Annotated in this window: 110 protein-coding genes, 4 pseudogenes and 1 CRISPR repeat array (2 of these 115 running past the window's edge); of the genes and pseudogenes, 59 read left to right on the top strand and 55 right to left on the bottom strand. The window is 70.5% G+C overall.

The window, feature by feature from the left end; translation table 11 throughout:
- The 21 genes from ureA to CP970_RS06275 all read left to right on the top strand — a co-directional run.
- On the top strand, positions 1–224 hold the end of the coding sequence (gene ureA, locus CP970_RS06370) for an urease subunit gamma (RefSeq protein ID WP_055552950.1). It extends 487 nt beyond the left edge of the window; 224 of the gene's 711 nt are visible here — the last part of the coding sequence; its start codon lies beyond the left edge, outside the window; the stop codon is at positions 222–224.
- On the top strand, positions 221–1969 hold the full coding sequence (locus tag CP970_RS06365) for an urease subunit alpha (RefSeq protein WP_150493055.1): 1749 nt from the start codon (positions 221–223) through the stop codon (positions 1967–1969). Before ureA ends, CP970_RS06365 begins: the two co-directional genes overlap by 4 nt.
- A gap of 52 nt (positions 1970–2021) precedes the next feature.
- The gene (locus CP970_RS06360) at positions 2022–3035 is read left to right on the top strand and encodes an agmatine deiminase family protein (RefSeq protein ID WP_055548464.1); all 1014 of its coding nucleotides are present in this window, start codon (positions 2022–2024) and stop codon (positions 3033–3035) included.
- A gap of 19 nt (positions 3036–3054) precedes the next feature.
- Positions 3055–4728: an ABC transporter substrate-binding protein gene (locus CP970_RS06355; protein ID WP_055548466.1), complete on the top strand. Its 1674-nt coding sequence runs from the start codon at positions 3055–3057 to the stop codon at positions 4726–4728.
- On the top strand, positions 4725–5684 hold the full coding sequence (locus tag CP970_RS06350) for an ABC transporter permease (RefSeq protein WP_055548469.1): 960 nt from the start codon (positions 4725–4727) through the stop codon (positions 5682–5684). The genes CP970_RS06355 and CP970_RS06350 overlap by 4 nt, the downstream gene beginning before the upstream one ends.
- Positions 5681–6535 carry an ABC transporter permease gene (locus tag CP970_RS06345; RefSeq protein WP_055548470.1) on the top strand — a complete coding sequence of 285 codons (855 nt, stop codon included), beginning with the start codon at positions 5681–5683 and terminating at the stop codon, positions 6533–6535. Before CP970_RS06350 ends, CP970_RS06345 begins: the two co-directional genes overlap by 4 nt.
- On the top strand, positions 6532–7536 hold the full coding sequence (locus CP970_RS06340; protein WP_055548473.1) for an ABC transporter ATP-binding protein: 1005 nt from the start codon (positions 6532–6534) through the stop codon (positions 7534–7536). Before CP970_RS06345 ends, CP970_RS06340 begins: the two co-directional genes overlap by 4 nt.
- Complete coding sequence (locus CP970_RS06335) at positions 7529–8362, top strand: ABC transporter ATP-binding protein (RefSeq protein WP_055548475.1); 834 nt, start codon at positions 7529–7531, stop codon at positions 8360–8362. The genes CP970_RS06340 and CP970_RS06335 overlap by 8 nt, the downstream gene beginning before the upstream one ends.
- A 72-nt stretch (positions 8363–8434) precedes the next feature.
- The gene (locus CP970_RS06330) at positions 8435–9598 is read left to right on the top strand and encodes an agmatine deiminase family protein (RefSeq protein ID WP_055548477.1); all 1164 of its coding nucleotides are present in this window, start codon (positions 8435–8437) and stop codon (positions 9596–9598) included.
- A 175-nt stretch (positions 9599–9773) separates the two neighbouring features.
- A complete protein-coding gene (locus CP970_RS44050) occupies positions 9774–10043 on the top strand; it encodes a hypothetical protein (RefSeq protein WP_063806105.1) in 270 nt (89 codons plus the stop codon).
- Positions 10044–10144: 101 nt separating this feature from the next.
- A complete protein-coding gene (locus tag CP970_RS06320) occupies positions 10145–10978 on the top strand; it encodes a M55 family metallopeptidase (RefSeq protein WP_055548479.1) in 834 nt (277 codons plus the stop codon).
- A complete protein-coding gene (locus CP970_RS06315) occupies positions 10971–12341 on the top strand; it encodes a M20/M25/M40 family metallo-hydrolase (protein ID WP_055548481.1) in 1371 nt (456 codons plus the stop codon). The genes CP970_RS06320 and CP970_RS06315 overlap by 8 nt, the downstream gene beginning before the upstream one ends.
- Positions 12342–12367: 26 nt before the next feature.
- Positions 12368–14365 carry a S9 family peptidase gene (locus CP970_RS06310; RefSeq protein ID WP_055548495.1) on the top strand — a complete coding sequence of 666 codons (1998 nt, stop codon included), beginning with the start codon at positions 12368–12370 and terminating at the stop codon, positions 14363–14365.
- The gene (locus tag CP970_RS44765) at positions 14362–15306 is read left to right on the top strand and encodes a S66 peptidase family protein (RefSeq protein WP_055548482.1); all 945 of its coding nucleotides are present in this window, start codon (positions 14362–14364) and stop codon (positions 15304–15306) included. Before CP970_RS06310 ends, CP970_RS44765 begins: the two co-directional genes overlap by 4 nt.
- Before the next feature lie 81 nt (positions 15307–15387).
- Positions 15388–15519, top strand: a complete 132-nt coding sequence (locus CP970_RS45490; protein WP_263406823.1) for a hypothetical protein — start codon at positions 15388–15390, stop codon at positions 15517–15519.
- 121 nt (positions 15520–15640) lie between these two features.
- On the top strand, positions 15641–15886 hold the full coding sequence (locus CP970_RS06300) for a LapA family protein (protein ID WP_055548497.1): 246 nt from the start codon (positions 15641–15643) through the stop codon (positions 15884–15886).
- A complete protein-coding gene (locus tag CP970_RS06295; protein WP_224058288.1) occupies positions 15883–16209 on the top strand; it encodes a hypothetical protein in 327 nt (108 codons plus the stop codon). The genes CP970_RS06300 and CP970_RS06295 overlap by 4 nt, the downstream gene beginning before the upstream one ends.
- Before the next feature lie 138 nt (positions 16210–16347).
- Complete coding sequence (locus CP970_RS06290) at positions 16348–16845, top strand: RICIN domain-containing protein (protein ID WP_150493053.1); 498 nt, start codon at positions 16348–16350, stop codon at positions 16843–16845.
- A gap of 43 nt (positions 16846–16888) precedes the next feature.
- A complete protein-coding gene (locus tag CP970_RS06285; RefSeq protein WP_055548487.1) occupies positions 16889–17434 on the top strand; it encodes a GNAT family N-acetyltransferase in 546 nt (181 codons plus the stop codon).
- A gap of 33 nt (positions 17435–17467) precedes the next feature.
- Entirely contained in the window at positions 17468–18364 is an 897-nt protein-coding gene (locus CP970_RS06280) for an arginase family protein (protein WP_055548489.1), read from the top strand.
- A 40-nt stretch (positions 18365–18404) separates the two neighbouring features.
- Positions 18405–20381 (top strand): DUF5107 domain-containing protein, encoded by a 1977-nt coding sequence (locus CP970_RS06275; protein WP_191094877.1) that lies wholly within the window; start codon positions 18405–18407, stop codon positions 20379–20381.
- A 58-nt stretch (positions 20382–20439) separates the two neighbouring features.
- Here CP970_RS06275 and CP970_RS06270 read toward each other — a convergent pair whose 3' ends face one another.
- From CP970_RS06270 to CP970_RS06245, 7 genes are all read right to left on the bottom strand, one after another.
- Positions 20440–21738, bottom strand: coding sequence for an amidohydrolase family protein (locus tag CP970_RS06270; RefSeq protein ID WP_055548490.1), 1299 nt, complete (start codon positions 21736–21738; stop codon positions 20440–20442).
- 29 nt (positions 21739–21767) lie between these two features.
- On the bottom strand, positions 21768–23048 hold the full coding sequence (locus CP970_RS06265; RefSeq protein WP_150493051.1) for an amidohydrolase family protein: 1281 nt from the start codon (positions 23046–23048) through the stop codon (positions 21768–21770).
- Positions 23049–23746: 698 nt separating this feature from the next.
- Positions 23747–24481, bottom strand: a complete 735-nt coding sequence (locus CP970_RS06260) for a GntR family transcriptional regulator (RefSeq protein ID WP_224058286.1) — start codon at positions 24479–24481, stop codon at positions 23747–23749.
- 55 nt (positions 24482–24536) lie between these two features.
- On the bottom strand, positions 24537–24893 hold the full coding sequence (locus CP970_RS06255; protein WP_055551378.1) for a VOC family protein: 357 nt from the start codon (positions 24891–24893) through the stop codon (positions 24537–24539).
- 182 nt (positions 24894–25075) lie between these two features.
- Positions 25076–25153: a 50S ribosomal protein bL37 gene (locus CP970_RS45935; protein ID WP_370443954.1), complete on the bottom strand. Its 78-nt coding sequence runs from the start codon at positions 25151–25153 to the stop codon at positions 25076–25078.
- 60 nt (positions 25154–25213) lie between these two features.
- Positions 25214–25834 (bottom strand): hypothetical protein, encoded by a 621-nt coding sequence (locus tag CP970_RS06250; RefSeq protein ID WP_398654674.1) that lies wholly within the window; start codon positions 25832–25834, stop codon positions 25214–25216.
- Positions 25835–25862: 28 nt separating this feature from the next.
- Complete coding sequence (locus CP970_RS06245; RefSeq protein ID WP_055551376.1) at positions 25863–26957, bottom strand: enolase C-terminal domain-like protein; 1095 nt, start codon at positions 26955–26957, stop codon at positions 25863–25865.
- Between the two features lie 389 nt (positions 26958–27346).
- Between CP970_RS06245 and CP970_RS06240 the strand changes: the two genes are divergently transcribed.
- Entirely contained in the window at positions 27347–29197 is a 1851-nt protein-coding gene (locus CP970_RS06240; protein WP_055551374.1) for a transketolase, read from the top strand.
- 6 nt (positions 29198–29203) lie between these two features.
- On the opposite strand, the gene CP970_RS06235 is transcribed toward CP970_RS06240, so the two are convergent.
- The gene (locus CP970_RS06235; protein ID WP_055551369.1) at positions 29204–29752 is read right to left on the bottom strand and encodes a hypothetical protein; all 549 of its coding nucleotides are present in this window, start codon (positions 29750–29752) and stop codon (positions 29204–29206) included.
- A gap of 183 nt (positions 29753–29935) precedes the next feature.
- Here CP970_RS06235 and gvpK point away from each other — a divergent pair.
- Positions 29936–30034: pseudogene (gvpK, locus tag CP970_RS06230) on the top strand (gas vesicle protein GvpK); the annotation flags it as partial.
- Positions 30035–30047: 13 nt separating this feature from the next.
- Here the strand turns inward: gvpK and CP970_RS06225 are convergent.
- From CP970_RS06225 to CP970_RS06215, 3 genes are all read right to left on the bottom strand, one after another.
- Positions 30048–30218, bottom strand: a complete 171-nt coding sequence (locus CP970_RS06225) for a hypothetical protein (RefSeq protein WP_055551366.1) — start codon at positions 30216–30218, stop codon at positions 30048–30050.
- Positions 30219–30314: 96 nt separating this feature from the next.
- On the bottom strand, positions 30315–31124 hold the full coding sequence (locus tag CP970_RS06220; protein WP_055551364.1) for a class I SAM-dependent methyltransferase: 810 nt from the start codon (positions 31122–31124) through the stop codon (positions 30315–30317).
- A gap of 81 nt (positions 31125–31205) precedes the next feature.
- The gene (locus tag CP970_RS06215) at positions 31206–32762 is read right to left on the bottom strand and encodes a bifunctional phosphatase PAP2/diacylglycerol kinase family protein (RefSeq protein WP_055551362.1); all 1557 of its coding nucleotides are present in this window, start codon (positions 32760–32762) and stop codon (positions 31206–31208) included.
- 159 nt (positions 32763–32921) lie between these two features.
- On the opposite strand from CP970_RS06215, the gene CP970_RS06210 reads away from it, so the two are divergent.
- The 3 genes from CP970_RS06210 to CP970_RS06200 all read left to right on the top strand — a co-directional run bounded on the left by CP970_RS06210 (position 32922) and on the right by CP970_RS06200 (position 35538).
- Complete coding sequence (locus tag CP970_RS06210; RefSeq protein ID WP_055551360.1) at positions 32922–34541, top strand: ABC-F family ATP-binding cassette domain-containing protein; 1620 nt, start codon at positions 32922–32924, stop codon at positions 34539–34541.
- A 119-nt stretch (positions 34542–34660) separates the two neighbouring features.
- Positions 34661–34900, top strand: a complete 240-nt coding sequence (locus tag CP970_RS06205) for a DUF6158 family protein (RefSeq protein WP_055551359.1) — start codon at positions 34661–34663, stop codon at positions 34898–34900.
- Complete coding sequence (locus CP970_RS06200; RefSeq protein ID WP_079043763.1) at positions 34897–35538, top strand: TIGR03086 family metal-binding protein; 642 nt, start codon at positions 34897–34899, stop codon at positions 35536–35538. Before CP970_RS06205 ends, CP970_RS06200 begins: the two co-directional genes overlap by 4 nt.
- A 58-nt stretch (positions 35539–35596) precedes the next feature.
- Here the strand turns inward: CP970_RS06200 and CP970_RS06195 are convergent, their stop codons facing one another.
- Positions 35597–36037, bottom strand: a complete 441-nt coding sequence (locus CP970_RS06195; protein WP_055551357.1) for a CBS domain-containing protein — start codon at positions 36035–36037, stop codon at positions 35597–35599.
- A 263-nt stretch (positions 36038–36300) separates the two neighbouring features.
- Between CP970_RS06195 and CP970_RS06190 the strand changes: the two genes are divergently transcribed.
- Entirely contained in the window at positions 36301–37137 is an 837-nt protein-coding gene (locus tag CP970_RS06190) for a SigB/SigF/SigG family RNA polymerase sigma factor (protein ID WP_055551355.1), read from the top strand.
- Between the two features lie 74 nt (positions 37138–37211).
- Here the strand turns inward: CP970_RS06190 and CP970_RS06185 are convergent, their stop codons facing one another.
- Positions 37212–37868: a DedA family protein gene (locus CP970_RS06185; protein ID WP_055551383.1), complete on the bottom strand. Its 657-nt coding sequence runs from the start codon at positions 37866–37868 to the stop codon at positions 37212–37214.
- A 244-nt stretch (positions 37869–38112) separates the two neighbouring features.
- Here CP970_RS06185 and CP970_RS06180 point away from each other — a divergent pair, with 244 nt between their 5' ends.
- Together CP970_RS06180 and CP970_RS06175 are read left to right on the top strand one after the other, a co-directional pair.
- On the top strand, positions 38113–39360 hold the full coding sequence (locus CP970_RS06180; RefSeq protein WP_055551353.1) for an aminotransferase class I/II-fold pyridoxal phosphate-dependent enzyme: 1248 nt from the start codon (positions 38113–38115) through the stop codon (positions 39358–39360).
- Entirely contained in the window at positions 39357–40529 is a 1173-nt protein-coding gene (locus CP970_RS06175; RefSeq protein ID WP_224058283.1) for an MBL fold metallo-hydrolase, read from the top strand. The genes CP970_RS06180 and CP970_RS06175 overlap by 4 nt, the downstream gene beginning before the upstream one ends.
- Positions 40530–40570: 41 nt before the next feature.
- Here the strand turns inward: CP970_RS06175 and CP970_RS06170 are convergent, their stop codons facing one another.
- From CP970_RS06170 to CP970_RS06150, 6 genes are all read right to left on the bottom strand, one after another.
- Positions 40571–41185, bottom strand: coding sequence for a DedA family protein (locus CP970_RS06170; RefSeq protein ID WP_055551351.1), 615 nt, complete (start codon positions 41183–41185; stop codon positions 40571–40573).
- The gene (locus CP970_RS06165; protein ID WP_055551349.1) at positions 41185–41961 is read right to left on the bottom strand and encodes an MBL fold metallo-hydrolase; all 777 of its coding nucleotides are present in this window, start codon (positions 41959–41961) and stop codon (positions 41185–41187) included. The genes CP970_RS06170 and CP970_RS06165 overlap by 1 nt, the downstream gene beginning before the upstream one ends.
- A gap of 377 nt (positions 41962–42338) precedes the next feature.
- On the bottom strand, positions 42339–43382 hold the full coding sequence (locus tag CP970_RS06160; protein WP_169801256.1) for a tyrosine-type recombinase/integrase: 1044 nt from the start codon (positions 43380–43382) through the stop codon (positions 42339–42341).
- 360 nt (positions 43383–43742) lie between these two features.
- On the bottom strand, positions 43743–43901 hold the full coding sequence (locus CP970_RS44045; protein WP_157877763.1) for a hypothetical protein: 159 nt from the start codon (positions 43899–43901) through the stop codon (positions 43743–43745).
- A gap of 694 nt (positions 43902–44595) precedes the next feature.
- A complete protein-coding gene (locus tag CP970_RS06155; RefSeq protein WP_150493045.1) occupies positions 44596–45042 on the bottom strand; it encodes a hypothetical protein in 447 nt (148 codons plus the stop codon).
- Positions 45039–45293, bottom strand: coding sequence for a hypothetical protein (locus tag CP970_RS06150; protein ID WP_150493043.1), 255 nt, complete (start codon positions 45291–45293; stop codon positions 45039–45041). The genes CP970_RS06155 and CP970_RS06150 overlap by 4 nt, the downstream gene beginning before the upstream one ends.
- Positions 45294–46113: 820 nt before the next feature.
- On the opposite strand from CP970_RS06150, the pseudogene CP970_RS06145 reads away from it, so the two are divergent.
- Positions 46114–46353 (top strand): annotated as a pseudogene (locus tag CP970_RS06145) (ATP-binding protein); the annotation flags it as partial.
- On the opposite strand, the gene CP970_RS06140 reads toward CP970_RS06145, so the two are convergent.
- The 10 genes and pseudogenes from CP970_RS06140 to CP970_RS06095 all read right to left on the bottom strand — a co-directional run bounded on the left by CP970_RS06140 (position 46350) and on the right by CP970_RS06095 (position 60128).
- A complete protein-coding gene (locus CP970_RS06140) occupies positions 46350–46790 on the bottom strand; it encodes a DUF6188 family protein (RefSeq protein ID WP_169801297.1) in 441 nt (146 codons plus the stop codon). The pseudogene CP970_RS06145 and the gene CP970_RS06140 overlap by 4 nt on opposite strands.
- A gap of 3156 nt (positions 46791–49946) precedes the next feature.
- A pseudogene (locus CP970_RS06135) lies at positions 49947–50345 on the bottom strand (CRISPR-associated endonuclease Cas1); the annotation flags it as partial.
- 4 nt (positions 50346–50349) lie between these two features.
- Positions 50350–51069 carry a type I-E CRISPR-associated protein Cas6/Cse3/CasE gene (cas6e, locus tag CP970_RS06130; protein WP_055555325.1) on the bottom strand — a complete coding sequence of 240 codons (720 nt, stop codon included), beginning with the start codon at positions 51067–51069 and terminating at the stop codon, positions 50350–50352.
- Positions 51069–51806 (bottom strand): type I-E CRISPR-associated protein Cas5/CasD, encoded by a 738-nt coding sequence (gene cas5e, locus CP970_RS06125; protein ID WP_150493041.1) that lies wholly within the window; start codon positions 51804–51806, stop codon positions 51069–51071. Before cas5e ends, cas6e begins: the two co-directional genes overlap by 1 nt.
- Positions 51803–52999, bottom strand: coding sequence for a type I-E CRISPR-associated protein Cas7/Cse4/CasC (gene cas7e, locus CP970_RS06120; RefSeq protein ID WP_150493039.1), 1197 nt, complete (start codon positions 52997–52999; stop codon positions 51803–51805). Before cas7e ends, cas5e begins: the two co-directional genes overlap by 4 nt.
- Entirely contained in the window at positions 52996–53655 is a 660-nt protein-coding gene (gene casB / locus CP970_RS06115; protein WP_055550874.1) for a type I-E CRISPR-associated protein Cse2/CasB, read from the bottom strand. Before casB ends, cas7e begins: the two co-directional genes overlap by 4 nt.
- Positions 53652–55355: a type I-E CRISPR-associated protein Cse1/CasA gene (gene casA, locus CP970_RS06110; protein ID WP_055550872.1), complete on the bottom strand. Its 1704-nt coding sequence runs from the start codon at positions 55353–55355 to the stop codon at positions 53652–53654. Before casA ends, casB begins: the two co-directional genes overlap by 4 nt.
- Complete coding sequence (gene cas3, locus CP970_RS06105; RefSeq protein ID WP_191094876.1) at positions 55345–58206, bottom strand: CRISPR-associated helicase Cas3'; 2862 nt, start codon at positions 58204–58206, stop codon at positions 55345–55347. Before cas3 ends, casA begins: the two co-directional genes overlap by 11 nt.
- A 232-nt stretch (positions 58207–58438) precedes the next feature.
- Positions 58439–58955: a CRISPR direct-repeat array (repeat unit 29 nt; unit sequence CTGCTCCCCGCGCCCGCGGGGATGGACCC).
- Positions 58956–59134: 179 nt separating this feature from the next.
- A complete protein-coding gene (locus tag CP970_RS06100) occupies positions 59135–59353 on the bottom strand; it encodes a hypothetical protein (RefSeq protein ID WP_150493037.1) in 219 nt (72 codons plus the stop codon).
- Between the two features lie 16 nt (positions 59354–59369).
- Positions 59370–60128: an IS5/IS1182 family transposase gene (locus CP970_RS06095; RefSeq protein ID WP_055555419.1), complete on the bottom strand. Its 759-nt coding sequence runs from the start codon at positions 60126–60128 to the stop codon at positions 59370–59372.
- 483 nt (positions 60129–60611) lie between these two features.
- On the opposite strand from CP970_RS06095, the gene CP970_RS06090 reads away from it, so the two are divergent.
- On the top strand, positions 60612–61958 hold the full coding sequence (locus CP970_RS06090; protein WP_224058281.1) for a serine/threonine-protein kinase: 1347 nt from the start codon (positions 60612–60614) through the stop codon (positions 61956–61958).
- 255 nt (positions 61959–62213) lie between these two features.
- Here the strand turns inward: CP970_RS06090 and CP970_RS44760 are convergent, their stop codons facing one another.
- Positions 62214–62711: a DUF6281 family protein gene (locus CP970_RS44760; RefSeq protein WP_224058279.1), complete on the bottom strand. Its 498-nt coding sequence runs from the start codon at positions 62709–62711 to the stop codon at positions 62214–62216.
- 365 nt (positions 62712–63076) lie between these two features.
- The gene (locus CP970_RS44755; RefSeq protein WP_224058277.1) at positions 63077–63874 is read right to left on the bottom strand and encodes a zinc metalloprotease; all 798 of its coding nucleotides are present in this window, start codon (positions 63872–63874) and stop codon (positions 63077–63079) included.
- 1162 nt (positions 63875–65036) lie between these two features.
- Between CP970_RS44755 and CP970_RS06070 the strand changes: the two genes are divergently transcribed.
- Positions 65037–65420 carry an ANTAR domain-containing protein gene (locus CP970_RS06070; RefSeq protein WP_055555413.1) on the top strand — a complete coding sequence of 128 codons (384 nt, stop codon included), beginning with the start codon at positions 65037–65039 and terminating at the stop codon, positions 65418–65420.
- Between the two features lie 131 nt (positions 65421–65551).
- Here CP970_RS06070 and CP970_RS06065 read toward each other — a convergent pair whose 3' ends face one another.
- Genes CP970_RS06065 through CP970_RS06055 form a run of 3 tightly spaced genes read right to left on the bottom strand, consistent with a single transcriptional unit; the run spans position 65552 to position 66883 of the window.
- Positions 65552–66193 carry an HNH endonuclease gene (locus CP970_RS06065; protein ID WP_055555415.1) on the bottom strand — a complete coding sequence of 214 codons (642 nt, stop codon included), beginning with the start codon at positions 66191–66193 and terminating at the stop codon, positions 65552–65554.
- Positions 66183–66632 (bottom strand): hypothetical protein, encoded by a 450-nt coding sequence (locus CP970_RS06060; RefSeq protein WP_150493033.1) that lies wholly within the window; start codon positions 66630–66632, stop codon positions 66183–66185. The genes CP970_RS06065 and CP970_RS06060 overlap by 11 nt, the downstream gene beginning before the upstream one ends.
- Positions 66629–66883, bottom strand: coding sequence for a hypothetical protein (locus tag CP970_RS06055; protein WP_150493031.1), 255 nt, complete (start codon positions 66881–66883; stop codon positions 66629–66631). Before CP970_RS06055 ends, CP970_RS06060 begins: the two co-directional genes overlap by 4 nt.
- Before the next feature lie 532 nt (positions 66884–67415).
- Here CP970_RS06055 and CP970_RS06050 point away from each other — a divergent pair.
- The 19 genes and pseudogenes from CP970_RS06050 to mobF all read left to right on the top strand — a co-directional run bounded on the left by CP970_RS06050 (position 67416) and on the right by mobF (position 87398).
- Positions 67416–68156, top strand: coding sequence for a DUF2786 domain-containing protein (locus CP970_RS06050; RefSeq protein ID WP_055545617.1), 741 nt, complete (start codon positions 67416–67418; stop codon positions 68154–68156).
- Between the two features lie 71 nt (positions 68157–68227).
- Positions 68228–68691: pseudogene (locus CP970_RS44750) on the top strand (DUF6197 family protein).
- A 93-nt stretch (positions 68692–68784) separates the two neighbouring features.
- Entirely contained in the window at positions 68785–70533 is a 1749-nt protein-coding gene (locus CP970_RS06040) for a ParB/Srx family N-terminal domain-containing protein (protein ID WP_055545621.1), read from the top strand.
- 65 nt (positions 70534–70598) lie between these two features.
- The gene (locus CP970_RS06035) at positions 70599–71021 is read left to right on the top strand and encodes a hypothetical protein (RefSeq protein ID WP_055545623.1); all 423 of its coding nucleotides are present in this window, start codon (positions 70599–70601) and stop codon (positions 71019–71021) included.
- 135 nt (positions 71022–71156) lie between these two features.
- On the top strand, positions 71157–72374 hold the full coding sequence (locus tag CP970_RS06030) for a hypothetical protein (RefSeq protein WP_055545625.1): 1218 nt from the start codon (positions 71157–71159) through the stop codon (positions 72372–72374).
- Between the two features lie 368 nt (positions 72375–72742).
- On the top strand, positions 72743–73852 hold the full coding sequence (locus tag CP970_RS06025) for a hypothetical protein (RefSeq protein ID WP_055545627.1): 1110 nt from the start codon (positions 72743–72745) through the stop codon (positions 73850–73852).
- A 509-nt stretch (positions 73853–74361) separates the two neighbouring features.
- Positions 74362–74994, top strand: coding sequence for a hypothetical protein (locus CP970_RS06020; protein ID WP_055545629.1), 633 nt, complete (start codon positions 74362–74364; stop codon positions 74992–74994).
- A 60-nt stretch (positions 74995–75054) separates the two neighbouring features.
- Positions 75055–75414 (top strand): hypothetical protein, encoded by a 360-nt coding sequence (locus tag CP970_RS06015; protein ID WP_055545631.1) that lies wholly within the window; start codon positions 75055–75057, stop codon positions 75412–75414.
- Between the two features lie 126 nt (positions 75415–75540).
- Complete coding sequence (locus CP970_RS06010) at positions 75541–76395, top strand: hypothetical protein (protein ID WP_150493027.1); 855 nt, start codon at positions 75541–75543, stop codon at positions 76393–76395.
- Between the two features lie 120 nt (positions 76396–76515).
- Positions 76516–76935, top strand: coding sequence for a DUF6409 family protein (locus CP970_RS06005; protein ID WP_055545635.1), 420 nt, complete (start codon positions 76516–76518; stop codon positions 76933–76935).
- A gap of 330 nt (positions 76936–77265) precedes the next feature.
- On the top strand, positions 77266–78660 hold the full coding sequence (locus CP970_RS06000; protein ID WP_055545637.1) for a DUF3560 domain-containing protein: 1395 nt from the start codon (positions 77266–77268) through the stop codon (positions 78658–78660).
- Between the two features lie 71 nt (positions 78661–78731).
- Entirely contained in the window at positions 78732–79382 is a 651-nt protein-coding gene (locus CP970_RS05995) for a hypothetical protein (RefSeq protein ID WP_055545639.1), read from the top strand.
- 63 nt (positions 79383–79445) lie between these two features.
- Positions 79446–79874, top strand: a complete 429-nt coding sequence (locus CP970_RS05990; protein WP_055545641.1) for a DUF6197 family protein — start codon at positions 79446–79448, stop codon at positions 79872–79874.
- An 85-nt stretch (positions 79875–79959) separates the two neighbouring features.
- Entirely contained in the window at positions 79960–80358 is a 399-nt protein-coding gene (locus tag CP970_RS05985; protein WP_055545643.1) for a DUF6181 family protein, read from the top strand.
- Positions 80355–80963: a DUF6349 family protein gene (locus CP970_RS05980; protein ID WP_055545646.1), complete on the top strand. Its 609-nt coding sequence runs from the start codon at positions 80355–80357 to the stop codon at positions 80961–80963. The genes CP970_RS05985 and CP970_RS05980 overlap by 4 nt, the downstream gene beginning before the upstream one ends.
- A gap of 201 nt (positions 80964–81164) precedes the next feature.
- The gene (locus tag CP970_RS05975; protein ID WP_055545648.1) at positions 81165–81443 is read left to right on the top strand and encodes a DUF6211 family protein; all 279 of its coding nucleotides are present in this window, start codon (positions 81165–81167) and stop codon (positions 81441–81443) included.
- Between the two features lie 44 nt (positions 81444–81487).
- The gene (locus tag CP970_RS05970) at positions 81488–82141 is read left to right on the top strand and encodes a hypothetical protein (protein WP_224058275.1); all 654 of its coding nucleotides are present in this window, start codon (positions 81488–81490) and stop codon (positions 82139–82141) included.
- A 3-nt stretch (positions 82142–82144) separates the two neighbouring features.
- Entirely contained in the window at positions 82145–82321 is a 177-nt protein-coding gene (locus CP970_RS44040) for a hypothetical protein (RefSeq protein WP_169801214.1), read from the top strand.
- 631 nt (positions 82322–82952) lie between these two features.
- Positions 82953–87398 carry a MobF family relaxase gene (gene mobF, locus CP970_RS05965; RefSeq protein WP_224058273.1) on the top strand — a complete coding sequence of 1482 codons (4446 nt, stop codon included), beginning with the start codon at positions 82953–82955 and terminating at the stop codon, positions 87396–87398.
- Between the two features lie 68 nt (positions 87399–87466).
- Here mobF and CP970_RS05960 read toward each other — a convergent pair whose 3' ends face one another.
- A complete protein-coding gene (locus CP970_RS05960; protein WP_055545650.1) occupies positions 87467–88048 on the bottom strand; it encodes an HD domain-containing protein in 582 nt (193 codons plus the stop codon).
- A gap of 20 nt (positions 88049–88068) precedes the next feature.
- Positions 88069–89067, bottom strand: coding sequence for an XRE family transcriptional regulator (locus tag CP970_RS05955; RefSeq protein ID WP_224058271.1), 999 nt, complete (start codon positions 89065–89067; stop codon positions 88069–88071).
- Between the two features lie 218 nt (positions 89068–89285).
- Here CP970_RS05955 and tgmA point away from each other — a divergent pair, with 218 nt between their 5' ends.
- The 4 genes from tgmA to CP970_RS05935 all read left to right on the top strand — a co-directional run bounded on the left by tgmA (position 89286) and on the right by CP970_RS05935 (position 92045).
- Positions 89286–89540, top strand: coding sequence for a putative ATP-grasp-modified RiPP (gene tgmA, locus CP970_RS05950; RefSeq protein WP_055545654.1), 255 nt, complete (start codon positions 89286–89288; stop codon positions 89538–89540).
- A 3-nt stretch (positions 89541–89543) separates the two neighbouring features.
- Positions 89544–90503, top strand: coding sequence for an ATP-grasp ribosomal peptide maturase (tgmB, locus tag CP970_RS05945; RefSeq protein WP_055545657.1), 960 nt, complete (start codon positions 89544–89546; stop codon positions 90501–90503).
- Complete coding sequence (gene tgmC / locus CP970_RS05940; RefSeq protein ID WP_055545660.1) at positions 90500–91669, top strand: ATP-grasp peptide maturase system methyltransferase; 1170 nt, start codon at positions 90500–90502, stop codon at positions 91667–91669. Before tgmB ends, tgmC begins: the two co-directional genes overlap by 4 nt.
- Before the next feature lie 73 nt (positions 91670–91742).
- Positions 91743–92045 (top strand): DUF6087 family protein, encoded by a 303-nt coding sequence (locus CP970_RS05935; protein WP_055545662.1) that lies wholly within the window; start codon positions 91743–91745, stop codon positions 92043–92045.
- A 306-nt stretch (positions 92046–92351) separates the two neighbouring features.
- On the opposite strand, the gene CP970_RS05930 is transcribed toward CP970_RS05935, so the two are convergent.
- The 7 genes from CP970_RS05930 to CP970_RS05900 form a co-directional block, all read right to left on the bottom strand.
- Entirely contained in the window at positions 92352–93449 is a 1098-nt protein-coding gene (locus tag CP970_RS05930) for a hypothetical protein (protein WP_055545664.1), read from the bottom strand.
- Complete coding sequence (locus CP970_RS05925) at positions 93446–93646, bottom strand: DUF5999 family protein (protein ID WP_055545666.1); 201 nt, start codon at positions 93644–93646, stop codon at positions 93446–93448. The genes CP970_RS05930 and CP970_RS05925 overlap by 4 nt, the downstream gene beginning before the upstream one ends.
- Before the next feature lie 278 nt (positions 93647–93924).
- A complete protein-coding gene (locus CP970_RS44035) occupies positions 93925–94383 on the bottom strand; it encodes a LuxR C-terminal-related transcriptional regulator (protein WP_055545668.1) in 459 nt (152 codons plus the stop codon).
- Positions 94384–94478: 95 nt separating this feature from the next.
- Entirely contained in the window at positions 94479–95072 is a 594-nt protein-coding gene (locus CP970_RS05915; protein ID WP_055545670.1) for a hypothetical protein, read from the bottom strand.
- A 268-nt stretch (positions 95073–95340) separates the two neighbouring features.
- The gene (locus tag CP970_RS05910) at positions 95341–95838 is read right to left on the bottom strand and encodes a DUF6302 family protein (RefSeq protein ID WP_055545672.1); all 498 of its coding nucleotides are present in this window, start codon (positions 95836–95838) and stop codon (positions 95341–95343) included.
- 91 nt (positions 95839–95929) lie between these two features.
- Positions 95930–96328, bottom strand: a complete 399-nt coding sequence (locus CP970_RS05905; RefSeq protein WP_055545674.1) for a hypothetical protein — start codon at positions 96326–96328, stop codon at positions 95930–95932.
- A 199-nt stretch (positions 96329–96527) separates the two neighbouring features.
- Positions 96528–96971: an ATP-binding protein gene (locus tag CP970_RS05900; RefSeq protein ID WP_079043364.1), complete on the bottom strand. Its 444-nt coding sequence runs from the start codon at positions 96969–96971 to the stop codon at positions 96528–96530.
- A 190-nt stretch (positions 96972–97161) separates the two neighbouring features.
- Here CP970_RS05900 and CP970_RS05895 point away from each other — a divergent pair, with 190 nt between their 5' ends.
- From CP970_RS05895 to CP970_RS05880, 4 genes are all read left to right on the top strand, one after another.
- Positions 97162–98328: a helix-turn-helix transcriptional regulator gene (locus CP970_RS05895; protein ID WP_055545678.1), complete on the top strand. Its 1167-nt coding sequence runs from the start codon at positions 97162–97164 to the stop codon at positions 98326–98328.
- Between the two features lie 22 nt (positions 98329–98350).
- Positions 98351–99082 carry a 5-formyltetrahydrofolate cyclo-ligase gene (locus CP970_RS05890; protein WP_224058269.1) on the top strand — a complete coding sequence of 244 codons (732 nt, stop codon included), beginning with the start codon at positions 98351–98353 and terminating at the stop codon, positions 99080–99082.
- Positions 99083–99168: 86 nt separating this feature from the next.
- Complete coding sequence (locus CP970_RS05885; protein WP_150493025.1) at positions 99169–99864, top strand: DUF6313 family protein; 696 nt, start codon at positions 99169–99171, stop codon at positions 99862–99864.
- A 22-nt stretch (positions 99865–99886) separates the two neighbouring features.
- Positions 99887–100636, top strand: coding sequence for a DUF6082 family protein (locus CP970_RS05880; protein WP_055545684.1), 750 nt, complete (start codon positions 99887–99889; stop codon positions 100634–100636).
- A gap of 607 nt (positions 100637–101243) precedes the next feature.
- On the opposite strand, the gene CP970_RS05875 is transcribed toward CP970_RS05880, so the two are convergent.
- From CP970_RS05875 to CP970_RS44740, 12 genes are all read right to left on the bottom strand, one after another.
- Positions 101244–101747 (bottom strand): hypothetical protein, encoded by a 504-nt coding sequence (locus CP970_RS05875; RefSeq protein ID WP_055545686.1) that lies wholly within the window; start codon positions 101745–101747, stop codon positions 101244–101246.
- Entirely contained in the window at positions 101744–103192 is a 1449-nt protein-coding gene (locus CP970_RS05870) for a type IV secretory system conjugative DNA transfer family protein (RefSeq protein WP_055545688.1), read from the bottom strand. The genes CP970_RS05875 and CP970_RS05870 overlap by 4 nt, the downstream gene beginning before the upstream one ends.
- Before the next feature lie 28 nt (positions 103193–103220).
- Positions 103221–103490 carry a hypothetical protein gene (locus CP970_RS05865; protein ID WP_055545690.1) on the bottom strand — a complete coding sequence of 90 codons (270 nt, stop codon included), beginning with the start codon at positions 103488–103490 and terminating at the stop codon, positions 103221–103223.
- Positions 103490–103876 (bottom strand): hypothetical protein, encoded by a 387-nt coding sequence (locus CP970_RS05860; protein ID WP_055545692.1) that lies wholly within the window; start codon positions 103874–103876, stop codon positions 103490–103492. The genes CP970_RS05865 and CP970_RS05860 overlap by 1 nt, the downstream gene beginning before the upstream one ends.
- A complete protein-coding gene (locus CP970_RS05855) occupies positions 103873–105309 on the bottom strand; it encodes an ATP/GTP-binding protein (protein ID WP_055545694.1) in 1437 nt (478 codons plus the stop codon). Before CP970_RS05855 ends, CP970_RS05860 begins: the two co-directional genes overlap by 4 nt.
- A complete protein-coding gene (locus CP970_RS05850) occupies positions 105306–106832 on the bottom strand; it encodes an SCO6880 family protein (protein ID WP_063806041.1) in 1527 nt (508 codons plus the stop codon). Before CP970_RS05850 ends, CP970_RS05855 begins: the two co-directional genes overlap by 4 nt.
- Before the next feature lie 3 nt (positions 106833–106835).
- On the bottom strand, positions 106836–108485 hold the full coding sequence (locus tag CP970_RS05845; RefSeq protein WP_224058268.1) for a hypothetical protein: 1650 nt from the start codon (positions 108483–108485) through the stop codon (positions 106836–106838).
- Entirely contained in the window at positions 108466–109767 is a 1302-nt protein-coding gene (locus tag CP970_RS05840) for a hypothetical protein (RefSeq protein WP_224058263.1), read from the bottom strand. The genes CP970_RS05845 and CP970_RS05840 overlap by 20 nt, the downstream gene beginning before the upstream one ends.
- Before the next feature lie 3 nt (positions 109768–109770).
- Positions 109771–110109, bottom strand: a complete 339-nt coding sequence (locus CP970_RS05835; protein ID WP_055545695.1) for a hypothetical protein — start codon at positions 110107–110109, stop codon at positions 109771–109773.
- 49 nt (positions 110110–110158) lie between these two features.
- Positions 110159–111136 (bottom strand): C40 family peptidase, encoded by a 978-nt coding sequence (locus tag CP970_RS05830; RefSeq protein ID WP_055545697.1) that lies wholly within the window; start codon positions 111134–111136, stop codon positions 110159–110161.
- Between the two features lie 10 nt (positions 111137–111146).
- Positions 111147–111536, bottom strand: a complete 390-nt coding sequence (locus CP970_RS44745; RefSeq protein WP_224058254.1) for a hypothetical protein — start codon at positions 111534–111536, stop codon at positions 111147–111149.
- A gap of 316 nt (positions 111537–111852) precedes the next feature.
- Positions 111853–112611, bottom strand: the 3' portion of a protein-coding gene (locus CP970_RS44740; RefSeq protein ID WP_055545701.1) for a SpaA isopeptide-forming pilin-related protein. The gene runs 669 nt beyond the window's last position; only the last 759 of its 1428 coding nucleotides appear in the window; the start codon falls outside the window, past its right edge; the stop codon is at positions 111853–111855.

The following is a 112611-nucleotide window of genomic DNA, read 5'->3' as shown; positions in this document are numbered from 1 at the left end:
GGCTTGCGGTGCCCGCGGGCTCCTCGGTGCGTTTCGGTCCCGGCGAGAGTGTTGAGGTGGGGCTGTTGCCCATCGGCGGCGAGCGGATCGCGATCGGTTTCGCGGGTCTGGTGGACGGCCCGCTGGATGCGCCGGGCGCGAAGAAAGACGCCCTGCGCAAGGCGGTGGCCTGCGGCTACCTGGGTGCGAGCAGTACCGAAAGCCCGGCAGGAGTACGCGCATGAGCAGGCCCACCAGGCATGCCGATCACTGCGCGCCGGGCAGTCGGCACATCGATCCGTACGAATACGCCACCGTCCACGGCCCGCGCGCGGGCGACCGGGTCCGGCTCGGCGACTCGGGTCTGGTGATCCGGGTCGAGTCCGACGCGCAGAAGCACGGCGACGAATTCCTCGCCGGTTTCGGCAAGACGGCGCGTGACGGGCTGCATCTGAAGGCCGCCGCGGTGCGTGAGACGTGTGACGTCGTGATCAGCAATGTCGTCGTGATCGATGCCGTGCAGGGCATTCGCAAGGTGTCGATCGGGATCCGGGAAGGGCGGATCGCTTCCATCGGGCGGGCGGGGAATCCCGACACCCTCGACGGCGTCGACGTCGTCGTCGGCACCGGGACCACGATCATCTCCGGCGAGGGCCTCATCGCCACCGCGGGTGCGATCGACACCCACGTGCACCTGCTGTCGCCGCGGATCATGGAGGCGTCGCTGGCGTCCGGTGTGACCACGATCATCGGGCAGGAGTTCGGCCCGATGTGGGGCGTGGGTGTCAACTCGCCCTGGGCGCTGCGTCACGCGTTCAACGCCTTCGACGCCTGGCCTGTCAACATCGGCTTCCTGGCGCGAGGTTCGTCCTCGGACGCCGCACCGCTCGTGGAGGCGCTCGCCGAGGGCGGTGCCTGCGGGTTCAAGGTGCACGAGGACCTCGGCGCGCACACCAGGGCGCTCGATACGGCGTTGCGGGTGGCGGAGGAGCATGACGTCCAAGTCGCGCTGCACAGTGACGGGTTGAACGAGTGCCTGTCGGTGGAGGACACGCTCAGCGTGCTCGACGGGCGTACCATCCACGCCTTCCACATCGAGGGCTGCGGCGGCGGGCACGTGCCGAACGTGCTGAAGATGGCGGGTGTGCCGAACGTGATCGGTTCCTCGACCAATCCGACGCTGCCGTTCGGCCGTGACGCGGTCGCCGAGCACTACGGGATGATCGTCTCGGTCCATGACCTGAAGACGGATCTGCCCGGTGACGCGGCGATGGCCCGGGACCGGATCCGGGCCGGGACGATGGGCGCGGAGGACGTGCTGCACGATCTGGGGGCCATCGGGATCACCTCCTCGGACGCGCAGGGCATGGGGCGGGCGGGCGAGACCGTGCGCCGGACCTTCGCGATGGCCGGGAAGATGAAGGCCGAGCTGGGCCCGATGGAGGGCGACGGCGAGCGGGACGACAACGCGCGCGTGCTGCGCTACATCGCCAAGCTGACCATCAACCCCGCCCTGGCCCACGGCCTTGCCCACGAGGTCGGCTCCCTCGAAGTCGGCAAGATGGCCGACGTCGTGCTCTGGCGCCCGCCGTTCTTCGGCGCCAAGCCGCAGATGGTCCTCAAGTCCGGCGTGCCCGCCTATGGCGTGACCGGTGACCCCAACGCCGCCACCGACAGCTGCGAACCGCTCGTACTCGGACCGCTGTTCGGCGCGCACGGCGCCGTGCCCGCCGACATCTCCGTGGCCTTCGTCGCGCGGGCCGCCGCAGAATCGGGCTCCTTCGGGCGGTCGCACGACGCGATGGCCACCCGGCGCCGCCGCGTCGCCGTGCGCGGCACCCGTGGCATCGGGCCCGCGGACATGGTCGGCAACAACCGGATCGGGCAGGTCGACGTCGACGCGCGGACCGGCCTGGTCACCCTCGACGGCGCCCCCGTGCGCTCCGAGCCCGCGCAGGAGGTCTCCCTGAGCCGCCTCTACTTCCTCTGACCTCTCCGTACTTCCCGTCCCGCTGAACCTCTGCGAAGAAAAGAGACACCCGATGACCGCGTACCGCATGCCCGCCGAATGGTCCGAGCACGAGGGCTGTCTGATGGCCTGGCCCACCCGCGTCGACCTGTGGGACGGCGTGCTCGACCAGGTGCAGGGCGAGTACGCCCAAGTCGCCCGCGCCATAGCCGAGTTCGAGCCGGTCACCATGGTCGCCCCGCCGGGGTACGGGGACGCTGCCCGTGCCCGGTGCGGTGACGGTGTCGACGTGCTCGAACTGCCCCTGGACGACTCGTGGTTCCGCGACTCGGCGCCGCTGTTCGTCCTCGACGGGGACGGCCACCGCGCCGGGGTCGACTTCCGCTTCAACGCGTGGGGCCGCAAGCACCACCCGTACGACTCCGACGACCGGATCAGCGCGCTGCTGCTCGACCACCTCGGCGTCGAGCGCCTGCCCTCCGACATGATCCTGGAGGGCGGCGCGATCACCGTCGACGGCGAGGGCACGCTGATCACCACCGAGCAGTGCCTGCTCCACCCCAACCGCAACCCGGACCTGAGCCGCGCGGAGATCGAGGCCGAACTGAAGTCCCTGCTCGGGGTCGAGAAGGTGATCTGGCTTCCGTACGGCGGGCTGCTCGACACCGAGACGGACGGGCACGTCGACGGGGTCTGCGCGTTCGCCGCCCCCGGCAAGGTCGTCGTCTCCCTGCCCGCGGACCCGGCACACGCCGACCACGCCCGGATGCGCGCCAACCGCGCCGTCCTGGCGGCCAGCACCGACGCCAAGGGCCGCCCCCTGGAGATCGTCGACGTGCCGCAGACCGTGTTCACCGAGGTGACCGGTGGCGAGGTCGAGGTGTCGTACCTCAACTACTACGTCGCCAACGGCGGTGTCGTCGTGCCGGTCGCCGGGCTGCCCGCCGACGAGGACGCGCTCGCGGTGATCGCCGCCGCGTACCCCGGCCGCAAGGTCGTCGGCGTGCGGGCGGCCGCCGTCGCCTACGGCGGCGGGGGAGTCCACTGCATCACCCAGCAGATCCCCGCCGCCCGCCCCAGCGCGTGACGACCGGGTGAGCGCCCCCATGACCACTCCACCAAGGGGAAAAACACTCTCCTGCCGCGCCGCGAGACGCGGCAGGATCCGGATCCGGCGGCTGGCCGCCGCGGCCGCTGCCCTGGCCTCGCTCGTCGCGCTCGCGGCGTGCGCTGGCCCGCCGAGGAACGCCTCCGGAATCGACTTCGCCCTGTCGGCTTCGACGCCCCGGGCCAAGGGCGACATCGACTCCTTCACCTGGGCCCTGTACGCCGAACCGCCCACGCTCGACTACACGGTGGCGTTCGACTACCCGCAGAACATGGTGCTCTCCAACGTGTGCGAGAGCCTCCTGCGCTGGACGCCGGAGCTCACCACCGAGCCGGGCCTGGCCCGCCGGGCGTCGCACCCCGACCGCACCACCTGGGTCTACGACCTGCGAAGCGGCGTGCGTTTTCACGACGGCCGGACGATGACCGCCGACGACGTGGTGTTCAGCCTCGACCGGCAGCGGGACCCGGACAACGCGGCCGCGTGGGCGCAGGTCTTCCAGAACGTCTCCTCGGTCAGGAAGACGGGACCGCTCCAGGTCACCGTCAGGCTCAAGAAGCCCGACTCGCAGTTCCCCCAGTACATGGCGAGCGCCGCCGGAGTGGTGGCGTCCAAAGCCGGGGTCGAGGCGGCGGGCAAGGACTACGGCACCTCGGGCGGCCTGGCCTGCACGGGCCCGTTCGCACTCGGCACCTGGAACAAGGGCCAGTCCATCGAACTCGACCGCTTCGACGGCTACTGGGGCAGGCGCGCCAAGGCGGGCAAGGTCGTCTTCAGCTTCCTGCCCGACGCGTCGGCCCGCACCAACGCCCTGCTGAGCGGCGACGCCGACGGCGGCTATCTGATCCCGACCGAGAGCTACGCCAGGCTGCGCGGCAGCGGCGTCGGCAAGCTGTACTTCGGCGAGGGCCTGAGCACGGTCAACGTCGCCATCACCAACATGAAGGGCGCGCTCGGCGACCTCCGCGTACGGCGCGCCCTCTCCCTTGCCCTGGACCGCGCCGGGTTCGTCCAGGTCGGTCTCGGCGGCGCGGGCACCCCCACCGGAGCGCTCACCACCCGCGCGGCCTGGGCGGGTGCGCCCGAGCGGACCAGGAAGCGGGCCTTCGACGGGGCCAGGCCCGGTGCCCCGGACCTCGCCCGGGCCAAGGCGCTGATCAAGAAGGCGGGCGCCACCGGCAAGTCCCTGACGATCGCGACCAGTTCGGTCGGCCAGGACGTCTCGCTCCTCGCCACCGCCGTGCAGGACGCGGGCACCCGCATCGGCCTGGACATCCGGCTCAAGTCCATCGCCCCCAACGCGTTCACCGCGCTGTTCACCGACCCCGGCGCGCGCGAGGGCATCGACATGTTCCCGCTCACGTACTACGACTCGATCACCGATCCGCTCGACTTCCTGACGAACTTCAAGACCGGCGCCTATCTGAACTTCGCGGGCCGCGGCGACAAGGCGTACGACGAACTGGTCGAGCGCGCCACCGCCGTCGACGATCCCGAGCGGCGCCTCGCGATCGAGGCGAGGATCCACCGGCGCGCCAACGGGCAACTGCCCTGGATCCCCGTCGCGGAGTGGCCCACCGCCGTCTTCCTCAACAAGCGGATCACGGGCGCGCCCACCTCCATCGCGTACATGTACTACCCGTGGGCCGCCGATGTGGGGGCCGCGCGATGACCTTCCTCAGATTCGCGGCGCGGCGCGTCGCCGAGATGGCCGCCACCCTGCTCGCCGCGTCGTTCGTGGTCTTCGGCGCGATGTACCTGGCGCCGGGCAGCCCCGCGAGCTTCCTGCTCTCGGGCCGGTCGGCGTCGCCGGAAGCGGTGGCGGCGATCAACTCCCAGTACCACCTGGACGATCCGTTCGCCGTGCGGTACTTCGACTGGCTCGGTGGCGTCCTGCGCGGCGACTTCGGCCGGTCCATCACCTACCGCACCGACGTGTCGCGCCTCCTCGCCGACCGGCTGCCCACCACCCTGCTGCTCATCGCCATGGCGCTCGCCGTGGTCGTGGCGGGCGGGCTGCTGCTCGGCAGGATCGCCGCCGTGCGCGGCGGACGCGTCGACTCCGCGATCCTTCTCGCCACGACGTTCGCCGTCGGCACGCCCTCCTTCGTCGCGGCCGTGCTGCTCCAGGGCCTGTTCGCCGTACGCCTCGGCTGGTTCCCCAGCGGCGGCGCGGGCGACGGCATCGGCGACATGATCTGGCACCTGACGCTGCCCGCGCTCGCCCTCGCCCTCTATCTGATCGGGATGCTGGCCCGGGTCACCCGCTCGGCGATGGTCGAGGCGCTCGCCGGTGAGCACGTCACCGTCGCCCGCAGCAGGGGCGTGCCGGAACGCCAGGTGATCCGCCGCCACGTGTTCCGCAACTCGCTCGGCACCGTCCTGACCACCACAGGGCTCGTCGTCTCCACGCTCCTGGTCTGCACGATCCTCGTCGAGACCGCCTTCAGCGTCGGCGGCATCGGCCAGCTCCTCGAACTCTCCACCACCACCAAGGACTTCCCGACCGTCCAGGCCATCGCACTGATCATCGTCGCCCTGTTCATGGCCGTGAACCTGATCGTCGACCTGCTCCTTCCGCTGGTCGACCCGCGGCTCACACTCGGCACCAGGGGGTCCGCCGCATGACCGCCGTCCTCACCCGCCGCCCCGGCCTGGCCAGGATCCGCGCCGGTGGCTCACCCCTCCACGTACTCTGCCTGGCCCTCGTCGCCCTCATCGTCGCCGCCGCGCTGCTCGCCCCCTGGGTGGTGCCGCACGACCCCAACGCCGTCGACCTCGGCGGAGCACTCGCCGGACCCTCCGCCGAGCATCCGCTCGGCGTGGACGCCGCCGGGCGCGACACCCTCTCGCGGCTGCTCCTCGGCGCCCGCACCTCACTGCTCGGCCCCCTCGGAGTGGTGGCCTTCTCCACCATCGCCGGGGTCGCCATCGGCACGGCCGCCGCCTGGCGGGGCGGCTGGCTCGACTCCGTGCTCTCCCGCAGCACCGAACTGGTCTTCGCCTTCCCCGGACTGCTCCTCGCGATCCTCATCATCTCCGTCTACGGAGAGGGCCTGCTCGCCCCGGTCCTCGCCCTCGCCATCGCCTACCTGCCCTACGTCAGCCGCCTCACCCGCGCCCTGGTGCTCGCCGAACGGGCCCGCCCCTACGTCAGCGCCCACCAGGTCCAGGGCCACTCGGCGCTCCAGATCTGCCTGCGCCACGTCCTGCCCAACATCGCACCCGTCGTCCTCGCCCAGGCCACCATCAACTTCGGCTACGCCCTGATGGACCTCGCGGGCCTGTCCTTCCTCGGACTCGGCGTGCCCCCGCTCACCCCCGACTGGGGCCGCATGGTCTTCGACGGCCAGACCGCGATCCAGCACGGCTACCCGCTCTCCGCCGTGCTGCCCTGCGTGTTCATCGTGCTGACCGTGGTCGCCTTCAACGTCGTCGGCGAACGCTGGGCCGACCAGGTCGCCAGGAGGGACCGATGACCACCGCGCCCATCCCGGAGCACGTGCTCGACATCCAAGGCCTTCGCATCACCCTGCCCGGCACGGCCCGCCCCGTCCTGGACGGCGTCGACCTCACCGTCGCCGCGGGCGAGACCGTCTCCCTCGTGGGCGAGTCGGGCTCGGGAAAGACCCTCACCTCGCGCAGCGCGCTGCGCCTGCTGCCGCCCGGCGCCGTCACCGAGGGCGCCGTCCGCGTCAACGGCGACGACGTCCTCACGATGGACGAAGGACGGCTGCGGGCCCTGCGCACCGGCACCGCCGCCATGGTCTTCCAGGACCCGCGCGCCGCCCTCAACCCGCTGCGCCGCATCGGCGACTTCCTCACCGAGAGCGTCCGGACCGAGAGCGTCCGCACGACGCGCCGCGCCGACGCCACCGCCCGTGCCACCGAACTCCTCCACGCCGTCGGCCTGGACGCGAGTGTCCTGCACAAGTACCCCGGCCAGGTGTCCGGCGGCATGCTGCAGCGCGTCATGATCGCCGCGGCCCTCATGGGCGACCCCGCCCTGCTGCTCGCCGACGAACCCACCACCGCCCTGGACGTCACCACCCAGGCCGAGGTCGTCGCCCTCCTCGCCCGGCTGCGCGAACGGTTCGGCACCGGACTGCTCTTCGTCACCCACGACCTCGACCTGGCCGCGGCCATCAGCGACCGCGTCTACGTCATGTACGCGGGCCGGATCGCCGAACAGGGCCCCGCCGACGAGCTGTTCGCCCACCCCAGGCACCCCTACACCGCGGCCCTGCTGGCCGCCACGCCGCGTCTGGAGACGGCGAAGGGACGGCTCAGCGCCATCGAGGGCCAGCCACCCGATCTGCGCACGGCCCTGACCGGCTGCGCCTTCGCCGCCCGCTGCGCGATCGCCACCGAGGTGTGCGACGAGCGGGCGCCACGGCCCAGGACCGCCCCGGGACGCCCGGAGCACCTCGCCGCCTGCCACCACAGCGACCGGCTCGAAGGGAGCGCCGCCGATGCCTGAGCCCACCGAGACCTCTCGGCCCGCCGACGCGCACGTGCTTGAGGTGCGCGGACTGCGGCGCAGCTTCGGCGAGGTCGCGGCCGTGGACGACGTGTCCTTCGCGGTGCCCGATGGCGGGTCCCTCGGCGTCGTCGGGGAGTCCGGCTCCGGCAAGACCACCACGGCCCGGATCATCGTCGGCCTGGAGCGGGCCGACGCGGGGGAGATCCAGGTGCGCGGCAGGCCCCGCACCGCACGCGTCCGCGGCCGCGCGCAGCGTCTGGCCAGGGCCCGCGAGGTGCAGATGGTCTTCCAGGACCCCTACCTCTCCCTCGACCCGCGCACGAGCGTCGAGTCGGTGCTGCGCGAAACGCTGCGCCTGCACTTCCCCCGCATCGACCACGCCCGGCGGGTGCGCGAACTCCTCGACCAGGTCGGCCTCGGCACCCGCGCCGCCGACGCGCTGCCCCGCCAGCTCTCCGGCGGGCAGCGCCAGCGCGTCGCCATCGCGCGGGCCCTGGCCGTGGAGCCCGCGGTGCTCGTCCTGGACGAGGCGGTCGCCGCGCTCGACGTGTCGGTGCAGGCACAGATCCTCAACCTGCTCGCCGACATCCGCGAACGCACCCCGATCGGCTACCTCTTCATCACCCACGACCTCGGCGTGGTCCGCTGCGTCACGGACGACGTCATCGTGATGCGCCACGGCGCCGTGGTCGAGGCGGGCGCCACCGCCGACGTCCTCGCCGCGCCCGCGCACCCGTACACCCGGCTGCTCCTGGACTCCGTCCCGCACCCGGGCTGGGACCCGGAGCGCATCGCGGCGGCCCGCCGGGCCCTCACCCTCTGACCCGCACACTCCGTCCAACCCCGTCCAACACCGTCCAACCCCGTCCAACCCCGTCCAACCAAGGAGGCACCAGTGAACGACCATCCCACAACACCTCGCCACAAGAGGCCGTCCCCGAGCAGGCGCACGTTCCTGACGGCGGCCGCGGCGGCCACCGCGGGCGCGGCCCTGGTGGGCGCCGAGGCCTGGGCCGGATCCACGCCGGGGCCGCGCGGGGCGGCCCGGGCGGGCTCCTTCGCCGTCCCCGCCGAGGACGTCAGGCACACCAAGACGTGGATGGCCTGGCCGGACAGCAGCGCGATCTGGGGGCGCCAACTCGGCGGGGTCCAGGCCGACATAGCCCTCATCGCGCGGACGGTCGCCAAGCACGAGCCCGTCACCCTGTGCGCCAACCCGGCGAGCGCCGCCAAGGCCCGCTCCCTATGCGGGAGTTCGGTCGAGATCATCACCTCCGTGCCGGTCGACGACTGCTGGATGCGCGACTCGGGACCGGTGTTCCGCACCGACGGCGCGGGCGGCCTCGACGCGGTCGGGCTGCACTTCAACGGCTGGGGCGGCAAGCAGCAGCACGCCAAGGACGCGCGCGTCGCCGAGCGGATCGCCGCCCTGGCCGGGGTGAGGTTCACCGGCGCGGGCCTGGTGGGCGAGGGCGGCGCGATCGAGCAGGACGGCGCGGGCACCCTGATGGCCACGCGCAGCAGCCTCCTCAACGGCAACCGCAACCCCGGGATGTCCGAGGCGCACCTTACCGACGCGATGTGCGAGGCGTACGGCGCCGACCAGGTCATCTGGTTCGACGGCGTGCGCGGCCAGGACATCACCGACGACCACGTCGACGCCACCTCGCGCTTCCTCGCCTCCGGCAGGGCGCTCGTGCAGTGGCCCCTGGACGCGGACGACGACGCGTACGCCAAGGACGCCCGCGCACAGTTCCGGGTCCTGTCCGCCGCCACGAACGCCGAAGGACAGCCGATCGCGGCGACCAAGCTGCAGGGCCCCGACTACGACAAGATCCGTTCCAGGGACCCGAAGTTCCTCGCCTCGTACGCCAACTACTACCTCTGCAACGACGCGGTGATCTGCGCGCACTTCGGCGATTCCACGGCGGACGCGGCGGCGAAGGCGGCGCTCGCCCGGCTGTACCCGGGGCGGACCGTCGAACAGATCGACATCGACAGGCTCGGCGCGGGCGGCGGCGGAATCCACTGCGTCACCCAGCAGCAGCCCGCGCCGTGACCCGGACAGTTGGACGGGCGTACGCCAGGTCAGTCTTTTTGTGCCCGTTCGTTCCCCCAGGGTGCCCCTGAGTCCCTGGAGGGGCGCGAGCCCGATGCGACACGATGGAACGGTCGGTTCGCCCCATTTCTGAGCATGACCAGCTCGGAACGGGCCGATGAGCAAGGAGTCAACCATGAAGTCCTGGCGTACTCGTGTCGGTATCGGTCTCGCTGTCGGAGCAGCGGCGATCGCCATTCCGCTGACCAGCTCCACCGCCTTCGCCGCGGGCCCGCCGCCCGGTGACGGCTGGCAGCCCGTCGGGGGAGAGTCGTTCGACTCCTGGCAGGCCTGCTACGACCAGATGCAGAGCGACCTGGCACAGAACCCCAAGTACCACGAGGCCACCTGCGTCAGCGACCCCCAGCCCGGCCTGCCCAACTTCTATTCGGAGTGGATGCGCTGAGCATGATCCCTCGTCAGCGGATCACGGGGAGGTGAACCGCTGACGGGGGTGTCCACGCCGCCCATGGCCCGGGCATCCGGCGGCGGGTACGGTGGGGCGCCATGAAGATCCTCATCAGCGCCGACATGGAGGGCGCCACGGGAGTGACCTGGCCGGCCGACGTGCTGCCGGGCACCGCTCAATGGGAGCGGTGCAGGGCGATGTTCACCTCGGACGTCAACGCCGCCGTGCTCGGCTTCTTCGACGGCGGCGCCGACGAGGTGCTCATCAACGAGGCGCACTGGACCATGCGCAACCTGCTCCTCGAAGAGCTGGACGAGCGGGCCGAGATGCTCACCGGGCGGCACAAGTCGCTGTCCATGGTGGAGGGCGTGCAGCACGGTGACGTGGACGGCATCGCGTTCATCGGCTACCACGCGGGCGCCGGCATGGAGGGCGTCCTCGCGCACACCTACCTGGCCAACCAGATCACCGGCGTGTGGCTCAACGGCGTGCGCGCCAGCGAGGGGCTCCTGAACGCGCGCGTCGTCGCCGAGTACGGCGTCCCCGTCGTGCTCGTCACCGGCGACGACCTCGCCTGCGAGGACGCGCTCGGCTACGCGCCGGGCGCGCTGAAGGTCGCCGTGAAGGACCACGTCTCGCGGTACGCGGCGGTCTGCCGCACCCCGGCCCGCACCGCCGCCGACATCAGGTCGGCGGCGAAGGAGGCGGCGGGACTCGCGGTACGCGGGGAACCGGCGGCCGACGGGCCGTTCACCGTGGAGGTCGAGTTCGACGCGGAACACCTGTCGATGGCGGCGACCGTGGTGCCCGGTGTGCGCCGTACGGGGGAGCGCAAGGTCGCCTATGTCAGCGAGACGATGTACGAGGGGATCCGTACCTTCAAGGCGGTTACCACGATCGCCTCTGCCGCCGTGGAGGAGCAGTATGGCTGACCAGCAGCAGGATCAGGAGCAGGCTCAGGAGTCGGACCACGACCCCTCGGTGGACGCCCGCGCCCTCGACGAGGTCGTGGCGTTCACCTCCGAGCTCATCCGCATCGACACCACCAACCGCGGCAGCGGCGACTGCCGCGAGCGGCCCGCCGCCGAGTACTGCGCCGAGCGGCTCGCCGACGCGGGCCTGGCCCCCGTCCTCCTGGAGCGCACCCCGGGACGCACCAACGTCGTCGCCCGCATCGAGGGCACCGACCCGTCGGCCGACGCGCTGCTCGTCCACGGCCACCTGGACGTGGTGCCCGCGCAGGCCGCCGACTGGAGCGTGGACCCCTTCTCCGGGGAGATCCGCGACGGCGTCGTCTGGGGCCGCGGCGCGATCGACATGAAGAACATGGACGCGATGATCCTCTCCGTCGTACGGGGCTGGGCACGCGCCGGAGTGCGGCCCAGGCGGGACATCGTGATCGCCTTCACCGCCGACGAGGAGGCCAGCGCCGAGGACGGCTCGGGATTCCTCGCCGACCAGCACGCCTCGCTCTTCGAAGGCTGTACGGAAGGCATCAGCGAGTCGGGGGCCTTCACCTTCCACGACGGGCGTGGCAACCAGATCTACCCCATCGCGGCGGGCGAGCGCGGCACCGGCTGGCTCAAACTCACCGCGCGCGGCACCGCGGGCCACGGCTCGAAGGTCAACCGCGCCAACGCCGTGAGCAGGCTCGCCGCCGCCGTCACCCGCATCGGGGAGTACCGCTGGCCGGTGCGGCTCACCCCGACCGTGCGGGCCTCGCTGGTCGAACTCGCCACGCTCTACGGCCTGGAGACCGACCCGGAGGCGCCCGGATTCGACGTCGACGCGCTGCTCGAGAAGCTCGGAACGACCGCCGACCTCGTCGAGCCGACCGTCCGCAACAGCGCCAACCCGACGATGCTGCAGTCGGGCTACAAGGTCAATGTGGTCCCCGGGGAAGCCGTGGCCTATGTCGACGGCCGCTTTCTGCCCGGCGGCGAGGAAGAGTTCCGCCGCACGCTTGACCGGCTCACGGGCCCTGACGTCGACTGGGAGTTCCACCACCGCGAGGTGGCACTGCAGGCGCCGGTCGACTCGCCGACGTACGCGAAGATGCGTGCGGCCGTCGAGGAGTTCGCGCCAGAGGGGCACGTCGTGCCGTACTGCATGTCGGGCGGCACGGACGCCAAGCAGTTCTCTCGGCTCGGCATCACCGGCTACGGCTTCTCGCCGCTGAGGACACCGGAGGACTTCGACTACCAGGCGCTCTTCCACGGGGTCGACGAATGCGTCCCCGTCGACGCACTGCACTTCGGCGTCCGTGTCCTCGACCGCTATCTGCGTACGGCCTAGGAAAAATGGGGGAAGTAAAGGACATGATGCAGACCCGGGCGTACGGATCATGGCCGTCACCCATCGACGCCGAGCTCGCCGCCGCCCACGACGGCGCGCCGGGGTTCGCGGGATTCGTCGGCGCCGAGGCGTGGTGGACCGAGCCACGGCCCGTCGAGGCCGGACGGCGCGCGCTGGTGCGGCGGCTGCCCGACGGAACGGAGCAGTCCGTGCTGCCGGCCCCGTGGAACGTGCGCAGCAGGGTCATCGAGTACGGCGGCCGCCCCTGGGCGGGCGCCGAGGGGCCCGAAGGCCCGCTCGTGGTCTTCGTGAACTTCGCCGACCAGCGCCTGTACGCGTACGAACCCGATGCCCCAGGTGGCGGCCGCGGTGCGGGACCGCGCCCCCTGACCCCGCTCTCCGCCGTGGGCGGCGGGCTGCGCTGGGCCGATCCGGTGCTGCGCGCGGAGCGTGGCGAAGTGTGGTGCGTCCTGGAGGAGTTCACCGGTCCCGCGCCCACCGACGTGCGCCGCGTCATCGCCGCGGTGCCGCTCGACGGCTCGGCGGCCGACGACCGGGGCGCGGTGCGCGAACTCTCCGACGACCGGCACCGGTTCGTCACCGGACCGCGGATCTCGCCCGACGGCACCCACGCGGCCTGGCTCGCCTGGGACCATCCGCGGATGCCGTGGGACGGCACCGAGCTGATGCTCGCCGAGCTGCGGCCCGACGGCACCTTCGGTGCGGCGCGCGTGTTCGCGGGCGGCCCCGAGGAGTCCGTCGCCCAGGTGGAGTGGGCGCCGGACGGGCGGCTGCTCTTCGCCAGCGACCGCACCGGCTGGTGGAACCTGTACCGCGCGGCACCCGACGACAGCGCCCGCGCCCACGCGCTCTGTCCGCGCCAGGAGGAGTTCGCGGGGCCGCTCTGGATGATCGGCCTGAGCTGGTTCGCGCCGCTGGAGAGCGGTCTGATCGCCGTCGTGCACGGCAAGGGCGCCACCGCGCTCGGCATACTCGACCCCGAGACCGGCGAGGTCGTCGACGCGGCGGGCCCCTGGACGGAGTGGGCGGCCACCGTCGCCGCGCACGGGTCCCGCGTCGTCGGCATCGCGGCGAGCCCGCGCAGCGCGTACGAAGTGGTGGAACTGGACACCGGCACAGGACGCGCCCGCGTGATCGGCGCCGCCCACGACGACCCGGTGGACGCCACGTACTACCCGGAACCGCGGATCCGCACCTTCGCGGGCCCCGCGGGACGCGAGATCCACGCCCACGTCTACCCGCCGCACCACCCGGGCCACGTCGCCCCCGACGACGAACTGCCGCCCTACGTGGTGTGGGCGCACGGCGGGCCCACCAGCCGCTCGCCGCTCGTGCTCGACCTGGCCATCGCCTACTTCACCTCGCGCGGCATCGGCGTCGCCGAGGTCAACTACGGCGGCTCCACCGGGTACGGGCGTGCCTACCGCAACCGGCTGCGCGAGCAGTGGGGCAGCGTCGACGTCGACGACTGCGCGGCCGTCGCCCTCGCCCTCGCCGACGAGGGGACCGCCGACCGCAGCCGCCTCGCGATCCGCGGCGGCAGCGCGGGCGGCTGGACCACGGCGGCCTCGCTGACCAGCACCGACGTCTACGCCTGCGGCACCATCATCTACCCGGTCCTCGACCTCACCGCGTTCGCGTCCGGGGAGACCCACGACTTCGAGTCGCGGTACCTGCACTCCATCGTGGGCCCGCTCGACGAGGTGCCGGGGCGGTACGCGGAGCGCTCGCCGGTGACCAGGGCCGACCGGATCACCACGCCGTTCCTGCTCCTCCAGGGGCTCGACGACGTGATCTGCCCGCCCGCGCAGGCCGAGCGGTTCCTCGCCAGGATCGAGGGGCGCGGCGTCCCGCACGCCTACATCGCCTTCGAGGGGGAGGGGCACGGTTTCCGCCGCGCCGACACCATGATCCGCGCCCTGGAGGCCGAACTGTCCCTGTACGCCCAGGTGTTCAGGATCGACCTCGCCGGACGCGTGCCGACCCTGGAGCTCGCCAAGTGAGACCGCTCGACCGGCCCGCGCGCCTCGTTCCCGGCGCGCGGGTGGCCGTCGTGGCGCCCAGCGGTCCGGTGCCCGAGGACGCGCTCCAGGCGGGCCTGGACATCCTGCGCGGCTGGGACCTCGACCCGCTCGTCATGCCCCATGTCCTGGACCGGCACCCGGAGTTCGACTATCTCGCTGGCGCGGACGCCGCCCGCGCCGAGGACCTGACGCGGGCGTGGTGCGACCCGTCGGTGTCCGCCGTGTTCTGCGCCAAGGGCGGGTACGGATCGCAGCGGATGGTGGACCTCGTCGACTGGTCCGCGATGCGGGAGGCGACGCGGAGCGGCGGGCCGAAGGTGTTCCTCGGCTACAGCGACATCACCCCGCTGCACGAGGCCTTCGCCAACCGGCTCGGTGTCGCCACGCTGCACGGGCCCATGACGGGCGTGCTCGACTTCCTCAAGAACGCGCGGACCCAGGAGCACCTGCGCACCACGCTGTTCGCGCCGCGGGACGCCCAGGTGATCCGCGCCGCGTCCCCGGACGCCCGCGCGCTGGTCGGCGGCCGGGCCAGGGGCGTCACGCTCGGCGGCTGCGTGTCGCTGCTCGCCGCCGAACTCGCCACCCCGCACGCGCGGGCGTCCGCGCGCGGCGGCCTGCTCTGCATCGAGGACATCGGGGAAGAGGCGTACAGCCTGGACCGAATCCTCACCCAACTCCTGCGCGCCCGCTGGCTGGAGGGCGTCGCGGGCATCGTGCTCGGCTCCTGGAAGGAGTGCGAGCCCCACGACGAGGTGCGGGCGCTCCTCGCCGACCGGCTCGGCGGCCTCGGCGTGCCGGTGCTTTCGGAGTTCGGGTTCGGGCACTGCGACGGGGCGCTGACGGTGCCGTTCGGGGTGCCGGGCGAACTGGACGCGGACGCGGGGACGTTGACGCTGGACGTGCCCGCGCTCGTGTGACCCCTACCGAGGTCCGGTCCCTTCACGGAGCATGACTTCGGCCGGTACTGACCGGTCAGTAGCTGCCGCGTGGAGGTCCCCTTGTCCCGTCGCCACGCCCGCACCGGCGGGCGCGACGGGGCGTACGGCGGGAACAAGGGAGTCAAGCCGGTCACGGTGACCGGCGCGCCCGAGGGCACCGGCGTCCTCGACCTGCCCGTCGTCAACCACTGACGTCACCCGCTTGGCCCACCGGCCCACCCCGGAGACACACCCACCGCGCGCGAACCCGGCCCAGCTGCCCATGCTGGTGCCGGGGGAGGCCGGACGTACCTCCGACGGAAGGGTCCACACCATGAGCCCCAACACCTCCACGGGCGGCTCCAAGAGCAGCGGCCAGGGCGGCGGGCTGATGACACCCGGCAGGGTGGCCGTCGCCGCGATCGCCGTCCTCACCCTGGTCTTCATCTTCGAGAACACCCGCAGCACCAAGATCCGACTGCTGATCCCCGAAGTGACTCTGCCGCTGTGGATGGCGCTGCTCGGCACGGCCCTGATCGGTGCTCTGTGCGGGGCCTACTTCGTCAGGAGGCGCAAGTGAGGGTGTCAGTGAAGCCGCGGCTGCGGCGCGCGGGCGTGGTGGTGGGCGGCGCGGCCGCGGCGACCCTGCTGGCGGTGACCACGGCGGCCGCGGCGGGGCCGCCGATGCCGGAGCTCCGGGGGCGGGGCCTGATGCACGTCTTCTCGACCCTCGACTACCGCACGCGCGTCGACGTGCGGGACGTCAGCGGCGCCCACCGGCACGTCCTGTGGCCGCTGAGCTGGAAGGTGTGCACGCAGTCCCCGGCCGCCGGTCAGCAGTTCGACCGAGGTCCCGTCGCCATCGGCGTCGTGAAGAACGGCGAGAGGTGCCCGAAGAAGTAGCTGGTCGGAGCGGTCGTGCAGGGTCGTTTCGGCGGCTGTGCGCAGGGTCGTTTCGGCGGTGAAATCCTTCACTCGGACGGGTGGGTTCCGGTTCCTGGGCATTCCAGAACCCGCCCTTTGCCCGATACACCCTGCTCCGTGACAAAGAACCTGATGCGCGGCACCGCCGCGCTCGCCTTCGCCGCCCTGCCCCTCCTCGCCACCTCACAGTCCGGCTACGCGGCCGATCACGCGCCGGAACACGCGTCCGCGGCCGGGCCACGGGCCGACTTCGACATCCGCAGCGCCCTGCACGACAAGTGCCTGGCCACCAACGGCGACAACGTAGAAGTGCAGACCTGCCGGGGCACCGGCAATCAGCTCTGGTTCTGGGAGGGCGGAAAGCTGCGCAATCGCGCGGAGCTGCACTGCCTGGACGTACGCAACGGAGAGATCGACGCCCCGGCCCAGGCGGTCGGCGACTGCCACGGCCTGGCCAACCAGCAGTGGAAGCTGGAGGGTTCGTGGCTGCGCTCCGGAGTGAACCGCCAGTGTCTGAGCATCCAGGAGAACGGCGACCCGAGCGAGCACGCGGGAATCAACGTGCGGGACTGCGCGAACGTGGCCTGGCAGTTCTGGAAGATGCCCCCGGAGTGACCGCCGCCGTGTGACCCCGGCGGGCAGTGGATAGCGTGGCCGGATGTCCGACCACGCAAGTTATCTCGCCGAAGGCCCCCGCGTGGGCATACGTCACTTCACCCACGCGGACTCCGCCGAGTTCACCGCCCGTACGCGAGAGAGCCAGGACCTGCACAGGCCCTGGCTCTTTCCGCCGTCGGGCGACGACGCCTACCGCGCGTACGCCCGGGTGCTCATCGAGGACCCGACGAAGGCCGGGTTCCTGGTCTGCGAGCGCGACAGCGGCGCCATCGGCGGCTTCATCAACATCAACAACATCGTCCGGAGCGCGTTCCGCTGCGGCGCCCTGGGATACGGCGCGTTCGCGCACGCCGCGGGGCGCGGTCTGATGTCCGAGGGGCTCGACCTCGTCACGGCGTACGCCTTCGGAGCCCTCGACCTGCACCGCCTGGAGGCCAACATCCAGCCGGGGAACGCCGCCTCCATCGCGCTCGTCCGACGCGGCGGCTTCCGGCTCGAGGGCTTCTCGCCGGACTTCCTCTTCATCGACGGGGCCTGGCGCGACCACGAACGCTGGGCCGTCACCGCCGGTCCCGAAAGGTCTTGAAGACAGCGGCCCGCGTCGCCGAGGATGAGCCGCATGCGAAACATCGTGGTCGTCGACGCCCCCTCGAACCTGGGCCTGCGCCCGCCCGCCCCCGGCACCGTGCCCGGCTGCTACAAGCTGGCGGGGGCCATGCGCGAGCGGGGGATCCTGCGCAGGCTCGGCGCCTTCGAGGGCGGGGTCGTGGTGCCGCCGCGCTACGACCGCGGGGACTGGCAAGAGGGCGACGGCGTCTTCAACGCGGCCGCCATCGCCTCCTACACGGTGCGGCTCGCCGACCGCGTCGAACACCACGTGCGCGCGGGGGACTTCCTCGTCGTGCTCGGCGGTGACTGTTCCATCCAGCTCGGCGCGGCACTCGCGCTGCGCCGCGTCGGGCGGTACGGCATCGCGGCTGTCGACGGCTCCGCGGACTTCCGGCACACCGGGAACTCCGGCGGGGTCGGCGCCGCGGGCGGTGAGGAGCTGGCCATCGCCACCGGGCGCGGCCAGGACGACCTCACCGACATCGAGGGGCTGCGGCCCTACCTGCGCGACGAGGACGTACGCCTCTTCGGGATGCGGGACGACGACGAGGACCGCGCCGAGTTCAGGGACCTGAAGATCTCCAACGCCACCGTCGGCGAGATCAGGCAGTGGGGCCCCGAGGTCATCGCCCGCGCCGTCGTGGAGACCCTCGAAGTGGACGTCCTGGACGGCTTCTGGGTGCACCTGGACGCCGACGTACTCGACCCGACCGTGATGCCCGCCGTCGACAGCCCCGACGCGGGCGGCCTCCTGCCCGACGAACTCCTCGCGCTGCTGCGGCCGTTGGTGAACTCGCCGCGCTGCGTCGGCCTCAACCTCACCATCTACGACCCCGACCTCGACCCGCAGGGCACGGCCGGTGACCTCCTCGCGGATCTGCTCGTGGCGGCCTTTGCGGAATCCTGACCGGGAGAACCCCTGGTCGCCGCCCGGTCGAACGTGTTCCATGGTGATCGTGAAGACCACCGTGCGCCGTGACGTACTGACCCTGCCCGCCGCCCCGTTGGGTCCGGAGAACCCCCTGCCCGCGCTGCGGCCGCTCGACGAAGTGCACACACTGGACGAGCGTGCCAAGGAAGGGCTGCCGCGCGACATGGCGCGCCAGCTCGGCTACGAGCCGCTGCGCGGCATCCTGCCCGTGCGGCTCGTCGACGGGTACGGCCGGGACCGCACCGAGACGCCGATCGACACGATCGTCATCGAGAACGACCGGCTGCGCGCCACCGTCCTGCCCGGCTACGGCGGCCGCGTCCACTCCCTCTTCCACAAACCCACAGGGCGCGAACTCCTCTACCGCAACCCGGTGTTGCAGCCCGCCGCCTTCGCGCTCAACGGCGCCTGGTTCTCCGGTGGCATCGAGTGGAACATCGGCGCCACGGGGCACACCACGCTGTCCTGCGCGCCGCTGCACGCCGCGCGTGTGACCGCGCCCGACGGCGGCGAGATGCTGCGCCTGTGGGAGTGGGAGCGGCTGCGCGACGTGCCCTTCCAGGTGGACCTGTGGCTGCCGGAAGGCTCCGACTTCCTGCACGTCGGCGTGCGGATCCGCAATCCGCACGAGAGGGCCGTGCCCGTCTACTGGTGGTCGAACATCGCCGTGCCCCAGGAGCGCAGGGTGCTCGCGCCCGCCGACGAGGCGTGGCGGTTCGCGTACGCGGGCGGCCTCGACCGGGTGCCGGTGCCGGAGTGCGACGGGGTCGACCGGACGTACCCGACGCGCAGCGAGTACCCCGCCGACTACTTCTACGACGTGCCGGACGACACCCGGCGCTGGATCGCCGCGCTCGACGCCGAGGGGCACGGGCTCGCGCAGACCTCGACGGACCGGCTGCGCGGCCGCAAGCTCTTCGTCTGGGGCACCGGCACCGGCGGCGGACGCTGGCAGGAGTGGCTCACCGAGCCGGGCACCCCGGGCTACGCCGAGATCCAGGCGGGCCTCGCGCGCACCCAGCTCGAACACGTACGCCTCGACGCCGAGAGCGAGTTCAGCTGGCTGGAGTCGTACGGGCCGCTGTCCGCGCGGCCCGACCTGGTGCACGGCGACGACTGGGACGGCGCGCGGGGCGAAGCCGCGGCGCGGCTCGCCGAAGCGCTGCCCCGCGAGGCCGTCGACGCCGCCTACGAGGCGTGGCTGACCTGCGCCGACACCGAGCCGGGCGAGTCGCTCGCCACCGGCTCGGGCTGGGGCGCCCTCGAAGTGCTGCGCGCCGAGTACAAGCTGTCGGGCACGCCCTTCGCCGAGTCGACGCTGGGCCCCGAGCAGGCGCCGTGGCTCGAACTGCTGCACACCGGGGCCGTGCCCGAGCCGCGCCGTGTCGCCCCGCCGGGACCGACCCTGGTGTCGCCGCACTGGCGCGACATGCTGGAGACCGCGCCCGCGCGTCCGCAGGCCGAGTACCACCTCGGGATCGCGCAGTGGCACGCGGGCGACCGGGCGCAGGCCGTCCGCAGCTGGGAGCGCGGCCTCGAACTGGCCCCGTCCCGCTGGCCGTTGCTGCGCTGTCTCGCCGTCGCCGACCAGACCGAGGGGCACGCGGAACGGGCCGCGGACAGTTACGCGGCCGCCTTCGACGACCTCTGCGAGGAGCGCAGGGACGACGGCGAACTCTGGACGGCGGCCACCGCGGCGCTCGGCAGGGAGGCGATGGCCGCGCTGCTCGCGGTGGGCCGGACCGAGGCGGCCCGCGCGGTGTGGGAGCGGCTCCACGCGCGGACGCGGACCGAAGGAAGGTTCCGCCTCGCCGAGGCCCAACTGCTCTTCGCCGAGGGCGACATGGACGGCGTGCGGGCGGTCTTCGACGAGGGCTTCGAGGCGGCCGACCTGCGGGAGGGCGCGGAGACCGTGGGCGAACTGTGGGCCGCGGCGACCGGCGAGGAGATAGCGGCGCGGTACGACTTCCGGATGCGGCCGCCGGGGGAGTGAGGCGGGCGGGGCCCCACCTGGCGGTGGGGCCCCGGAACCGCTGCCGGAACTCGCGGAGTTACACCAGCTTCCCGTTCCTGGCCACGACGCGGCCGCCGTGCACCACCATGTCCCGCTGCGGCATGTCCACCACGACCTGCGGCAGGCACTCGGCGCGGACCAGGACGAAGTCGGCCGGGGCGCCCGGCTCCAGGTCGGCGCGGTCCAGGCCCATGACGTCCGAGCCGCCGTGCGCGCCCACGCGGTAGCAGTCCGCGAGTTCCTCGTCCAGGCGCACGTCGGTGACCCAGCCGAGGATGTGCGTGCGGTGCAGCATGTCCGCGTTGCCGAACGGGCTCCACGAGTCGCGCACCCCGTCCGAACCGAGCCCGACCCGCACCCCGTGCTCGCGCAGTTTCGCGATGGGCAGGACCAGTGACTCGTTGGGCGCCACGGTGGTCAGGGAGATGTCCAGGTCGCCCAAGTCGGCGGCCATGACGTCCAGTTCGCGGTCGGACAGGTTCGGCAGGCAGAAGACGTGACTGACCGTGACCTTGCCGCGCAGGGACAGCGCGCGGGTGCGGTCGATGATGGCCCGCAGGACCTTCGTGCCCTTCTCGTCCCGGTCGTGCAGGTGGATGTCCACGCCCACGCCGTGCCGGTCCGCGAGGCCGAAGACCAGGTCGAGCTGCTCGTCCATGGCGTGGTCGAAGCTGATCGGGTCGATGCCGCCGACCAGGTCGACCTGCCCCGAGCGGGCCGCCTCCTCTAGGAGCTCGGCCGTGCCCGGGGTCCGTACGACGCCGTGCTGGGGGAACGCCACGATCTGTACGTCGAGCGCGTGCCGCAGGCGTTCACGGGCCGTGTTGACGCCCTCCACACCGGCCAGGTCGTAGGCGGGCGCCACGTCCACGTGGGCGCGCATCGCGCGGGTGCCACGGGTCACGGCGTGCGCCATCAGGCCGTACGCGCGCTCGCCGACCGGACGGGACTGGCTCTTGAACAGCTCCACGTCCTGCGCGCAGTAGTCGGCGATGCCGCTCGCGGGCTTCCGCGTCACCCAGTCCCCGCCCCAGGTGGTCTTGTCCGGGTGGATGTGGGCGTCCACGAGCGAGGGCAGTGCGATGCGTCCGTCGCAGTCGACCACCTCGGCGCCGTGCGGCGCGCGGCCGCCGGTGATCCTGCCGTCGACCACCGTCAGGTCCACGGCCTTCCGCGCGCCGAGGGGGCGTACGTCGCGGAAGACCACGGCCTTGCGGCGCCTGTCGTCGCGCGCGCCGGACGCGGCCGCGGCGGGCGAGGCGGACGAGGCGGCGGCTCCCGTGCCGGCCAGGGCGGCGGCTCCGGCGAGCATGCCGCGGCGGGACAGTGGCGTCATGGGGACTCCTTCGGGGTGTGTGGGTGCGGTCAGACCGGGATGCCCGCGCGGATCACGCGGACGGGCTTCTTGAGGACCGACACGTCTGTCAGGGGGTCGCCGTCGAGGAGGATCGCGTCACCGGCGAAGCCGCGCGCGATGCGGCCCGAGGTGCCCTGCAGACCCAGGAGGCGCGCGGCGCCCGTGGTGGCCGTGCGGATCGCGTCGAGCGCGGGCAGGCCCGCCGCGCGCATCAGTTCCACCTCGCCGCCGATCGGGTCCACGGTGCCGCCGGACGAGTCCGTGCCCGCGGCGAGCGGCACCCCGAGCTCGTGGGCGGCGCGCACCGCGCGCTTGAGCACCGGCAGGTAGGTGCGGCCGCGCTCGGCGAGCACGGGGTCGTCGGAGTCGGCGAGACCGGCGATGGCGGTGAGCGTCGGCGTGAAGTACGTACCCCTGCGCCGCATCTCGCGCAGGGTGCGCTCGCCGACGAACACGCCGTGCTCCAGCGAGCGGATGCCCGCCCTGACCGCGTCGTGACAGCCCTTCTCGCTGTAGCTGTGGCAGAGCACGCCCTTGCCGCCGCGGCGGGCTGCCGCGACGACGGTGGACAGCTGCTCGCGGTCGTACACCTGGGCGAGCGGGTCCTGCTCGGGCAGCCCGGCGCGCTCGTTCACGCGGGTCTTGATGACGTCGGCGCCCCGGGCGAGATTGACCTCGACGACGCGGCGCAGCGCCTCGGGTGAGCGCACGCCGTCCCGGAGCCTGGCGAGCGGGGTCAGGTCCGGGTCGGCGAGGATCGTGTCGCCGAGGTCGGGCGTGACGAAGATGCCCGCGGCGCGCAGCCGGGGCGCGAGCTCGGGCGCCTGGCGGGCCAGTTCCCGTACGGCGATGTCCTGGTAGAAGTTGGTCGAACCGCTGCGGGCGGTGGTCGCGCCCTTGAGCACGGCGTCCCGCGCCTCGGCCGCGGTGTTCAGGTGGATGTGCGCCTCGACGAGCCCCGGCAGGACCCACGTGCCGTGCGCGTCGAGCACGTCGATGCCCTCGGGCACCCGTGCCCTGCCGCGCGCGCCCGCCGAGCGGACCACGCCGCCGACGATGACGACCACCGCGTCCTCGGTGACGTCGCCGGTCGCGGGGTCGAGCAGGGTGCCGCCGTCGATGACGAGATCGCCGCCGACTCCGCGACGCTCGGCCCGCTGCGGACTCGCCGATGCGGCCGGCGCCGCCGCCGAGAGCGCCGCCGTGGTGCCCGCCAGCGCCGCGGCACCCGCGAGGATGCCGCGCCGGGTGAGGCGGGAGGCGGGTGGCGGGGTGTTCTCAACGCACATCTGGTGACTCCTGGGGAGGGCGAGCGGAGTGGACGCGTCCGCCAGTTTGTATACCAATGGTGGGGTGCCTGCAAGGGTGGGGGAGGGGCTTGCGAGGTATTGGGAGGTAATTCCGGGCAGGGGTGAGGTGGGGAAGTTGTCGCTGGTATACCGCAAGAGGTTGCTCCTCCCTTGAGGGGAGAGCTGGGCGGCTGGTGCCGAGGCGTGGAGGCTGGGGCTGGGCTGCGGGGGGGGGATTGCTAGGGCTCGCCCGCTCAGGCCTGCGGGTCCCCTCAAAGAGCGCCCGCTGCGCCCCGCCCGGCTGGGGCCTGCCCGCTGAGGCCGGGCTGCGCGGGTCCGCCTGATGGGGCGTGGCGGCGCGGGTGGGGCTGCTGAGGCTCGCCCGCTGAGGCGTGTCGCTCGGGTGCGGCTGTTCAGGCCTGCCCGCTCGGGCCCCCGCTGTCCTCGAAGGGCGCCCGCAGTGCCGCCGCGCGGCTGGGGCCTGCCCGCTGGGGCCCGGCTGATGGGCTGTGGCTGCGCGGGTGGGGCTGCTGAGGCGTGCTGCTCAGGCTCCCGTTTTCCTAGAAAGGCGCCTGCAGCGCTACCGCCCGGCTGCGGCCTGCTGCTAAGGGCGGGTTGCTGAGGCCCGGCTGCTGGGGCTTGCCCGCTCAAGCCTGCCGCTCAGGCCCCCGCGCCCCCGCGCGGCTGGGACCTCCCGTTCAGGCCCGGCCGCTGGAGCCCGCCCGCTCAGGCCCGCCGCCCAGGCCCCCGCCCAGGCCCAGCGCCCGCAGCGCCACCGCCCTGCTGTCCCGGACGTGTAGCAGCGTGCTCGCCGCCGATGTTTCCTCGTCGCCCGCGGCGATGTGCCGGTAGACGAGGCGGTGCTGGGAGCGCATGTGGTCCGGTTCCGCGTGCATGCCGAAGAGTAGTTGGAGCTGCCAGCTCAGCTGTTCCATGGTGCGCGCGAGCAGGGGGTTGCCGGTGAGTGCCACGATGCCCTCGTGGAACGCCGTGTGCGCGGCGGTCTCGCGCGGGCCGTCGTCGGCCCGCGACGCCGCCTCCGCGTGGTCGAGGGTGGCCCGCAGCGCGGCGAGCCCCGGCGGCTCGGCCGGGGAGCTCTCCGCCACCTGGCGGGCCGCGAGCCGGGACGCCTGGACGGCCAGCGGCTCCCACACCTCGTACAGATGCTGCACGTCGGCGGGTTCGAGGCGCCGCACCCGTACGCCGCTGTGCGGCAGGAGTTCGAGGAGGCCCTCGGCGACCAGCGCCCGCAGCGCCTCCCGGACCGGGACGCGGGACATCCGCAGCTCCTCGGCGACCTCACGCTCGACCAGGCGCGCGCCAAGCGCGTAGCGGCGGTCGACGATGCGCTGCCGGACGGCCTCGCGCGCCTGGGCGCTGAGCGACGTCCGTTCCGCACCGCCTGACGTACCGCCCGCCGTACCGCTCGCCACGCGCACCGTCCTCCGTTCGGTCCGGGGCAGCCTGCCCCGCCGTGGAGGATACGGGTCAGTCCGTGCCGCCGCGGCGGTCCACGTACTCGAAGACGGCGCCGTCCGGGTGCATCGCGATCAGGTTGCGGCCGACCGGGGTCGGGACCGGGCCCGCGATGACGCGCGCGCCGGAGGCGTTCAGGACGGCGTACGCCTCGTCCACGTCCCGCACCGCGATGGTCGCCGAGACCTTGCGGAGCACTTCGAGCTCCGCCTCGGGCCCGCTCATCAGCAGGAAGCAGCCGACCGCGGCCACGGACACGCCGCCGCGTTCGAAGCGCATGGCCTTGCCGCCCGCGAGCCGCTCGTAGAACACGACCGAGGACTCCAGGTCCTCGACGCAGATCCGCAGCGTGGTTCCCAGGATCTCCATGATTGGAACGCCCTCACCTCTTCGACCAGCCCCACCGGCCCCGCAACGATTTCATGATTGCCCGTGCTCCCGCCACCGCCATCGGCGACCGCGTTCCGCCGACTCCTCCGGTCAACTCCCGGGCCCCGCAAGCCCGTCGGGGGCGGCACCGTCCGGTGCCGCCCCCGACGGTCACGCCCGCCCTACGACTGGGGACGGCTGCCGTGGTTCGCGCCGTTCTTGCGGCGGGCCTTCTTCTTGCGGCGTCGCTTCGAGGACATGGATACCTCCGTGTTTCCGATGGTGCTTCCCGGGTGCGAACCCGAGCGATCACGCGCCGCCTACCCCGGAGGAAACCCGCCCATGGTGTGGCCTTCGTCACATGTTCCCCGTGGGGTGCTTCCCGTTGCCCAGCCCGTCGCCGCCACCACCCGCGCCGCGATGTCGCGTACGTCGCGGCCGTCCGTGGCGATGCGGTGGGCGTCCGGTGGAGTGTGCGCGCTCAGGTGGCGGGCCATGAACTCGCTGCGGCGCAGCTGCTGTTCGAGTTCCGAGCCCTGCTCGCGGGCCGTCAGACGCTGTTCCACCGTCGCGTCCGTGGCCGTGAGCAGGACGCGGATGATGCGCGGTCCATCGAGGGCACGTGTGAACAGCCGCTCCTCGCTGCCGAGCACGCTCGCCGTGTTCGTGTACACGAGCCGACGGCAGCCGAGCTCCGTGTAGTTGGCCCAGAGCGCCGCCAGGTTCCGCTCGGTGATCCGCGAGCGGTCCGGATCGTCCCTCGGCGCCGGGTGGACCAGGTCGAGCAGGTCGCCCTCGATCAGCGCGTGGCCGATGTCCGCGGCCCGGAGCCGTGCCGCGACTTCCAGGCCGACGGACGTCTTGCCGACCCCGGACCGGCCCCCGATGAGCAGTACTTCTGCGTTCTCCACGCGCGGGTTCTCCATGTGCGGGTTCTCCATGCGCGGAGCGTGCCAGGCGCGAGGGCGCTCACGCGACCCGGAATTCCTCCACGTCGTCCGTGCGCAGGGCGAGGCCGTGCCCGATGCCGCCGTCCGGACGGACGGAGCCGCCGGTCGGGTCGAGCGCCCCCGCGAAGAACATCGACTCGATCCGCACGTGGTCGTGGAACCACTCGACGTGCCGCAGGTTCGGCACGCACGCGGCCACTGCGGCGTGCGCGTGCGGCGCGCGGTGCGCCGAGACCTCCAGGCCGTGGGCCTGGGCGAGGGCCGCGACGCGCAGCCATTCGGTGAGCCCGCCGCAGCGCGTCGCGTCGGCCTGCAGGCAGTCCACCGAGGGGATCGTGCGCGCGAAGCAGGGCAGGTCGTAGCCGTACCCGCCCGCCGCCACGTCGCACACCAGCGCGTCCCTGATCAGCGCGAGCCCGCGCAGGTCGTCCGACGGCACCGGCTCCTCGAACCAGCCGACACCGTGCTCGGCGAGCACCCTGCCCACCCGTACCGCCTGCTTGCGCGTGTAGCCGCCACCGGCATCGACGTACAACTCGGCCTGCGGGCCGATGACTTCGCGCGCGGTGCGCACCCGGAACACGTCGCGGGCCGCCGCGCGGCCCCGGCTCTCACCGATCCTTATCTTCACGCGCGGGATGTGCTGGCCGTGCACCCAGCCGTTCAGCTGCGCGGCGAGATGGGTGTCGTGGTACGTCGTGAAGCCGCCGCTCCCGTAGACCGGGACCTCGTCGCGGGCCGCGCCGAGCAGGCGTACGAGGGGGAGTTCGAGAAGGCGGGCCTTGAGGTCCCACAGGGCGATGTCCACCGCCGAGATCGCGCAGGCGGCGGCCGGACGGCCGGTGTCGCGGACCGCCTTCGTCATCGCGTCGTGCGCGGCGGGGATGTCGAGGGCGTCGAGTCCCATGACGGCGGGGCCGAGTTGCTCGGCCACGAGCGCGGCCGCGGCGGCGGGCGCGTAGGTCCAGCCCGTGCCCGTCGCGTCGCCCGCGGTGATCTCGGCGACGACGATGGTCGTGGTGTCCCAGGCGAAGGTGCCGTCGGCCTCCGGCGCGTCGGCGGGCACGGTGTAGGCGGAGACGGCGGGCCGTTCGATGGAGACTGCGTCCTTCATCGGATCTTTCCCCGGTCGTGGTGTGCGGTGCGCGGTGCGTACGCGGCGGGCCGGTCGGTCTGCCGCGGGGCGTGGCGTCGGGTCGTGGTCCTGCTCACGGCGTGCCACGAACGCGGCTGCGTGTGCCGATGCGGATACGGCTCCGGGTAACCCCGACGCGCGGGGGCAAACGGCTCCGGTGTCCGCCGCCCCGGAGTTTGGCGGCCGCCGCGCAGGGGCACGCGGGAAGCCCCGACCGCACCGCACCGCCTGCCACCGCACCGCACCCGACCACCGCCGGAGGCGCACCCCCGCCCCCTGCAGCCACCGTGACCTGGGCCTCACCGTCAAGCTGACGCCCCGGTCCGTCGCGAGCCGTCACGAGACCCCGCGCACCAAGGAGGACCCGCATGACCAGCATCAGTGAACTCGCAGACGTCGCGCGTCAGTTGCGCGTCGACTCGATCCGGGCCGCGGCCGCCGCGGGCTCCGGGCACCCCACCTCGTCGATGTCCGCGGCCGATCTGATGGCGGTGCTCATCGGCGGCCACTTCCGCTACGACTTCGAGCGGCCCGCCCACCCCGGCAACGACCGGTTCATCCTCTCCAAGGGGCACGCCTCGCCGCTGCTCTACGCCGCGTACAAGGCGGCGGGCGCCCTCACCGACGAGGAACTCCTCACCTTCCGCAAGGAGGGCAGCAGGCTCGAAGGGCATCCGACGCCGCGGGCCCTGCCCTGGGTCGAGGTCGCCACCGGGTCGCTCGGGCAGGGGCTGCCCGTCGGCGTCGGCATGGCGCTCTCCGGCAAGCGGCTCGACCGGATCCCCTACCGCGTCTGGGTGCTGTGCGGCGACAGCGAACTGGCCGAGGGTTCGGTCTGGGAGGCGGCCGAGCACGCCGGGTACGAACACCTCGACAACCTCACCGCGATCGTCGACGTCAACCGCCTCGGCCAGCGCGGCCCGACCCGCCACGAGTGGCGCCTGGCCGCCTACGCCGACCGCTTCGCCGCCTCCGGCTGGCACGTCGTCGAGATCGACGGGCACGACATCGACGACATCGGCCGCGCCTACGACGAGGCCGCGTCCACCGCGGGCCAGCCCACCGTGATCCTCGCGCGCACCCTCAAGGGCAAGGGTGTCGCCGCCGTCGAGGACCGCGAGGGCCTGCACGGCAAGCCGCTGCGGGACCCCGAAGCGGCGATCCAGGAACTGGGCGGGGTGCGCGACGTCCGCGTCGAGGTGCGCGAACCCGCCGCCGCGCGCGCGATGCACGCCGTGCGCAGCGGACACCTGGAACTGCCGCGCCACGAGGTGGGCGACGCCGTGGCCACCCGCACCGCCTACGGCCAGGCGCTCGCCGCGCTCGGCACCGCGCGCGGCGACGTCGTCGCCCTGGACGGCGAGGTCGGCGACTCGACCCGGGCCGAGTACTTCGCCAAGGAGCACCCCGACCGCTTCTTCGAGTGCTACATCGCCGAGCAGCAACTCGTCGCGGCCGCCGTCGGGTTGGCGGCGCGCGGCTGGGTGCCGTACGCGTCGACGTTCGCCGCGTTCCTCACCCGCGCCCACGATTTCGTCCGCATGGCGGCGATCAGCGGCGCGGGAATCAACCTGGTCGGCTCGCACGCGGGCGTGGCCATCGGCCAGGACGGCCCCTCCCAGATGGGCCTGGAGGACCTGGCGGTCTTCCGCGCCGTGCACGGCTCCACCGTCCTCTACCCGTGCGACGCCCACCAGACGGGGCGCCTGGTGGCGGAGATGGCGGGGCTCGAAGGGGTGCGCTATCTGCGTACGTCGCGCGGCGACACACCCGTCATCTACGGTCCCGGCGAGGAGTTCCCCGTCGGCGGCTCCAAGGTCCTGCGCGCCAGCGACGCGGACCGCCTCACCGTCGTCGCCGCCGGGGTGACCGTCCACGAGGCGCTGGCCGCCGCGGAGACGCTCGACGGCGCGGGCATCCAGGTCCGCGTCATCGACCTGTACTCGGTCAAGCCCGTCGACAGGACGACCCTGCGCGAGGCGGCCGAGCGCACCGGCTGTCTGCTCACCGTCGAGGACCACAGGCCCGAGGGCGGCATCGGTGACGCGGTGCTCGACGCGTTCACCGACGGCAGGCCGGTGCCGCGCCTGGTACGGCTCGCGGTGCGGAGGATGCCGGGCTCGGCCTCGCCCGCCGAACAGTTGCGCGCGGCGGGCATCGACGCCGACTCGATCGCGGCGGCGGCGCGGCTCCTCGTGGAGCAGGGGGTGGTGCGGTGAGCGGGCTCAGGCGTGCCGAGCCGCCCTGAACCAGGCGTTCGCCGCGGGGCGGAACATCAGCGCCACCGCCGTGAGGACCGCCGCCAGATGCAGCACGCGGCTCGCGCCGAACAGCACGTCGAGGACGTTCAGGTCACGGAAGACGTCGCCCGGTGAGTGCCCGTCGGCCAGCCACTCGACGGGGCCGATCACCAGGGACAGCGTGCCGAGTACGCCGAGTCCACCGGCCAGCGTCAGGCGCGCCCAGTTCGCGCCGCGGCGCATCCGCACCGCGACCAGGACGGCCGCCGAGAACACGGCCATGCGCAGCACCAGACCGCCCGCGATGCCGCCGCCGGACGCGTCCCCTTCGGCCACCGCCCCGGCGACGGCGAGCACCGTCTCGAAGACGCCCGCGGCGACCGCCGTGAGCCAGAGCGCGAAGGCCGCCCTGACGGCGGTGGGGGCCGGTGGCTCGTCAGGACCGAGGAGCATGCGGGGCAGTAGCCGCGACTCCTTGGTGTGCGGGAGCGGCCGGGGGCGGGGCGCGTGGTGCAGATCGGCGTTCTGGTTCATGGCGGGCCTCATGGGTGGGTCCGGTCCGCAGGGGCGCCGCCCTGGGCGCCGGTCCTGCGGGTCACTGATGTCGGACGGTTGTCCGACATCGCAGATCCTTCCGGCCGCCGCGCCCCGGCACACGCCCGCCGTCCCCCCACTTCCTGGTGGTGCCAGCCACCCTCCCCACCAGGGTGAATACCGGAGGACCGGATGGCCGAGCTCAGGGACCGGTACGGGCTGCGGCCCGAGGACCTGAATCTGGTCCTCGGGCCGCTGGGCCCCCTGCTTCCCAGGGGCTGACGGGGGGAACTGACTACCACCTGTACCAGCGGGACCTCGACCCCGTGGCGGTCGAACTGCGCATCACGAAGCCGAGCAGCCAGATGACGAGCACGGCGATGGCGATCCACCAGAGAACCTTCACGGCGAATCCCGCTCCGAAGAGGAGCAGCGCCAGCAGAAGGACCAGCAGAATAGGAACCATAGTGTCTACCTCCTGCCGACCGGGTGTCCCCAAACGGCAGTTCTACGCGCCCCGTCGAGCCGAACCGCCTTTCGGTTCGAGGGGCGGTGCCGCCCGCTACTTCCGGCAGAGGATCTCGCCGTGCAGCACCGCGAACCAGGCGTCGTCCTGCTTCCCCCACTCCCGCCAGGCGTCGGAGACGGTCCGCAGGAGTTCCCCGTCCGCGTGGCCGCCCTCGACCGCGCGCTCGGCGTAGGCGGAGGCGAGGGTGCGGTCCGCCCACAGGCCGCTCCACCAGGCGCGCTCCTCCTCCGAGGCATAGCACCAGGTGGCCGCCGTGGCGGTGATGTCCGTGAAACCGGCCTCCAGGGCCCAGGACTTGAGGCGGCGCCCCGCGTCGGGCTCGCCGCCGTTCGCGCGGGCCACGCGCCGGTAGAGGTCCAGCCAGTCGTCCATGGCCGGGGTGTTGGGGTACCAGGTCATCGCCGCGTAGTCCGAGTCGCGCACGGCCACGATGCCGCCCGGCTTGCAGACCCGCCGCATCTCGCGCAGCGCCCGCACCGGATCGCCCACGTGCTGGAGCACCTGGTGCGCGTGGACCACGCAGAAGCTGTCGTCGGGGTAGTCCAGGTCGTGCACGTCGGCGACGGCGAACTCCACGTTGTCCAGGCCGCGTTCGGCGGCGGTCGCGCGCGCCTGGTCCAAAATCCCCGGCGCGTGGTCCACGCCCGTGACGTGCCCCTCCGGGACGAGCGCCGCCAGGTCGGCGGTGATGGTGCCGGGGCCGCAGCCGATGTCGAGGACCCGCATGTGCGGCTTGAGCGAACCGACCAGGTACGCGGCTGAGTTGGCGGCCGTGCGCCAGGTGTGCGAACGCAGCACGGACTCGTGGTGCCCGTGCGTGTAGACGGCGGTCTCCTTCGGCATGGCGGCAGCTCCTTCGGTGTGCGTGTGTCAGGAACCGTACGCCGCCATGCCGAATAATGAGACCCGCGTATCAATATGTGGTCAGCGGGTGGCCGTCAGCGGCCGGTAGACGGTCAGCGCCTCCGGCAGCTTGTCGAGGAGCAGCGAGCCGTGGACGTGCCGCACCTCACCGTCGTACGCGACCGCCGTGCCCGGGCCGAGGCCGTCCACCCGCAGCCGGGGCAGCCGCGAGGCCGCCTGCGCGGGGGAGCGCACCTCGGGTCCCGTCAGGGCGGCGGCGAGGAGCCGCGTGCCGGGCCTGCGCCCGCCGTGCACGATCCGCACGTCGAGCAGCCCGTCCGCCAGGTCGAGCCTGCGGCCCGGGGTGAAGCCGGGCCTGTGATAGGTGCAGTTGCCCGCGAAGAGCAGCCACAACGCCCGGTCCTTGCCCCGGAACTGGGCGACCATCGGCCGTTCGTCGGAGCGCAGCACCTTCAGCGCCGCGAGTACGGACGCGGGCTTGCCGCCGATGCGCGGCGACCAGTGCTCGCGCAGCCGCACCAGCTCCGGGTACACGCCCAGGCTGAACGTGTTGAGGAAGTACCCCTCCACGGCGTCCTCCGTCGCGGTGGCCCCCTCCGGGCCATCGCTCCTGAAGCGGCCCACGTCGACGGCGACCGCCTCCCCGCCCTCCACCGCGCTCGACAGATCGCGGGCGTCCTCGACCCCGAGGTCGTACGCGAAGTGGTTGAGCGTGCCGCCGGGCAGCACCGCGAGCGGTATCCCGTGCTGCAGGGCGACCGTCGCCGCGGCGTTGACCGTGCCGTCGCCGCCGCACACGCCGAGGACCCGCGCGCGGGCCGCCGCCTTGCCCAACTCGGCGACCAGCTCGTCCGGTTCGGCGAGGACGACCTCCGCGTCCGGCAGCGCGGCGTGGAGCGACTTGACGCGGTCCGCGGTGCCCGCCCCGGCATTGGCGACCAGGACGAGGCCCGCGCCGCCCGGCAGGGCGGGAGCCGCGACGCGGGGTCGTCCCGGCGGCGCGAGCTGGGACCGCGTCGGCACCAGACCGCGCACCGCGAACGCCGCGCCCGCGCCGAGCGCCCCGCCCACCAGGACGTCGCTCGGAAAGTGCGCCCCGGTGTAGACGCGGGACGCCGCGACGGCGGCCGCGAGCGGCGCGACGGCCGCGCCCCAGGCCCGCGACTCCAGCGCCACACCGGTCGCGAAGGCGACGGCGGACGCCGAGTGGCCCGAGGGGAAGGACGTGGTGATCGGTTGGCGCTTGAGCTGCCTGATCAGCGGTACCGCGTCGAGCAGCGGCCGGGGGCGGCGCACCGAACGCTTGCCCAGGGTGTTGATGGCAGCGGAGGCGAGGGCCAGCGAGGCCACACCGCGCAGCGCGGCACGCCGGGCCCGCGGGGTGCGGGTCGCGGCGATGCCCGCCGCCGCGGCGAACCACAGCACGCCGTGGTTGGCGCTCCGGCTGAGCCCGGGCAGCACGCGGTCGCCGCCGGGCCAGTGCCGGGCGGCGACCGCTTCGAACAGGCGGCGGTCGAGCCCGACCAGGCGGGACTTGACCGGGCGGTGCCCGGCTGAGGACGGGGGCAGGGACAGGGACAGATCGAGGTCGGAGACGTCCGAGGAGTCAGGGCGCATGGACGCTCGCGTACCCAGGGCGCCGCGATTCAGGCCACGGGACCGCGCAACCGCAGGTGGGAGCGGAGGGAGAGGGAAGGAGGAGCGGAGGGGGACCCCGTGCGTCCCCGCAGGGAAACGGTTTGCCCGAGCGGCGTCCGGACACGGAGAATCACCGCCATGGGACATCTGGAAGCCGCGCACCTCGAGTACTACTTGCCGGACGGGCGGGCGCTGCTCGGTGATGTCTCCTTCCGGGTCGGCGAGGGCGCGGTCGTCGCCCTGGTCGGGGCGAACGGCGCGGGCAAGACCACGCTGCTCCGGCTGATCTCCGGTGAGCTCCAGCCGCACGGCGGCAGCGTCAACGTCAGCGGCGGGCTCGGCGTGATGCCGCAGTTCGTCGGCTCCGTGCGCGACGAGACCACCGTGCGCGACCTGCTCGTCTCCGTCTCCACGCCGCGCATCCGCGAGGCCGCGAAGGCCGTGGACGCCGCCGAGCACAAGATCATGACGGTCGACGACGAGGCCGCCCAGCTCCAGTACGCCCAGGCGCTCTCGGACTGGGCGGAGGTCCAGGGGTACGAGGCCGAGACGCTGTGGGACATCTGCACCACGGCCGCGCTCGGCGTCCCCTACGACAAGGCGCAGTTCCGCGAGGTCCGCACGCTCTCCGGCGGTGAGCAGAAGCGGCTCGTCCTGGAGTCCCTGCTGCGCGGCTCCGACGAGGTCCTGCTCCTGGACGAGCCGGACAACTACCTCGACGTACCCGGCAAGCGCTGGCTGGAGGAGCGGCTCAAGGAGACCCGCAAGACCGTCCTCTTCGTCTCCCACGACCGGGAACTGCTCGCCCGAGCCGCCGAGAAGATCGTCAGCGTCGAGCAGAGCCCCGGCGGCGCCGACGCGTGGGTGCACGGCGGCGGCTTCGCGACGTACCACGAGGCCCGCAAGGAGCGCTTCGCGCGCTTCGAGGAGCTGCGCAGGCGCTGGGACGAGAAGCACGAGCAACTGAAGAAGCTGGTCCGCAACCTGCGCCAGGCCGCCGAGATCAGCCACGAGCTCGCATCGCGGTACCAGGCGGCCCAGACCCGGCTGCGCAAGTTCGAGGAGGCGGGACCGCCGCCCGAGCCGCCGCGCGAGCAGGACATCACCATGCGCCTCCAGGGCGGCCGCACCGGCGTGCGCGCCGTGACCTGCCAGGGCCTGGAGCTCACCGGGCTGATGAAACCCTTCGACCTGGAGGTCTTCTACGGCGAGCGGGTCGCCGTCCTCGGCTCGAACGGCTCGGGCAAGTCGCACTTCCTGCGGCTGCTCGCGGGCGGCGAGGTGGCGCACACCGGCGCCTGGAAGCTCGGCGCGCGCGTCGTGGCGGGCCACTTCGCGCAGACCCACGCCCACCCCGAGCTGCTCGGCCGCCCGCTGCTCGACATCCTGTGGCGCGAGCACGCACAGGACCGCGGGGCCGCCATGTCGCGCCTGCGGAGGTACGAGCTGACGGCCCAGGCCGAGCAGAACTTCGAGCGGCTCTCCGGCGGCCAGCAGGCCCGCTTCCAGATCCTGCTCCTGGAACTGGAGGGCTGTACGGCCCTGCTCCTCGACGAGCCGACCGACAACCTCGACCTGGAGTCGGCCGAGGCGCTGCAGGACGGCCTCGAGGCGTTCCAGGGCACGGTCCTCGCCGTCACCCACGACCGCTGGTTCGCCCGCTCCTTCGACCGGTACCTGGTCTTCGGCAGCGACGGCAAGGTCAGGGAGACCCCCGAGCCGGTGTGGGACGAGCGACGGGTCGAGCGCAAGCGGTAGCCCGGGAGCGCCGGGGCCGTACGCGGTGCATCCTGGGTAGGACGGCCCGATCGGGTACCCGGGGCGCGGGGAGCGACGTGACGCAACGACCGGAACGACCGGAGCGATCGGAGCGATCGATGAACGGAGTCGACCCGGTACGGCTGGACGACAAGGAGCTCATCAAGGAGCTGGAGACGATCCACCGCACCCGCCACACCACGCTGCTGCACGGCTCGAACGACGCCCTGCGGGCGCACAACGAACGCATGGCGGTGCTCGAGGGCGAGTACCTGCGCCGCCACCCGCGCAGGTCGGTCGCGGCGGGGCGGACGCGCGCGGGCGCGCGGGAGCGGGAGAGGGGAAACGGCGACTCATGACGGACGAGCGGCACGACACGAGCAGCGCGAGCGGCACGGGTGAGGCGAGCGACACGGGCGGGGCGGCCGATCCGGCGCTGCTCGACCGGCACGCGGCGGCCCTCGACCTCTTCACCGACCGGGTGCACGCCGTCCGCGCCGACCTGTGGGACGCGCCGACGCCCTGCACGGACTGGACCGTGCGGGACCTCGTCGCCCACCTCACCGGCGAACAGCTGTGGGTGCCCTCGCTCGTCCGCGACGGCGCCACCACCGCCTCGGTCGGGGACGCCTTCGACGGCGATGTGCTCGGCCCCGACCCCGTCGCCTCCTGGGACACCGCGGCCGCCGCGTCCCGCGCGGCGTTCCGCGAACCGGGCGCCCTGGACCGCACCGTGCACCTCTCCTTCGGCGACACCTCCGCCGCGTTCTACTGCGGGCAGATGACGACCGACCTCGTGGTGCACGCCTGGGACCTCTCCCGGGCGATCGGCTCCGACGAGGCGCTGCCCGCCGCGCTCGTCGACTTCTCCGTACGCGAAGTCGAGCCGTACGCGGCCGAGTTGGCGAAGAGCGGCCTCTTCGCCCCCGCGGTCGAACCGCCCCCGGAGGCCGACGCGCAGACGAGGCTGCTGGGACTCCTCGGCCGCCGAGCGTGACGCCTTCGGTCATCGCGTTCGGTCATCGCGTTCGGTCATCGCGCCGACGGACCCGCTCTCAGGGTCGCGCGATGTCCGGCCAGGTGTCCGGATCCGCGCCGCTGATGTCGGCGAGCGCGGAGGACGGATCCCGGGCGAGCGCCAGGTCGCCGAGGCTGACCATGCCCACCGGGCGGCCGTCCTCGACGACGGGCAGCCTGCGGACGGCGTGGTCGCGCATCAGATCGACGGCGGCGGACACCGCGTCGTCGGGCGTCACCACCACCGGATTGGGCGTGCAGATCGCCTGTGCGCTGACCGTCAGCGGGTCGGCGCCGTCGGCCACGGCGCGCAGCGTGATGTCCCGGTCGGTGAGCACACCGAGGATCCGGCCCCCGACGGCGACGAGCACATCGCCGATGTCCTGTGCGCGCATGAGCTGGGCGGCTTCGACGAGTGAGGCATCGGGACGCACCACCACGACGCCGGTCGTCATGACGTCCCTTACGTAATCAGCCATGGCTTCGGCCCTTCCTGCGTACGTTCCTGCATACGTTGAGTCCTGATGTCCGGGTGTCCGGCACGGCCCGGCGGAAACCTCGCGGTGTTTGTCCTCACAAGTGCGGGGCAAGCGAAGAGGAGTGCTTCGGACAGGAGGCACGTCCGTGGGAGTGGCGGTTTCGTCGGCCCCGGGTGTGTCTCGTGGTCTTTCGACACGTGCACGCGCTCCCACGGTGACCGCCCAGTCAAGGCACTCACCTATTGAGGGAGTTGCGACGCACCATGCGATCCCACACGACCACTGTCCAGGCGACCAGGACCGCGGCCGCCGCCCCTGCCAGGACCAAGCGACATCCGCACGACGACGCCCCGGACACGGCGGCCGCCTTCGAGCGGCTCGTCGAGATGGAGGAGGGTCCCGAGCGGGACACCCTGCGTCAGGAAGTCGTCGAGGTCTGGCTGCCCATGTCCGAGCGTCTCGCGGGGCGCTTCCGCAACCGCGGCGAGTCCCTCGACGACCTGCGCCAGGTCGCGGCCCTCGGGCTCGTCAAGGCCGTGGACCGCTACGACCCGCGCCGCGGCACCGCGTTCGAGAGCTACGCCGTACCCACCGTCACCGGTGAGATCAAGCGTCACTTCCGCGACCACATGTGGACCCTGCACGTACCGCGGCGCGTCCAGGACCTGCGCAACCGCGTGCGCTTCGCCCGCCAGGACCTCGCCCAGACGGTGTCGGGGCGCGCCCCGACCACCGCCGAGATCGCCGAACGCGCGCAGATGAGCGAGGAGGACGCGAAGGCGGGCCTGGAGGCGCTCGACAGCTTCACCGCCCTCTCCCTTGACGCGGAACTCCCGGGCAGCGAGGACGGCTACTCACTGAGCGACGCCCTCGGCGGACCCGACCCCGCGCTCGACGTCGTCATCGACCGCGAGTCCGTCAAACCGCGCATCGCGCAGCTGCCAGAGCGCGAACGCACCATCCTCTACATGCGGTTCTTCGGCGACATGACCCAGAGCCGCATCGCCGATGAGATGGGCATCTCGCAGATGCACGTCTCGCGGCTGATCAGCCGCTGCTGCGACCGGCTGCGCGACCAGGTCATGCGGGACGCCGCGTAACGCGCGAGGTCCTGCCGCACGACGCGCGGCGGCCCCCGTTCCCAACGGGGGCCGCCGTCAAGCCGGTTGGCGCGTCAGGCGGCGCTCCGCGTCTCCTGCGCGGCGGGCGTCTCCTGTGCCTCGGGCTGGGGCGCGCGGCGGTGCCGGAGCCAGCGGACGCCCTCGTGCAGCAGCGTGATCGAGAAGGCGATGCCGAGGCCGAGCGCGACACCGAGCAGGGGCGTGTCCTCGAAGGCGGCGCCGCCGACGTAGCCGAGGCAGGCCGAGTAGATCGCCCAGGACGACGCGGCGATCGCGTCGAAGAAGGTGAAGGAACGGCGCGGGAAGCCGGTGGCGCCGGTGGTCAGCGTCGCCGCGGTGCGGCCGCCGGGGATGTAGCGGGCGACGACGAGGACGAGGCCGCCGCGCTCCTCCAGCATCTTGCCCACCCGGTCGTACGCCTTGCGGCTGCGGCTCTCGGGCTTGAGTTTGGCGAAGATCTTCTGTCCGGACTTGCGCCCGATCCAGTAGGAGATGTGGTCACCGGTGAAGGCACCGAGCGCGGCCACGACGATCACGAGCACGAGCTGGGGATCACCGGTCGAGGCGGCGAACACTCCCAGGGTGATCACCAGCGTCTCGCTGGGGACCACCGGGAAGAAGCCGTCCAGTGCGGCGATGCCGAAGAGCACCGCGTACACCCACGGAGAGGTGACGAAGCCTTCGACTGCATGGATGATCGCGTCGTTCATGACCACCAGCGTAGGAATCGGGACCGGCCCCCCGCTGCGCACGATCGGCACGACTTACCCCTGACTTTCGTCGAGTGCCCGGCGGCCCGCCGCAGGCCTTAAGGAGGACCCCGACCCTCACCCGGGCGGGGGGCAAGCGCGCGCGGGAGGGCCCCGGGCGCGCTCTGATGGGCTCATACGGCCAGGTCCTGGGTACGCACAGCGGCGAAGGGGCAGAACGTCACGTGAGCGCACGGAGGTACGCATGCGGCGGACGGACCCCGAAGGGCACGGGCCCGTCCGGTACGGGCCGCCCCCACCGGAGCCGGGCCTTCCGGTCCTGCCCGAGCTGGCGGCGGCCGCCGCCGCGGCCGCGGGCAGGTCCCACGGCGAACCACCGGGCGGGAGCCCCGTACTCCTCGACGCCGCCTGCGGCTACTGGGCCAGGCGCGGCCTGCCCGCCGAGCGCGACCACGTCGTCGCGGCCCCCGGCGCCCCCACCCTGCTGCTCGCCCTGACCGCGGCCATCGGCGGCGACGTCCTGCTGCCCCGCCCCTGCCCGGCCTGGTGGGCGCCCCAGGCACGGCTGCTCGGCCGCGCGGTCTACCACGTGCCGACCCCCGCGGAGTGCGGCGGCGTCCCCGACCCGTACGCACTCCTGGAGACCGTCCGCCGCGTCCGCGCCGAAGGCGGCAGACCCCGGCTCCTCGTGCTCTCCGTCGCCGACGACCCGACCGCCACCGTGCCGCCCCCCGACGTCCTGCACGAGGCCGTCGAAGCGGCCGCCGACGAGGGCCTGCACGTGATCAGCGACGAGACCTGGCGCGACACCCTGCACCGGCCGCGCGACACCGTCCTGATCGGCCCGGCGGAGATGGACCACGCGCGCGTGACCGTCCTCTCCGACCTCTCCGGCGCCTTCCTGCCCCCGGCACTGCCCGCGGCCGTGGCGCGCTTCCCCGACACCGCGGCGGGCAGCGCCCTTCGGGCCCGCACCCTGGACGTCCTCGCCGCGCTCGGCGCCGTGCCCGGGGGCCCGGCCGCCGCGGCCGCGACGTACGCGCTCGGGGAACCGGACGAGATCGGCGAACGCCTCACCTCGGCCGTCCGCCTGCACGCGCGCGTGGCCGCCGCCGCGCAGCGCGCCGTGCTCGCCGCGGGGGGCCTGGCCCGGCCCCCGCAGGCGGGCCGTCACCTCTACGCCGACCTCGGCCCGCTGCGCCCCGCGCTCGCCGCACGCGGCGTCGGCGACGCGCAGGACCTGGAGGACTTCCTCGGCGAACGGCTCGGCATGCCCGCACCGGGCGGCCACCGCTTCGGCGACGAGATCGACGCCCTGCGCGTACGCCTGGTCACGGGGCCGCTGCTCGGCTCGACACCCGACGAACGCATGGCGTCCCTCGCCGCACCCGACCCACTGGAATTGCCGCATGTGGAACGGGCGTTGAGCAGGTTCGGATCGGCCTTCGACGATCTCCGCGCAGAAGCCCAGCGAATGGAGCCTCCTCGGTGACTCAGCAGGCGCAACGGACGCAGCAGATGCAGCAGGCGCAACAAGCGCAGCAGGCGCAAGAGGCACAGCGAGTGCAGGAGACACAGCAGGCGCAGCAGATGCAGCAGATGCAGCAGACGTGGCAGACACAGGGGGCGCAAGAGGCACAGCAGGTGCAAGAGGCGCAGCTGCAGACGGCCGTGCGGCCGGTCTCCCCGCACGCGCCCGCCCCGCCGCACGCCCCCGGCGGGATCCGCCGGTGGCCGAAGTCGTTCGCCGACCGGCTCACCGCCCCCCTGCCCGGCCTTCGCGCCTTCGCGCGCTTCGCCCGTGAGGGCGCCCTGCGGCCCCGCCCCGACGGGCTCGCCGACATCCAGCGACTGCCCTACGACCCCGGCCCGCTGCCGCGCGTCGACGCGGGCACCGTCGCCGTCACCTGGGCGGGCCACGCCAGTTGGGTGCTGCGCGTCGGCGGGCTCACCGTCCTCACCGACCCCGTCTGGTCCCGCAAGATCCTCGGCACCCCGGCCCGGGTCACCCCGGTCGGCGTCGCCTGGAGCGCCCTGCCGCGCGTCGACGCGGTCGTCATCAGCCACAACCACTACGACCACCTGGACGCCCCGACCCTGCGCAGACTCCCCAGGGACACCCCCGTCTTCGTACCCGCGGGACTCGGCCGCTGGTTCACCCGCCGCCGCTTCAGCAGGGTCACCGAACTCGACTGGTGGGAGGGGGCCGAACTGGGCGGAGTGCGCTTCGACTTCGTGCCCGCGCACCACTGGTCCAAGCGGAGCCTCCTGGACACCTGCCGCACGCTGTGGGGCGGCTGGCTGCTCACCGACGCGCGAGGGCAGCGGGTCTACTTCGCGGGCGACACCGGATACGGCCACTGGTTCGAGCGGATCGGCGCCCGCTACCCCGGCATCGACCTCGCGCTCCTTCCGATCGGCGCGTACGACCCGCGGTGGTGGCTCAGCGACGTGCACTGCGACCCGGAGGAGGCGGTCCGCGCCGCCATCGACCTCGGAGCGCGGCGGATGGCGCCCATGCACTGGGGTACGTTCCTGCTCTCCGCCGAGCCGGTGCTCGAACCGCTCACCAGGGTGCGTACGGCATGGGAGAAGGCGGGCCTGGACCGCGAGGACCTGTGGGACCTGCCGGTGGGGGCGTCGCGGGTGCTTGCCGCTTGAGGTCTCCGGGCCCGGGGGCCCGGGGGTCTCCGGGCCCGGCGCTAGGCCGTGTGCCTCCGGAGCCTGCGCCACACCGAGGGCGCCACGCTGATCAGGACCGTCAGGCCGATCGCCACCGCGACGCCCTGCCACGGCTCCTCGAACAGGGAGCCGCCCAGGATGCCGATCAGCTGGTACGTCGCCGCCCAGGCCAGACACGCGGGCGCGTTGCCGCGCGCGAACCTGCGCAGCGGCAGCTTCGCCATCAGGCACGCCAGCATCACCGGGATCCGGCCCGCGGGGACGAGCCGGGACAGCACGAGGACGAGCACGCCGTGGTCGTCGAGCTTCTCCTGCGCCTGCCGCAGACGCTCCTCCGGCGCCCGGTCGCGGATCGCCGCGAGCCAGCGCGAGCCGTTCTTCGAACGCATGCCGCGCTGCCCGAGCCAGTACAGGCCCATGTCGCCGATGAACGCCGCGAGCGCCGCCACACCGAAGACGATCAGCAGCGCGAACGGCGCCGTCTGATGGAAGGCGACCACCGCCGCCGAACTCACCAGCGCGCCCGTCGGCACCACGGGCACCAGCGCGCCGATGACCACCAACAGGAACAGCGAGGGATAGCCCACCGCCTGCTGCGTGCTCTCCGGCGTCACCTGGGACGCCGCCGCCCACATCACTTGGCGACCTCCGGCCGGACCCGCTCGCCGTGCGCCAGCCGGTGCACGCTCACCTCCGGCGCGAGACGCGCCGCCTGGCGCACGAACTCCTGGCCCGGCGCGTGGAACTCATGGGGGCGCACGGCGTCCATCCCGATCGGCCAGTACGTGCCGTAGTGCACCGGGACCGCGCTGCGCGGCGCGATCCGGGCGAGCGCCTCGGCGGCACGGGAGGGGTTCAGATGGCCGTGGCCGAGGTAGGGGCCCCAGCCGCCGACCGGCAGCAGCGCCACGTCCACCTCGCCGACCTCCGCCGCCATCCCGTCGAAGAGCCCGGTGTCGCCCGCGAAGTAGGTGCGGGCCTCACCGCTCACCACGAAACCCAGCGCGGGGGAGTGGTGCGGGCCCACGGGCAGCCGCCGTCCGTCGTGCAGCGCGGAGACCACGCGTACGACGACGTCGGCGATCCGTACCTCGTCGCCCGGCACGACCTCGGTGAAGCGCAGCTGGGGCAGCCTGCGGGCGAGCCCCGGCACCGAGCGCGCGGCCCCGCGCGGGACCAGCGCACGCGTGCCCGGCGTGAGCCGCGCGAGCGACGGTACGTGCAGATGATCGGCGTGCAGATGCGAAAGGAGCACGACGTCGGCGACGGCGGCGCCCGGCGGTGGCGGTGCGCCCCTGCGGCGCCGCAGATGCGCCAGGCGGCGCGCGAACAGGGGGTCGGTCAGTACGCGGACGCCCGAGTCCTCGACCGTGCAGGTGGCGTGGCCCCACCATGTGACCTCGACGGGCACCCGGTTCCTCCTTCGTGCGACTGTCTCCGAGCCTACGGCGGGTCGCGGCCGCCCCTTTCCGCACCGGTACAAACCGGACCGCGCGGCTACGTATGTAGCCATGAGAGTAGCCATGAAAGGTGAGGCCTGAGACGGGGGTCGGCGCGGCTGAGTCGATTGCATGCGGCCTCTGTCAACGGCGTGGCGGCAATCAATGAGATCCGCTGGTGAGAGGTGCGGCCGACGGCTGTGGCGCGTTCTGCGGCGGCAAGGCCAGAGGGCTGCGGAACGCGGCAGCGGGGCTGAGGCTGATGACCAGCCTCAGCCCTGGGGAGATTCTCCCTTTGCCTCTGTGCCTATGAGGGAAGCCGCGGGGGAGTGCGGAGGGGGTGCGGTCGTTACGCCGCGTTGTAGACGAGGGGCGGCTTCGGCCGCGCTGTCAGGCTAGCGGCCACTGCACCATGCGTCTCGGCGTGGTCCTTCAGAAGGTGGCTGTACGTACGCCGTAGCTCCACAACGGAGTCGCCCACCCAAGCGGCCACGGTGTGCTCGGGGATTCCGCCCTGGAGGCATGTGGAGATGAAGGTGTGTCGGAGGTCGTGGAAGGTCGGAAGGTTGCCCTCCTCGTCCTTGATGCCCAGCTTCAGCAGTGTGGGCTTCCATAAGCCGTCATTGAGGGAGGTGCGGCCCAGAAGGTAGTTGCGCGGCGTCCAGAAGAGTGCGCGGGCCGAGCCACGCTTGCAGTCGTCGATCTTCTTCTTGTGTGCCCACAGAACGGTCTCCGTGGCTCGTGGCGGGTAGCGCTCCATGTACTCCTGCAGGGCTTCCAGGAGGTACGGAGGCATCGGTACGTCTTTCGAGCTGAGGCGCGGGCTGGTCTTGAGGCGGTCCACGAGGAGGCGCTTGTGGCTGGTCTCCTTGTTCCTGAGCACCTGTCGACGCAGGGTAAGCAGGCTTCGGCCGGAGTCGATTACGTCGTCACACACACCGAACGCCTCTGCCTGCCGGGTGCCACAGGCGAAGCCGAGCATGGGGATGATGCGGTAGCGCTCGGGAAAGGCGTCGTAGATTGCCCAGCACTCGTCCGGGCTGAAGACGTATGACGTCGATTCGCCTACGTAGGGGCCGTCGATCTCGTAGGTGGGGTTGGTAGTGATCTTCCCGTTCTGCAGGGCATCCTTGATGACCATCTGGAAGACCTTCCAATGCCCCTCCGCAGTGGAGTTGGCGATGCGCTCGTTGGCCTCCATCTCGTGGACCCAGGCTTCGACCTGAGCCCTCTTGATAGCTCGTAGGCGCTGGTTGCCCCAGCGCGGATTGAGATGGAGGCGGATGGCTATTTCGTAGTTCTCACGGGTGGTCCCCTTTGCCCGACGTCTGCTGAGCCAGTCAGCCGCCCACTGTCGGAAGGTGAGGTTTGCTTCGACGGGTTCCAGGGCCACGCCAGGAGCCATTCCGTCCAGGACTGCCTGAGCCTGAGCCTGAGTTAGGCCGACGGACTCGGGAATCGTGGCGCGGGTGCGCTTGCCCTCATCGTTCGTGAGGTTGTAGGACCAGCTGTGACCGCAGCCGCCCCTTTTGGGTCTGTTCTGGTCGGGACAGTCGCACCGTCTATAGGCAGTGGGCTTGCGTGCCACGGGGCGCCTTTCGTGATCTTGATCGATTCTCGGGTGGCTCCCTGGCCAGGGGAGTTGGACTCTACGTAGGTGCAGCCATGGCTGGTCAAGCCCGTCGGGAGGGGGCGGAGGGGTCGATGGTGCTCCTTCCCCTCCGGTTCTAACTCCCTTGTCGGCGTGGTGAATTCACTCCGTGCGCGTGTCGATCCATGCCTCGAAATCTCGCTCCCGCACGCGGAGAATGCGGTCGCTGATGCGCACGACGGGGATGTCCCAATTCCTGTAGTTATCGAGGACGGTGCGCTTTGTTACTTCCATCCGCTCGGCAATCGTTTCGAAGCTCAACAATGAATTTGAACCACCGCGAGGCATAGTCTTCCTTGCATATCCGTAGCTGTCCCCGGCGCGCCGATCCGGCCGGATGGAGCCGGTTGGATTCAGCCCGGCACTGGTAGGTACGTGGGTCAGCGGAATCTGTTAGACGCCCCCAGGGAAGCCCGGCGGGCTTGTCGCCTGGCACTGTCAACCTCGAATTCGCCGAGCGCGAGTCCAGCACATATCGCTGAGCCGAAGGCCCGCGACCGGTCGGCGGGCCCGCGGAGGTCGGCGAGAGGGCTGTCGGGATTGTGCCGCCGCGCCAGCCATCCAGCCCGGTTCTCCGCCAGGGTGCCGAGCTGTGGGTGCTTCGGTTGCTGGCAGGGCCCGGGCGGGGAATCACGCCGTACACGAGCCGGAACCCGTACAGGTGCCCCGGCACCGTGCCCCGTCCGGCAAAGACGCCGCGTGGAATCTCGCGTGCCCCGTGTTGGAGCCCGGCGATCCAGGACCAACAACCCGACACGGACGAGTGCGGTGGACCTTCGCCCAGTACCGGGTTTGCACCGACTCATCAGTGAGCCAAGACTCCCACTCCACAGCAGGGATGAGTAGCGAGGGCGGCTCACCGATCAGCGCGCGCTGCTCCGGCCGCTCCTCCTCTGGCGCGGGCCCGGACTCGTCCACCGCCGACGGCGGGAACAGGCCGGGCCCGACGCCGTCTTCAGGCAGCATCGGTCCGGCGGCCGTCCGAACCCTGGACCTCCCCGGCGGCCGCTGCCGGAGCCGACACCGCTGTCACCGCGGAACGAACAGTGCGTGAGCGGCGGGTCCGCGGGCGTTTTGCGCGAGCGCGCAGTGACTCGATGATCTCCTTGGCCCGGGCCGCGGTAACAGGCTTCGCCTCGCGCTCCAGTTCCTCGGCCGGTACGCCGAGGAGCCCGGAGACAAGCCTGGCGTCGTTGTCGAAGAGCCGTAGAGCCGCCGCTGCCGCTTCGCGGGCCGACACATCAGCCGACTCCTTCGTCGCTGCCGCCTCCGCCGCGGCCTTTCTCGCCGTCAGGACGTTCGCTGCCGCCAGCTCACGAGTCTTTGCCTGGAGCGCCTCAATCGCCCGTACCCGGCGCCGGAGTTCGGCCGCACTCACCCCTGCTGACGATGCGGTGGTCATCGGCCCTCCCCGTTGAAGTCGTGATCGTGCGCAGTCGCGGCGAGCACCTTGAGGCCCGACCTCATCAGCTGCCGTGCCAACTGATCGGCCGCTTCACGCAATTCGTCGTCCGTCAGGTCCTCCACCTCTTTGAAGGCCGGATGCCAGCGGCCGTCGGCGACCTGGTGGTGCACGACGTCCTCCATCTCTCCGATCAGGGCCTGGACGGCTTCCTCGATCTCGACGCGATACTGCTCGGAATGCCTGCTCATGGCGCGCACGGTAAGCACGGGGCCGGGAAGAAGTCCCATGAAAGCGTCATCGGCGCCGACCTCACGACCTCCATGCCTCCGGCGGGTCCTCCCTCGGAGGGGGAGGGGCGAGTCGTTCGGCTGCGGCGCCGTCGTGGTCGAAGTGAAGGGCGGGGTTCCCTCCTCGATCGGCCGTCCCAGCTTCGCGCACCGCGCCGCAGGGACCAGCAGGCCCCGCAAGTTCCCTATAGGTGCCGCTGTCGCCGTCCATCCCGGCGACGGCCACCGGCCCGAAGACCACTGGACCGGCGTCATCGAAGAGCACCTGTTCCGGAACAACGGCAAGCCACGAAGGCTGACCAACGTCCGATGCACCGACCCCCGAGGATTCCTGAACAACCGCGTTGACCACGTGACCACCGTCGAGACACGGAAACCGCGTCCCCTGAATCCCAAGTAGCCCCGGGTGGCCGGTCTGGAGGAGGGCAACACCTCCAGACCGGCGAGGCCCCGAAAGGGAAGCGGACACCCCCTTCGGGGGCGACAGCAACAAGCCCCGGTGCGTTCACCGCCGCTGGCCGACTCCGCCGCAGGCGGCTCCGCCAGCCACCGCCGGGCACCGGGACGGACGCGATCGACGAGGTCGATCCCGACGGAGCACGTTTCCGGCGGACGACCCACGACGATGTGGCCTTCGTCGGCCAGGTCAGCGAATACCTCGCCTGATCCAGCGGATCACGTGGAGAGCTGGATGCTCGGCCAACGGGCACGTCCGGTTCGGCGGGCGGGGATGGGAAAACCGACACCGGAAACGGTGCACGGCGTCTCGTCCCCGACCCAACACATGGAACTCGACCGGCGAGGCGCCGAACTCCTCTTTCAGGTCCTAACCGAACGCGAGGAGAAGAACAGCGTCGCTATCGCCTCCAACGAATCCTTCTCCGGCTGGACCAAGACCTTCACCGACCCACGACTCTGCGGCGCCATCGTCGACCGCCTCACCTTCGGCAGCAACATCATCGAGACCGGAACCGACTCCTACCGCCTCGCCCAGACTCGAGCCCAACAAGCCGACGGCTAACCAGTTTCATTCCCCCTGGCCGCCTCGACGTCGGACCACACTGCAAGCTCCCCACCCGGCAACGACACGAACCGCCAGTCTCCTGGGCCGGTCACCTGCCAAGCTTCAAACGCCGGATCGGCCACGCAGACCAGATGCAGCCCGTTGTCGAAGACCAGCCGCAAGGTTCCTGTCTTGAAAGCCACAGCCGACAAGATCTTGGCTCCGAACAAGGCCAGCGCCGCCGCCGCATCCTGCTGCCCCGGATCCATCATTTGTTGCGGACTGCCCCCGCCAGCAGAGCCCTGAGACAGCTGGCACGGGCCTTCCAGAACAACCCAGGCATCCGACCCCAGCTGAAGCGACAGCTGATAGTCGACGCTGATCTTGGTGACCTCCAGGCCCCGAAGGCCCAAGATCCAACGGTCCTCATGCTCGGCGAAGGCAGATTCATTCACCACCGCACGATGCACTGTCACACTCCCGCCATGCCAGTCAGATCCGCTTCCAGGCACCTCACAGCTACCGCCAGGTGGGGCCAAAACTCACTGGTGATCAACGCCTTTCCGACGCCCAAGTGGGGCCAAAACCCGCTCCTAAACGGGGCCACCGCTGATCCGTCAGGCCAGGTAGACCATCCCCGCGAATACGGAGAGCAGTCAGGCTGGCAACCGCACATCCACGCGATCGTGGGTTCATGCCCGCTGCGCGGGGAGCAGGATGGCCTGTGGCGACGCGTCAAGCTCATCCCGGGGCCATCCCTGCGGGCGCGGGGAGCAGTAAGCCGGTCGTGAGACCGGCTCCCTCAACCGGGGGACCGACCCCGCGGGCGCGGGGAGCAGCCCCGGCCCTGCGGGGTGCACAGTGAAGGGCGGGGACCAACCCCGCGGGCGCGGGGAGCAGGAGGACACCGGCGCGGGCGGCATCGGCCCGCTGGGAACATCCCCGCGGGTGCGGGGAACAGCCGAACCCTCCGGGGCCGGACGCGGAGGTCTTGGGAACATCCCCGCGGGCGCGGGGAACAGACCGCACGCGGCACGGGCACCGTGCTCGGCCGGGGGCCAACCCCACGGGTGCGGGAGCAGTCCTCCTACGAGGATCGCGCAGGCCAGGTCTGGGGACCAGCCCTGCGGGCGCGGAGAGCAGCCCACCCCGTCCGAAGCCAGCGCCGACGGGGACCAACCCTTCGGGCGCAGGGAGCAGGCGCGCCGCAACGCGGCGGTGGGCTGGGACGAGGGACCAACCCCGCGGGCGCGGGGAGCAGCAGATCGAGGCGGGACAGATTCAGATGCCGAAGGGTCCATCCTCGCGGGCGCGGGGGAGCAGAGCGGCCCCAGCAGTACGTCACCGCCGCGTAAGGGTCCATCCCGCGGGCGCGGGGAGCAGGGGCCGTACGCGGAGGACGAGTTGGCGCTCGCGGGACCAACCCTGCGGGCGCGGGGAGCAGGAATCCCTGGAGGAACGCCTCGACTTGGAGGCGGGACCAACCCCGCGGGCGCGGGGAGCAGCAGATCGAGGCGGGACAGATTCAGATGCCGAAGGGTCCATCCTCGCGGGCGCGGGGGAGCAGAGCGGCCCCAGCAGTACGTCACCGCCGCGTAAGGGTCCATCCCCGCGGGCGCGGGGAGCAGGGGCCGTACGCGGAGGACGAGTTGGCGCTCGCGGGACCAACCCTGCGGGCGCGGGGAGCAGGAATCCCTGGAGGAACGCCTCGACTTGGAGGCGGGACCAACCCCGCGGGCGCGGGGAGCAGACCCCGGGCACCACGCGCGTGCGGATCCAGCAGGGTCCATCCCCGCAGGCGCGGGGAGCAGTCGATCTCTGAGAAGGACCGGCGCTCTTCCTCGGGTCCATCCCCGCGGGCGCGGGGAGCAGGGTGGTTCCCCAGCGTCTCACTCGTCACGACAGGGTCCATCCCCGCGGGCGCGGGGAGCAGAGCCGGAATCCGCGGCCGCCCTCGGAGGGCGGGGGACCAACCTCGCGGGCGCGGGGAGCAGGACACCGGGATCGAAGACGAGGACCTGTGGCGGGGACCAACCCCGCGGGCGCGGGGAGCAGCAGATCGAGGCGGGACAGATCCAGATGCCGAAGGGTCCATCCCCGCGGGCGCGGGGAGCAGTCGACGAGGTCTCCGCCGCGCGTGCGCACCGTGGGTCCATCCCTGCGGGCGCGGGGAGCAGTTGCCCGTCAGCAGGCCCTGCGCGAGGGGCTTGGGACCAACCCCGCGGACGCAGGGAGCAGACTCTGAGTGATATCCACGATCCCACCTGCAAGGGACCAACCCCGCAGGCGCGGGGAGCAGTAGCTCGCCGAGTGGCACGCCGCCCTCGATCAGGGACCAACCCTGCGGGCGCGGGGAGCAGCTCCTCCGCCTCGGCTCCGCACCGGCGGCATTCGGGTCCATCCCCGCGGGTGCGGGGAACAGCCGAACCCTCCGGGGCCGGACGCGGAGGTCTTGGGGACACCCCCGCGGGCGCGGGGAGCAGATCTACGAGGACGGCGAGACCGAGCAGTTCTGGGGACCAACCCCGCAGGCGCGGGGAGCAGGGGCTGGTGCCGGAGCAGCGGCGGCCGGTGGTGGGACCAACCCCGCGGGCGCGGGGAGCAGGCAGCGGCCATCGTCGCCGTCATCAGCGCCGTGGGACCAACCCCGCGGGCGCGGGGAGCAGCTCCTCACCCCCGGCACCACCTGGTGGGAATGGGGGCCATCCCCGCGGGCGCGGGGAGCAGCGTACCCACGCGTGGACATACACCACCCCGCCGGGACCAACCCCGCAGGCGCGGGGAGCAGACCCACCAGCGGGTTGCCTGGAGGGTAAGGGCGGGAGCAACCCCGCGGGCGCGGGGAGCAGACATCGAGGTTGAGTTCGGCTCTTCCTCGACCGGGACCAACCCCGCGGACGCGGGGAGCAGCGCATCTGGGACCCGACGGTGCCGCCCGCCGTGGGACCAATCCCGCGGGTGCGGGGAGCAGCGGGCGTTGTCCCGCAGGCCGCGCACGGACTGGGGACCAACCCTGCGGGCGCGGGGAGCAGGCGGGCAGGGCGGCGCTGAGGCTGTCCCCGCTGGGACCAGCCCCGCGCGCGCGGGGAGCAGCTTGTTCGCGGCGGCCTCGTTGAGGGTGATGCGGGACCAACCCCGCGGGCGCGGGGAGCAGCCGCCGGTCTTGTCGTGCCAGACGGAGAGGGCGGGTCCATCCCCGCGGGCGCGGGGAGCAGTTGGCCCGCACGATCTCCGCGTAGTGCGCGCCGGGACCAACCCCGCGGGCGCAGGGAGCAAGGGTCGTGCACACGGAACAGGTGCTGCAGTTGGGGACCAACCCCGCGGGCGCGGGGAGCAGGGAGGCGGCCGCGTTCGCAACGCTCTTGGCGAGGGACCAACCCCGCGGGCGCGGGGAGCAGGCGCGGGTCGGGCATGGTCACACTCCAGTTCGGGGACCAACCCCGCGGGCGCGGGGAGCAGCACGCCACCCTCAACGAGGACACCTGGTGACCGGGACCAACCCCGCGGGTGCGGGGAGCAGGCTCGGTGGCCTGCATGTTTGTCGTAGCGGAGTCTGAAGGCTCAACGCTTTCACCGAAACAGGCGTAGTCACCCAAAATGGGACTCCGTTAGTCGTCGGGGAAGCGCAGTCGGTGCATGGCGCGGGCCACGTCCAGGCGGCTGCGGCGGTTGGCCCAGCGTGCCGCTTGAGCCTCGGTGAGGTGGGAGGAGCTGGTCAGGGCCCGCCCGGAGGCGTAGTAGCGCACGCCCTGTTCACCGACCCACACCACGCCCGCGCCGCTCTCGCCGAGCACGCTCATTGCCTGGTGGGTGATGCGGGTGCCGGGGCCGAGGAGGAGTGTGCCGATGGTCGCGGAGGGGATGTGGGTGGTGCCGTCCGCGTCCTTGGCGGTGATGGCGTTGGCGTCGCGGTGGATGGTGCAGCGTTCCAGGTAGACGAAGGAAGCTCGGTCGGCGATGCGGGTGAGGTCGCGCGGACCGCTGGCCGGGCGCTGGCCGGGGGTGTTCACCGGGCTACTCCGCCGGGGCGAGCGTCATCAGGCCACAGCCATACGCCTTGGCCTTGCCCAGGCCTTGGGTGAGGATGCGGCGCAGCGCAGGGGGGTCGGTGACTTCCAGGCGGCCGTTGTAGGTGACGGTGGTGAGGGTGACCCGGTTGGGGCGCTTTTGGTCGGTGCTGCGTTTGCCGAAGTCGAGGCTGCGCTGGTCGCTGACGGTGATCTGGTGTTCGTCGCCGTGTTCGGTGTGCCGGTGGTCGGCGGGTTTGGTGATCACGCGGAATCCGGAGGCTTCCTGGCGCTGCAGCAGCCAGCCCAGTTGGTGTTTGGGGGTCAGGTGCGCGGTGCGTTTGGTGGGTACGCCGTCGCGGTTGCGGATGCTGTGTACGGGGTTGGCGGTGAGACGGAAGTTCCACACGCTCTTGTTTTCGAGGCGGTCGAGGAAGGGCGCGTAGTGGTAGGTCTGCCAGCCCGGTGTGCCGGCGGCGGCCGCGGCGGGCCAGCCCGCCTGCTCGACGAGGTGGGTGAGGTCGGGGCGCTGGGGGCCTACGACGTAGAGCATGACCTCGGCGGCCGCGTTGCGGTCGATGCGCCACAGGATCCGCGGGGCATCGGGGGCACTGGGCAGGATCTGCGGGAAGGAGCTCATCACGCCCGCGTGCAGGGCCTGCGGTGAGGAGAGCAGTTGCCTGCTGGCCGGGCGCGCGGTGTTGACGCGGAATCGGGTCAGGAACATCAGACGTCTTCCAGGAGGCTGGTCGGATCGTGCGGCGGAACGCCGCGGCGGGCGGTGGCCGGCTGGGCATGGGGATTGGTGACGGTGACGGTGCGGTTCTGCACGGTGCGCAGGGCGTAGCGGCGGTGGCGGGGGTCGAAGCTGAGGGGCTGGTCGCGCAGTGTGTCTGCGGTGAGGGAGTCGGCCGTGTCGCCGCCGCGGGTCTCGGTGAGGACGGGCAGGGCCACCGTGGTCTCCTGCCGGTGCCGCCTTTGGTGCCATTCGGCTGCGTGCCACGGTTCCGCGGCCAAGACGTCCTCCAGGGCGCCGGTGGAGTGGACGCCCAGGTTGAGGGGGCGGGAGGGCGGGCAGGAGCGGCGGCCGAGGAAGGGCAGGTAGTGCGGGCAGCGCAGTGCCGCGTCCAGCTCCGCGATGAGGTCGGCTGTGCCTTCCAGGGCGGCGACGAAGACCGCGTCGGCCAGGTAGTAGCGGTCGGAGATAGGCATCGCCTGGCCGGTGTCGGGGTGGTGGGCGGTCTGGAAGTCCCTTATCCGCGTGCCCGGTTGGTCGATGCGCACCCCGAAGCGTAGGGCGGTGAGCGCGGTGAGGTCGGCGGTGCGCTCCAGGCCCTGGGCGGCGGCGAGCAGGCCGATCACGCCGCTCTTGGTGGGGGCGTTCTCCGTGGTGCGCCGGGCGAAGCGGGCCGAGGCCCCCCACGCCTGCAGGGGACCGGCCAGTTGCAGGGCCAGGACACTCATCCCCGCTGCTCCAGGCGTTCGGCGACGGCCGCACCGACGCTCTCCACGAGCTTGTTCAGGCTGGGGACTTCGGTGCCCAGGCCGGAGATCTTCGCAGTGGCCGAGCCGATGCGCAGCACCCAGGTGGCGGCGCTCTCGTCGCCGTAGGCGCGTTCGAGCTCGGGGATGTAGTCGGCCAGGCGCGTGCAGGCGCCCTCCATGTGGCCGCCCGACTCGTCGGCGGGCACGGGCTTTTCGAAGGCGGAGACGAAGCTGATGGGGCGGGCCGCGCGGAGCTTGATGATGACGGCGTCGGGCAGCGTGTGGTTGCCGAACGTGTTGATCTTCCCGGTGGGCAGGGAAGCGACGAAGCCGTCCACGAACGCCTCAACGGCCCGGCGCACGGGGGTGGCCGGGGACTTGTCGGCGGCCAGGCCCTTGCCGAGATTGCGTTCCAGCAGGTCGACGTCGACGGCGGCGTAGCGGTAGAGGGTGGCGGAGTTGAAGTCGACGGTGCCGATCATTCCGGCGCCCGGCTCGGCGCCCGTGTTGCGGTCATCGACCGCGGTGAAGTAGTCCGATTCCACTTCGGCGCGGTGGACGCTGAGGGCATGGGCGACCTGGGCCGCGGCGTCGACGTTGATGTCGGTGGAGTCGGCGACCATGCGGCCGAACAGGGCGATGTCGACGGAGTGCTGGGTGTCGGCGATCTGCTTTGCGCGGGCCTTGTGCTCCTTGTTCTTGAAGAACTCCTTGATGTCGCCTGCGCCTTCGACGGCCAGCTCGGCCAGCCCGCCGATCTGGCGGGCGCTGAGGAACATCAGGTACGAGGAGGCGGGCGCGGGCTCGGCGGTGCCGTTCTTCTTCGCCGCCTCCGCCTGCCGTTTGGGCGGTTCGATCTTGGAGCCGGTCGCGGTCTGGAGCGTCTCTGCGGCGATCTTCAGGGCCTGGGCGGGGTCGATGGATTCATCCAGGGCGGTGATGTGCTCGGCGAGCAGCTCGGCGACACGCTTGGTGCGCACGCCCAGTTCGGCCGGGTCCAGGAGGGCGGCGAAGTAGCGGCGGGTGGCGCGTTTCCAGGCCTGACTGGAGACCCGGGCGCGGGTGACCCCGCCATAGACGGCGGACTTCGGGGCCCCGGTGTCGTCGCGGTTGAGGTTGCTCGGCGGGACGTTCTGCAGCGCGTGCACGTCGAGGATGATGCGGCTGGTCACGGCGTGTCCTTCGGGTCGGTCTCGTCAACGGCACTGTTGTCGGCACCGTCGGTGGGAGTGCTTGTCTGGGGGCGGTAGGCGTGGAAGGAGCGCCCCCAGGCATCCCGGACGGCCGCGCGGCGGTGGGGGTACTGCCAGGTGTGGAGCTGGTCGGCCAGCAGGGCGTAGTCGAGGCTGATCTCCTCGCGCCGCAGCAGGGTCACCACCTCCCGCAGCCGGACGGCCAGGGCGTCCCAGGTGGGTGCCGCGCCGACCCGTACGAAGCGTTTGCGGACGGGGTCGTCAATCTCGTTGCCGGGCATGAGGCGGCGCACGGCCCCGCCCAGGCCAAGGCCGTCCCGACGGTGCATGGGCCGTTGGCGGGACTGCTGATGCAGGGCCCACAGGGTCAACGCGGCGTACGTGGCGTTCTGGGCACGGGTCTGCGCGGCCTCGCCGCTGAACTGGGGGTCGGCGGACAGCTCCGTCAGGTCGATCAGGGCCCAGAGGTCGGGGACGGCCATCGGAGCCCGGCCCGCACCGCGGCGCAGCCGGGCCAGGGTGGCGACCGCGTCGGAGCGGTCGGCGAGGTGGCCCTGCTGGAGACGGCGGATCTGGCCGTCCACCAGAGTGCCGACGCTGCCGAGCGCGGCGCGGGATGAGGTCTGGGTGGTCATGCGGACACCTTCCGGGGACGGCCGCCCGGCGACTCCTCGGACCCGGGGGCGGGGGGTGAGGCGAGCGGCAGACATGCGTTGAGCCTGGTGCGGAAACGCAGGTCGGCCGAGGCTGAGTTGAGCCACAGCTGGCCGCCCTTAGCCAGCTCGATGACCCGCCCCTGCCGGGCGGCCTCGCCCGCCTGCGCGACGAGTTGGGCGCCAATGCGGGCGAGCGTCCGGCGCGCCGTCTGTTGCCACTGGGCGCGGGCCTGCTGGGGATCATCGCCAGGGTGGAGGGCGGCCAGCCAAGCCCGGTAGGGGCCATCGAGGGCGCCGAACCCCAGGTCGCGGGCGGTGTCCTTGGGAGCCTCCACCTCGCTGCCGGACGCCTGCGCGAGGGCGGCGGCCAGCGCGCCGAGCGCGGTGACGGCCGTCTCCGCATCAGCCACGGCATCCACCGCGCACTGCCCCAGACCGCGGTCGGCCTCGCTGAGCAGGACCACGGACAGCGTGACGGCGTCCTCCGTGATCTCGTCGACAACGGACTGCTGAGTGCCGTACACCACGCCGTAGGTGCGTATCCGGATCAACATCCGGTCAGGCAGCACCCGTTCATTGATCAGACGGGCGATCCAGTCGACCAGGCCGGGCCGCAGCCGGGAGGGCGGCTCACCGCGCGGCGCGGTGTTGTGATCGCGCGGGGCGATGAGCGCGGCCAGGCCCCGCCAGGCAGCGCGGGCCGGGTCGTGCTCCTGCGGCATGTACACCAAAGCCTGCTGGTGCTTCTTCTCCTGGGCCTGGCTGCGCCGCCAGCCGGACATCGGCTCGAGCCCCTGCCGGTTCTGCGGGGGGAGGGGATCACCGTAGGTGAGTACGACGCCGTGCACTCCGTCGGCGTCCGCGTGCAGCAGCAGGCGGCGCGACTGCCAGGTGTACAGGTCGCGCACCCCATACGGCCGTAGCGCGAGGTCGGCTGCGGCTCCCGGCCGGGCGGGCCCGCCGCGCCAGGCGGGTCGGTCCTTGCCGCCCACCGCCGTGATGGGGCCGTCGGCGGCGATGAGGTTCAGCAGCAGCGTCTCGCGGAGGGTGGGCCCTTCGGCCAGCACCCCGCCGATGCTGCCTGCCCAGGCCACACCCTGCGGGTAGGCCTTGCCAGCCTTGGCCCTCTCGTCACCGACCACCCCGGTCTTGATCCCGGAGGTGTCGTACGCCTGCGCGTGCACCACCCAACAGGCCGCCTCCGCAAAGGAGATCCTCTTGGCGCCCTGGGGTCGCATCGTGAAGAACAGCGTGCCGTTGGGCACGTCCGCCACGATCCGGTCGAGCGGGAAGACCTCCCCCTTGGCTGTCCGCAGACCCGGCGTCTGGAAGAACGGGGAGACCGGGTGCAGCAGGTCGAACCGCTGTCGATGGGAGTCCAGATAGCCGGGCACCGGCGCGAACGGCTCGTCCGACTCCCACAACTCCGCCCAATCGTCCAGGTCCTGGGGTCCATCCAGCGCGTCATGGAGGATGGCGACCAGCAGCCGCACCAGAGCGAAGTCCTGGGTGGGAACATCACCGGCCAGCCGCCGGACGCTGCCAGCCCGGGCGAAGATCTCCCGTAACGACAGCACCGTCTGGCTGCCATCGAACAGCTGCACCGGCAGCCACGGCCGGTCGGTCAGGTCGAACGACAGCGGACCCTGCGCCGTCTCGGCCCTCTGGTCATGCGTCACGTCGCACCTCAAGCCCGTCGTTGGGGGAGTAGCTGAGGACGAACCCTGCCAGGCAGGTCTGACAATCGCTGTGAACAGGCAAAATAAGCTCCCCTGCCAGCCACGGACTCTGCTTGGTCTGCCATGCCGGTACGCAGAACTCCTCCAGCTCGGCGATCACTTGATCGACGACCTTGGGATGGGAGAGCTGCAGCGGCAGCCGCAGTCCGCACGCCGCCGCGGCCTTCGCCGCCCGCGCCGACGGCACCGCGTCCAGGGGCAGCGGCAGAGCGCCCCGGCCCTCGCCAATCCACTCCGGCGTCGTCAGCGAGCCGTCCGCATGCTGCTGGACCAGGAGAACCTCCAGGCTCTCCTGACTGTCGCGGACTTGCGCCCGCCCGGCCCGGGTGTCGTCCGCATCCCCGGCCCCGCCCGCGACCCAGCCCGTCAGCGCCCGCCCGGCCTTCGCCTGCGCCCCGAGCCGGAACGCGCCGGCACGCTGTTCCTTCAAGTCCTGCTGCCGCTCGTGCTGCGTCCGCGCCTCCTCCATCACCTCGCCCCAGCCCCGCGGCCCCACCGGCCCGTCGCCGTAGGCGTCCTGCACCAGCGGGCTGATGTCCTGCGGCAGCCGCACCGGGCCCACCTCACCCTCAAGATGCGGCTGAAGAACGGCCAGGGAACGCAGCAGCGCGTGCCGCCCATAGACCAACTGCGAGCCGCGCACCGGATCGGGCGGGCCCGTGCTCCAGTCGACACCGGTCACCAAACAGCGCGGCGTACGCAGCCGCTCGGGCCGTGACCCACGCCGATGCCGGTGCAGGCGCCCCATCCGCTGCAGCACCAGGTCGACCGGCGCCAGATCGGTGACCAGCAGGTCGAAGTCGACATCCAGCGACTGCTCGGCGACCTGACTGGCCACCACAATGTGCCGCCGGGGCCGCAGGGTGGGGTCCGGGCCGAACCGGTCCAACAGATCCTGGTCCTTCGCCGCCCGATCCACATCCACGAACCGGGCGTGCGCCACCGTCACCGCGTCCTCGCCGAACCGCTCCCGCAGCACCCGCGCCGTCTCCAGCACCCGGTTCACCGTGTTCCGCACCACCAACACGCACCCGCCATCGACGAGTTCATCCTCCAACCGGTCCGCAAGCACCTCCAGACGATCCACCAACGGCTCGACGCACACCGTGCTGGTGCGCCCGGAGGCCTCCGGGCGCACCAGCAGCGGCTCCTGGCCGGGAGCGACCGCAGTCACCAGCGGATACTCCTGCGCCTTCTCCACCACCTCATAGGCACCCGCCGCGACACCCGCGTAGGCCTCCGCCAGGGCTCGGCGCCGCCCGGCGGGCAGCGTCGCCGACAGCACCACCACCGGCACCCGATAGGCGCCCAGCCACGACAGCACCCGGTCCAGGTAGGAGTTCATGTACGTGTCGTAGGCGTGCGCCTCATCGATGACGACGACCTTGCCCGCCAGCGCGAGATGACGCAGCGCCAGGTGGCGGCTCTTCAGCCCGGCGAACAGCAGCTGATCCACCGTCCCCACGGTGAACGACGCCAGCATCGCCTTCTTGCGTCCCCGCAGCCACTCGTGCGCCACCAGCTCCGCGGGCGCCAGACGCCGCGATGCACCGGGGCGGGGCAACTCCTGTCCGGCCTCGGCGTCGATCGCGGCTATGTGCTGCCGCGAGGCGCGCATCAGCACCTCGAAGTCCTTGTTCAACGCGGCTTTGGAGTGCACCAGTTGAACCGACAGCCGCTTCCCCTCCAGGGTGGGCAGCTGGTCCAGCCAGTTCAGCAGGCGCGGGAACATCGCATTCCCGGTGGCCATCGTCGGCAGCGCGAAGAACACCCCGCCCGCCCCGGCCCTGGCCGCCAATATCTCGGCCGCCGCCAGCGCCGCCTCGGTCTTGCCCTCCCCCATCGGCGCCTCGATGACCAGCAGACCGGGCGTCGCCATCTCCCGCGCCACCTGAACCGCCGCCTCCTGCACGGGACGGGGCGCGGCCCCATCGGGCAGATCGAAGCGAGCGGCAAACAGCTCGGCGGCCGAGCCGTCCGGCGCCACCGGCCGCCACGGCTCGGGCAGCGCCAGCCCGCGCCAGGCCGCCGCAACACGCTCGTCCTGTCCCTGCCCGGCCGCCTCGGGAAAGTACGGGAAAAGATCTCGGTTACTCGCGATCCAGTCCGCGACGATAACCAGTGCCGACAACAGCACCTGCACGGGCTGGGGCAGTTTGACCGCCCGCCAGTCGGCCAGACGATGCCGTACGCCGAACTCTTGGGCACACATGTCGAGTAATTCGACCTGCACTCGCCGCCACAGGGCCGCACTCCCACCGGGAGTCCGCAGCAGCCCGGGATGACAGGCCAGGTCATAGATTTGAGCATCCTCCGGCGGAGCCCCGTGATGCCCACCCAACACGACGGCGAACTGCGCGGTGGCCCGGCCCGGCCACCCGTGCTCCTGCTCCAGCCACTCCTGTAACAACGCCTGCCCGGCCAGCGCGTGGGGCGCCAGTCTCCGCTCCGGCCTCAACTCCCGCTCTGAGCGCATCGCCAGACCCGCCCGGCGCATCGGCTCCGCCAGACCCTCCACCTGACAGGCGAAGGCCGGCGTTGCCTTCCCGATGTCATGCACCCCTGCCAGCCACACCACCAGTCGACGCGCATCCGCCAGGCCCTCTGGCAGCACCTCGGCAACAAGTCGCCGCACCGCTTCGGGCAACCATCGATCCCACAGCAGACCGGCCACCGCAGCGCTGTCGGCCATGTGTCGCCACAACGGCAGCCAGCCATCCGTCCCTGCGTCGTACTTCGCCCACACCTTGCGGGCAGGATCTGAAAGACCTTCGTTGATGCCGTGCGTCATCCGGCTCCGCCGCTCATCCACAACGACATCCAAGTGCAATCCCCGACGCCGATGGGCGGATTCTTCATCTTCCGCTGTCCCGGTTGCGACGATGCTCTCGAAGGGAGCCTCTAGTGGTGAAGTCTCGTCTGGCCAGACGAATGCCTCTCGTGCCGCTTCGTGTTACATGTCCAAATTGATGAATGTGCCGAAAACGACGAAGGGGACCGGGCATCTCTGCAGGTCAATCAGTCTGCTCCCCGCGCCCGCGGGGATGGACCCGACGTCCTGGGCAGGCGCGCGGCCGCCGAACGCTGCTCCCCGCGCCCGCGGGGATGGACCCTCCTCGGCACCGCGTGTGCCGCACTGCGGGCACTGCTCCCCGCGCCCGCGGGGATGGACCCGACGCGGACGCCCTGTTCATCGACGACCTGCTCTGCTCCCCGCGCCCGCGGGGATGGACCCGCGTACCGCACACGGATCCCGTCGGCCGCAGGCTGCTCCCCGCGCCCGCGGGGATGGACCCAAAGCCCTGGCCGAAGGCAAGACGTCCCCCGACTGCTCCCCGCGCCCGCGGGGATGGACCCAGAAGAGGACGCCGCAATGAGCACCCCCGCCCCTGCTCCCCGCGCCCGCGGGGATGGACCCAACAAGGGCGGGGCGAAGAAGTCCACGCACGCCTGCTCCCCGCGCCCGCGGGGATGGCCCCTCCCGGTAGCCGCCCGCCTCCCACTGCGCCATCTGCTCCCCGCACGCGCGGGGGTGGTCCCGACGGCGTCCGCGTTCTGGGCCAGACCGGCAAGTGCTCCCCGTAGGCGGGGGCCCAGTAGGGCGCTGGCCGCCTCCGTCCAGTTCGTGCTCGCTGTACGCGCGGGGCCCCAACGCTATGCGGCCGACCCATGACAAACCGTTCGCAGCACAGGAAGCGACGACACGGCGCCCTGAGCGGTCACCGATATGTAGGCTCTGCAGCCTGCTCGTCGCGCGCCTCGACCACCAGAACGGTGTCGTTCTCCCACACCTCGGGCACATCGAGAGACAGCAGCATGCGGTAGCCGGCCCGCACCTCCTCCACCCACGCGCTGTCCTGCCCCGAGCCCTTGCTGCGGATGCGCTCCTGGTGTGAGTACAGGCCCGCCCTGTCCTCGCGCACGATCACGGGCGGCACGGAGCTCTTTCCAACCTCACGCTGACGCGTGGTGGTGGAGGGCGAGGATGGCCTTCACGATGTTGGTGATGCGGTTGGTGCTGCAGCGGAGCTCCCGCAGGAGCCGCCAGCCCTTGAGGGCCGCCATGGCCTGCTCGCCGAGACAGCGGATCTTGGCGTGGGTGGTGTTGTGGTGGCGCTTCCACCTCTTCAGGCGGCGGCCTCGGAACGGTACCCGGACGGGTCCGCCGGCTCCTTGATACGCCTTGTCCGCCCAGCATTTGAGGCCCGCATCGGTGAGGTCGTCGATGATCCCGTGCTGTCGCGCGGCGGTCAGGTCGTGAGTCGAGCCGGGCAAAGCTGGCGATGCCCAGAGCAGCCGTCCGAACGGATCGGTGAGGACCTGGACGTTCATGCCGTGGCGTTTGTGTTTCCCGGAGTAGTACGGGGTATCGGCGGCGATGCGATCGATGGGCAGCAGGGTGCCATCGAGGATGACGAACGCCTTCTTCTGGATCGTCTTCATCGCATCGGTCAGGGACGGGGCGAGGGCAGACAGGGATGCGATGGCCTCGCGTATGTAGCGGTAGACAGTCGCAATCCCGATACCGAACGCGGCCGCGAGTTGGGTGTAGGTGTCACCGCACCGCAGGTGGGCCAGGGCGAGCAGGGCCTGTCGTGCTGCGGGAAGCCGCCGCCACCGCGTCCCGATGTCCTGGCGCCTGGCTGTCAGTTGTCCGGTCAGAAACCGCAGGGTGCGGCTGGACAGATCAATCGAGGACGGATAGACAAGCACGCGAAGCTCTTGGCGGACACGGGTGATCTTGGTCGAGAACCCGTCTACCAGGAGCTTCGCCATCGCGTAGGTTTGTTCAACTCTCGGTCAGCGCCGCTAGCTTGGAGAGGCTCAGTGGCACGCTGTAGTCCCACCCCAACTCATCGGCCTCTCCCGATCAGGCTACGGCCCCCGCAAGAGTCACAACGGCAACTTCGTTTTACCCGCCGCGAAGATCGGGCCGTTCCTGCCACGGTAGCCACGGACATTCGCGCAACTGCAAATAGGGAGCAAGGGGGATCGCAGTCCGGCTCCGCCTCGCTGCTCGGAAAGGCATCTTCTGGGCGTCACAAAATGGTCCGGATCCTAGTGGAGATCTTGGCCACGCCCCCTCACGATTGGCACGTTGAACACGCGGGCGTGACATGGTCACACAGCAGACCCGTACCGAGCCTGCCGCTCCATGCCGACAGGCATCACGCTCAAGCCAGTGGAGGCACAACGGTGGCAGACCAACTCCTCGGGGACCGCTACCGGCTCTTGCGGCAGCTCGGCGAGGGCGGCATGGGCCAGGTCTGGGAAGCTCGGGACGAGACGTTGGGGCGCCTGGTCGCAGTCAAGTTGATCGCCATGCTGGCCGGGGGCAACAACAAAGGCGATGAAGCGCGAGCCAGGTTCCTGCGCGAGGCACGAATCACCGCCGCGCTGCATCACCCGAACGTCGTGACCGTCCACGACCTCGGGCAAGCGAACGGTGAGAACGGCACAGCACCTTTTCTGGTGATGGAGCTCCTGCGGGGTGAGGCACTCGACGCGTTGGTACGCCGCGGACCTGTCTCGCTGCCGGACGCGGCCCGGTGGGGCGCGCAGATCTGTGACGCCCTGGCCGACGCCCACGAGGCCGGAGTGCTGCACCGCGACATCAAACCCTCGAACGTACTCATCACGGCGACTGGCCGTGTGAAGGTCCTTGACTTCGGTATCGCGCGAGCCGCCGACCCCTACGCGACGGCGAACCGGCTCACTCAGACCGGCTTCATTGTGGGCACGCCCCCGTATATGGCCCCCGAACAAGCGCGCGGCTTCCCAGAATCACGCAGCGATCTGTATGCGCTCGGCTGCCTCCTCTTCGAGTTGATCACCGGGCGCCTGCCGTTCCAAGCTCCCGACGCCGTGGGGTACCTCACTGCCCATCTCACCCAGCCCCCGCCAGCTCCCAGCTCGGTTGCTGCGCACATCCCGTCCGACTGGGACGAACTCGTGCTGACCCTGCTACGCAAGGAACCCGAACAGCGCTACGCAACCGCCGCCGACGTCTCCGATGCCCTCCGCAGGCTGGAAAGCGGCCGTCGACCGGGGCCGGGTGCTATGGGCGCCCCAACCGCAACGCGCGCCAGTCTCGGCGCTACCGCCAGGCTTGGCGCGGCGGGCTCCGAACCTGAGCAGGGTCGGAAGCCAGCTGCGATTCCCTCAGCACTCCCGAGGGTGGGGTTTGAGCTGGTTCGGCGTGGCTACGACCGGGAAGAGGTTGACGTCTACCTCTCGCTGCCTGCCGACGAACGGGGACCAATCCCGAGCTTCAATCTGGTTCGCCACGGCTATGACTGTGACCAGGTCGACGAGTACCTCGGCCGTGTCCGCGTCACCACGGCCGATCCCGGCACCAAGGAAGAGGGGGACGCCGATTCACGACGCCCGGTGGGGTTTGAGTTGGTTCGGCGTGGCTACGACCGGGAAGAGGTTGACGCTTACCTCTCGCTGCCTGCCGACGAACGGGGACCAATCCCGGCCTTCAACCTGAGGCGTCGCGGCTACCATCGTGGCCAGGTCGACACGTACCTCGGTCGCTGACATCGGGCGACAGGTTGGAAAGAGTTCACGGTACGAGATCGCCGGTATTTGGATGCAGTTCGCATCGCCCATCTAAGGAACTGGTGGGCCTTAGCTCGTCACCACGGCCGCCGCGGACGCCTCGACGAGATCGTTCCGGCTGTCGCCGGACCTGGCCGCTGCCGGAGAGGCCGCCAACTTCCGCCGGGAACTGCAGGATGAACCCCATCGACAAGTGCCACCATCACGCCCCACGGTCGACCATGCACGAGGTCGTCAGGCAGAGTTGACGAGTCGCTGAACCTCCGGCGGCAACCCTTCGTTCTCCTTGTGAACAGAGAAGAGAGTGGATTCCGCCGGTGATTGACCGATCGCGATGGCGATGCTCGTGTCAATCCCTTTGACCCTGTAGACATTGTAGGAAGCTGACTGTGGATCAGCCGATTTATGACGGTCGCGACCGTGGTTCTCTCCTACGTCGACGCCATCCACATCGTCACAGGGAATGGAGCGAGCAGTGCCCAGCTTGTCGCCGACGGTGAACTCCATGCGTCCAAGATCCCAATAGGAGCTCCCTTTGAAGGTCACTCCTTTTGCGCAGGATGCAGCTGCTCCCCCGCCCTGCTTCTGTGCTGGTGCGCCTTCTTCCTGATGTCGACGCGGTGTACTGACGCCCTCATCCGACTGCGGCGCGCACCCAGCAGTGAGAATGGCGCCCACAGTAACAACGCTGGCCCAGGTAGGTATTCTTCGTGACTGCACAGGACTTGCCATGAACTACCTCCGTCCACGTGCATCTCCGGGACCTGTCCGAGACAGGTGACGGGCAGCGGCATGCCGCCCTGAGGGTGTGACGTATGAGGCTCTCAGCAGGTTTCATCAAGCCGCCAGGCTGGTCACGGTGGAGATGTCCCGCGACAGTTTTCTGCAGGCAGCCTGGGGTGCTCCCGCGCGAGCCGGGTGGCGCTGAGCCACAACGGTCTACGTTCCGGAGTGATCCGTTGCAGTATGGACGCCGCCACCCGGCCCGCACGATGATGGCGCGGCGGGATCATCCGGCGGAGGTCGGTCTCAGCAGGCCGACTTGGAGCGCAAGACAGCCGTCGACGGTTGTGGCCGAATGAATGAGCTGGTGTTGGTCAGTAGTGCTTCCGGAGGCCAAGGACATCACCCTTGCCCAGGGTCCTGGCCTTTGTGTTGCAGAGGAAGGAGTTGGTGTACATGGTCAGGTTCGAATGCCCGTTGCCGACGTGGGCCATCCCGTATACATGGCCAGCTTCATGCGTGCCGACGGATCGTATGTCGTACTTGTTGGTGCAGGGTCCGGCGACCGGGTCGTTCGTGAAGTCGTAGTCCTTGGTGTTGTAGCGCACGTCAGCCTCTTCGAGTTGGCCGAACGATCCGCCGCCTGTGAAATACCAGGCACATGTCGCTGCCAGAGTTCCAACCGCGAGATCTCCCGCATCCCAGGTGCCGACTTTGTCGCGCTCGGCGCAGCCGGTAGCGGTCATGTCGCTCTCGTAGGTCGTCGTCCCCGCGTAGTCGTGACCCACTGACACCTCGTCAGAAAGTCCGCAGTCGTTGTAGCTCGCAGTTATGTTATTGATGGCATCTGCGAATGCCTTCTGCGCTGCTGACCGAGAGAGCGCGCCAGGCATTCCGCCATCGCCGATGTACCACTTGTAGGTGGGGTACGCCGACCAGTCCAGCCATGCATTCGCCCCGTCATCGCAAGCGTCGGGATCTGCTGCAGGTGCGGGATTATTGGATTCTACGCCTCCTTCGGGCGCTCTAGGTTCGGGGTACCTGATGACCCCATCGGTCGATACTTCGAGTTGGAAATGCTGCGGGTCCGTACCTAGTGCCGAAACTCCCTCGAACGACACCCCCATTCCCGGCTCCGGAATTGTGAGCTCAACCCCCTCGGAGCGCACCATGCGCCCAACGGCCTGGCACTCAACGACAGATGATCCGGAAGGGAGGTCGCTGGGGGACAGTACACCCTGAGGGAGATTACATCTGGCGTCGGCTAACTTTTCACTTGCGGTGGCTTCCCCCGCGCTGGGGGCGAGTGTGGCGGCTGCTCCGAGCGCAAAGCTAACCAGCAGGCTGGTTAGCGCGAAGCTGCGGTGCGGCCTTCCCTCTACTGGCGTGCGAAGATTTCGGAAGAGTGTGAGCATGGGTGGTCCCTCCAATTGGTTTTGCTCGAACGTGCCGTGGCTTCTTTTGTTATTTCCAGGCGCCTCCAACGGGGTATTCCGGATTTGGGTATTGTGATGGATCTGTTGGGCCTTGGGTGATCTGCGCTCAAGCCGCTCGCAGTGCTGCCTCCTTTACTGGCCGTACGGACGGACAGTCTGTACCCGTCCATACGCCCTTGAGAGCGCTATCGAAGTCAGGCCTTCTTAAATACCGCTCAGTGCAGACTGCTAACACGGGTGCGGTTAAGGGCTGATGGGGTCGATGGGGAAGCGGTACATGTACGTTACTGAGCTTCCGGCATAGTCTCTAGGCAAGTTCAGGCCGTCATTGGGGCGCCTATGGATGGGCGTTTTGCCTCACTTGCGGGCGGTATACCGTGGCCTCGCGAATCGAGAAGGGGCGGCGCGCTAGAGCGTAGTGTGTGCTGACGCATAGTCAGGCAGGCGGAGGTAGTCATGCGCCGAATGGCTGCGCTCGGCACATGCTTGCAAGGGGCTGACTTCTGCGTACTTCCGTCCTATTCGCAGCTCAGAGCCATGGAGGTGAAGGGGGAGGCGGTCAGTTCGCCTGTGCGGACCTAAACGGGGACCTGCTACAAACTCCTTGCGCTGCCCAGGAGCGCGAACAGCGCTGAAAATACCCGGAAGAGAGAAACTCTCTAGCCTTCAGTGGAATTCGAACCAGATCATTCCGCTTGAACATGCCGTAATTTGCGAATCTTCCACGGTGGCGCCATTGGTATGAAAAGCTCGAAGAGTGCCTGCCCAGGCGCGGTGACTGGGGCCAGGCGGCCGTTACTCTCAGTCCTCGGTGGGCCGACTGGCTGGGCCGCAACCATCGTCTCCTGGAGTTCCTACGCGGGCCGGGCTTCCCGACGCGGAAGGGCCCCTCGAGTTGATGGCCTTCTTCGCCGTGCACCCCACCAAGCCGTTGGTGCTGCTCTCCGCCGCTGAACTCGCCGACGAGCACGCTCGCCTGCTTGTACAGGTCGACCAGTTGAAGACCGCCGTGACCTCGCACGCCACCGTCGACCAAGCGATCGGCGTCGTCGTCACCCTGGGCGGCATGCCGCCGGAGGGCGCGTGGCGGGTTCTACGTGACGTGTCCCAGCGCACCAACGTCAAGCTGCGCGACGTTGCCGAGCACATCCTGACGTTCGCCCAGGGCGCCGCTCTGCCCGAGCATGAGCAGGCGGAGCTGCACGCGGGCATCGCCCGCTACGCGGTGCTTCGCTCGGACTCTGCGCCTGGCACCAGGGCCACAGCACCGTCACTTAAGTGAGTGTTACCAGCTACGAGAAGACCGCGACGATCTATCTGGCCGGTCTCCGCATCGTCGGCATCTTCCTCTGGTCTGGCCGAGGCGGCATTAGGGGAAGCAGTCGGAGCGCGAGACCGGCTCCGGCGTCAGGGTCACCACAGGCTCAGGGGTCTGCCAGCCGCTGCCACGGCGCGGACGCGATGAGTGATCTGCGCATCGGATTCGCCGAGAGCCAAGCCGTCCCGTATCGCCGAGCCGATGGCCCGCGATCGGCCAGCGGGCCCGCGGAGGTCAGCGAGAGGACTGCCGGGATTGCGGCGCCGCGCCAGCCACTCGGCCCGGTTCTCCGCCGGGGTGCCGAGCCTCAGGTGCTTCGGCTGCTGGCACGAGTGGTTATCGCAGGTGTGGCAGACGGTGGGGCTGTCGTTGCCCCACCCGAGCCGGGGGATCACGCCGTGCGCGAGCTGGTACCCGTAAAGGTGCCCCGGCACGGTGCCCCGCCGAGTCCGGCCCGGAAGCGACGCCGCACGGAAGCTCGCGTGGCCCGTGCTGGAGATCCCCGCGCACCAGAACCAGCACTCCGCCCCCGCCGTGCGGTGGACCTTCGCCCAGTACCGGGCTAGGACCGACTCGTCGGCGAGCCAGAGGGCCCACTCGGCCGCCGGAATGCGTACCGGTGACGGTTCCCCGATCAGCGCGAGCTGCTCGGGCCGATCCTCTGCCGGACCGAGCCCGGCTCGATCCACCGTGGACAGCGGGAACAGGCCGGACCCGGGACCGTCCTCACGCGGCATCAGCGTCGCCGTCGGCCGAAACCGGGGCCGCCGCCGCAACAGCCGGAGCCGACGTTGAGGACTGCGATGCCGTCGACCGGGAAGAGCGTGAGCGGCGGGTCCGCGGGCGTTCCGCACGAGCGCGCAGTGACTCGATGATCTCCTTGGCCCGGGCCGCGGTAACAGGCTTCGCCTCGCGCTCCAGTTCCTCGGCCGGTACGCCGAGGAGCCCGGAGACAAGCCTGGCGTCGTTGTCGAAGAGCCGTAGAGCCGCCGCTGCCGCTTCGCGGGCCGACACATCAGCCGACTCCTTCGTCGCTGCCGCCTCCGCCGCGGCCTTTCTCGCCGTCAGGACGTTCGCTGCCGCCAGCTCACGAGTCTTTGCCTGGAGCGCCTCAATCGCCCGTACCCGGCGCCGGAGTTCGGCCGCACTCACCCCTGCTGACGATGCGGTGGTCATCGGCCCTCCCCGTTGAAGTCGTGATCGTGCGCAGTCGCGGCGAGCACCTTGAGGCCCGACCTCATCAGCTGCCGTGCCAACTGATCGGCCGCTTCACGCAATTCGTCGTCCGTCAGGTCCTCCACCTCTTTGAAGGCCGGATGCCAGCGGCTGTCGGCGACCTGGTGGTGCACGACGTCCTCCATCTCTCCGATCAGGGTCTGGACGGCTTCCTCGATCTCGACGCGATACTGCTCGGAATGCCTGCTCATGGCGCGCACGGTAAGCACGGGGCCGGGAAGAAGTCCCATGAAAGCGTCATCGGCGCCGACCTCACGACCTCCATGCCTCCGGCGGGTCCTCCCTCGGAGGGGGAGGGGCGAGTCGTTTGGCTGCGGCGCCGTCGTGGTCGAGGTGAAGGGCGGGGTTCCCTCCTCGATCGGCCGTCCCAGCTTCGCGCACCGCGCCGCAGGGCCGCACGGTCGTACGTCCGGATCGCCAACTTCCTCCGTGCCTCCGGAAGTTGGCGCTTCCGGGCGCTCCACCATGCGGCCCTGCACCACGGCGCGCCGGGCAGTGCCGTCCGACCGAGGAGGGAACCCCGCCCAGGTCCGTTGTGGCCGGGTCCGGCCACGTGAGTACGGGGGCGACGGTGTATGAAAAGGGCAGGTCAGAGGCGGTATCCGGGTTGACCCAACCCTTAGAATATGGTTTAATTAATTATGTCGGAAGGGGAGGGCAACCCCCGACCGGCACCGGCGGGCCGACCGGCCGCCGACAACCTCTCTCACCAGGAGAACGCACATGAACGAGACCAAGGTCCCCGCGAAGCTCGAAACCATCCGCGCCCTGCTCGCCAAGGCGGAAGACCCCCGTACGCCGGAGTCGGAAGCGGAGCTGGCCCGGAAGCGGGCGTTCGAGATGATGGCGAAGTACGGCGTCGAGCAGGCAATGCTCAACGACGCCAAGCCTGGCAGCGACGCCCCGACGGACCGTCAGATCGTTCTGGACAACCCGTGGGCGATGGAGCGGGTCCGCCTCGTCAACCGCATCGCGCTCGCTCTCGGCTGCAAGCTCATCCACCTCGGCCGGGACGGCGGCGGCCCGGGTCGCCGGGTCCACATCTTCGGGTACGCGAGCGACCTTGAGCGGGTCGAACTGCTCTACACCTCCCTTCTCCTCCAGATGAACGGCGGTCTGGCCGCGCAGTCGGTCCCGGGCGGGCAGGGTGCGCGCGCATGGCGCCGCTCCTGGCTCCTCGGCTTCATCAACCGCATTGGCGACCGCATCGAGCAGGCCGAGCGCGGAGCGCGCGACGAGGCCAGGGCAGAGACCGCCGCCACCGGCCGCAGTGCGGCCCTGGTGCTCGCCGACCGCAAGACCGTTGTCTCCCGCAACTACCAGCAGGCTTACCCGCGTTCACGCAAGGGCGGCACGACCACCGTGACCGGCAACGGCTACGGAGCCGGTTGGGTCGCGGGAAGCCGCGCAGACATCGGCGGCAAGCGGATCGGCCGATCCACGGCCGGATCCATATCCGCGTAAGCCCCGTCGAGGCCCGGGGGCGGTCGTCCGCCGCCCCCGGTCACCGAACCCGCGACCTACCCCTAGGAGGCATGATCGTGCCGTCTCGAAAGCCACCGGCCACCCCCGCCCGCATCCTCGCTGCCGCAGCCGACCACATCGAACGCGTCGGCCTCTACCAGGGCGACCACCTCTGGCAGCCCGGCCGGATGGCCGACACCGCCCCGTGCTGCACGCATGGGAGCGCGGCGTACGCTCCACCCGGCCCCGGTGGTCCGTGCGCGGTGAACCGTGGGACAACTTCCACCGAGCCCTTGCCGACTCCCTTGTGGTGCTCACCAACCACATCAACGGCCGTCCTGTGTCCGGCGTGCGGTGGCGAAAGCTGAAGCTCAGCGAGGACACCTACCGGCGCACCATGCTGTGGTGCTGGGGTGACGAACCCGAGCGGACCGCCGCCGAGGCGGCCGAGATGATCCGCGCCGCCGCAGCCCTGTCCCTGGGTATCGGCGAACACGGCAGCCGCAGTTGCCCCACCTCCAAGAACATGGTTTAATTAATGACGTCGGAAGGGGGAGGGCAACCCCCCGACCGGCACCTTCACCGGGCCGAATGGCCCGACGAACTCTCACCAGAAAGCGAAAGTCCGATGACCAACGTCAAGACCCAGGCCAGCGTCCAGACTGCCCCTGCCCCGTGGCCGACCCTTGCGGCCGCCGAGCTCGCCGCGCACCCCGGCAACTTCCGCGACATCGAGGCCCCGGCCGATCTGCTCGCCGACGTGAAGGGCAACGGCGTCGTCGAGCCGCTGTACGTCGTGCGGACGCATGGCGACGTGCCGCAGATCATCGACGGTTTCCAGCGTCTCGCCGCCGCACTCGCCGCAGGACTTGAGGCCGTGCCGGTCACGCCTCGCCCGGTCATTCGGATTGACGCGCTCACTCCGCACCCGGAGAACGCCCGCGAAGATCTCGACATCAACGCGCCGTTCGTGGACTCTCTCCGCTGCGAGGGGTGCCGCATTCCCGTCAAGATCCAGCGACTTGACGGCGGAGTCCTCCAGGTCAACGACGGAAACCGTCGCTACTTCGGGGGCCAGGACGCCGGGCTCACCCACCTCCCCTACGAGTGGGAGGATGACGACCGCGACGCCGCCGGGCAGTTCCTCGACATGATCACGACCGCCCAGCACCGCAAGCCCCTGACACAGGGCGAGATGACCGCCGCGATGTTCAGTGCCGCCGAAGCGGGCGCCCAAGTGGGTCGTATCGCCAAGGCCGCAGGGGTGCGGCAGAAGGACGTCAAGACCGTCGTCAAGGTCAAGAACGACAAGGCCCTGAGCGGCGCCGTCGCGAACTCCGCCTACGCATGGACCTTCGACCAATTGGCCGCCCTCAGCGAGTTCGCCGACGACGCCGAGGCGCTCACCGCGATCACCAAGGCCGCAGAAGACGAAGACGCCGCCGACGAGATCGACTGGACCATCCAGATCGAGCGGACCAAGCGCGAGAAGCAGGCGAAGGCCGAGGCTCACCGCGCCGAGCTGGAGAAGGCCGGGCAGAAGGTCCGGGACATGACGGAGCTGTCCGAACGGGCCACCCCGGTATGGAGGCTCAGGACCCCCGACGGGGAGCGCATCACCACCGAGGATCACGCCGAGTGCCAAGGTCAGGTATGGGTGCTGGAGGAGGATGACGACGAGAAGCTGAAGCCGTACTGCACCTCTCCCGTCCTGTACGGCCACGCCGAACCCGGCAGCTCCCTGGGCGGCAACGGGACGAAGAACGCCGCCGAGAAGGAGGCGGAGAAGGCCGCCCGCGCAGCCGTCAAGAAGGGGAACCTGGAATGGGACGCGGCTGAGGGCAGGCGCCGCCAGTGGCTCGCCGACATGGTCAAGCGGCGCAACCTCCCCAAGGACACCACCAACACCTTGACCGCGCACATCAACGCGGCTCTGCTCGCGGGTACTTGGGGCATCTGCGACGACCTGAACAAGGAGCCCACGACCGAGATCCTGGCAACCCTGCTCGGTATCACCGGCGACAAGGCGAAGTACCGCACGAACTTCCCCGACCACGTCGCCAAGGACCCCCGCCGCGCCGTGCAACTCCAGTGGGCCGCCCTCGCGGCAGTGCGGGAAAAGCACGCGACCCGCTCCGCATGGCGGACCGATGCCCAACGGGCCCCGTGGGCACGGAACCCCACCGGAAGGTGGTTCGAGATCCTCGAAGCGCTCGGATACCAGCTCACCCCCATCGAGCAGGCCGTCAAGGACGACGAGCCGTACGACCCGTACAAGAAGAAGCGCGCCGCGATCACGGCCAGCGCTGCACCCGAGCAGGCCGACCAGATGCCCGCCGACGGCGAACAGCCCGCCGCCGATGCGGCCGCCGCCTAAGACCCTCAGCCGTACTACGCCGGGGCGGGAAACGCACCTGCCCCGGCCGCCCCAGGAGCCACGCAGTGACCCGTACAGCTCTGTTCGAGACCCACGCCGACGACCACGGTTGCGGATGTGTCCCCGCCCCCGCCGAGCCCGGCCCCGGCACCACGGCCGACATCATGCAGGCCCGCGCCATCGCGGGCGGACTCGCGGAGTTCGGCATCGGGCCCGCCCGCTGGTCCGCCGCCTACGACCACGAGGCCGCCGCCGTCGTGCTGTGGGTGGACACCCCGCGCGGACTGTACGCACTCGCTATCCCCGCACCCGGTCAGCCGTTCCCCGTTCAGCACCGAGGCGAGCGCATCGGAGCCCTGGAATGTCGGCGCACCTACGGCACTGCCGACAGCTGCACCGCCGCCCTGTTCGCCGCGTTCCTGAGAGACCGCGCTGCACTGGACATCCCCGGTCGCGATGTTTGCCCCACACCTCAAAACATGGGTTAATTAATGATGTTGGAGGGGGAGGGCAACACCCCCTCCGACCACCGGGCCGCATGCGGCCCACCAGGTCCGGCCGAACGCGGAGGGCAACCCGCCCGGCCGGGCGCTCATCACCTCTCACCAGCAGGAGTACCCACGATGAACAGCGCAGCCATGCGTTTCGACGTCCCGGCCACGTCTGCCCGCCGCGTCCGTCAGCTCGTCGAGACCACCAACACCCGCGCCGCCGTCCACGGACTCACCGGCTACCAGCTCGACTTTTCCGCGCCGTTCCTCGCGGACTACAAGGATCCGTACGACGGCCGCATCGTCGGCCAGCGGCCCACGGTCACCGTGACGATCTTCGGGGAGATCCCGCATCACAGCGGCTGGACGGTCGTGGCCCGGCTGGACCACGACGAGGAGGGCGAGACGCTCCTCAGCCTGTTCCCCGGACTGCCCGAGCAGCTCGCCGCCGAGGCGAGCGCACAGCGGATGACCGCGAACGTCTGCCACGGCTGCAACATCGCGCGGCACCGAACCGCGACCTACCTTGCCCGCCACGACAGCGGCGAGTATCGGCAGTTGGGCACCACTTGCGTGGAGCCGTACACCGGACTTCCGATCAAGGGCCTTGAGGCGCTGTGGCGGTTCGGCAAGCTGAAGGACTCCGATTGGGACGACAGCGAGGGTGGATTCCCCGACGATCTTCGCGTCCCCGTGGTCGAGGTGCTCCGGGTGACCGCCGCGATCGTGGCCCAGGAAGGCCGCTTCTACAGCCGTTCCGAGCAGTGGGCGAAGTCCCCGACCGCAGACGGAGTCGAGGCGTACTTCTTCAGCCGCAAGGCCCCGATGGAGTGGCGCGCGGACATCGACGCCGAGCCCGACGCGACCGCCACGGCCGCCGCCGTCAGGGAATGGGCCGTCCAGGGATACGGCAGCCTGAACGACTACCGCCACAAGGTCGGCCAGCTGGCCAAGGCGGAAACCGTCGACCCGCGCCACCTCCCCACCCTTGTCTCCGCGATCGCGGGATGGCACCGCGACCAGGAGCAGGCCGCCGCCGAGCGCGCCGCCCGCAACTCGAAGCCGCAGGGCACCAAAGGAGAACGGCTCACCGTCACCGCCACCGTGACGACCGTGATCGAGCTGGAAGAGCGCCACTACGGCTACCACGCCCAGCGCCGCCGACTGGTCAAGTTCCAGGACCCGGAAGGCAACGTGTACGTCTGGTTCAGCAGCGCCGCCAACGTGCCCGACAAGGACGACGAGGTCCAGCTCACCGGCACGGTCAAGGACCACAGCACCTACGGCGAGGTCACGCAGACCGTACTGACCCGGTGCCGCGTCGCCGAGCGCGAGCTAGCCGCAGCGTAAGACCACCGGCCGGGCGGACCGCCACCGCCCGGCCGGACCCTGGCCGCCGGGACTGGGGTGCGGGCGGCATCGAGCCGCCCGCACCCCGCGCGCCCACCGCCGAACAAGCCCCCGGAGTCAGCGGCGGCCGTCGCACCGGAATGCAAAAGGACGTCCCGCGGGGATGGCTCAGCATGGCCCGGCTCGCAGCCGGCCGGGACGTCCAGGCCGCAGGCGGCCTTCCCGCCCCGTCCGGACGCCGGGCCAACGGACGTGCCCTGCGGGCACGACGGCACTGTCCATCGCGCTCCGCACGATGACGGGCGGCATCTCCCCGACGGCGGTACGGCACGTCGCCGACCGCACCACCGAGACCCCGAGGAACACCCATGCCCAAGAACGCATCCGCCGTCCATCATCAGGTTGTCCCCGCAGGAGACCCGTCTCCGCAGACCTGCATCCAGGTCGCCCGGCAGGCCGCGATCCTCGCCGTCACCGCAGCCGACGACGCCATGACCGCCGTGTGTCACAGCCGGTCCAGTGCCGCCGCCCGTCCGGAGGCGGCCATGCACGCGGCCCACAAGGAAGCCGTCGAAGCCGAGCGGCACGCGGACCGCGCCGAGCAGTACGCCGACGACCCCACCATGCCGAGCAGCGCCCCCTTGTACTGCGCCCGTGCGGCCGTCGACCACGCTGTTCGGGCGCAGTCGGCCGCCGGAGTCGAGACGACGGCCGAAGACCTGCGGGCCGAGCTGGAGCGCAAGCTGACGGCGGCCGAGTACGCCGAGCGGGAGACCGAACGCCGACGGGAAGAGGCCGAGCGGGAGGTCGAGGAGCGCGCTGCCACCGGCATGGACGCGGACAACCGGGACCGGGCGGCGAGGAACCGGTATCTCGCCGAAGGACACGTTGCCGCACTCGGTTGGACGGCCGGGCACGTCCGTGTGCTGGAGGCCGCCGAGTCCGGGCGCCTGTACTGGCGAGGTGGGCAGGCCCGGCAAGCAGCACGGCGCGGCGTGTGGAACGGTGGCCGACGGATCAGCCGCGACCGGACCGAGGCACTCTTCGCCGCACGGTTCCTCCTCGCCGTCCGCCAGGACGACAGCACCCGCGTACTGGCCCCCAGCCCGATGGGGCAGACCGCCCTTGAACTGGCCCGGCTCCACCCCGCCGGACTCCACGACAACGACCAGGCCGCTTACGAGGCGCGGTTCACCCGGGTCCGGCGACGCCACAAGCGCCGCGACGACCAGAAGGCCGCCGCCCGTGTGCTTCCGCCGCTGGATTCCAGTGCCCGAAACCTGTACCGGAAGCCGGTAACCCTCACCGAACAGCGGGCCCGCGCCGAGCGCGACGCCGCCGTCCGATGGGAGGACGAGGGCGGCCACTGCCCCGGCGCCCACACTCCGCGCCCCGCGGTGGAATCCGTCGCGAGCCCGCCCGTCCGGATCATCCTGCCCCTGCACCGGCACACCGCCGTTCAACCTGCCCTGTGGTGACGGCGACGCATCCGAGGCGCGACCCGACCAACCACGATCCGGCGAACAGCTCCGTTGGGTGTCGGCGAGAGCGATCAGGTTGCCTCCGGCGGGTCCTCCTCGGAGGGGGAGAGGGCTGGTCGGTCGGGTGCAGGAACGTTGTGGTGCGGGTGAAGGCGGGGTTCCCTCCTCGGCCGGACACCCCAAGGGGCGTACCAGGAACCCGGACACGGCGTCCAGGCCGAGCCGCTACGCGGTCGCTACGCGAGCCAGGACACCGCGCCCGGAACCCTGATACGGCGGAGCTGTCCGACCGAGGAGGGAACCCCGCCCAGGCCCGTTGTGGCCGGGCCCGGCCGAACAGGTGCGGGTCGACGGGGGTAGAAAAGAGCAGGTCAGAGCCCGCATCCGGGTTGCGCCACCCCCTATAACGCGGTTTAATTAGTAATGTCGGAAGGGGAGGGCAACCCCCAACCGGCGAACGGCGGGCCGACCGGCCGCCGACACCCACTCTCACCAGGAGACGGACGATGAACACGCCTCTCACCGTCGCGAAGCTGTCCCACCCGATCGCCCTCGAACTCGGCGGGAACTGGCGACCGCAGCCCGCGCGCCACGGCATCCAGGAACTGGACCACGCCGCCACGTTCACGCACCTGGACGGCCGACAGCTCCACCTGTCCGAGCGGTTCGACGACCCCGGACACCTGCACATCCGGGGCGCATTCCCCACCACCGACTACCCGTTCCGCAGGGGCGAGCGCGACACGGTCCGAGTCGCCATGAGCGAGGACCCGGCGGACATCGCGGCCCGGATCGCCGCCGATCTCATCCCCGCGCACCGTGACGTTCACGAGCGCGTGAAGGACCACAACCGCGCACAGGCCGAAATGCGCCGGGACGTTGAGGAAGCCGCATGCGATCTCTCCGCCCGACTCCCCGGAGCGCGAACCCGAATCGACGGCACAACCGCTTTTGTCTACATGGATCTTGAGCCGGGCGAAGTCCGTATCGGACTCGACGGCGACACTGTGAGTCTCGTACTCAATGACGCGCCCCGGATCATCGCGGACGCCGTCGTATTCGCGGTGAGTCGATTCCTGCCCCACGTCCAGACCCCCGAGGGGGAGCGCGGCGAGTACGTCGACGGATACACCCTCTAATTCCCTGCGCGTTGTGGCGGCGCGCTGCCCGGCGCGCCGCCCTCCCCAGAAAGGCCCAGGATGAGCGCCGACGTATTCACGATCGAACCGCAATGGATCGTGCAGGCCCCGCACCTACGGTGCACCCTCAAACGCGCCCTTGCGCTCCAGTCCGCATATAACGTGTGGTCCGGTACCGAGCACATCAACAACGCCGTTGGGATGGCCTACGGTAATGAACTCCCGGATTCCGGCCGATGGGAACTCACCCGCTCCCAACTCCGCACACTCAAAATCGCCATTGAGTGGCGCAGGGCCACGCGTGCGGCCAGCGACAAGAAGACCGCCCCCGATATCCTCGAACGCTGGACGCGAATAGAGGACGAGGTTATAGCCGCATACCGCGCCGCGAGCAACGAAGCAGGGCTGTACTGGATTTAGAAGGTTGCCGATCACCTAATAACATGGTTTAATTAATGGCGCCGGAAGGGGGAGGGCAACCCCCCGACCGGCACCCCGAGGGTCAGTCGACCCCGGATGCTCATCTCTCACCAGGAGGACCGCGACATGCCCCGTAAGCCGAAGATGACCGACGAAGAGCGCCGGGCCTACTCCGCCAAGATGCGCGGTGAACTCGAAGCCGTCATGGATCGTGCGTACGGCGCGATGGTCAGCAGCGAAGACTTCTGGACCGCCGTCATGCGCACGGCCGCGAACCTCACCCACACGGACCGTGACGACCGCAGCCCCACCAACTGCATTGCCGTCGCCGCCCAGCACCCCAACGCCACCCACATACTCAGCTCCGGCGACTGGCGGAAGGTCGGACGCTTCCCCGCCAAGGGCTCCACCTCGCTCCGTATCTGGACGCCGATCAAGCGGCGGCCCGAGGGGGGCCAGGAGGCCACGACCGCAGTCGCCGACGGCGGGCAGCGAGAGGCCGCCGAGGAGGCCGCCGGGGGTGAGGCGCGCAAGGTGTCCGGCTTCAAGGCCGGGCCGGTTTTCGACATCAGCCAGACCGACGGCGACGCCTATGAGCCGCCCACGCCCGCGCGGTTCACCGTCGAAGAAGTCTGGGCCGCCATCTCCGGGGCCGACGGCATACCCGACGCCGACGGGGAGTGCGACTACGCCGTACGCCTCCACCTCTACAACGCGGCGCTTCAGCGCATCAGCGAACTTGACGCCCCCGTGTACGGGCAGCGCGAAGCGGAAGTTGCGTCCGCCGCCCACGTCGCCGCGCTCATCCTCGGAATCACTCCGGGCCCCGCCGTCATGCCGCCGCTCGCGGGCATCATCACCGACGGCAAGAAGCCCCCGGTTCACGAGTCCGCCGTACGGGCCATCGAGACCGGACGCGCCATCGCAAGCACCGTCCGGGCCGCCGCCGAGCGCCGCCGCGAACTTGCCGTGACCGGTTGACCCGAACCCAATAACATGGTTTAATTAATGGTATCGGAAGGGGGAGGGCAACCCCCCGACCGACACCCCCGCCGGGGCCGACCGGCCCCGGCGGAACCTCTCACCAGACAGGGATACGACATGCTCGCCACCGACCAGAAGCCCACCGTCCAGGACTTCCCCACCGCGACGCTCGTGATCGCCGGACCCTGGTTCCGTGGCCACCAGCTCGACACCCGCCCCGCCGTCGTCGGCCCGTTCGGCGGTTCGGAGTTCGCGGACGAGGCCACCATGTCCGTGGTCTGGTACTTCACCCTCGGTGCGCCGCAGCCGGGCGACTCGGTCCAGGCGATGTTCCCGCACGAGCTGACCCCGCTGGATGACACGCTCACCACGATGCACCAGGACACGTTCCGCGACATCGTCCGCAGCCTGCGCCGGGGCCGGTTCGCCTACGACGACGGAGACGCGCTCCGCGCCGCCGTCCGCCAGGCATGGCGCGAGCGGACCGGCCTTGCCGACGCCGACCCGACCGCCCGCCACACGCTCCACCGCAGCTGACACCCAGCCTTGCCGGTCCGGGGGAGGGCAACCCTCCGGACCGGCAGGCCCCCAGCACCCCAGCGGACACCCCTTCGGGGCGGCAGGACAAGTCCGGTGCGTTCACCGTCGTCGGCCGGCTCCGCCGCAGGCGGCTCCGCCGACCGACGACGGGCACCGGACCGCAGCGGACGCGCCCCGCGGGGGCGCGACTGCCCCTGTCGTCGCGCAGGCGCGACGACCCGCGAGCCGATCGTCCCTCACGGCCCGCGCCGGTGGTGCAGCGCCGCTGCCAACGCACGGTCCGCCCTGCGGCCGGACCACAAACTCTCACCAGAAAAGACCAGTTCAGTGACTATCGAGATCACCCACACCCGCCGCGAAGGCACCCTCATCGAGGGCACGAGCCGCAACGACGGATCGAAGGAAGTCCTCCGGACCCGCCACTACGCATCCGGATACACCACGCTCGCCAAGTGGTCGCGCAACCTCGGGTGCTGGTACCTCCCCTACAGCCGCGACAAGCGCACCTCCCCGCCGATGCTGGAAGCCCTAGCCGAACGGCTCCGCGCAGAGGGGTTCGAGGTCACCGTCACCATCGACGACACCGACCGCCGCAGCTTCGCCGAGGCCGAGCAAGACCGCGTCGAGCGGGCCGAGGGCCGCGCCGAGCGGTTCGCTGGATACGCCGATGCCGCCGCCCGGAACTCCGAGACCGCGTGGAAGAAGAGCCACGACATATCCGAGCGGTTCGCTGGGGGGCAACCGATCCTCATCGGTCACCACTCCGAGGGCCGCGCCCGCCGCGATCATGCGCGGATGGACGACGCGATGCGCAAGAGCATCGGCGAGCGCGACCGCGCCGCCCACTGGACCGGCCGGGCACAAGCCGCCGCGAATTACCAGCAGTTCAAGAAGGACCCCGGCCGCACGCTCCGCCGTCTCGACAAGCTGCGGGCCGACCTCCGCGCGGTCGAGAAGTGGCAGCGCGGCCAGTCCGCCAAGGGATTCTCCCGGAACCCGGCAGACCCGGAGCTGGAGATCGAGCACCAGGAGCTGACCGAGGAGATCGCCCACTGGGAGAAGGTCATCAAGGACGCCGAAGCCGAGGGCTTCAAGGTGTGGTCGCGGGCCGACTTCAAGCGCGGTGACTTCGTTCTCTACCGAGGCACCTGGTACGAGGTCCTCCGGGCCAACCCGAAGTCCGTGACCATCCCGCACATCCACAACGGCACCGGCAAGCGCATCGTCCGCGCCACCGGCAACCAGCACGACAACTGGACATGGACCGCCCCCTACGACGGAGTATCCGGACGTAAGAGCGCCGACGAGATGCAGCAGCCGCCCCAGGATCCGGCCACTGAACCGCAGTCGCCAGCCGAGCAGTCCCCGGCGGTCGAGGAACCGGTACGAGTCGAGGAGCCGACCGCCGCAGCGGCCCCCGCCCCGGGCGCGAGCTGGCTGGACGGCATGGCGCTGGTGCTGATCGCCTCGAAGAACTCCCCGCGCCGTCGCAAGCGAGCCTTGTGGGCGATGACCCGCCGCGAGGCACAGGCAGTGTGCGGCGACCCCCGCACCTCCGGCCGCTCCTACATGCTCACCTGGACCGAACAGCCCGGCACCGAGGGCGCCGACTGGGAGTGGGTCCCGGACAACGGCAGCCACGCCCCGGTCCTGGACGAGCTGGGCATCACCCCGCGCCGCGAGTGGGCCACTGTCCCGCAGGCCCCGGCCGAGGCCGCGTAACCACGCCCTGCCCGCCCCGGCGGCCGAACGCGCCGGGGCGGGCCCCTCTCTCACCAGAACAGGGCACCACCATGACCACGCAACTCCTCGAACGACCCGCGACCATCACCGTCCCCGACACCGAAGTGGGCAGGCTCATCGTCCCCGCGACGGGGGGCAGCACCACCGTCTCGACGTACCGCGTTGGCACCCCCGACATTCAGTGCCGATACTCCGTGATCGTTGGCGAAGACCAGGTCATCGGCCGCGCCTACCGGTGGCACCGGGATTGGCTCGTCCTCACCACCGCGGGCGAACGCAACCTCCGCCGCCCGCCCAAGGGAACCCCCGGCACCGACATGGCCGCCGCCCATCTCGCCGAGGAGTACGCCGCCGGTCGGATCGGCACCGTGCCCCTGGACCAGGTGATCGCCGAGGCCCCGACGCCGTTGTGCGGGCCGGTACCCCTCCTGCACCCGCGGATGCCGGTCAACGATCGCAACATCGAAGGCGCGCAGATCGCGTTCGCCGGACTCGCGGCCCACCACTGGCGGGCAGTCCTCACCGGCTTCCCCGGCAGCGACAACCACTGGTTCCTCAGCTGTGAACTGTGCCCGTGGGAGGGCCCGAAGTTCTGGTCACACCTGCGCGGGCGCAACGGAGAGCCGCCGAGCGCGCGCCGCCACAAGGGCGGGTGCATCGGAGAGGACAAGGTCCGCCGACTGATCCCCGCCTACCACTAGCAGCCCGACCCCGGGGGCGGCGGCAGCCCGCCGCCGCCCTTGCCTTTCCCGAAGGACAGCACCGTGCCGACCCGCCACATCCCCGAGAGCATCGTCATCGCGGACACCCCAGCCGCGATCCTGGAATGGGCCGCCCGCCACATCGAACACGTCGGCATCCACCAGGGCCCGCGTCTGTTCGCTGGTCCCGGCCGTACGGCCACACTGCCGTGCTGGCCGCGCGGCGCCCTCGACGTCGCCGCCGGCCACGGCCGGGGAGCCGCTGGCCGGACGTACGACTGGGACCGCATCAACCACGCCCGCGACCAGGCGTTCGCCATCCTCGCGGAAACCCTCGCCGGGCACCCCGTCGACGCCGACGTGCCCACCGCCGCCAGGACCCTGCACCGCGAGGTCATCGACCGGTGGAGCGCCGAGCCCGGACGTACCGCCGCCGACGCCGCCCGCGCGTTCCGCACTGCCGCCGCCCGCGCCGAACATGCCCTGTTCTGACCTCCACCGCGGTCTGAGTGACCCAAATTTGGGTCACTCAGGCCACGGCGCCCACCAGCATCCCGAGTCATCGAAGGCCAGCACGATGGATGAGACGACAGAAGACCGCAGCACCACCAGGACGCCGAGCCGCCGAGGAGCCGCCACTCCCAGCCGGGACGGCGTCCACCGACTCAGCGTTCCCCTCCGCCCCCGGCTCAGCGCGACCGAGCTGATCCGCGTACTCCTCGCGGCCCCCGGGGAAACCGACCTCACCGCCCTCGACCCGGTGCAGGTCCGATCGCTCATCGCCGACGTGCTCACCCAGCACGGCTACGACGTGCTCGACCGCTCGCCGTACTACCCGGAGCTCGACCGCCACCAGGACGCCCGCCGCGCCGTGCGCCGGGCGTATGGGCCCCGGTTCCTCGACGCCCCCGACGAACAGTCCGTGCTCGCGGACCCGCTCCGCGAAGTGCTCGCCGCCGGAAGCAGGACGTCGTGACCGCCACCGTCGCCGAGCCGACCGGAGCACGGGCACGGCAGACGTACTACTGGCGAGTGCGCAACGCGCGGACACGCCACCGACCCGTGAGCGCGGCCCAGGCGTGGCACATCCAGCCCGGACACCCCGGCGGCGCGTACAGCGATCTCGGCCACGAACTGGACCCGCCCGCACACCACACCCCGACCCTGCTCTCCCGCACCCGGCCGACCGGCCGCCGGGGGGAGAAGCAGGAGTTCCGTGGGGGGTGTCTCGCGTGCCCGTGGGAGGGCCCCGTCCACTGCGGCGACGGGTTCGGGGACGGCGACAACGAGGCGGTGGAGCAGGCACACGACCATGCGTTCCCCGGCTGGAGGACGCTGCCGACGCTCACCACCTTCGAGGACCGATGGGCCGTCCCGCGGAGCGGGAGCCGCTGGGCTCAGCACACCGCCCGCTACCCGGCCGACTGGATCGACCAAGGCGCCCCCGTCGTGGCGTGGAGGCGGTACCGCCGCGAAGCTCACGCTCCTCCGCACGCGGGACGCCCCCGCTACGAACTCCGCGTCGCCCGGCCACCCATCGACCGGGACCGACGCCCCGCAGATCAGGGCGCCCTCTTCTGATGACCGCCGTCGTCCGGATCAGGGCCCCACCCCGCTCAACCCAAAGGTGGTTTAATTACCCCGCCGTCAGCGGAGCGGGCAACCTCCGACCGACCGTGCGTCCCGCGGGCGCCACGCACCCTCAGACAACAGACGACGGCCAGCGCACAAGGGCAACAAGGCGCTGGCCGTCAGTGTTCTCTCACCAGAAAGAACCCCACCATGCTATGCGACCGACATGCCGACTGTCCCCAGCCCGGGGACATTGCCCAGCTCACGACGGGTAACAGCATCGACGCCGATCCCACCGACTGCTTCGTCATCGTCGAGGACTTCCCCCCGACCGGCCGACACCTCGTGCTCAACCTGCCCGCCGACCACCCCGGCCGCGCCGACTGGGCCGCCGCCGTCCCCCTGGCCGACATAGCAACCCTCACCCGGCTCGAACCAGCGGGCAGCCGTACGTGGGCGCCCGCCCCGGACCCGGACGACATCCAGTGACCGAGCCAAGCGGTCACGAGCCCGACCAAGAACAGGAGACGACCGTGCCCCGCAAGACCGGCCGCACGCTCTACTCACGCGCGGACCTCCGCAAGGCCCACGGCATCAGCGAGCCCACCCTTCAGAACCTCTGGACCGACCGCGAGAACAACGACCACCCGCCCATCGCAGAGATGATCGACGGCGTCATGCACTGGGACGCCGACGCCTGGGCGAAGTGGCACCACGAGCTCCAGCGCAAGCGAGCCGCCGCGAACACCACGAACCCGCCCAAGCTCGACGGCGACCCCGAAGAGATGGTCGGCCCCGCCGAAGCCGCGAAGGTCTGCGGGTTCGCCAACTCCACCACCGTCTCCCACTACGTCAAGAACCCGCCGGAAGGATGGCCCGAGCCCGACGACTGGGACGAACTCCCCACCCGGCGGCGCCCGAAGTGGAAGCGCTGGAGGCTGTGGCAGTACCTCGCCGACCGGAAGGGCCGCGGCCATGCCGGCGGGCGACCCAAGGGCCGCCGCGGACTGGCCTACCCCTACCAGGGAGACGAACGGCTCACGCTCGCCCGGCAGGCCCTCAACGCCAACCCGGGGGCCAAGAACGCCGACCTGATCGCGGGACTTCAAGCTCAGATGGAGAAGGAGTACTCCCGTACGGTCTGGAACCTGATCCTCAAGACCGCCCGCGAACACCCCGAGGAGTAACCCGTGACCGACACCCGCTGTCCGCGCTGCGGCGGCCCGCTCGGTGAACGACCCGCACGCTCCCGGCTGACCGCTGACCGCGAGGTCTTCATCTGCACCACGTGCGGTACGGACGAAGCCGTACGCGAGGCCCACGGTCAGGCGCCGGTGCCGTTCGGTGAGTGGCCTCTGAACACGTAGCCGTCGGCCGAACCACACGGCCAGCATGACGAAGGTCCCCGCTCCGTTCCGGAGCGGGGACCTTCGTCATGTCACTAGGCGCTGCGGATCGAGCAGGGCCCAACCACGACCACACGACCCGACAGCAGGCGACGGATCAGCGGCTACGAGCCCCCACTGAGCGAGAGCCCGCTCCGCCCTCCGGCGGATCGCCCGGGTACGAGGGCGGAGTCTGACGTCCCGGTCCGAACCGGCCCTCGGTGTCGTCCCCGTACGCCGGGGAGTCCGAGGACATCCAGTACGGGCCCGACAACTCGGCGAACCGGCGGGAAGCCGCCGGATACGGGGTGTGCTCCATACGCCGACCAACGACCCGGCCCCGCGCAGGTACCGCACCGACATCGGATCGTCACACCGCCTCAGCCACGTACGGCACCTGAGCCCACGCACCTCGCACAGAGGTAACAGTCCAACAGGACATCAGGCTTCAGGAGCCTGATCCGCAGGAGTGACCAAGCCGGTCCGAGTGTCCGAGGTTCCCCCGGTGATCATGATCTTGATTTGAGAGGACCAAGGTATCGTCACTTCGTGACGATACAATCAGCCAAGACGACTGAAACTGACCGAATGAGAGCGGGGGTTGAGCGGGCCGATGGGATGGGTGACCATGATCGGCCCCTCCGACGGGCAGGTTGAGTACCGCCTTACCGGCGGCCACGGATGCGGGAAGTCCGTCGCGGTCGACGCCGCGCCCCTCATTGCCGCCATCGAGGCGAAGGCCGAAGCCGCCGGTGCCCCCGTCGCCTCCCTGCTCGCCAACCGCGAGGCCAAGCGCGCCTTCTTCCGTGCCCGCGGACTCCTCCGCAGCAAGGGCGCTGCGCGGTTCACCGGGTTCGACGCCGTTGAAGTCGCCGCCGCAGCCGGGCTCGACGCCCGCGACCTCTACGGCGAACAGGCCCTTCCCCCGAGAGCCTCCGACGGACAGGTGGACTACCACCTGGACGCCAGCGAAAGGCCCCTGGTCTGGATCGGCGGCGGGCTCACCGAGTTCGACATCACGCCCGGCAGCACCCTCGTCCCCGAGCAGTTCGCGGCCGCCCGGCGCCTCATGCTCGGGGAAGACCCCCGGACCGGGCAGACCCGCGTGGAACCCAAGCTGGCCATCGCCTCGGCCGCCAAACTCCCCGCCGCCCCACTGGCCCGCGCCATCCGTCGCGCCGCCGCCGAACGCAGCGTGAACCCGACCTCCCTGCTCGATTCCAAGCGCAAGCAGGACGCATTCCGCCGGATGGAGAGCCAGCTCAAGCGATTCGGCGAGACGCACCGCGTCCCCGTCTCGACGGTGCTGAAGCTCGCCGATGCCGTCGGCATCAACGCCGTCGACCTCTACGGCGAGGACACGGTGGAGAAGGCCGTCGCCGCCGAGGCGGGCGGTCACCTGGACGCCCGTGCCCTCCTGCGCGCGGTCGAGGCCCGCGCCGCCGAGACCGGACAGCAGCCCGCCGACCTGTTCGACGCGGCGTCCATGAAGCGCCGATACGCCCAGACCGAAGGCGAAGGTGGCCGTCGTCTCCGGGACCTGCCGATGGATGTCCGCGAAGCCGTCGCGATGGCCAAGGCGGCAGGGCTCACGCCCGAGGACGTGTGGGACGCCGAGGAGATCAAGGCCGCCCTCCTCGAAGGTCGCGTGCAGGTCGGCAACCGCGGTGCCGACGTCACCTTGGACCTGGCGAAGTCGAAGTCCGCGTTCCTCGCGTACGCGCCCGAGGAGATCGCCGCCCAGGTCGAGGGCATCTACACGACCGCCGGCCGCGAGTCCATCGGCGCCCTGGAGCGGTGGACCGCGTACGCCATGCGCGGCCACCACGGCGACGGCGAAGAAGCGGAGATCGTGAAGACGAGCGGGTTCTCCGGCTGGATGATGGTCCACCGCGCCGCCCGCCCCGTCGACGGAGCCCCGTACGGGGACCCCCACTTCCACCTGCACTTCACCCTCGCCAACATGGTCAAGGGCGCCGACGGCAAGTGGTCCACGATGGCCAGTGGGGGCCGCGATCTCCACCGGCACACCCGCGCGACCCAGTCCCTCATGAACGCCCGCATCCGCCGCGAGCTGACCGACACGTTCGGCATCAGCTTCCGTCGTGAGGAGCGGACCGGAGCCTGGGAGATCGCAGCGATTCCCGAGGCCACGATCCGGCTGTTCAGCAAGCGCGACAGCCAGGTCCGGGACCTGCTGACGAAACTCGGCATCGACTACGACAGCGCCACGACCCGCGAGCGTACCGCCGCCTCCACCGCGTCCAAGGCCGCGAAGAACGGCGAGGCCGCCGGGGTCGGGGACGATGTTCTCCGCGCCTACTGGCAGGCCGAGGGCCGGGCGGCCGGAGACGACCCCGACGCCATCGCAGCCAGCGCGATGGAACAGGACCGAGCAGACCAGAACCCCACCCTGGACGAGCTGTGCGCCCAGGTCTTCGACCCGAAGACCGGTTTGACCAGCCACTCCAAGGAGTTCACCCACGCCGCCGCCATCGCCGCCGTGCTGGACGCCCTCCCGTACGGCGTCGCGGACGCCGCCGAGGCCGAACAGCTCACCAACTCCGTACTGCGGCAAGCCGGGTACGCGGTCCAGCTCAGCCCGAAGGGCGCCCAGCACTTCGCGCACGCCGAGCGGTACACCACGGCGGATGTCGTGGCGGCCGAAGCGCTGATCGTCTCCGAAGCCACGAACCGGCTCGGGACTCAGGCCGCCGTCGTCAGCAGCGACACGGTCGACATGACGCTGTCCACCGTCGAGGCCCAGCACGGTGGCAGCTTCACGTTCTCCGACGAACAGCGTGCCGTCCTCGAACGGCTGCTCACGGCCGGGCACGGAATCGACGCCGTCGTGGGCATCGCCGGAGCGGGCAAGACCACGATCATGGACACCGCGCGGCAGGCGTGGGAGGCGCACGGTCTCGTCATCGCCGGCGCGAGCACGGCCGCCGTCGCCGCCGCGAACCTGAAGGCCGAGGCGGGCATCGAGTCCCGCACCCTCGCGTCCTGGTTGACCGGCATCCGCAACGGAGGCTCCGGCCTCACCGGCGTGGACGTGTTGGTCGTGGACGAGGCCGCGATGTGCGATGACCGCGACATCGCCGAACTCCTCACCCACGCCGCGGAAACCGACACGAAGATCGTCGGTATCGGTGACCCCAAGCAGCTCCACTCGCCCGGCATCGGCGGTTCCTTCGCTGCCGTGCACCACATCGTCGGCGGACTCACCCTCAGCCAGAATTTCCGCCAGAAGGACATGGTCGAGCGCCGGGCACTGGAGCTCTGGCGCGACGACAACCGCGTGGAATCGCTCCGCATCTTCGCCGGGACCGGGCGCGTGCACGCTCTCGCGGACAAGGACGCCACCCTCGCCGCGATGCTCACCGTCTGGGCCGACAAGCGGGCCGCGCACACCGACGACCACACCGCCGTGCAGCAGCTCCTCATGCTCGCCGCCACCAACGAGATCGTGGAAGAGCTGAACACCGGCGCCCGCGCACTGCGGAAGGAGAACGGCGACCTCACCGGCCCCGAGCACGCATACGCGCTGCCCGGTGGCGGCGAGCTGACCCTGTCCGTCGGCGACCAGGTCCTCCTACGGGTCAACGACTACCGAGGCAAGAAGAGCCGAGGCGCGAGCGAAGACGTCCTGAACGGCTACCGCGGAATCGTGCGAGCCGTGGACGAGGAACGCCGGGTGCTGGTCGAGTGGCGAGAGAAGACCGAGGACGGCCACCGCGACGTTGCCGAATGGATCGACGCCGACTACATCGCACAGGGCGGACTCAGCCTCGGATACGCGATCACCGGCCACAAGTCGCAGGGCCTCACCGTCCAAGAGGCCCTGGTCTACGGACCCGGCGCTCAGGCGAACGCCCTCTACACCATGATGTCGAGGGACAAGGCCGAGTCCCACCTCTTCCTGCCGCTCTCCGTCTACGAGACCGACGCCGACCGCGCCCGCCACGGCGACGCACTCACCGACCAGGAGCAGCTTGACCGCGCCGTCTCGGGCCTCATCCGCGAGATCGAGAACGGCACCGAGGAACGCATGATCCTCACCGAACTCCCCAAGAACGCGGTCCCCGCCCACGTCCGTCAGGCCGTAGCGGACCTCCCGATCCCGCGAGCCCCCGGCGCCGACGAGCACCACGACGCCGACACTCCCGAGGAGACTCCGGACCACGAGGACCGCCCCATACTGGCGAACGCCGAGCCGACCACGGAGTCGGCCACACGTTCGGAACCCGCGCCGACGGCTGACCGTCCATACGCTCACCTCGGTAACTCGGCACTGCGTGACGCCGTGCGCAAGGCTGCCATCGCCGCCCGCGCCACGACGGCGGCGGCGGACAAGGCGGAAGGCGCCGCCGATCGTGCCGAACAGGAGGCTGCTGCCGGAGCAGGCCCCAAGTCGCTCGCGCTCCAACGCCGTCATCAGGACGTTGCCGAACGGGCCGTGGCCATCCGCGAAGTCCTGTTGCTGGACGGCACGATCGCGGAACGCACCGCTCGACTGAACGGCACAGAAGCCCGTATCGGAGGTCTTGAACAGCAGCTGGCCGCGACGGGCCGTTTCGGCCGGGCGGCACTCCGTGGTGACGAGCGTGCTGCGGTCGAGGCAGACCGGGAAGCACTCCTTCGTACCCGTGAGGAGACCGTCCAGGAGCTGGAGCAGATGGACACGCGGCTCCAGGACGTTACCCGGCAGGCCGGACCCGTCAACGAGTACGAAGCAGTGCTGAGGGAAGCGGACATGCCGCAGCAGGAGAAGGCCGCGCTGCTTCGGCGGGCCAAGGCCAAGGACAACGAGGCAGCCAAGCAGCTCCGGGCCGAGGCCATCAAGGCTCGCAGCACTGCTCACGGCGCAGACCACCGCATGTCCGGCCTCCAGAAGGAGGCGAGTCTGCGAGCTGAGCACGGGCGTCAGCACGTCGACGCCGAAGAGGCCGCGGCGCCCTCATCTCCGAAACCCGACTCCTCGTACGCCAACCGAACCGCGATGGGCCACACACAGGCCGCACCGCCGGACAGCGCTCACGACGCACCGCCCGTGTAGCGACGTCGTGATGAGGTCGAGCCCGCTGCTCGCCCTGGGGAGGAACGGTGCACCGGGCCAATCTCCCTTCAGCGGAGATACGTCTGCTGCCACTCGATCGAGGTCATGGTGAGCGCGGCGTCGGCGAGGGACTGCGCGGAGGTGGTCTTGAGCTTGGCGACGCTGCTGTCGATCCAGGGCTGGACGTTCGAGCAGCCCTGTTCGCGGTACTCGACAGCTTGGAGGAGGCATTCGAGTTTGTCGGCGTCGTGCGCGCAGATGACTTCGAGGGAGTCGCCGTTCTCGTACTCCTCCACGATCCGTTGGGCCCCGGCCTTCACCGCCGGGTGTGCGGCCGATACTTGGTCGGCGGTGACCTTCTCGTTGCTGGCGGCTTCGAGGTAGCGGCGGCCGATGTGGGGGATGTCGCTGACGCGGGTCTCCTGGGTGTCGTGCCACAGGCCGAGGAGGGCGGTCTTCGCCGGGTCGGCGCCCTCCATCATGGCGAGCACGGAGCCGATGAGCGCGACCCTGAAGCTGTGCTCGGCGATGGTCTCGGGGTCCTTGACCCCGGCGATCCACCAGCCCGACCGCTTGGCACGCTTGAGCATCCCCATCTCCAGCAGGAAGCCCGTGGTGCCCTTTGCCTGCTCCTGCTCTGTGTCCGCCATGAGATGCGTCCTCCGATGTGTCATGTGCGGTTCTCGCGTAGAACGTAATGCACCGAACTGAGTTCCCGCCTGGCTCGCGGGGAGATCCCGTCGTGATCGAGGAGTCGGGCGGTGTGCGCGGCGAGCTTGTCAGCGAGGACGGGATCTGCCAGGGGTAGCCACCGGTTGGTAGTGAGGAGGGCCCAGAGTGAGTGGACGTAGAGGTCCATGTACGCCGGAGCCTGCTGAAGACCGGCGGCGAGGCCCCGAAGGAGCCGTACGGGCTCCCAGTTGGTTGGGCCGCGCCGCATGAAGCCATCGTCTGGCTGCGGCTCGCGGATCGAACCGAGCCAGTAGGCCCAGTAGTTGAGGTTCGCGATCTCTGCGGAGTCGTCGTCCGCCAAGCCTCGCTCGATGAAGTCGAGCAGCGGTTGACGGTCACCGAGCCGTACCAGCGCGGCGGCGGTTGACCTTGCGGTGGCCCAGTGCGGGGTCCAGCCGCGTGCGGAAATCAGGTCGCGGCGGCCGTGTAGCGCGTGCACCATCCACGACGTCGCCTCGGAGCCTCGGTCGTAGGAGCAGAGGTAGAGGGTCTGGCGGTGCAGCAGCAAACCGCCGTCTCCGGCGCGCAACGCGGATTCGGCGGTCTCCCGGAGGTGCGCGAAGAACACGTCGCGGTCGGACGTGGGTAAGAGCGGGGCCTTGGCGACGGGGCCGCGACGTCCCGTCGTCGCGCTGCGAACGAGAGCGCGTGGAGCGGTCCCGTTCAGCGCCCAGGCGATCATGTGGGCCGTATCGCGGGTGTGCACCCAACTCGCGAGAGGGTGAAGGTCGTTGATCTCCGGATGGATCGTGGAGGTGATGACGCGGTCCGCGTCCATCGCCGGGTCGAGAAGGTGAAGGACATGGGGGTCCGCGCCGAGCGCGAGTAACCGGCGCCGGATGTTGAGGAGGGCCCCGGCCTTCACGTTGGCGAGCGGTCGTCGTCCGGTCTCCCAGCCCTGCCAGGTGGCGAGATCGACGCCGATCGCTTCGGCCATGCCGACCTGTGTGCGGATGCTCGTACTCTCCCGGGCGACGCGCAGGACGAACCCGGCGATCGTGCCCGCGGTCGCGCGTCCGCGGGTCACTTCCTTCGCGGCCATGCCGCCCCCTGTGCCCTCGGTCCGTCTAACCCGTACCCACAGTCAGTCCTACTGCATCCACGGTGACCGTAGCTTCTGATTCGGCAGCAGCCATCGCCATCAAGGAGGCCAGGATGTCCACCGCAGTTGAGCCCCGCGTGCGTCCCTGGGGAGCCGATCGGCTCGCCCCGTACCCGACCGTCACGCACCGCCCGCACACCACGGTCACGCTCGACCCCGACTCCCAGCTCGGCGTCTTCACCGACCACGTCGGCACGGTGATCGAGATGGGCAAGCACGGCACCAGTAAGGGCACCGAGACGAGCACGACCACGAACTCGGACTCCGCGCCCGATCAGGGGAGCGACCAGGACGACGAGCAGGACTGACCGATGACCGACGAGAGGCCGGTGCTCGTGGCCACCGAGGCGGATGACCTCACCGCCGACATGGTGATCAACGAGCTGAACCGGCGAGGCGTGCCGGTGACCAGGTTCAACCCCGCCGACATCGGGGCGGCCCTGACGGTCTCCGCTCAGTTCGGAAGCTGCCCGGCCCCCGTGGCCGGGCAACTCCGCACCCCGTCGCGGACCGTGGACCTGGCCCAGGTCCGGTCGGTGTACTGGCGCCGCCCGGTGTGGCCCGCCTTCGGCCACCTCGGCCCGGACGACGCGCGGTTCGCGGCGGCCCAGACCCGCTACGGGCTCGGCGGCACCCTGTACGCCCTCGACGGGCCGCTGTGGGTCAACCACCCACTGCACAACGCCGCCGCCGACTACAAGCCCGCCCAGCTCGCCATCGCCCAGCGCCTTGGGCTGACCGTGCCGCCGACGCTCGTCACCAACGACCCGCACGAGGCGCGGGCCTTCGTCGGCAGCCACGATCAGGTGATCTTCAAGACGCTCCGGTGGACGCCCTACCAGCGCGACGGCGTTCCCGTTACCGGGTGGGCCGACCCGGTCACCGCGACCGAGATCAACGAGAGCGTCGCCGTAGTGCCGCACCTGTTCCAGGCCGTGGTCGACAAGGCAGCAGATCTGCGCGTGCTGGTCGTCGGCCGCGAGGTGTTCGCCGTACGGATCGAGTCCGAGATGCTGGACTGGCGCAAGGACTACTCGGCCCTGTCCTACCGCGTGGTGGATCTGCCCGGCCGGGTGGAGAAGGCGCTCCTCGCCTACCTGGAGCACTTCGGGCTGGTGTCGGGGAGCTTCGACCTCGCCGTGGACAAGGCCGGTGATCTCTGGTGGCTGGAGCTGAACCCGAACGGACAGTGGGGGTGGCTGGAAGAATCCACCGACCTCCCGATGTCCGCCGCATTCGCTGACCTGCTGACGCAAGGAGTTGCGCCATGACCGACACCGCCTATGAGCGGCGCGCCCTCGCCGACCGCCTGACGAAGGCGGGCATCCTCTCCAGCCCTCGCTGGCGGGCGGCGGTGGAGGCCGTTCCCCGCGAGCTGTTCCTGAACCCCGGAGTGTTCCTGCCCGCGGAGGGGGGCCGGTGGCAGCCGGTGACCGCGGTCGGCACCGACCCGGCCCAGTGGGTAAAGATCGCGTACCGCGACGAGTCCCTAACCACCCAGCTTGATGGACACCTCACCGCCGACCAGGCCAGCGGCCCCGTGACCGGCTCCCCGACCTCCTCCTCCACCACGCCGGTCACCGTCGTGGACATGCTGGAGAAGCTGGAAGTGGAGGACGGCCACCAGGTCCTGGAGATCGGCACGGGAACCGGCTACTCCTCCGCCCTGATGTGCTTCCGCCTCGGCGAGGACAACGTCACCACCATCGAGGTGGACCCGGACGTCTCGGCCCGCGCCGACGCTGCCTTGGAGACCGCCGGATACTCCACCTGGACCCTCACCGGAGATGGACTCCTCGGCCACCCCCGCCGCGCGCCGTACGACCGGGTCATCGCCACCTGCGCCGTACGCCGCATCCCCTACACCTGGATCAGGCAGACCAAGCCGGGCGGCATCGTCCTCACCACGGTCGGCGGTTCCTGGCACTACGGCACCGGCCTGGCGAAGGTCACCGTCGCCGACGACGGCACCGCCGAGGGCCAGATCATCGGCCGCAGCTCCTTCATGCAGGCCCGGTCCCAGGCGGAAGTACCCATCGGCGGCGACCTGTCGGCCCGCACCGCCTACGCCGACAGCGAGCACGAAACCAAGGTGTCCCCGCTGCTGCTGGAGGACTGGATGCCAGCGTTCCTGGCCCAGCTCGCTGCCCCGGGGGCGCGCTTCACCCGCGCCACATCGCTGGAGGGAAACCGGCTGCTGCACCTCTTCGACCCGGACCGCGAGTCCTTCGCCTCCTTCACGGAGAACGACGGCACCTGGACCGTCCGCCAGGGCGGCCCCACGGCGCTGTGGGACACGATCGAGCAGGCCCTCACCGCCTGGCAGGACGCGGACCGCCCCGACATCACCGAGGTACGGCTCCGCGTCACGAAGAAGGCCCACACCTACTGGATCGATGGCCACCCCGCGCTCCGCTGGCAGCACGACCTCATCTGACCGACCGAACGCGATCACCGGCGCAGCGCACTACTCTGCCGGGTCAGGAGCTGCCGGAGCAGAGGGAAGCACGATGGACGACGAGCCGCTGTCGGACTGGGTGGATCGCCGGGACGCGAAGATCGGACGCCTTCGAGCCGTCCCGCTGGTGTCCGGCGACGGCCCGAAGGGCTCACATCTCAACCCCGACGCGCCGCGTGCCATCCAGCGGTGGAACGGGTACGCCTGGGAGCCGCACGGGTTCGCGGCGAACCTCGCTGAGGCCCAGCGGCTCTTGCACCCGCGTGACGAGGAGCATCCGACTGTGTCGGCACCCCAGCCTCAGCCGCTCCAGGCGGGACGAGGGCGGCACCGCAAACCCCGGCCAGAGGAGTGACCCCACGGTGCTCGTCATGCCTAGTTTCTAAACCAGAAGCCCGCCGCCATCCGTAGCGACGGGCTTCCGGCGTCTTCCGGTACCCAGCGATTCGGGGAGGTGTCACCGAACTGCTGTCCTTCCTCCGTCGGGCCGGTCGCGCGTCAGGGACGAGGCGACAGCCCCGCGCCGAGGTGGTTAACCGCCCGGCAGTTCGGCCCGGCGCATCCGGGCTGCCAGGCGGTCGCCTAGACGTCAGGCATCAGCCCTCCAACGCCACCGTCTCAAAGGCGACAATCTTGCGAACGAGATGCATCGTCATCACGATCACGAGTCCTTCGCAGGAGAACTGACCGCGTTGGCGCGGTCCCGGGCAGGCGGCTCGTCCGGGTGGGCCGCTGGGTCCGGATCGGCCTGCTCCTCTGCATCAGCCGCCCCTGTCGCACGCTTCTCGATCATCGGGAGCGCGATAGCGAGCACACAACCCGCCGCGATGCGGTAGGGGAGCGGGACCGGCTTGAGGAGGGTGCCCGCCAGGTCGAAGATGCCGTGGGCGATCATCAGCGGTACGACGCGGCCGTAGTGCAGGAAGATCTGGAGACGGCCTGCGGCGAAGATGGCCATGGCGAGGGCGGGAAGCCCGAAGTAGGCGTGAACCGCGACTTCGACCACGCAGATCGTGGTGTAGATCTGCCAGACGGGCCGTCGCGCGGCCGTCATCAGGGCTGCGACGGCCGCCACGATGACGACGTCCTCCAGGACCACGGTCGATGTCACCGCGGCGAGAGTGCGGCCGAGGTCGCCCTCGATGCCGAGTGCGGCGAGCTGATCGTCCATGACGGGCAGCACATCCACGTCCAGGAAGAGCAGGGCCTGCGCGCTCAGGAAGGCCAGAAACCCGCCTGCCACGCAGAAGTTGAAGGCGCGCTGCGAGAGCTCCCATGTGTGTGCCCGCCTGCGCCGCGGATCCGTCTCACCGCGGGGGCGTTCCAGGACGATGCCGTGGGACCGGCACACCTCCAGCGTGAGCCACGCGAACGTGCCCCAGAAAATGATCATCGCCAGGGGGGTGAAAGCCACCGAGGGATCGGCCGCGAAGATGGCCGCTGAGCCGCAGGCGACTGCCGCGCCGCGCTGGGCCAGGCGCCGTCGCGGGGTGACCCGGTCCAGGGTGGTGCGGCCTATCACCACCCAGGGCAGCCAGAAGAACACGACGATGGCCACGCAGACACGCATCACGCCGAGGTAGTGACCTGTGCGCGGAGGCCAGGGCACCCCGTACAGATAGCCGAGCGAGATTGCCGCGTTGGCCACAGGGACGATGGACGCGAGCAGCAGCAGTGCGATGGCGTGACGCAGGGCCCGGCGTGCTGCCGCGCCGTGCAGCAGGACGGGCGGCCTGCTGGGGGCGAGCGGGTTCGTCACGCGGCCACGCTCGCGTCGGCGGGGGGCCGGTGGGGGGCGATGATCGCGCCGTTGGGCAAGATCTCGCCGGTGTCCTCGAAGAGCAGGATGCCGTTGCAGAGCAGGCTCCAGCCCTGTTCCGGGTGGCTCGCTATGAGGAGCGCGGCTTCCCGGTCGGAGGCGTCCGCCGTCGGGCACGGCGGCATGTGATGGCACATCGCTAGTGGCCTATCTGGGGTATTGGGGGTTTTCCGGTGATTGCGCAGAAGGGGTGTGGGGTGCCCTCCCCACCAGCGGTTGGAGGGAGATCCAGCACGCTGGTGGAGAGGGGGCGGGTGGCCGGCCGCCGCGTTCCCCCCACGGAACGACGGCGGCCGGGGCGCTCCCGCGGGGCCGCGGTGCGGGAGCGCCGCTTCCTCCACTCGACGTGGCCTCGGGTCCGCCAGCGGGGGGCATGGCGATCCACTAGGCCTGGAGGAAGCCCAGTCGGGGGAAGCTAGGTGCGGGCGGCGCTTGGGGCGTGCGCCGCCGTCGGCAGGCCGTACATCCGGGCTAGGGTCACCACGTGGGGCCGGGTCCGAGCCCCCAATTCCGCCATCAGGCCGTTGATGTCCCTGGTGACCTGCTCCTTCGATCGGCCTGTCAACAGGCCGATTTGGACCCTGGTCAGGCTCTGCGCGAGCAGAGGCAGCACCTCCAGATGCCGGGGCATCAGGTCGAGCGTGCCCTGCTCGCGGTCAGGCTGCCGAATGAGTCCCAGCTCGTAGGCGCGGTCGACGACAACCGTCCGCCCCCTCACGCCCAGCGTCCGCGAGGCGACGGTGATGTAGTGCTTGACCGTGTTCTCCTTGAGGCGAAGGAGATGCGCGATCTCGTAGACGTACCTGCCCTCGGCGAGTCCTTGGACGACCTCTCTCTCGCGGGTGGTGAACGAGATCGTGGTGTTGGCGGTCACCTCTGTCCTCTCTCTTGGTGTTGGGGGTGGTGTGCCGCTCGATGCGCCGGGTGTGTACCTCCGGCTCACCGAGCGGCCGTCTGGGGCGTGCGCCGCTACAGGTCGTCCAGGTTGATGACCTTGAACGCCCGCAGTGTGCGCACCAGTTGGGCGGCGATCATCCAGTCCAGGGCGGCGCCCCCGTAGGGCACCGGGACGCCGTCGCTCGCCAGGACGTGGATGCTGCGATCGGCGGCGGCATATCGGTGTGGCGTGCCGATGACGCCATACAGGGGCGCGCTCTGCGCCAGCAGCGCGACGTGTCCGTGCTCGGCGAGGTGGGAACACCGCCGAGGGGCCATGCGTGCGTGCTTGAGGCAGAACGGCGGCTGGGCGGTGCGGACCGTGGTGGTGGCCTCGGGTACGCACTCCTCGGCGCTCAGGACGAACAGGATCCCGTCCTGGGTCCTGGCGGGCTCGCGGCAGAACTGGCACCGCAGCCGCAGCATCGTCTCGCGCTGCCGGATCGGGTTGACCATCCGCCAGAGCGGCGCGCCAGTCGGCACCCCGTGCTCGTCGAGGGACTGGGAGACCCGCGCCCACAAAGCGCCCTGGACGTCACGGTCCTCGGGCCGCTCGTCCGCGTAGCTGAGGCGGCTTCCCCCGGCACTGGTGAAGGAAGCGCGTAAGTCGACGAGGGACTCGTCCACCTCGCCCTCGCGGGCCGTGATGTAGGGGATCAGCCTCCGCGTCGCGCCTCCGACGCGACTCCTGCCCTGGGGGCTAACCGGTGCGGGGCCACCGGCCTCAAGCCGGGGAGTGGGACGTAGAGACGGCCGCCGAGCTCGCCGTCGCACAACGGTGCGCAGCCGCTGGCTCAGCCCCCAGGGACGCTCCGAGCCGACGTCGCGGTCGGCCGCAACAAGGCCAGCCCTGGGGATCTTGTACACAGACATCCGTGCTTCCTCTCGGACGTGCTCAGACAGGGGGCTGCTCGGGCGAGAACGAGAACACTGAGCAGGAGGCGGGAGTGATTAGCGCCCGAGCGCGCCGGGCCGCGGTGTACTGCTGGATGGCAGCGTCGCTGTAGCCGTAGAAGCGCCCCAAGGCGGAATCCGCATCGGCGTCAGGGCACGGAGGGAACTCCGGCGGGCGCTCACCCCACTCGACGGCTTCGCCCTCCGGGTACAACGCCGAACCCAACCGCAAGTCCCAAAAGCCCGGCTGGCCTTGGAGCACGTCACGCACCGCCAGCCCCAGGCAGAAACATGGCACCGGGAAGTACCCCCCACGGCGTGTCCCACCGACCGGGACCGCAAGCAGCGGCATGCGAACCATGCGCACCGCCACGCTCTTCACCAGCAGTTCCGGGTCCGCGATCCGCTGCGCGTAGTAGTCGAAGTCGTACGCCTCCCGCGGAGCCATCACGACAGCGTTCGCAGGCGGGTGATCTTTGGTCCCGAGGTCATGCATCATTCGCCGTTCCGTAAGGCCGTGATCGGTTCTGCCAGCAGGTCGTGGACCATGTAGCCGAGGCGACAGGCACGCCTGAGGAGTGAGGCGTGTCTCATGGCGCGTCATCTCCCATCAGGTTGAGGACATCGACGATGGCCAGGGCGAAGCGCAGGATGTGTCGGTGCGAGCGCTGGGGGCACGGCTGGTTCGCGCGCAGTTCGATCAGGAGCTGCATCGCGTCCACCGGGTACGGCGTGACCGTGAGCGGCACGAGCTCGATCAGCACGAGCGTCACCTGACGGAACCGGTCGGCCAGGCGACTGATCTCCGCCGAGGTGGGCCGATGTTGCTCATCGAGCACGGTGTTCAGATCGTCGTACAGCGCGTCGGCGTCCACACCGTCCCTGGCCTTGGAGCGTCGTAGCCCCACAAGCAGTCGGCCCGCCACGGTGTCCTCAACGGTGTACGGCCGGATCATCAGCTCGGTGCAGGCCTGTGTGGAGAGAGTCATCGTGACCGCCTTGCGGGGACCGCGAGGACGCGCCAGGTCGCTGCCCCGTCTGCCTGTCGCTCTAGCCGGTACGCGAATAGCAAGAATGCGACGTTGCCGTCCTGCGCGGGCTCGACCCAGAACCACGTGGCCATCGAAGCGGGAAGGCCAGCAGTCGGCGGGGCCGCAGCGCCCGGCGCTCGTGTCTGCCTCCAAGACGTCACAGAGCCGCTCCACTCGGCACACGTTGAAGACCGGCAACCTTGAACTCGGTCCAAACGGTCTTGCCGCCCCGTGGGTCCGGTTCCACCCCCCACATGTCAGCGAAGGAGGCGACGAGGAGTAGTCCTCGACCGCCGTCGCTCTCGCAGTCCGGGGTGGCGGTCTGCGGCATCTCCGCGCTGAGATCGCCTACTTCTATCCGGATCAGGTCGTCACCGATGTTCAGCTGAACCGAGAACCCTGCTGCGCTGGATCCGTGAATCAAGGCGTTCGTCGCAAGCTCCGAGACGCAGTACTGCACATCCTCGGACCGACCTTCCACGCCCCATTCCGTAAGCGTCTTCAGGACAAACGTCCGCGCCATACCCACAGATGCGGAATGGGGGCTGAACGTTCTTTGCTGTGGGGCAAATTGAGGCAGTTCAGGTGGAGTTGCTGACATGACGTTCTCCGTCCGCGCTTGGTGCGCGTGGGGTCTTGTCTCCGTGTGAGGGTCCACGGAACCGCCAAGCGGATCTCGGTGCCAGAGCAGAGATGGCGCGAGGATGTGGCATCTCTGGGGCGTCTTGGGGCATGACCTGTGATGCTGTGACAGCGGACATCTTGAGGAACAAGGCGGGGAGATCCAGCCCATGGCGTTGAAACGACACCGCCTGGAGCGCCGACGTAAAGCAGTGGGTTTCACCCACGAAGCTCTGGCGGACGAACTGCATGTGGAGCGGTCCACTGTCGTGCGATGGGCTGCCGGAAAATCTGCGCCCCGCCCCTATATGAGGCCGCGCCTCGCGCAGTTGCTCCAAGTGACCGTTGAGGAACTGGACGACCTTCTCGCCATCACGTCAGACGACGATCAACCGGTCGGCGAGCGAACTCAGTACGCCATGCGGCATCCGTCGAGCGTCGACCTCGCCACTGTCGCCGAGCTGCGAGATGACATGCAAAAGCTTGGTGAGCGCTATGACCGTGAGCCGTCAGCCGTGCTTCTGGCCAGCGCGGCTGAGCACGCCAGCGCCGTCGGGTTCATTGCCGGAGACGCACCTGCGGGCCGAGTCCAGAGAGAGATGCGAAGCCTCCAAGCGGACGCCGCGACCTTCATGGGGCAGCTCGTCTGGGACGCCTCCCAGCGACATGACCACGAGACAGCTAAGACGTACTACTTGGAGGGCGCGGAGGTCGCGCGCCATCTGCGGGACCCCAACGCAGAGGGGCACGCGCTCTTGCGCATCTCCTATGTCGCCCTCTACGGAGCGGCGAACTACCGGGAGGGTCTCGGCCTAGCGCGCCAAGCCGCACGCACGTCTCGACGTACGAGTCACGTCATCACCGGACTATCGCTCTTGCACGCGGCAGAAGCGCACGCGTACTTGGGCGAGGCGCGGGATTGCGAGCATGCCCTTGTGGATGCCGAGAAGCACTTGGAGCGGAGTCACGACACCGATGCCGCACACGAGTTGTTCTCGCCCACGCACATCAGCCGCCTCGCCGGATCTTGCTACCTGTCACTGGGCGACTTCCGCCGAGCCGAACGGCTGCTGGCCCAGACCGCGGACGAGCTGCACGACCGGCGGAAGTCGCGGGCTATCGTCCTAGGCAATCTGGCCCTGGCCAGGATCCGGCAGGGCGAACTCGACGCGGCGCTCGTCGCATTCAGTACTGCCGTAAACGAACTGCACAGCACACGTGGAGGTGGTGGGATGAACGTTGTCTTCCGTGCCGCCCGAGAGCTGCGTCCGTGGCGCAACGAGCTGACGGTTCAGGAAGCCCAGGATCAGCTCATGGCGTTGATGGAAGCGACGTGACCACCGCATGAAGGAGCCCGACGTGCGCACACAGGTGGATGCCGAGAAGCAACGAGTTCGCGAGCGTGTCTGGCAGACGCTCGATGCGAGGGGTGCCGCCCTCGACGACACCACGCACGGCCGGATCCCGAACTTCATCGGCTCGCAGGCCGCAGCGGACCGTCTCGCTGAACTTTCGGCCTGGCGAGACGCGCGAGTCATCAAGGCAGTGCCCGACAAGGCGCAGTTGCCCGCACGGGCGCGTGCTCTTGCCGAGGGCAAGACGGTGTTCATGGCCGTTCCGAAGCTCGCCGACGCACGGCCGTTCTACCTTCTCGATCCGGCGAAGCTGTCCGTATCGCCGAACGAGGCAGCATCGAGCAAGGTGGCTGCCAGTGTGGCGCCGCGAGTGGGTGTCTCGGCACTGGGCCCCGTGGACATGGTTGTTGTCGGAAGCGTTGCGGTGAATCGTCAGGGCGTACGCATCGGAAAGGGCGCGGGCTATTCGGATCTGGAGTTCGCCTTCCTGATGGAAGCAGGTCTCATCAGCGACCGGACTGTCGTCGTGTCGACGGTCCACTCCCTCCAAGTACTCGACGAGGAGTTGCCAGCCACTGAGCACGACTTCGGTGTAGACCTGATCGTCACCCCCGACGAAGTCATCTCCTGTCCTGCGCCCCACCGACCGTCCGGACTGGTGTGGGCGCATCTGGACGCGGACAAGATCGCGTCCATCCCTGTGCTTGCAGCACGGGCTCCGGCGCACGATCGATGACTCGGTGCGGATCGGCCACAGCCGGATTGCAACCGGCCCACGGGCTTCGAAGCCCAAGGCCCCGCCAGCTCCGATAACTTGACGGCATGCCGACGCCCCCGGACCCGCCCACCCCATCGGGCGTCAGCCGCCGACAGCGGCTGCGGAACCGGATGGGCGCGCGATCCTTCTTTGACCGGGCAGCGCACTGGCTCCTCACCGGAGCTCCCTGGTGGCTGCTGGCCTTCGTGCTGCTGTATACGGCAGGGGGTGCATTCCTCGGCTGGCGCGCGGCGTACGAGGTTCTCGTCGGGCTGACGGCCCCGGGCCAGACCCAGCATTCGGCCTTCGCCTATGTGTTGAGCCTGTCCGGCTGGCTGCTCGTGCCCGCGATCATCGGTGGCGCCGCGGGCTACTTCCTGGGCCGCCAGATTGATGCCCGTCGCCCGCTATCAGAAGAGCAGGTCCGCGAGCGGGTCGCCAACCCGGAGCCACCGGCGACGCCGGAACCCGACCGCGACCGGGGGCTCCGCATCCGGTCGCTCGCCGAGCTGGAGGCCGAGGGCGGGGAAGGGCGCCGCTTTGTCGAGAAGTACGTCGCCGGCCCGCACACCAGGAACCGCGAGGTAGCTGAGGAGCACTGGAGCGCCACCGTTCAGTTCGTCGCGGACAACTGGGCGCGACTTGAAGGACTCACGCCCGTGGAAGCCGCAGTTGAGGCGGAACGACTCGCGCGTGCAGCCGCGTTCAACGCAGCCCAGATGGACCGGTGCTTCGTCTGCGATCAGAACCACCGGGCGTAGTCCCGACCGCTACGGTGGTCTCATGGCGCCCAAGGAGTCGGCCGACCGGGTCGTCGAGCGGATGCTCGGCACCTCATTCCCGGAGGCCTCCTACAGCGTGATCCAGGACGCCGCTCGCGCCACAGCTGATGTCGCACTACGCCGTGAGCCAACGGAAGCCGATGCGCGCGCCTTTGCGGCCCGCTTCCAGGACCGGCTCCTGCCCGTCGAGCAGCCGCCTACCGCCACGCCCCGCTCCGGGCGCACCCGCCAGCGCCGACCCGACTCCGGGCGGCGCCCATGGTCGCCGTTCTGGCGGAGCGCGGAGCGGGATGTGCGGCAGGGCGAGCTGCTGAGGGAGGAGCGCGAACGGCGGGAGGCCCGCCGGCAAGAGGCCTTGATCGCGGCTGGCCAGCGCAGCATGGAGCTGCTGTCCAGGGCCATGGACGACCCCTACTTCGCAGCGACCATGTTCATTGGCGATGCCGTCGTGCCACCAGAGAAGCAGCGCCAGTTTCTCTACGTGCGGGCGATGTACGAAAACATGGTCCTCGCGTGGGCCACAGGCGCCGTGCTGTGGGAGAACCTGTTCGTGCACGTGCGGGCCTTCCTACAAAACCCATTCGTCCGGGAGTACTGGGAGGTCACCCGCGCCGAGCGGGTCGGCCTGGCGGCCGACAGCCCGGAAGCAAGAGTAGCCAGCATGATTGACAGCCTGCTCCGGGACCTCGAAGAGTCCGAAACCGACGAGTGGTGGGTCGTAGGCCAGCCCCCTGGCGAGCAGGACTTCTGACCGCCGGCCCACGGGCTGCGATCCAGCTAGGCGCTCACTGCTCGGAATCGCGCGTGGCGGGATCAATATCAGCGGCGCGGAGGACTTCGTAGACAGTGGTTCGGGAGAGACGGGTCGCGCGTCTGATGTCTTGGACGTTCTCCATGCCGTCGTTCCACTTAGAGGGTTGGCCCCAGCCTTGTGTCGGGAGTCCTACCGCTGTGCCCAACGTGATCGCCGTATCGCTCGGTGTATGGCGCGCCTGTCGCTTCTTTGGTCGGAGTGACCACTTCGGAAGCAGGCGAGTGCACAGTCGTGGATGATGACGATTGGGCGGTGGTCATCCTGGTGAAGACCTGGCTTGCCTCTCCCAGTCGAAGGCGCATCGAGCCGTAAGGGCCTTGAAGGTAGCCCGTTCGGTGCCCATGCCGGTGGAGTTCGAGGGCTGCTTGAACACCGGCATCGGCGGGAGCAACATCGTCTGGTGGTGCCAGTGCATGAAGGTGCTCCTCCCACTCCCAACCGAGGTCCCGCAGAACTGTCCGGACCTCCGACTGCTCCCACCCGCTCCTTGCCACCAGGCCGTGGCGGGCATCCGGCGCGAAGGTCACATGTGGCTCGGGTTGCATCAGGCTGTTTCCTCGGCGTGTGCGGGTGCATCCGGGGCCGTGACGGCCTCGGCCCGAGAGGGCCAGGCTGCGAGCGCGAACCGTGCGGGACGAGGGTCGTGCTTACCCACGCGGCAGTCATCACCGGCCTTGCCGAGCGCGTTGTTCATCCGGGTGAGGAAGCGGTCGTACTGCTCGTGCCAGAGAACCACCGACCCGGCATCGTCGTAGGCATCGATGCGGGCGAAGGCGAACGCCGCAATCTCGTAAGCCAGTTGCTCGTGATCCATCCAGCAGGGCGGGATGACGTGCTGCGGCTGCCATGCGTACGTCTGGTTCAGCCAGCGGCACACCTCATCGAGCCAGCCCGGCAGCGGTGCGAGCAGTTCGGCCGTCAGAGCGCCGATGTCCCACGGCGCCGGGCCGACCGCGACCGACTCCTCCGCGCTCCTTTCGGCGAGGTAGTCCGCGATCAGCGCGGGCGCCTCGGGGAAGGGCGCGAAGCGGGGCAAGGGGTTGGTCATGCCGACACGTCCTGACGGTCCGCCCAGGCAGCCGCATGCGCCTCAGCCTGTCGGCTCCTCGCTTCTTGCTGTCGTAGCCGCTCCGTCTCGTTCGCCTGGCGCAGGTCCCGTGTGTGGCCCTCGATCTCAGTCCATGAGTCCCAGGTCCACATGCCGTCGAGGCGGGTGATGACCGGCGGCAGGTTGTCCGCGAGGACGAGCGCGCACCCTTCGTCGAGGCCCTTGATCTCGTCACTGCGCAGGACGGATTCCAGCACTGCGTGCGTCGCGGTCGACTCGCCGCCACGGTCACCGCTGGTGGTGGTCCGCGTCGTACGCAGCCGTTCGACTTGCCCGCAGAGTTCGGACATCTCCTTGAGGAAGTCGGGGTCCTTGGCCCCGCCGAACACGACGACGTTGTTGGTGAAGCTCGCCAGTTCGTTGGCGGTGTCCTCGCCGAAGCGGGCCCGGGCGCTCGCCCAGCCCTGGAGGCCGTAGACGACCGTGATGCCGCGTCCCCGGCCGTCGGCTACGCGCTGGCGGAGCGAGGGGATCGGCGCGATGTTCGGCGCCTCGTCGAGAGCCGCCAGGAGTGGCGGGTCCAGGCGCCCGGCAGGAGAGGTGATGGCGTGAGCTTCCGCGATGTCCAGCAGGTCTTCCGTGACCGCCGTGGTCAGCGGGGCGACCGAGTTGACCTCGGAGTCCTTGCCCAGGAGGTAGATGGTGCCGCCCGCGTCGAGGAACTCGCGGAAGTCCGTGGGCGCCTCGCCCCTCTTGCCCTGGAGTGACTCGATCACGGCTTGGTGCATGAAGGGTTCCAGGGCCGCGTCCAAGGTGACCGCGGTGTTGCCGACGGTACGGCTGTCACCTGTGGTGGAGGTGCGGAGCATGTCCGCCCAGCCCGGACCGGCGCCGGGGTGCGCGGTGAGGATGCCGAGCGGCGCCGGATCAGCGAACTTCCGGGCCCACTTCAGGAATTGGTCGAGGCTGGCGCCATCGAGCGCCGCTGCGTGCAGGAGCGCGGCGAGCACCTTGGCGGCCTGTCCCTTGTAGAAGGCGCTGCCCTCGGAGGACTGGGCTGCAGAGCCGGGGGTGCGCGACCCGGCCACGAGTGCCTTGGCCCGCATCATCGCGACCTCCGTGTCCTGCGAGCCCGTGATCGGGAGCCAGCGGAAGCGGGGCAGCGAGGGTGCGATGTTCTGCGGGTCGAAGACCAGGACCGGGCGGTCGGCACGACGTCGTGCGTCCAGGGTGAGTTCGACCAGGTCCGGCTTGGTCGAGGTGGCCAGGACCGGGCCTTGCCATCGTCGGATGAGCGGGGCGAAGAACCGCAGCGTCTTGCCGCTGCCCATGGGGCCGATGACGCGGGTTGCCTTGTCCGCCCGCGAGTACAGGGGGATGCCCTTGGGGCGCTGGGAGACGCCCAGCGAGTAGCCGAAGTCGAGCGGGTCGAGCGTGTGGTGCATGTGGTGCTCCGGAACGAGGGGGAGGAGGTCAGGACGCGTGGGAGCGCGGGCGTTTGGAGAGATGGGAGAGATCCGCGGTCGGGCGGGACCGGGTGTCACGGTCGGCCAGGGACGGCCGGATCTCGGATGCCCGCAGGGCCGACTTGGCCGACAACTGGCGCTTGAGCTGGGCTTTCGAGGCGAATCCGGCGTTGCGTCGACTGCGGTTCGATGTGTGCCGCAACGCCAGCAGTGCGAGCCCGCAGACCGCGACGATGGCATACAGGGCGAGGGACAGGGCGTCCGAGGCGAAGGCCATTACTCGGCCCTCCGCGCGATGCGGGCAGCGAGGTAGCGCATCCGCCGGCCGCACAGCCGGGCGAGCGAGGCGTCCGGCCCGGAGCAGCGCGGCGGAGCGGTGTGGAAGGCGGCGTGGAGTTCCTCCGCACCGCGCCAGGCGGCGCCGACCGCTGCTCGTGCGCGACCGCCCGCGGCGCAGTAGTCGCCGTGGTCGAGCAGGGCGGCGAGCCGGGCGGTGCGCTGGGCGAGGTCGAGGTAGTCGGCGTGCAGTTGGTCGATGTCGTCCCGGAAGGAGCGGCCATACGTCGGCAGCACGGCGGGGTCGAGGGCGAGGGTCGTCATGGCAGGGGTGTGTTCCGTCTCGGGGCCGGTGGCGTCGGGGCTGGGCTGCGCGGACGTACTCATTCGAGATCCGGGGAGCTGGTGGTCAGGTCCGTCATGGAGCCGCTGGAGAAGCACAGGTGCTGCTCTGCTTCGGTCAGCAGGTGCTGGACGCCGGGGTAGATGACTTCGCCGACCTTCCACAGGGCGACACCGCGGCGCAGGCGCATGATGTGCTCCGCCGTCCAGGCGGGGAGTCCGAGCCGCCTGACGGTGTCCTCGGCTTCGGACTTCTTCATCGAGTACACGACGACGGTGTCCGCCATCTTCAACGCGGCCTGCGTCTCGGGACTGTCGTCGATGTCGCTCAGGTGGTGCACGATGAAGATGCAGCTCAGGCCGTAGCCACGGGCGAACTTGAGGAACTTCTCCAACAGCGCGGCGAGTTGGGGAGTGCCCAGGATGTGCCATGCCTCCTCGCACACCAGGATGCGCTTGCGCTGGGTGTAGCGGTGGCAGCCGGAGTCAGGGTTCGCGCCGAGTTCCCAGGCCCCCGAGCTTGTGTCCACGACCCTGCGCTCGTGCTGGCTGGGTTCCGCGCCGCACTCGCACAGCGGACGCAGCCAGACCTCTTCGAGGAACACGGAGATCACCGCGACGAGGATCGTCATGGCGACGCCGCCCGAGGGGACCTTGGTCAGGTCGAAGACGACCATGTCGGCGTCGAGGTCGACGCTGAGACTGGTCGGTCCGTCGAGCATGCCGAGCAGATCGCCGCTCGCGTCCTGCTCGGTCCCGCACAGCCGGTCCAGGACATAGGAGGCTTCGAGGCCGTCGTTGAGGAGTTCCTCCTCCGAACGCTTCTTGGCCACGGCGTCCGTCGCGTCCGGGGACCGCAGCGCGGCCGCGACATCGGCCAGCACCGGAGAGCGGCTATCGGCGGTCGCGCGCTGGTGGGCCCGGCGGATCGCCAGGCGCAGGGCGGACCCGGCGAACTCACCCAGTGGCCTGCCCAAACCGAGTTCCACGATCGTGCGGACCAGCTCGATCTGCCGCTTGCCCGCGATCGCGGGGTCCATCGGATTGATGCAGGAGGCTTTCGCCCCGCCGCCCGGGGTGAACTTCACCGGGGCCCTACCGGTGAGGGAGCGGCCCAGGGCGGCCCACTCGCCCTCCTCCCGCTCCTTCTGCTCCTTCGTGTCGAGCACGACGACCTTGCGGCCCAGACGGATCTGCCGGGCGGTATAGGTCTTGACGAGCGAGCTCTTGCCGCGGCCGGTGTCGCCCATCGCGATCATGTTGCCGCCGGGCAGGCCATCGCCGAAGGCGCTGAAGGGGCAGTAGATGAACGCCTTGCCCGAGTACAGCTCACGGCCGATGACGGCGCCCGCCGTGCCCAACGTGGGCGGCGCGATGGGCAGGTACAGGGCCTGGCTGGTTGTGGTCTCGGTGTACAGCGGGCGCCGCGCGGTCTCGTCCATCGGGGCCATCGGATTGAGGTCGAGGAGGCCGGTCACTTGATGCCCCCGGCGAAGGGGAGCGTCGTGGCGAAGGCACGGGCGTGCTCAAGGTCGAGCCATTCGATCCGCAGATGGGCATTGCGCGCCCGGGAGGCGGTCGTGCGCTTGGTCTTCTCCAGTGCGGCGGCGCTGCGCGTGGAGATGGTGATGTATCCGACGACCGCGGACCCGGCCGCGCCGGAAGTGGCCAGGGCCATGCCGCGCGAGCCGGTGGCGGTGGCGGCGATCATGTCGCGGGGGTCCACGTTCTTGCCGCGCTGCCGGTCACGGTGCATCTCGGCCTGGTTGTTGGTGTCCTCGTCGAGCATCCGCTCCACGGCCTTGTCGTTCGGCTCCAGGTTCTGGGTGATGCTGATGGTCCGGATCACGTCCGGCATGCCGATGAGTAGGGGCGAGAGGAAGTCGGGGCCCACAGGTGTGGTGGGCCAGGAGACGACGGCCGCCGTCGCGTGGAACCAGCTGTCCGTCGTCCCCGCGGCCCGGGTGGCGACGAACGCGCCGTCGCGGACGTCGACGTTGCGGGGGAAGGCGTGCGCGCGCGGCAGGTCGGTGTCCCAGATCGCGTGATCGGGGTCGTAGCTGTTGCGGATGAGAGCGGTCATCCGGCCCTCATCGAGGGGAGCGATCACCGAGAGGTCGGCGTCTTCGCAGCGGGCCCACAGCTCCTCCACGTACGCGGCCATCGCGGCGGCCACCCCCTCGTCCCCGGTGCCCCGGGCCGCTCCGTCCGCTGCCAGGTCGCGGGTGAACTTCGCGTGCGCGGTGATGTAGTACCGGTGCTCCTCCGCCGAGGTGGACACGGCCTTCGCCAACGTGTCGTAGGAGTCCCTGAGCCACTGGGGCGCCCCGGCGGTCGCCGCCGATTCGTCGCGGTGGGCGACGAACCGCTGGTGTGCGTGCGGGTCGCTTTTCATCTGCCGGGCGAGCACCTGAATCCGTTTGACCGGGTGCTCCTCGGTATTGCCGAACGCGTCGAGCAGTTCGCCCCACCGCTCCAGGGCCACGACCTGCTCCCCGACCTCCTTGCCGCCCAGACCGGGCGAGGCGACCTCCAGGGCCGCGGTGACGCAGCCCGCTGCGGGCTGAAGGACCACGACGGCCTGCTGACCGCGCACGGTCACCGGCACCCACGTCATCCCGGCGACGCCCTCGGGCTCGGACAGCGCCGCGTCCGGTGGAGTGCCGTCCCGGCGTACACCGGCCTCGACCGCTGGGGAGACCCAGACACCGCCGGTGCGGGCCAAGGCCCGGCGGTGGTACTGCTTGATCCGCCACCAGCGGTAGATCGTGCGCCGCTGCGAGGTGCCCTTGGGCCGGTACGGCGCGTACACCACGACCACGGCCAACGCGATGGGCACGACCATGCCGATCACGGCCAGCACCGGGGCACTGCTGGAGAGGAAGCCCAGCAGGATGCCGCTACCGGCTCCGCAGCCCAGCACGACCTGTTCGCCGAGATCGCGGCGGCCCACCAGGCCGGTCGGCCGGTGCTTTCCGAACTGATACGTACGCGTAGACATGGATCACTGGTCCTTGCTGGTGGGGGGCTTGACGGGCGTTCCGGCGCCGGACGGGGGCCCAGGTGGCGAGTACGGAGACGATGCGGGGCGCGCGGTCGCGGGCGGCGGGGCGGACGCGGTGCCCTTCGGGGCGACGACCGGACCCGAAGGGGCGCCCTGGCCGGGTGCCGCAGCGGGAGCACCGCTGGAGGCGGGAGTGCTTCCGGCGCCCGGGGGCTGGGTGTCGGATCCGATGACCGAGCCCGGACCTGCCGCGCGTGAACGAGCCGCGACCGGAGTGCCAGAGGCACTGGCGCCCGGGGACTGCTCGCCGCTGTCGCTCGAGGCATCGGCTCCTTGCGCTCCGGGGGATCCCATCGCCCTGTTCTTCGCAGCGTCGCCACCGGCCTTGACCGCAGCACCGGCGGCACCGAGCGGTCCAGCCGCGCTGGCCGCAACACCTGAACCGGAAGCGGCCTTGGCGCTCGCCGTCCCGGCCTGACCACCGACCTTCGGCGAGGGGGCGCCCTTTCCGCCGGCCGCCGGAGCCGAGGCCTTACTTGCGGGCTTCCCGCCGCCGACCAGCGAGTCCTGGATATGCGTGTTCAGAGCGCGATTGGCGTGCTGGGCGGGGCCGTCCACCACCGACGCGGGGCCGGAGGACTGCGCGGCCTTCCGGTCGTGGTGCAGCTGCGCCATCTCGTCGCCGAAAGCGGGCACCCACTTGTAGAGCGTGGCCGAGGCGAACACGGCGAGGAGAAGGATCAGCGCGCCGACCAGCGTCTTGGACACGGCATCCGACATGCTGCCGGTCGAGTCACTGAGGATCGCTCCACCCAGCCCGAGCAGGGCGAACAGGACCGGTTTCGACAGGCCGATGGCGAAGAGCGCGCCGAACCACTTCTTGCTCTTGCCCCACAAGTCCCGGTCCACGAGACCGGCGTTGACCACCGGGCCCAGGGCCACGGCCACGTAGATGGCCGCACCGCGGATGAGCATCTCGACCCACATCAACAACGCGCCAGCCATCATGATCAGGTTGACGACGATCAGCTGACCCACTCCATCGGAGGGGCTCGCCGCCATGATCTTGAGGATGTTCTCCAGGAACGGTTTGAAGTTGTTGACGGCATACGGCTCGAACACGGCCGTGACCTCGTCGATCGCCTTCATCAACAGCGCGATGGCACCGGGGGTCAGCGCATTGACGAAGAACTGGAGCACGAGGAAGCCGATCGCCTCGCTGACTGCCGTGGTGAGCGCAACTCCGCGGACCGCCCGCTTCGCGACGGCGACGAGCCACAGCGCCGCCGTGATCAGCGAGGAAGCAGCGAAGATGATCGCGTACTGCTTCAAGAAGCCGGGGCTTGTCAGGTCGACCTTGGTCGTGTTCTGGATCAGCTCCAGCATCTTCCGCAGGAACCAGATGTTGGCCTCGGTGAGCTTCTGCAGCAGGAAGCCGAGCGGGTCCGAGATGAAGTCGATGGCCGCCTTGGCCTCGCAGACCATCGGGATGTAGCAGAACGGGTTGGCCACCGCGGACGGAACGAAGACGAAGGCGATGACCACGTTGACCCAGGCGACCGTCTGAAGACGCCGCCCCCATCCACGGCCCGGCCCGCTCCGCTCGACGGCCAGCAGCCCCGGGGCGTCCTCACGCAAGCGAAGGCGCATCGCTGACACCTCCGACATCTGCGAAGCTGCTGGCCGGAGCGGCTTCTTCCGCCGCGGGCGGGGAGGGCACCAGCGGCTCCGACGGCGTGACAGCCGTCGTCTTCCACGTGCCGTCAGCCCAGATGAGGTCGACGGTCATCCGGATGAAGCCGATCTGCGGGCGCTCGCTCTCGTTCTTCCCCGCGACCCCGCCGACGGAGGCGGTCCACAGCTCCATGCTCGCGGTCTGGCCGGAGTACGCCACGGCTCGGGAGCCGAGGACGGCAGTCCGCGTGACCAGCAGCCCGCCATCCGCAGTCTTGCCGTCGTCGCCGAGCGACCGGTTCTCCACGACGAGCTGAGTCATCGAGTCGGCGTCCGCTTTGGCCGTGCCCAGGACGCTGGACGCCGTCGTGGCGGTCAGCATCTTGTTCCGCCACTCCGCGTCCGAGAAGAACCGCGGGTCACCGCGCAGCATCACCGCACTCGTCGCGGCGGCGTGGGCCCCCCGCTCGGTACGTTCGTACGCTCCCGGAAGACCGTCCTTCGTCTCGGCGCCGCTCAGGACGGGATCGGAGGCGCGGGCCGGTACATAATCGGCGAAGTCGCTCGTGACGTTGGTCGCCTGCCGGGTATCGACCGGTGCTACCAGGCCGCTGCTGGACGAACTCCCGGACATCTTCCAGTCGTTGCGCTCCCAGACGAGGCTGACCGTCACCGAACGGAACGCCGCCTTCGGCGTCGCATGCCCCGTGGCGCTGCCTCGCGCCGTCGTTGTCCACAGGCGCACCGTGGCCTTGTGGATATCGGCACCGAGCGTATGGGCGGAGAGGATGCCGGTCCGGGCGATGACGTGGCGCGGGGCGAGCTTGGACTTGTCCCCCTTCAGCTCAGCCCTCGCCCGTCTGGCCTCGTGGTCGGCCTCCTTCATGGCCGTTGACGTCCTGTTGCCAGCGGACATGACCGATACGGCACGGTGGCGTGCGTCCTTGCTGGTGAGGAATGCCGAGCTGCCGCTGATCACGGTGTAGTTCGCCGCGGCGGCCTTGGCTCCGGCTTCGGTCCGGGGGTAGCCGACGGGCACGCCACTGGTGACCTGCCCGCGAGCCTTGCCCGGCTTCGGCTCGGGTGTGGCCTGCGGCGAAGCGACGTGAGTAGGCGCCGAGTCGTCTCCGGTGGCCAGCGTCACGATCATTGCGGTGGTGGTCAGCGCCGCGACCGCGCCGACGGCGATGCCCCAGAACTTCGCCTTGGACGTACCTCGTGGAGAGGGATCGTTTCCTCGTCGGGTCTGTACGGCCACGGGTCACACGCCCATGGCGTAGGTGACGGCGAAGATCGTGCCGAAAGAAGCGACCAGGAAGACGACCACCAGGCCGCCCACCATCATGCCCTTGCCGCGCGAGGAGTCCATGGTCGAGTGGCCGTCACCGACCCAGCCCTTGCTCTTGCCGAGCCCGATCAAGAAGCATGCCGCCCCGATGACCATGGCGAGGGCAGCAAGGACACTCAGCAGGACCTTCGAGGTGCCGCCGAACTTGCTGAACGGGCCCCAGTCCGGCTTGACACCGGTCACCACGTCGGCGCCCGCCGCGAGGGTGGTGTGAAGGGACGGGTCAGCGGCACTGGCAAGCAAGTTGTGCATGGAACTTCCTTATGAGCGTGATGAGTTGATAAATGATGATGTTTGGCAATTAGCCGATATGCCGCATGGCGATGATCCGGGGCTTCCATTCGTCGAGCCCCTGGATCCGCACGGTGGCTCCGCTGTGCGGAGCGTCGATGACCGTGGAATTGCCGAGGTACATCCCCACGTGTTCCGGGCCGGAATGGCCGGGCCCGCTGAACAGGAGGTCACCAGGCTTGAGTTGAGAGACGCTCTTGACCGGCTTGCCCGCGTGGACCTGCTCGTACGTGACCCGAGGCAGATTCACCCCGGCTGCGGCCCACGCCATCTTGGTGAGCGAGGAGCAGTCGCAGCCCTGCTGTCCCTTGAAGGGCGACACGCAGTCACCGCCCCACTGGTACCAGGACCCCACCGCGGTCTTCGCAGCGGCGATGGCTCTCCCGGCGCCCTTTCCGGCGGGCAAGGTCGGGCCGACCGCATCGGTCCACTTGTCGGCCAACTCCCGGATGTTCTTTACGTAGTTACGCGTCTCGGGATAGGGCGGGACGCCGCCGTACTTCATGACAGCGCCGCCGCCTGCGTTGTACGCGGCGAGCATGTTGTCCGTGGAGTCGCCGGCGACGTTCTTGACTTCCTTCGCCAGAACGCAGTCGTAGTTGGCCTGCGCGGCAATGGCGTCCTCAGGGTTGAAGACGTCCTTGTCGTGGTCGCCATCGCCGTCCATCCCGTACTGGGCCCAGGTGCCAGGCATGAACTGGGCGATTCCCAGCGCGCCCACGGGGCTCTTCGCCTTCGGGTTGAAGCCCGACTCGGTGTAGAGCTGGGCGGCGAGTAGTGAGGCTGTGACCTGTGGGCACTTCCCGGCGTGCTTGTCGATGAGCGGGCGGACCCAGCCCGGCACCGGGGAATCGGAGGTGATTCCTCCACCGGGCCCGCTCTCGTCCGCGGAAGCGCCACCGGCTCCACCGAAGACCGTCAGCAGCAGGAGGCCGGAAAGGACCATGGCGAGGGCCAGGCCGAGGGTGATGCGTAGGGCCTTCTTCATCCTGGCCCGGTCACGCCCACGGCAGCGCTGCGACAGCCCAGCCGTGCGCGGTGTGTTCCAGGCGGAGCGCGAGCTGCTCGCCGCTGTGCCGCGCCGGACCGGACTTCGGGGTCGTCGTGAGGGTGTAGCCGACCCGCACGAGCGCGGACGAGGCAGTGACGGCGGGCGCGCCGTCTGGCACGACAACAGAGGTGATCTTGACTGTCTGCCTGGCCTGTTCGGACCGCAGCGCTGCCCAAGGAGCGTCCTGGCCGGCGCGCTTCTGGGCCAGAACCTTCCTCAGCTCCCCGGTGGAGAACTTCGCCGCACGGGCGCCCGCATCGGCGTACGAGCGGTCACCGTCGTTGGTGGCGTCATGCTGCGCGTAGGCGGTCGCGAAGGCCCGCGCGCTCTTGCGCACGTCCGCAGGAACAGTCGTGCTCGGAGCGGCACGTGAGGCGCTCGCCGATGGCGCGGCCGTGGCAGTGATGCCCGCAGAGACAGAGTTCGGGCGAGATTCGGTCGATCCGGCGTCGTCGCCGGTCGAGCTGGCACAGCCGGACACCAGGACGGGCAGAGAAGTCGCAGCACACAATGCGGCAGATATCGGCAGAAAGCGAGTGGATCGAGGCATGCGGAAACACGACCTTGGGGCAGGAAGTTCAAGTGAGGGAGCGGGTGTTGCGGCCCAGAGGCTTGAAGGGCCGCAACACCCCTTCGCAGGGCAAGCGGAGGTGCTACTCCTGCGGGCTGTTACCGGCGTTCGCCGGAGCCTGCTGGCGACGGCGGGTGAACCACACCGTTCCGCCACCAGCGACGAGCAGAGCGGCGGCCCCGCTCAGAGCCCAGGGCGCCATCTCGGCACCCGTCTTGGCCAGGGAGCCCGATGAGGGCGTCTCCGGCGGAGTACCGCCGCCCGCGGTCTTCGTCGGAGGTGTCGAGCCCGGCTTCGACGGGGTCGGGGTCGGCGTGGGCGGCACAGGCGTCTTGCTGTCCTGCGCCCGGACGATGACCTCGCTGTCGGCCCGTGCGGTGAAGGAGACCGGCTTGGCGAGCTTGTCGTATCCCTGCGGTGCCTTCGTCTCGCTGAGCAGGTACTCGATACCGGATTCCACCGTGGCATCGAGCTTGATCGGCGCCGAGTTGCCGTCCGCACTGGTCACACCGGAGGCCACCTTCGTGCCCGGGACCTTTTTGCCGGACGGGTCCACCTTGACCGTCGAGACGTCGAAGCCCATGCCGCCGAGGACCTTTCCGGTGTCCTTGTCGGTCTTGAGGACGCGCATGGTTGCCGGGATCGGGTCGTTGGTCAGGGTCAGGTTCACCACTGCGCCGGGCTTGGCCGTGAACCGCTTCGGAGTGCCGTTCAGCTGGTAGTGCGCCGGGGCCTTGATCTCCTTGGCCCAGTACGCGTTTCCCGCCTTCACGTCCACGCCGAGCTTGACCTTCGCCAGGCCGTCCTTGCCGGTGGTCAAGTCGGCGACCTTCTTGCCCGG

Origin of the sequence: Streptomyces kanamyceticus (genome assembly GCF_008704495.1) — a bacterium.
Classification (GTDB): Bacteria; Actinomycetota; Actinomycetes; order Streptomycetales; family Streptomycetaceae; genus Streptomyces; species Streptomyces kanamyceticus.
This window is presented reverse-complemented; position numbering and strand designations above follow the sequence as displayed.

What these genes read in the sequence shown, in the direction of transcription:
- CP970_RS06365 (WP_150493055.1), top strand. Translation starts at nt 221, where the DNA reads ATGAGCAGGCCCACCAGGCATGCCGATCACTGCGCGCCGGGCAGTCGG.
- CP970_RS06360 (WP_055548464.1), top strand. Translation starts at nt 2,022, where the DNA reads ATGACCGCGTACCGCATGCCCGCCGAATGGTCCGAGCACGAGGGCTGT.
- CP970_RS06355 (WP_055548466.1), top strand. Translation starts at nt 3,055, where the DNA reads ATGACCACTCCACCAAGGGGAAAAACACTCTCCTGCCGCGCCGCGAGA.
- CP970_RS06350 (WP_055548469.1), top strand. Translation starts at nt 4,725, where the DNA reads ATGACCTTCCTCAGATTCGCGGCGCGGCGCGTCGCCGAGATGGCCGCC.
- CP970_RS06345 (WP_055548470.1), top strand. Translation starts at nt 5,681, where the DNA reads ATGACCGCCGTCCTCACCCGCCGCCCCGGCCTGGCCAGGATCCGCGCC.
- CP970_RS06340 (WP_055548473.1), top strand. Translation starts at nt 6,532, where the DNA reads ATGACCACCGCGCCCATCCCGGAGCACGTGCTCGACATCCAAGGCCTT.
- CP970_RS06335 (WP_055548475.1), top strand. Translation starts at nt 7,529, where the DNA reads ATGCCTGAGCCCACCGAGACCTCTCGGCCCGCCGACGCGCACGTGCTT.
- CP970_RS44050 (WP_063806105.1), top strand. Translation starts at nt 9,774, where the DNA reads ATGAAGTCCTGGCGTACTCGTGTCGGTATCGGTCTCGCTGTCGGAGCA.
- CP970_RS06320 (WP_055548479.1), top strand. Translation starts at nt 10,145, where the DNA reads ATGAAGATCCTCATCAGCGCCGACATGGAGGGCGCCACGGGAGTGACC.
- CP970_RS06315 (WP_055548481.1), top strand. Translation starts at nt 10,971, where the DNA reads ATGGCTGACCAGCAGCAGGATCAGGAGCAGGCTCAGGAGTCGGACCAC.
- CP970_RS06310 (WP_055548495.1), top strand. Translation starts at nt 12,368, where the DNA reads ATGCAGACCCGGGCGTACGGATCATGGCCGTCACCCATCGACGCCGAG.
- CP970_RS06300 (WP_055548497.1), top strand. Translation starts at nt 15,641, where the DNA reads ATGAGCCCCAACACCTCCACGGGCGGCTCCAAGAGCAGCGGCCAGGGC.
- CP970_RS06285 (WP_055548487.1), top strand. Translation starts at nt 16,889, where the DNA reads ATGTCCGACCACGCAAGTTATCTCGCCGAAGGCCCCCGCGTGGGCATA.
- CP970_RS06280 (WP_055548489.1), top strand. Translation starts at nt 17,468, where the DNA reads ATGCGAAACATCGTGGTCGTCGACGCCCCCTCGAACCTGGGCCTGCGC.
- CP970_RS06275 (WP_191094877.1), top strand. Translation starts at nt 18,405, where the DNA reads ATGGTGATCGTGAAGACCACCGTGCGCCGTGACGTACTGACCCTGCCC.
- CP970_RS06270 (WP_055548490.1), bottom strand. Translation starts at nt 21,738, where the DNA reads ATGACGCCACTGTCCCGCCGCGGCATGCTCGCCGGAGCCGCCGCCCTG.
- CP970_RS06265 (WP_150493051.1), bottom strand. Translation starts at nt 23,048, where the DNA reads ATGTGCGTTGAGAACACCCCGCCACCCGCCTCCCGCCTCACCCGGCGC.
- CP970_RS06255 (WP_055551378.1), bottom strand. Translation starts at nt 24,893, where the DNA reads ATGGAGATCCTGGGAACCACGCTGCGGATCTGCGTCGAGGACCTGGAG.
- CP970_RS45935 (WP_370443954.1), bottom strand. Translation starts at nt 25,153, where the DNA reads ATGTCCTCGAAGCGACGCCGCAAGAAGAAGGCCCGCCGCAAGAACGGC.
- CP970_RS06250 (WP_398654674.1), bottom strand. Translation starts at nt 25,834, where the DNA reads ATGGAGAACCCGCACATGGAGAACCCGCGCGTGGAGAACGCAGAAGTA.
- CP970_RS06245 (WP_055551376.1), bottom strand. Translation starts at nt 26,957, where the DNA reads ATGAAGGACGCAGTCTCCATCGAACGGCCCGCCGTCTCCGCCTACACC.
- CP970_RS06240 (WP_055551374.1), top strand. Translation starts at nt 27,347, where the DNA reads ATGACCAGCATCAGTGAACTCGCAGACGTCGCGCGTCAGTTGCGCGTC.
- CP970_RS06235 (WP_055551369.1), bottom strand. Translation starts at nt 29,752, where the DNA reads ATGAACCAGAACGCCGATCTGCACCACGCGCCCCGCCCCCGGCCGCTC.
- CP970_RS06225 (WP_055551366.1), bottom strand. Translation starts at nt 30,218, where the DNA reads ATGGTTCCTATTCTGCTGGTCCTTCTGCTGGCGCTGCTCCTCTTCGGA.
- CP970_RS06220 (WP_055551364.1), bottom strand. Translation starts at nt 31,124, where the DNA reads ATGCCGAAGGAGACCGCCGTCTACACGCACGGGCACCACGAGTCCGTG.
- CP970_RS06215 (WP_055551362.1), bottom strand. Translation starts at nt 32,762, where the DNA reads ATGCGCCCTGACTCCTCGGACGTCTCCGACCTCGATCTGTCCCTGTCC.
- CP970_RS06210 (WP_055551360.1), top strand. Translation starts at nt 32,922, where the DNA reads ATGGGACATCTGGAAGCCGCGCACCTCGAGTACTACTTGCCGGACGGG.
- CP970_RS06205 (WP_055551359.1), top strand. Translation starts at nt 34,661, where the DNA reads ATGAACGGAGTCGACCCGGTACGGCTGGACGACAAGGAGCTCATCAAG.
- CP970_RS06200 (WP_079043763.1), top strand. Translation starts at nt 34,897, where the DNA reads ATGACGGACGAGCGGCACGACACGAGCAGCGCGAGCGGCACGGGTGAG.
- CP970_RS06195 (WP_055551357.1), bottom strand. Translation starts at nt 36,037, where the DNA reads ATGGCTGATTACGTAAGGGACGTCATGACGACCGGCGTCGTGGTGGTG.
- CP970_RS06190 (WP_055551355.1), top strand. Translation starts at nt 36,301, where the DNA reads ATGCGATCCCACACGACCACTGTCCAGGCGACCAGGACCGCGGCCGCC.
- CP970_RS06185 (WP_055551383.1), bottom strand. Translation starts at nt 37,868, where the DNA reads ATGAACGACGCGATCATCCATGCAGTCGAAGGCTTCGTCACCTCTCCG.
- CP970_RS06180 (WP_055551353.1), top strand. Translation starts at nt 38,113, where the DNA reads ATGCGGCGGACGGACCCCGAAGGGCACGGGCCCGTCCGGTACGGGCCG.
- CP970_RS06170 (WP_055551351.1), bottom strand. Translation starts at nt 41,185, where the DNA reads ATGTGGGCGGCGGCGTCCCAGGTGACGCCGGAGAGCACGCAGCAGGCG.
- CP970_RS06155 (WP_150493045.1), bottom strand. Translation starts at nt 45,042, where the DNA reads ATGACCACCGCATCGTCAGCAGGGGTGAGTGCGGCCGAACTCCGGCGC.
- CP970_RS06150 (WP_150493043.1), bottom strand. Translation starts at nt 45,293, where the DNA reads ATGAGCAGGCATTCCGAGCAGTATCGCGTCGAGATCGAGGAAGCCGTC.
- cas6e (WP_055555325.1), bottom strand. Translation starts at nt 51,069, where the DNA reads ATGTTCCTGACCCGATTCCGCGTCAACACCGCGCGCCCGGCCAGCAGG.
- cas5e (WP_150493041.1), bottom strand. Translation starts at nt 51,806, where the DNA reads ATGAGTGTCCTGGCCCTGCAACTGGCCGGTCCCCTGCAGGCGTGGGGG.
- casB (WP_055550874.1), bottom strand. Translation starts at nt 53,655, where the DNA reads ATGACCACCCAGACCTCATCCCGCGCCGCGCTCGGCAGCGTCGGCACT.
- cas3 (WP_191094876.1), bottom strand. Translation starts at nt 58,206, where the DNA reads ATGACGCACGGCATCAACGAAGGTCTTTCAGATCCTGCCCGCAAGGTG.
- CP970_RS44760 (WP_224058279.1), bottom strand. Translation starts at nt 62,711, where the DNA reads ATGGCAAGTCCTGTGCAGTCACGAAGAATACCTACCTGGGCCAGCGTT.
- CP970_RS44755 (WP_224058277.1), bottom strand. Translation starts at nt 63,874, where the DNA reads ATGGTGCGCTCCGAGGGGGTTGAGCTCACAATTCCGGAGCCGGGAATG.
- CP970_RS06070 (WP_055555413.1), top strand. Translation starts at nt 65,037, where the DNA reads ATGGCCTTCTTCGCCGTGCACCCCACCAAGCCGTTGGTGCTGCTCTCC.
- CP970_RS06065 (WP_055555415.1), bottom strand. Translation starts at nt 66,193, where the DNA reads ATGCCGCGTGAGGACGGTCCCGGGTCCGGCCTGTTCCCGCTGTCCACG.
- CP970_RS06060 (WP_150493033.1), bottom strand. Translation starts at nt 66,632, where the DNA reads ATGACCACCGCATCGTCAGCAGGGGTGAGTGCGGCCGAACTCCGGCGC.
- CP970_RS06055 (WP_150493031.1), bottom strand. Translation starts at nt 66,883, where the DNA reads ATGAGCAGGCATTCCGAGCAGTATCGCGTCGAGATCGAGGAAGCCGTC.
- CP970_RS06050 (WP_055545617.1), top strand. Translation starts at nt 67,416, where the DNA reads ATGAACGAGACCAAGGTCCCCGCGAAGCTCGAAACCATCCGCGCCCTG.
- CP970_RS06040 (WP_055545621.1), top strand. Translation starts at nt 68,785, where the DNA reads ATGACCAACGTCAAGACCCAGGCCAGCGTCCAGACTGCCCCTGCCCCG.
- CP970_RS06030 (WP_055545625.1), top strand. Translation starts at nt 71,157, where the DNA reads ATGAACAGCGCAGCCATGCGTTTCGACGTCCCGGCCACGTCTGCCCGC.
- CP970_RS06025 (WP_055545627.1), top strand. Translation starts at nt 72,743, where the DNA reads ATGCCCAAGAACGCATCCGCCGTCCATCATCAGGTTGTCCCCGCAGGA.
- CP970_RS06020 (WP_055545629.1), top strand. Translation starts at nt 74,362, where the DNA reads ATGAACACGCCTCTCACCGTCGCGAAGCTGTCCCACCCGATCGCCCTC.
- CP970_RS06015 (WP_055545631.1), top strand. Translation starts at nt 75,055, where the DNA reads ATGAGCGCCGACGTATTCACGATCGAACCGCAATGGATCGTGCAGGCC.
- CP970_RS06010 (WP_150493027.1), top strand. Translation starts at nt 75,541, where the DNA reads ATGCCCCGTAAGCCGAAGATGACCGACGAAGAGCGCCGGGCCTACTCC.
- CP970_RS06005 (WP_055545635.1), top strand. Translation starts at nt 76,516, where the DNA reads ATGCTCGCCACCGACCAGAAGCCCACCGTCCAGGACTTCCCCACCGCG.
- CP970_RS05995 (WP_055545639.1), top strand. Translation starts at nt 78,732, where the DNA reads ATGACCACGCAACTCCTCGAACGACCCGCGACCATCACCGTCCCCGAC.
- CP970_RS05985 (WP_055545643.1), top strand. Translation starts at nt 79,960, where the DNA reads ATGGATGAGACGACAGAAGACCGCAGCACCACCAGGACGCCGAGCCGC.
- CP970_RS05975 (WP_055545648.1), top strand. Translation starts at nt 81,165, where the DNA reads ATGCTATGCGACCGACATGCCGACTGTCCCCAGCCCGGGGACATTGCC.
- mobF (WP_224058273.1), top strand. Translation starts at nt 82,953, where the DNA reads ATGGGATGGGTGACCATGATCGGCCCCTCCGACGGGCAGGTTGAGTAC.
- CP970_RS05960 (WP_055545650.1), bottom strand. Translation starts at nt 88,048, where the DNA reads ATGGCGGACACAGAGCAGGAGCAGGCAAAGGGCACCACGGGCTTCCTG.
- CP970_RS05955 (WP_224058271.1), bottom strand. Translation starts at nt 89,067, where the DNA reads ATGGCCGAAGCGATCGGCGTCGATCTCGCCACCTGGCAGGGCTGGGAG.
- tgmA (WP_055545654.1), top strand. Translation starts at nt 89,286, where the DNA reads ATGTCCACCGCAGTTGAGCCCCGCGTGCGTCCCTGGGGAGCCGATCGG.
- tgmB (WP_055545657.1), top strand. Translation starts at nt 89,544, where the DNA reads ATGACCGACGAGAGGCCGGTGCTCGTGGCCACCGAGGCGGATGACCTC.
- tgmC (WP_055545660.1), top strand. Translation starts at nt 90,500, where the DNA reads ATGACCGACACCGCCTATGAGCGGCGCGCCCTCGCCGACCGCCTGACG.
- CP970_RS05935 (WP_055545662.1), top strand. Translation starts at nt 91,743, where the DNA reads ATGGACGACGAGCCGCTGTCGGACTGGGTGGATCGCCGGGACGCGAAG.
- CP970_RS05925 (WP_055545666.1), bottom strand. Translation starts at nt 93,646, where the DNA reads ATGTGCCATCACATGCCGCCGTGCCCGACGGCGGACGCCTCCGACCGG.
- CP970_RS05910 (WP_055545672.1), bottom strand. Translation starts at nt 95,838, where the DNA reads ATGATGCATGACCTCGGGACCAAAGATCACCCGCCTGCGAACGCTGTC.
- CP970_RS05905 (WP_055545674.1), bottom strand. Translation starts at nt 96,328, where the DNA reads ATGACTCTCTCCACACAGGCCTGCACCGAGCTGATGATCCGGCCGTAC.
- CP970_RS05900 (WP_079043364.1), bottom strand. Translation starts at nt 96,971, where the DNA reads ATGTCAGCAACTCCACCTGAACTGCCTCAATTTGCCCCACAGCAAAGA.
- CP970_RS05895 (WP_055545678.1), top strand. Translation starts at nt 97,162, where the DNA reads ATGGCGTTGAAACGACACCGCCTGGAGCGCCGACGTAAAGCAGTGGGT.
- CP970_RS05885 (WP_150493025.1), top strand. Translation starts at nt 99,169, where the DNA reads ATGCCGACGCCCCCGGACCCGCCCACCCCATCGGGCGTCAGCCGCCGA.
- CP970_RS05880 (WP_055545684.1), top strand. Translation starts at nt 99,887, where the DNA reads ATGGCGCCCAAGGAGTCGGCCGACCGGGTCGTCGAGCGGATGCTCGGC.
- CP970_RS05875 (WP_055545686.1), bottom strand. Translation starts at nt 101,747, where the DNA reads ATGACCAACCCCTTGCCCCGCTTCGCGCCCTTCCCCGAGGCGCCCGCG.
- CP970_RS05870 (WP_055545688.1), bottom strand. Translation starts at nt 103,192, where the DNA reads ATGCACCACACGCTCGACCCGCTCGACTTCGGCTACTCGCTGGGCGTC.
- CP970_RS05865 (WP_055545690.1), bottom strand. Translation starts at nt 103,490, where the DNA reads ATGGCCTTCGCCTCGGACGCCCTGTCCCTCGCCCTGTATGCCATCGTC.
- CP970_RS05860 (WP_055545692.1), bottom strand. Translation starts at nt 103,876, where the DNA reads ATGAGTACGTCCGCGCAGCCCAGCCCCGACGCCACCGGCCCCGAGACG.
- CP970_RS05850 (WP_063806041.1), bottom strand. Translation starts at nt 106,832, where the DNA reads ATGTCTACGCGTACGTATCAGTTCGGAAAGCACCGGCCGACCGGCCTG.
- CP970_RS05845 (WP_224058268.1), bottom strand. Translation starts at nt 108,485, where the DNA reads ATGCGCCTTCGCTTGCGTGAGGACGCCCCGGGGCTGCTGGCCGTCGAG.
- CP970_RS05835 (WP_055545695.1), bottom strand. Translation starts at nt 110,109, where the DNA reads ATGCACAACTTGCTTGCCAGTGCCGCTGACCCGTCCCTTCACACCACC.
- CP970_RS05830 (WP_055545697.1), bottom strand. Translation starts at nt 111,136, where the DNA reads ATGAAGAAGGCCCTACGCATCACCCTCGGCCTGGCCCTCGCCATGGTC.